At 69.4% G+C, this 115,343-nt stretch carries 92 protein-coding genes, 1 tRNA gene, 1 pseudogene and 1 riboswitch (2 of these 95 running past the window's edge); of the genes and pseudogenes, 60 read left to right on the top strand and 34 right to left on the bottom strand.

Annotated elements, in window-relative coordinates:
* The 3 genes from ACO2Q3_RS17290 to ACO2Q3_RS17280 all read right to left on the bottom strand — a co-directional run.
* Nucleotides 1-263, bottom strand: partial view of an ATP-binding protein gene (locus tag ACO2Q3_RS17290; protein WP_423308756.1) — the beginning only. It extends 2,224 nt beyond the left edge of the window; 263 of the gene's 2,487 nt are visible here — the first part of the coding sequence; its start codon is at nt 261-263; its stop codon lies beyond the left edge, outside the window.
* Between the two features lie 74 nt (nt 264-337).
* Entirely contained in the window at nt 338-961 is a 624-nt protein-coding gene (locus tag ACO2Q3_RS17285) for a TIGR02466 family protein (protein ID WP_423308754.1), read from the bottom strand.
* Nucleotides 962-1,102: 141 nt separating this feature from the next.
* Nucleotides 1,103-2,053 (bottom strand): isopenicillin N synthase family dioxygenase, encoded by a 951-nt coding sequence (locus ACO2Q3_RS17280; protein ID WP_423308752.1) that lies wholly within the window; start codon nt 2,051-2,053, stop codon nt 1,103-1,105.
* 158 nt (nt 2,054-2,211) lie between these two features.
* On the opposite strand from ACO2Q3_RS17280, the gene ACO2Q3_RS17275 reads away from it, so the two are divergent.
* From ACO2Q3_RS17275 to msrA, 4 genes are all read left to right on the top strand, one after another.
* Nucleotides 2,212-2,949 carry a CoA transferase subunit A gene (locus ACO2Q3_RS17275; RefSeq protein WP_423308750.1) on the top strand — a complete coding sequence of 246 codons (738 nt, stop codon included), beginning with the start codon at nt 2,212-2,214 and terminating at the stop codon, nt 2,947-2,949.
* Nucleotides 2,949-3,605, top strand: coding sequence for a 3-oxoacid CoA-transferase subunit B (locus tag ACO2Q3_RS17270; RefSeq protein ID WP_423308748.1), 657 nt, complete (start codon nt 2,949-2,951; stop codon nt 3,603-3,605). Before ACO2Q3_RS17275 ends, ACO2Q3_RS17270 begins: the two co-directional genes overlap by 1 nt.
* A 264-nt stretch (nt 3,606-3,869) precedes the next feature.
* On the top strand, nt 3,870-5,600 hold the full coding sequence (locus ACO2Q3_RS17265; RefSeq protein WP_423308746.1) for an N-acyl-D-amino-acid deacylase family protein: 1,731 nt from the start codon (nt 3,870-3,872) through the stop codon (nt 5,598-5,600).
* A gap of 151 nt (nt 5,601-5,751) precedes the next feature.
* Nucleotides 5,752-6,363, top strand: a complete 612-nt coding sequence (gene msrA, locus ACO2Q3_RS17260; RefSeq protein ID WP_423308744.1) for a peptide-methionine (S)-S-oxide reductase MsrA — start codon at nt 5,752-5,754, stop codon at nt 6,361-6,363.
* Nucleotides 6,364-6,606: 243 nt separating this feature from the next.
* Here msrA and ACO2Q3_RS17255 read toward each other — a convergent pair whose 3' ends face one another.
* On the bottom strand, nt 6,607-8,049 hold the full coding sequence (locus ACO2Q3_RS17255) for an ArnT family glycosyltransferase (protein WP_423308742.1): 1,443 nt from the start codon (nt 8,047-8,049) through the stop codon (nt 6,607-6,609).
* 300 nt (nt 8,050-8,349) lie between these two features.
* On the opposite strand from ACO2Q3_RS17255, the gene ACO2Q3_RS17250 reads away from it, so the two are divergent.
* The 5 genes from ACO2Q3_RS17250 to ACO2Q3_RS17230 all read left to right on the top strand — a co-directional run bounded on the left by ACO2Q3_RS17250 (nt 8,350) and on the right by ACO2Q3_RS17230 (nt 16,447).
* Nucleotides 8,350-11,988, top strand: a complete 3,639-nt coding sequence (locus ACO2Q3_RS17250; RefSeq protein ID WP_423308740.1) for a TonB-dependent receptor — start codon at nt 8,350-8,352, stop codon at nt 11,986-11,988.
* Between the two features lie 104 nt (nt 11,989-12,092).
* Nucleotides 12,093-13,115: an agmatine deiminase family protein gene (locus tag ACO2Q3_RS17245; protein WP_423308738.1), complete on the top strand. Its 1,023-nt coding sequence runs from the start codon at nt 12,093-12,095 to the stop codon at nt 13,113-13,115.
* A gap of 1 nt (nt 13,116) precedes the next feature.
* Nucleotides 13,117-14,010, top strand: a complete 894-nt coding sequence (aguB, locus tag ACO2Q3_RS17240) for an N-carbamoylputrescine amidase (RefSeq protein WP_423308736.1) — start codon at nt 13,117-13,119, stop codon at nt 14,008-14,010.
* A gap of 11 nt (nt 14,011-14,021) precedes the next feature.
* Nucleotides 14,022-14,549, top strand: a complete 528-nt coding sequence (locus ACO2Q3_RS17235) for a GNAT family N-acetyltransferase (RefSeq protein ID WP_423308734.1) — start codon at nt 14,022-14,024, stop codon at nt 14,547-14,549.
* A gap of 224 nt (nt 14,550-14,773) precedes the next feature.
* Nucleotides 14,774-16,447: a lysine--tRNA ligase gene (locus ACO2Q3_RS17230; RefSeq protein WP_423308732.1), complete on the top strand. Its 1,674-nt coding sequence runs from the start codon at nt 14,774-14,776 to the stop codon at nt 16,445-16,447.
* Here the strand turns inward: ACO2Q3_RS17230 and ACO2Q3_RS17225 are convergent.
* On the bottom strand, nt 16,444-17,205 hold the full coding sequence (locus tag ACO2Q3_RS17225) for an MOSC domain-containing protein (RefSeq protein ID WP_423308730.1): 762 nt from the start codon (nt 17,203-17,205) through the stop codon (nt 16,444-16,446). The genes ACO2Q3_RS17230 and ACO2Q3_RS17225 overlap by 4 nt on opposite strands.
* Nucleotides 17,206-17,277: 72 nt before the next feature.
* Between ACO2Q3_RS17225 and ACO2Q3_RS17220 the strand changes: the two genes are divergently transcribed.
* The gene (locus ACO2Q3_RS17220; protein ID WP_423308728.1) at nt 17,278-18,504 is read left to right on the top strand and encodes a YihY/virulence factor BrkB family protein; all 1,227 of its coding nucleotides are present in this window, start codon (nt 17,278-17,280) and stop codon (nt 18,502-18,504) included.
* A 191-nt stretch (nt 18,505-18,695) separates the two neighbouring features.
* Here ACO2Q3_RS17220 and ACO2Q3_RS17215 read toward each other — a convergent pair whose 3' ends face one another.
* The 3 genes from ACO2Q3_RS17215 to ACO2Q3_RS17205 form a co-directional block, all read right to left on the bottom strand.
* Complete coding sequence (locus ACO2Q3_RS17215) at nt 18,696-19,892, bottom strand: patatin-like phospholipase family protein (protein ID WP_423308726.1); 1,197 nt, start codon at nt 19,890-19,892, stop codon at nt 18,696-18,698.
* Nucleotides 19,893-19,894: 2 nt separating this feature from the next.
* The gene (locus ACO2Q3_RS17210; protein WP_423308724.1) at nt 19,895-20,461 is read right to left on the bottom strand and encodes a carboxymuconolactone decarboxylase family protein; all 567 of its coding nucleotides are present in this window, start codon (nt 20,459-20,461) and stop codon (nt 19,895-19,897) included.
* Between the two features lie 235 nt (nt 20,462-20,696).
* On the bottom strand, nt 20,697-21,188 hold the full coding sequence (locus ACO2Q3_RS17205; protein ID WP_423308722.1) for a DUF992 domain-containing protein: 492 nt from the start codon (nt 21,186-21,188) through the stop codon (nt 20,697-20,699).
* Nucleotides 21,189-21,356: 168 nt separating this feature from the next.
* Between ACO2Q3_RS17205 and ACO2Q3_RS17200 the strand changes: the two genes are divergently transcribed.
* Together ACO2Q3_RS17200 and def are read left to right on the top strand one after the other, a co-directional pair.
* A complete protein-coding gene (locus tag ACO2Q3_RS17200) occupies nt 21,357-22,643 on the top strand; it encodes a DNA recombination protein RmuC (protein ID WP_423308720.1) in 1,287 nt (428 codons plus the stop codon).
* Complete coding sequence (gene def / locus ACO2Q3_RS17195; RefSeq protein ID WP_423308718.1) at nt 22,640-23,158, top strand: peptide deformylase; 519 nt, start codon at nt 22,640-22,642, stop codon at nt 23,156-23,158. Before ACO2Q3_RS17200 ends, def begins: the two co-directional genes overlap by 4 nt.
* Nucleotides 23,159-23,388: 230 nt before the next feature.
* Here the strand turns inward: def and ACO2Q3_RS17190 are convergent, their stop codons facing one another.
* Nucleotides 23,389-23,670: a hypothetical protein gene (locus ACO2Q3_RS17190; protein WP_423308716.1), complete on the bottom strand. Its 282-nt coding sequence runs from the start codon at nt 23,668-23,670 to the stop codon at nt 23,389-23,391.
* Nucleotides 23,671-23,762: 92 nt separating this feature from the next.
* On the opposite strand from ACO2Q3_RS17190, the gene fmt reads away from it, so the two are divergent.
* Nucleotides 23,763-24,701, top strand: a complete 939-nt coding sequence (fmt, locus tag ACO2Q3_RS17185; protein WP_423308714.1) for a methionyl-tRNA formyltransferase — start codon at nt 23,763-23,765, stop codon at nt 24,699-24,701.
* Nucleotides 24,701-25,450 (top strand): tRNA pseudouridine(38-40) synthase TruA, encoded by a 750-nt coding sequence (truA, locus tag ACO2Q3_RS17180; protein ID WP_423308712.1) that lies wholly within the window; start codon nt 24,701-24,703, stop codon nt 25,448-25,450. The genes fmt and truA overlap by 1 nt, the downstream gene beginning before the upstream one ends.
* A gap of 220 nt (nt 25,451-25,670) precedes the next feature.
* On the opposite strand, the gene dapE is transcribed toward truA, so the two are convergent.
* On the bottom strand, nt 25,671-26,849 hold the full coding sequence (dapE, locus tag ACO2Q3_RS17175) for a succinyl-diaminopimelate desuccinylase (RefSeq protein WP_423308710.1): 1,179 nt from the start codon (nt 26,847-26,849) through the stop codon (nt 25,671-25,673).
* A gap of 55 nt (nt 26,850-26,904) precedes the next feature.
* Between dapE and ACO2Q3_RS17170 the strand changes: the two genes are divergently transcribed.
* Nucleotides 26,905-27,372, top strand: a complete 468-nt coding sequence (locus ACO2Q3_RS17170) for a cupin domain-containing protein (RefSeq protein ID WP_423308708.1) — start codon at nt 26,905-26,907, stop codon at nt 27,370-27,372.
* A 205-nt stretch (nt 27,373-27,577) separates the two neighbouring features.
* Here ACO2Q3_RS17170 and ACO2Q3_RS17165 read toward each other — a convergent pair whose 3' ends face one another.
* From ACO2Q3_RS17165 to ACO2Q3_RS17150, 4 genes are all read right to left on the bottom strand, one after another.
* Entirely contained in the window at nt 27,578-27,826 is a 249-nt protein-coding gene (locus ACO2Q3_RS17165) for a Trm112 family protein (RefSeq protein ID WP_423308706.1), read from the bottom strand.
* Between the two features lie 9 nt (nt 27,827-27,835).
* Nucleotides 27,836-28,519, bottom strand: coding sequence for an LON peptidase substrate-binding domain-containing protein (locus tag ACO2Q3_RS17160; protein WP_423308704.1), 684 nt, complete (start codon nt 28,517-28,519; stop codon nt 27,836-27,838).
* 20 nt (nt 28,520-28,539) lie between these two features.
* Nucleotides 28,540-29,439, bottom strand: a complete 900-nt coding sequence (gene trxA, locus ACO2Q3_RS17155) for a thioredoxin (RefSeq protein ID WP_423308702.1) — start codon at nt 29,437-29,439, stop codon at nt 28,540-28,542.
* A gap of 137 nt (nt 29,440-29,576) precedes the next feature.
* On the bottom strand, nt 29,577-30,095 hold the full coding sequence (locus ACO2Q3_RS17150; protein ID WP_423308700.1) for a prolyl-tRNA synthetase associated domain-containing protein: 519 nt from the start codon (nt 30,093-30,095) through the stop codon (nt 29,577-29,579).
* A gap of 81 nt (nt 30,096-30,176) precedes the next feature.
* Here ACO2Q3_RS17150 and ACO2Q3_RS17145 point away from each other — a divergent pair, with 81 nt between their 5' ends.
* The 10 genes from ACO2Q3_RS17145 to ACO2Q3_RS17100 all read left to right on the top strand — a co-directional run bounded on the left by ACO2Q3_RS17145 (nt 30,177) and on the right by ACO2Q3_RS17100 (nt 43,718).
* Complete coding sequence (locus ACO2Q3_RS17145) at nt 30,177-30,920, top strand: DUF6065 family protein (protein ID WP_423308698.1); 744 nt, start codon at nt 30,177-30,179, stop codon at nt 30,918-30,920.
* A gap of 86 nt (nt 30,921-31,006) precedes the next feature.
* Nucleotides 31,007-31,081, top strand: a tRNA-Gly gene (locus tag ACO2Q3_RS17140).
* Between the two features lie 710 nt (nt 31,082-31,791).
* Nucleotides 31,792-34,485 (top strand): discoidin domain-containing protein, encoded by a 2,694-nt coding sequence (locus ACO2Q3_RS17135; protein ID WP_423308697.1) that lies wholly within the window; start codon nt 31,792-31,794, stop codon nt 34,483-34,485.
* A gap of 30 nt (nt 34,486-34,515) precedes the next feature.
* Complete coding sequence (locus ACO2Q3_RS17130; RefSeq protein WP_423308695.1) at nt 34,516-37,401, top strand: RHS repeat-associated core domain-containing protein; 2,886 nt, start codon at nt 34,516-34,518, stop codon at nt 37,399-37,401.
* A complete protein-coding gene (locus ACO2Q3_RS17125; RefSeq protein WP_423308693.1) occupies nt 37,402-38,076 on the top strand; it encodes a hypothetical protein in 675 nt (224 codons plus the stop codon). It begins immediately after the preceding gene.
* Nucleotides 38,077-38,538: 462 nt separating this feature from the next.
* Nucleotides 38,539-39,402: an RHS repeat domain-containing protein gene (locus ACO2Q3_RS17120; RefSeq protein ID WP_423308691.1), complete on the top strand. Its 864-nt coding sequence runs from the start codon at nt 38,539-38,541 to the stop codon at nt 39,400-39,402.
* A 301-nt stretch (nt 39,403-39,703) separates the two neighbouring features.
* Nucleotides 39,704-40,408: an ankyrin repeat domain-containing protein gene (locus ACO2Q3_RS17115; RefSeq protein WP_423308689.1), complete on the top strand. Its 705-nt coding sequence runs from the start codon at nt 39,704-39,706 to the stop codon at nt 40,406-40,408.
* A gap of 104 nt (nt 40,409-40,512) precedes the next feature.
* Nucleotides 40,513-40,764, top strand: coding sequence for a hypothetical protein (locus ACO2Q3_RS17110; RefSeq protein WP_423308687.1), 252 nt, complete (start codon nt 40,513-40,515; stop codon nt 40,762-40,764).
* A gap of 433 nt (nt 40,765-41,197) precedes the next feature.
* Nucleotides 41,198-41,614, top strand: coding sequence for a hypothetical protein (locus tag ACO2Q3_RS17105; protein ID WP_423308685.1), 417 nt, complete (start codon nt 41,198-41,200; stop codon nt 41,612-41,614).
* Between the two features lie 754 nt (nt 41,615-42,368).
* Entirely contained in the window at nt 42,369-43,718 is a 1,350-nt protein-coding gene (locus tag ACO2Q3_RS17100; RefSeq protein WP_423308683.1) for a hypothetical protein, read from the top strand.
* Nucleotides 43,719-43,833: 115 nt separating this feature from the next.
* Here ACO2Q3_RS17100 and ACO2Q3_RS17095 read toward each other — a convergent pair whose 3' ends face one another.
* Together ACO2Q3_RS17095 and ACO2Q3_RS17090 are read right to left on the bottom strand one after the other, a co-directional pair.
* Nucleotides 43,834-44,262, bottom strand: coding sequence for an erythromycin esterase family protein (locus ACO2Q3_RS17095; protein WP_423308910.1), 429 nt, complete (start codon nt 44,260-44,262; stop codon nt 43,834-43,836).
* Nucleotides 44,263-44,309: 47 nt separating this feature from the next.
* Nucleotides 44,310-45,548: pseudogene (locus tag ACO2Q3_RS17090) on the bottom strand (phosphoribosyltransferase family protein); the annotation flags it as partial.
* Nucleotides 45,549-45,868: 320 nt separating this feature from the next.
* Here ACO2Q3_RS17090 and ACO2Q3_RS17085 point away from each other — a divergent pair.
* From ACO2Q3_RS17085 to ACO2Q3_RS17060, 6 genes are all read left to right on the top strand, one after another.
* Nucleotides 45,869-46,270 (top strand): DUF3775 domain-containing protein, encoded by a 402-nt coding sequence (locus tag ACO2Q3_RS17085; protein ID WP_423308681.1) that lies wholly within the window; start codon nt 45,869-45,871, stop codon nt 46,268-46,270.
* A 22-nt stretch (nt 46,271-46,292) separates the two neighbouring features.
* A complete protein-coding gene (locus tag ACO2Q3_RS17080; RefSeq protein ID WP_423308680.1) occupies nt 46,293-46,691 on the top strand; it encodes a hypothetical protein in 399 nt (132 codons plus the stop codon).
* Between the two features lie 156 nt (nt 46,692-46,847).
* Entirely contained in the window at nt 46,848-48,437 is a 1,590-nt protein-coding gene (locus tag ACO2Q3_RS17075) for a sensor histidine kinase (protein ID WP_423308678.1), read from the top strand.
* Between the two features lie 149 nt (nt 48,438-48,586).
* On the top strand, nt 48,587-49,480 hold the full coding sequence (locus tag ACO2Q3_RS17070; protein WP_423308676.1) for a helix-hairpin-helix domain-containing protein: 894 nt from the start codon (nt 48,587-48,589) through the stop codon (nt 49,478-49,480).
* 66 nt (nt 49,481-49,546) lie between these two features.
* A complete protein-coding gene (locus ACO2Q3_RS17065) occupies nt 49,547-50,068 on the top strand; it encodes a hypothetical protein (protein ID WP_423308674.1) in 522 nt (173 codons plus the stop codon).
* Nucleotides 50,069-50,191: 123 nt separating this feature from the next.
* Nucleotides 50,192-50,398 carry a hypothetical protein gene (locus tag ACO2Q3_RS17060; RefSeq protein ID WP_423308672.1) on the top strand — a complete coding sequence of 69 codons (207 nt, stop codon included), beginning with the start codon at nt 50,192-50,194 and terminating at the stop codon, nt 50,396-50,398.
* Between the two features lie 69 nt (nt 50,399-50,467).
* On the opposite strand, the gene ACO2Q3_RS17055 is transcribed toward ACO2Q3_RS17060, so the two are convergent.
* Nucleotides 50,468-52,387 carry a sensor histidine kinase gene (locus ACO2Q3_RS17055; RefSeq protein WP_423308670.1) on the bottom strand — a complete coding sequence of 640 codons (1,920 nt, stop codon included), beginning with the start codon at nt 52,385-52,387 and terminating at the stop codon, nt 50,468-50,470.
* Nucleotides 52,388-52,414: 27 nt separating this feature from the next.
* The gene (locus ACO2Q3_RS17050; protein ID WP_423308668.1) at nt 52,415-53,086 is read right to left on the bottom strand and encodes a response regulator; all 672 of its coding nucleotides are present in this window, start codon (nt 53,084-53,086) and stop codon (nt 52,415-52,417) included.
* A gap of 279 nt (nt 53,087-53,365) precedes the next feature.
* On the opposite strand from ACO2Q3_RS17050, the gene ACO2Q3_RS17045 reads away from it, so the two are divergent.
* From ACO2Q3_RS17045 to ACO2Q3_RS16950, 20 genes are all read left to right on the top strand, one after another.
* Nucleotides 53,366-55,060: a ShlB/FhaC/HecB family hemolysin secretion/activation protein gene (locus tag ACO2Q3_RS17045; protein ID WP_423308666.1), complete on the top strand. Its 1,695-nt coding sequence runs from the start codon at nt 53,366-53,368 to the stop codon at nt 55,058-55,060.
* 11 nt (nt 55,061-55,071) lie between these two features.
* A complete protein-coding gene (locus ACO2Q3_RS17040; protein WP_423308664.1) occupies nt 55,072-68,787 on the top strand; it encodes a hemagglutinin repeat-containing protein in 13,716 nt (4,571 codons plus the stop codon).
* Nucleotides 68,788-68,944: 157 nt separating this feature from the next.
* Nucleotides 68,945-69,562 carry a hypothetical protein gene (locus ACO2Q3_RS17035; protein ID WP_423308662.1) on the top strand — a complete coding sequence of 206 codons (618 nt, stop codon included), beginning with the start codon at nt 68,945-68,947 and terminating at the stop codon, nt 69,560-69,562.
* Between the two features lie 409 nt (nt 69,563-69,971).
* Entirely contained in the window at nt 69,972-71,675 is a 1,704-nt protein-coding gene (locus ACO2Q3_RS17030; RefSeq protein WP_423308660.1) for a hypothetical protein, read from the top strand.
* Between the two features lie 277 nt (nt 71,676-71,952).
* Entirely contained in the window at nt 71,953-72,240 is a 288-nt protein-coding gene (locus ACO2Q3_RS17025) for a hypothetical protein (protein WP_423308658.1), read from the top strand.
* A gap of 288 nt (nt 72,241-72,528) precedes the next feature.
* Entirely contained in the window at nt 72,529-72,927 is a 399-nt protein-coding gene (locus ACO2Q3_RS17020) for a hypothetical protein (protein WP_423308656.1), read from the top strand.
* Nucleotides 72,928-72,977: 50 nt separating this feature from the next.
* Nucleotides 72,978-73,655: a response regulator transcription factor gene (locus ACO2Q3_RS17015; RefSeq protein ID WP_423308654.1), complete on the top strand. Its 678-nt coding sequence runs from the start codon at nt 72,978-72,980 to the stop codon at nt 73,653-73,655.
* Complete coding sequence (locus ACO2Q3_RS17010) at nt 73,645-74,991, top strand: sensor histidine kinase (RefSeq protein WP_423308652.1); 1,347 nt, start codon at nt 73,645-73,647, stop codon at nt 74,989-74,991. Before ACO2Q3_RS17015 ends, ACO2Q3_RS17010 begins: the two co-directional genes overlap by 11 nt.
* A 185-nt stretch (nt 74,992-75,176) precedes the next feature.
* Entirely contained in the window at nt 75,177-78,428 is a 3,252-nt protein-coding gene (locus ACO2Q3_RS17005; RefSeq protein ID WP_423308650.1) for an efflux RND transporter permease subunit, read from the top strand.
* Nucleotides 78,421-79,617, top strand: coding sequence for an efflux RND transporter periplasmic adaptor subunit (locus tag ACO2Q3_RS17000; protein ID WP_423308648.1), 1,197 nt, complete (start codon nt 78,421-78,423; stop codon nt 79,615-79,617). The genes ACO2Q3_RS17005 and ACO2Q3_RS17000 overlap by 8 nt, the downstream gene beginning before the upstream one ends.
* A gap of 2 nt (nt 79,618-79,619) precedes the next feature.
* Nucleotides 79,620-81,038 carry an efflux transporter outer membrane subunit gene (locus tag ACO2Q3_RS16995; protein ID WP_423308646.1) on the top strand — a complete coding sequence of 473 codons (1,419 nt, stop codon included), beginning with the start codon at nt 79,620-79,622 and terminating at the stop codon, nt 81,036-81,038.
* 18 nt (nt 81,039-81,056) lie between these two features.
* The gene (locus ACO2Q3_RS16990; protein WP_423308644.1) at nt 81,057-81,614 is read left to right on the top strand and encodes a hypothetical protein; all 558 of its coding nucleotides are present in this window, start codon (nt 81,057-81,059) and stop codon (nt 81,612-81,614) included.
* A gap of 266 nt (nt 81,615-81,880) precedes the next feature.
* Nucleotides 81,881-82,576: a TetR/AcrR family transcriptional regulator gene (locus ACO2Q3_RS16985; RefSeq protein WP_423308642.1), complete on the top strand. Its 696-nt coding sequence runs from the start codon at nt 81,881-81,883 to the stop codon at nt 82,574-82,576.
* A 285-nt stretch (nt 82,577-82,861) separates the two neighbouring features.
* The gene (locus ACO2Q3_RS16980; RefSeq protein WP_423308640.1) at nt 82,862-85,759 is read left to right on the top strand and encodes a TonB-dependent receptor; all 2,898 of its coding nucleotides are present in this window, start codon (nt 82,862-82,864) and stop codon (nt 85,757-85,759) included.
* Nucleotides 85,760-85,932: 173 nt separating this feature from the next.
* Nucleotides 85,933-86,610 carry a winged helix-turn-helix domain-containing protein gene (locus ACO2Q3_RS16975; RefSeq protein ID WP_423308638.1) on the top strand — a complete coding sequence of 226 codons (678 nt, stop codon included), beginning with the start codon at nt 85,933-85,935 and terminating at the stop codon, nt 86,608-86,610.
* Complete coding sequence (locus ACO2Q3_RS16970) at nt 86,597-87,940, top strand: sensor histidine kinase (RefSeq protein ID WP_423308636.1); 1,344 nt, start codon at nt 86,597-86,599, stop codon at nt 87,938-87,940. Before ACO2Q3_RS16975 ends, ACO2Q3_RS16970 begins: the two co-directional genes overlap by 14 nt.
* Nucleotides 87,941-88,001: 61 nt before the next feature.
* The gene (locus ACO2Q3_RS16965) at nt 88,002-89,096 is read left to right on the top strand and encodes a YncE family protein (protein WP_423308634.1); all 1,095 of its coding nucleotides are present in this window, start codon (nt 88,002-88,004) and stop codon (nt 89,094-89,096) included.
* Nucleotides 89,097-89,418: 322 nt separating this feature from the next.
* Nucleotides 89,419-91,986 carry a TonB-dependent receptor gene (locus ACO2Q3_RS16960; protein WP_423308632.1) on the top strand — a complete coding sequence of 856 codons (2,568 nt, stop codon included), beginning with the start codon at nt 89,419-89,421 and terminating at the stop codon, nt 91,984-91,986.
* A 112-nt stretch (nt 91,987-92,098) separates the two neighbouring features.
* The gene (locus ACO2Q3_RS16955) at nt 92,099-92,686 is read left to right on the top strand and encodes a TetR/AcrR family transcriptional regulator (protein ID WP_423308630.1); all 588 of its coding nucleotides are present in this window, start codon (nt 92,099-92,101) and stop codon (nt 92,684-92,686) included.
* A 171-nt stretch (nt 92,687-92,857) separates the two neighbouring features.
* Nucleotides 92,858-95,617 (top strand): TonB-dependent receptor, encoded by a 2,760-nt coding sequence (locus ACO2Q3_RS16950; protein WP_423308628.1) that lies wholly within the window; start codon nt 92,858-92,860, stop codon nt 95,615-95,617.
* Between the two features lie 90 nt (nt 95,618-95,707).
* Here ACO2Q3_RS16950 and ACO2Q3_RS16945 read toward each other — a convergent pair whose 3' ends face one another.
* The 9 genes from ACO2Q3_RS16945 to ispH form a co-directional block, all read right to left on the bottom strand.
* Nucleotides 95,708-96,649: a TetR/AcrR family transcriptional regulator gene (locus tag ACO2Q3_RS16945; RefSeq protein WP_423308626.1), complete on the bottom strand. Its 942-nt coding sequence runs from the start codon at nt 96,647-96,649 to the stop codon at nt 95,708-95,710.
* A gap of 105 nt (nt 96,650-96,754) precedes the next feature.
* Nucleotides 96,755-97,027, bottom strand: coding sequence for a hypothetical protein (locus ACO2Q3_RS16940; protein ID WP_423308624.1), 273 nt, complete (start codon nt 97,025-97,027; stop codon nt 96,755-96,757).
* Nucleotides 97,024-97,329 carry a hypothetical protein gene (locus ACO2Q3_RS16935; protein WP_423308622.1) on the bottom strand — a complete coding sequence of 102 codons (306 nt, stop codon included), beginning with the start codon at nt 97,327-97,329 and terminating at the stop codon, nt 97,024-97,026. Before ACO2Q3_RS16935 ends, ACO2Q3_RS16940 begins: the two co-directional genes overlap by 4 nt.
* A 103-nt stretch (nt 97,330-97,432) precedes the next feature.
* The gene (locus ACO2Q3_RS16930; RefSeq protein ID WP_423308620.1) at nt 97,433-97,576 is read right to left on the bottom strand and encodes a hypothetical protein; all 144 of its coding nucleotides are present in this window, start codon (nt 97,574-97,576) and stop codon (nt 97,433-97,435) included.
* A 65-nt stretch (nt 97,577-97,641) separates the two neighbouring features.
* Nucleotides 97,642-97,977, bottom strand: a complete 336-nt coding sequence (locus ACO2Q3_RS16925) for a hypothetical protein (RefSeq protein WP_423308618.1) — start codon at nt 97,975-97,977, stop codon at nt 97,642-97,644.
* A gap of 337 nt (nt 97,978-98,314) precedes the next feature.
* Nucleotides 98,315-98,791 carry a MarR family winged helix-turn-helix transcriptional regulator gene (locus tag ACO2Q3_RS16920; RefSeq protein ID WP_423308616.1) on the bottom strand — a complete coding sequence of 159 codons (477 nt, stop codon included), beginning with the start codon at nt 98,789-98,791 and terminating at the stop codon, nt 98,315-98,317.
* A 54-nt stretch (nt 98,792-98,845) separates the two neighbouring features.
* The gene (gene rnhA / locus ACO2Q3_RS16915) at nt 98,846-99,292 is read right to left on the bottom strand and encodes a ribonuclease HI (RefSeq protein ID WP_423308614.1); all 447 of its coding nucleotides are present in this window, start codon (nt 99,290-99,292) and stop codon (nt 98,846-98,848) included.
* A complete protein-coding gene (gene thrB / locus ACO2Q3_RS16910; protein ID WP_423308612.1) occupies nt 99,289-100,266 on the bottom strand; it encodes a homoserine kinase in 978 nt (325 codons plus the stop codon). The genes rnhA and thrB overlap by 4 nt, the downstream gene beginning before the upstream one ends.
* A gap of 71 nt (nt 100,267-100,337) precedes the next feature.
* Nucleotides 100,338-101,276 (bottom strand): 4-hydroxy-3-methylbut-2-enyl diphosphate reductase, encoded by a 939-nt coding sequence (ispH, locus tag ACO2Q3_RS16905; protein WP_423308610.1) that lies wholly within the window; start codon nt 101,274-101,276, stop codon nt 100,338-100,340.
* Nucleotides 101,277-101,464: 188 nt separating this feature from the next.
* On the opposite strand from ispH, the gene ACO2Q3_RS16900 reads away from it, so the two are divergent.
* The 4 genes from ACO2Q3_RS16900 (at nt 101,465) to ACO2Q3_RS16885 (ending at nt 105,182) form a co-directional block, all read left to right on the top strand.
* Entirely contained in the window at nt 101,465-102,154 is a 690-nt protein-coding gene (locus ACO2Q3_RS16900; protein ID WP_423308608.1) for a Tat pathway signal sequence domain protein, read from the top strand.
* Nucleotides 102,151-103,992: an arginine--tRNA ligase gene (argS, locus tag ACO2Q3_RS16895; protein ID WP_423308606.1), complete on the top strand. Its 1,842-nt coding sequence runs from the start codon at nt 102,151-102,153 to the stop codon at nt 103,990-103,992. Before ACO2Q3_RS16900 ends, argS begins: the two co-directional genes overlap by 4 nt.
* 86 nt (nt 103,993-104,078) lie before the next feature.
* Nucleotides 104,079-104,750 (top strand): hypothetical protein, encoded by a 672-nt coding sequence (locus tag ACO2Q3_RS16890; protein ID WP_423308604.1) that lies wholly within the window; start codon nt 104,079-104,081, stop codon nt 104,748-104,750.
* A gap of 180 nt (nt 104,751-104,930) precedes the next feature.
* Nucleotides 104,931-105,182 (top strand): hypothetical protein, encoded by a 252-nt coding sequence (locus ACO2Q3_RS16885; RefSeq protein WP_423308602.1) that lies wholly within the window; start codon nt 104,931-104,933, stop codon nt 105,180-105,182.
* A 193-nt stretch (nt 105,183-105,375) separates the two neighbouring features.
* Here ACO2Q3_RS16885 and ACO2Q3_RS16880 read toward each other — a convergent pair whose 3' ends face one another.
* Complete coding sequence (locus tag ACO2Q3_RS16880) at nt 105,376-106,413, bottom strand: adenosine deaminase (protein WP_423308600.1); 1,038 nt, start codon at nt 106,411-106,413, stop codon at nt 105,376-105,378.
* A 76-nt stretch (nt 106,414-106,489) separates the two neighbouring features.
* Nucleotides 106,490-106,581, top strand: a riboswitch (glycine riboswitch).
* Between the two features lie 161 nt (nt 106,582-106,742).
* On the opposite strand from ACO2Q3_RS16880, the gene gcvT reads away from it, so the two are divergent.
* From gcvT to ACO2Q3_RS16855, 5 genes are all read left to right on the top strand, one after another.
* Nucleotides 106,743-107,900: a glycine cleavage system aminomethyltransferase GcvT gene (gcvT, locus tag ACO2Q3_RS16875; RefSeq protein WP_423308598.1), complete on the top strand. Its 1,158-nt coding sequence runs from the start codon at nt 106,743-106,745 to the stop codon at nt 107,898-107,900.
* A gap of 17 nt (nt 107,901-107,917) precedes the next feature.
* Nucleotides 107,918-108,283, top strand: coding sequence for a glycine cleavage system protein GcvH (gcvH, locus tag ACO2Q3_RS16870; RefSeq protein WP_423308596.1), 366 nt, complete (start codon nt 107,918-107,920; stop codon nt 108,281-108,283).
* 157 nt (nt 108,284-108,440) lie between these two features.
* The gene (gene gcvPA, locus ACO2Q3_RS16865) at nt 108,441-109,787 is read left to right on the top strand and encodes an aminomethyl-transferring glycine dehydrogenase subunit GcvPA (RefSeq protein WP_423308594.1); all 1,347 of its coding nucleotides are present in this window, start codon (nt 108,441-108,443) and stop codon (nt 109,785-109,787) included.
* A complete protein-coding gene (gcvPB, locus tag ACO2Q3_RS16860) occupies nt 109,784-111,340 on the top strand; it encodes an aminomethyl-transferring glycine dehydrogenase subunit GcvPB (RefSeq protein ID WP_423308592.1) in 1,557 nt (518 codons plus the stop codon). The genes gcvPA and gcvPB overlap by 4 nt, the downstream gene beginning before the upstream one ends.
* 293 nt (nt 111,341-111,633) lie before the next feature.
* Entirely contained in the window at nt 111,634-112,044 is a 411-nt protein-coding gene (locus ACO2Q3_RS16855) for a hypothetical protein (protein WP_423308591.1), read from the top strand.
* A 283-nt stretch (nt 112,045-112,327) separates the two neighbouring features.
* On the opposite strand, the gene ACO2Q3_RS16850 is transcribed toward ACO2Q3_RS16855, so the two are convergent.
* From ACO2Q3_RS16850 to smc, 6 genes are all read right to left on the bottom strand, one after another.
* Nucleotides 112,328-112,831, bottom strand: coding sequence for an ATP F0F1 synthase subunit B (locus ACO2Q3_RS16850; RefSeq protein ID WP_423308589.1), 504 nt, complete (start codon nt 112,829-112,831; stop codon nt 112,328-112,330).
* A 12-nt stretch (nt 112,832-112,843) separates the two neighbouring features.
* On the bottom strand, nt 112,844-113,374 hold the full coding sequence (locus ACO2Q3_RS16845; protein ID WP_423308587.1) for a hypothetical protein: 531 nt from the start codon (nt 113,372-113,374) through the stop codon (nt 112,844-112,846).
* 32 nt (nt 113,375-113,406) lie between these two features.
* Nucleotides 113,407-113,631, bottom strand: coding sequence for a F0F1 ATP synthase subunit C (locus ACO2Q3_RS16840; RefSeq protein WP_423308585.1), 225 nt, complete (start codon nt 113,629-113,631; stop codon nt 113,407-113,409).
* A gap of 36 nt (nt 113,632-113,667) precedes the next feature.
* Nucleotides 113,668-114,483 (bottom strand): F0F1 ATP synthase subunit A, encoded by an 816-nt coding sequence (locus tag ACO2Q3_RS16835; protein WP_423308583.1) that lies wholly within the window; start codon nt 114,481-114,483, stop codon nt 113,668-113,670.
* Between the two features lie 7 nt (nt 114,484-114,490).
* On the bottom strand, nt 114,491-114,844 hold the full coding sequence (locus ACO2Q3_RS16830; RefSeq protein WP_423308581.1) for an AtpZ/AtpI family protein: 354 nt from the start codon (nt 114,842-114,844) through the stop codon (nt 114,491-114,493).
* 233 nt (nt 114,845-115,077) lie between these two features.
* A protein-coding gene (smc, locus tag ACO2Q3_RS16825) for a chromosome segregation protein SMC (RefSeq protein ID WP_423308579.1) crosses the window boundary here: on the bottom strand, nt 115,078-115,343 show its final stretch. Its footprint extends 3,178 nt past the window's final position; only the last 266 of its 3,444 coding nucleotides appear in the window; its start codon lies off the right edge, out of view; it ends in the stop codon at nt 115,078-115,080.

The following is a 115,343-nucleotide window of genomic DNA, read 5'->3' as shown; positions in this document are numbered from 1 at the left end:
CCGCCGTCGATGACCATGTTGGTGAACACGGTGTTGGGGCTGGCGCCGCCCTTGCTGCGCCAGGGGATGTCGCCGGGCCGCAGGATGCTGACCTCTCCGTCCGGCGCGCCGAACAGCGCCATCGCCACGCGGACGATGCGGTCGAAGCTGGGCTTCAGCCCCTCAAAGTCGATGTCGCGATCAAGGATCCGCTCGTAGTTCGGGCGATCTTCGTCCCGCGTTTCCGGCCTGAGTTCCGGCGATCTTGCGTCGGCCTGGTCCATCCCGCCCCCCGGCGGACTGCTGAGGCTGCCAGATTATCCAGGTTGAGGTTAAGATTTGGGTGCGACGCTGCGCCTCACCGCCAGCCATAGTTGAAGCTGATGCTGATCCGCGTCGACCGTGCGCTGTTGGCGGGAACCTCGTGCCGCAGCCAGCTTTCCCACAGAAACAGCGTTCCCGGCGCCGGGGAGAGGGTGACGAAGGCGCGTTGTTCTTCGGGTGCGGCGGAACGTCGCGGTGGCGCGGCCATCATCAGCGCCAGCCGTGGGTCTTCCAGGCGCAGGCCGGACGCGCCCGCCGGCACGTCGACGTAATAGGTTCCCGACAGCACGCTGTGCGGATGGATGTGCCCGGAATGCGCCGCGCCGGGCTTCAGCAGATTGACCCACAGGCTGTCGAGCTTCAGCCGCCCGCGCGGGCCGAGATCGAAGGCCAGGGCCTCGGCGAAGGCGCCCGCGTGGCGGTCCAGCCGCCGCTTCAGGTCGGCGAACGCCGTGGCCCGCTGCGGCAGGTCGTCGAGCGAGGCGTAGGAGGTGTAGCCGCCGTAGCCGTGCGTCTTGCACCAGGCCCGCCCGGCGCGGTCCTCTTCCGCCAACATCCGGCAGGCGTCGGCCAGCTCGGCGTTGAAGTCGGCGAAGCCGGCCTCCCCCGCCAGGCTGGCTTCATAGACCTGGGTGGCGAACAGCGATCGTGTGGTCATCGGCCCTCTCTTCCCCCTCTGGGGGAAGTCCCGGCGAAGCCGGGGAAGGGGGCTCCCGAAGAAACAGTCGACCGCGCCTGGCTGGAGCCCCCTCCACCGCTTCGCGGTCCCCCTCCCCCAGCGGGGGAGGAGAGTGTCGCCCTACGCCAGCTTGATCTCGCGCAGGCGCTCGTTGAGGTACTCCTCCGCCGTGATCGGCGTCGGATAGTGGTCGGGGTTGTCTGGCGTGATGCAGCCCGGCAGGGTCTTGATCAGGAAATCCGGCCGGAAGTGCAGGAAGAACGGCGTCGAATAGCGCGCCTTGCCGCGCCGCTCGGGCGGCGGGTTGACCACCCGGTGGGTCGTGGAGGGCAGCACGTTGTTGCTCAGCCGCTGCAGCATGTCGCCGATGTTGACCACGATCGAACCGGCGGGCGGGTTGATCGCCAGCCATTCGCCGCTGCGCTCGAGCACCTCCAGCCCGGCCTCCTCGGCGCCCAGCAGGCAGGTGATGGTGTTGATGTCCTCGTGCGCCCCGGCGCGGATGTTCGGCCCGTCGAACGGCGCCGGCGGATAGTGCAGCAGGCGCAGCACGCTGTTGCCGTTCTCCACCGTGTCCTCGAAGTAGTCGACGGGCAGCTGCAGGTAGGCGGCGATGGCCCGCAGCAGCTTGCGGCCGAAGCCCTCCAGGGCGTCGTACAGCCACAGCTCGTCGGCCTTGAAGCCGGGGATTTCGGCGGGCCAGATATTGTCGGGCATCGAGGCGCGGAACGGGTGGCCCGGCGGCAGCTCGCGGCCGACGTGCCAGAATTCCTTGAGGTCGAAATGCTCGGCGCCCTTGGCGGTCTCGATGCCGAACGGGGTGTAGCCCCGCTGGCCGCCCGCGCCCTCGATCTTGTAGCGGCGCTTGACGTCGTCGGGCAGGGCGAAGAACGCCTTGGCGTCTTCGATCGCCCGGTCGATCCGGGCCTGATCCAGACCATGGTGTTCCACCGCGGCGAAGCCGTAGCGCACGAAGCTGTCGCCGAGGTCCTTGGCGAAGCCCTCGAAGTCGCCGTCGTAGCGGGCGAAGGATACCGGCGCGATGCCCCGCCGGGTGAGAACGTCGGTCAAACGGGTCTCCAGAACGCGGTTTCGGTCCGGCCAGCGGACCATCTGCGGGCCAATCTAGCGCCCCGGCCGACGTTTCGCGAGCGCGCGGCCGGAAACGGTTGAAAAGCCCGCGGCTTCGGGCCAAAGGTCCGGCCGATTGTGCACTGCGGGAGAAGGCCATGGCCAGCAAGGTCAGCAAGGCCGCGACGGAGGCCCTGGCGGGCCTGCTGTTCGACGGCATGACCATCATGTCGGGGGGCTTCGGCCTCTGCGGGATCCCCGAGAACCTGATCGCGGCGATCCGCGAGGCGGGGACCAAGGACCTGACCGTGATCTCCAACAACTGCGGGATCGACGACTTCGGCCTGGGGGTGCTGCTGGCCGGCGGCCAGATCAAGAAGATGATCTCCAGCTACGTCGGCGAGAACAAGCTGTTCGAGCAGCTGTACCTGTCGGGCGAGCTTGAGCTGGAGTTCAATCCGCAGGGCACCCTGGCCGAGCGCATCCGCGCCGGCGGCGCCGGCATCCCGGCCTTCTTCACCAAGACCGGGGTCGGCACCCTGGTGGCCGAGGGCAAGGAGACCCGCGAGTTCGACGGCGAGCTCTATGTCATGGAGCGGGCGCTGAAGGCCGACCTGTCGATCGTCAAGGCCTGGAAGGGCGACGCCGAGGGCAACCTCGTCTACCGGAAGACCGCGCGGAACTTCAATCCGATGATGGCCACGGCCGGCAAGGTCACGGTCGCCGAGGTCGAGCACCTGGTGGAGATCGGCTCGCTGGACAAGGACAACATCCACACGCCGGGCATCTTCGTCGACCGCCTGTTCCAGGGCGCGCAGTTCGAGAAGCGCATCGAGCGCACCACCACCCGCCCGCGTCCCGCCATGGCGGGCGCCGCCGCCGGAGAGGAAGTCTGATGGCCCCCCAAGCGAAAGGTTGGACCCGCGACGACATGGCCGCCCGCGCGGCCAAGGAGCTGAAGGACGGCTTCTACGTGAACCTGGGCATCGGCATCCCGACCCTGGTCGCCAACTACATCCCGGACGGCATGCACGTGACGCTGCAGAGCGAGAACGGCATGCTGGGCATGGGCCCCTTCCCCTACGAGGGCGAGGAGGACGCCGACCTGATCAACGCCGGCAAGCAGACCATCACCGAACTGCCGGCCTCGTCGTACTTCTCGTCCGCCGACAGCTTCGCCATGATCCGCGGCGGGCACATCGCCCTGTCGATCCTGGGCGGCATGCAGGTGTCCGAAAAGGGCGACCTGGCCAACTGGATGGTGCCCGGCAAGGTGGTCAAGGGCATGGGCGGGGCGATGGACCTGGTGGCCGGCGTCGGCAAGGTGGTGGTCGTGATGGAGCACACCGAGAAGTCGGGCGCCCCCAAGCTGCTGAAGGCCTGCACCCTGCCGCTGACCGGCGCGGGCGTGGTCGACCTGCTGATCACCGAGCTCGGCGTGTTCGCCATCGACCGCAAGGGCGGCGGCATGAAGCTGATCGAGCTGGCGAGCGGCGTCACCGTCGACGAGATCAAGGCCAAGACCGAGGCGGCGTTCGAGGTGGCGATCTAACCCTCGCCGCGCGAGGCGTTCTCTTCCCCCGCTGGGGGAAGTACCGCCGAAGGCGGGGATGGGGGCTGCCGCGCGCCGGCGTTGCGGCGATGTTCCGTTCTCCGCTGGAGCCCCCTACCCCCGCTTCGCGGGTACTTCCCCCAGCGGGGGAAGAGAGGCGTGAAGTCTTTTCCGAACAGGTTCCAATTTTTTACTGGCGCTGACGCGGCGGCGCCTCATCATGCTCTCCCAACGGCGCCTGACAGACAGCCGGGAGGAGACCCCATGCACGACCTGATCATCCGCGGCGGGACCATCGTCGACGGCACCGGCGGCCAGCCCTTCCAGGGCGACGTCGCCATCGACGGCGACCGCATCTCGGCCATCGGCCAGGTCAGCGGCCAGGGCCGGCGCGAGATCGACGCCACCGGCCTGATCGTCACCCCCGGCTGGGTCGACATCCACACCCACTACGACGGCCAGGCCAGCTGGGATCCGCTGCTGGCGCCGTCCAGCTGGCACGGGGTGACCACGGCGATCATGGGCAACTGCGGCGTCGGCTTCGCCCCGGTGCGCCCCGACCAGCACGACTTCCTGATCGAGCTGATGGAAGGGGTGGAGGACATCCCCGGCTCGGCCCTCGCCGAGGGCATCGACTGGAAGTGGGAGAGCTTCCCGGAATACCTCGACGCCCTGGAGGCCAAGCCGCGGGCGATCGACATCGGCGCCCACGTGCCGCACGGCTCGGTGCGCGCCTACGTGCTGGGCGAGCGCTGCAACACCGACTACGAGCCCAACGACGAGGAGATCGCCCGCATGGCGGCGATCGTGCGCGAGGGCGTCGAGGCCGGCGCGCTCGGTTTCTCCACCTCCCGCACCCTGCTGCACAAGGACAAGCACGGGGTGCACGTGCCGGGCACCTTCGCCGGCTCCGACGAGATGCTGGCGCTGGGCCTGTCGATGAAGGGGCTGTCGCACGGCGTGTTCGAGATGGTCTCCGACCACCTGGGCGACGACGACGAGTGGATGTGGGTCAAGGGCTTCGCGCACGAGACCAACCTGCCGGTGACCCTGGTGGCCACCTCGGCCGGCGCCTACCAGGGCGACAAGATGTACAACATCGCCGAGGAGGCGCGCCGACAGGGCATGGATATCCGCCCGCAGATCGCCGGCCGCCCCACCGGCATCCTGCACGGCCTGACCTCCAGCTTCCACGTGTTCGCCGCCCACCCGACGTACCGGCGCGAGATCGCCCCGCTGCCGCTGGAGGAAAAGCTGGAGGCGATGCGCCGGCCGGAGATCCGCGCGGCGCTGCTGTCCGAGGAGAGCGCCATGCGCTCGGGGGCCATGAGCGCCGGCCCGACGGAGCTGCTGTGGCGGGTGTTCCCGCTGGGCGAGGCGCCCAACTACGAGCCGGACCGCGAACAGTCGGTGGCGGGCCTGGCCGAGGCGGCGGGGGTCTCGCCGCTGGAGATGATGTACGATCTGCTGCTGCGCGAAGGCGGGCGCGAGCTGTTCTACCAGCCGCTCGGCGGCTACTTCACCTACAACTTCGACTTCTTCCGCAAGAACATGCAGCACCCCAACGTGCTGTTCGGCCTGTCGGACGGCGGGGCGCACTGCGGGGTGATCGCCGACGCCGGCATGCCCACCTTCATCCTCACCCATTGGGCGCGCGACCGCACCAAGGGCGAGCAGTTCCCGCTGGAGTTCCTGGTGCGCAAGCTGTCCAGCGACACGGCCCGGGCCTATGGGCTGAACGACCGCGGCGAGCTGAAGCCGGGCCTGCTGGCCGACGTCAACGTGATCGACTTCGACGCCCTGCGCCTGTTCCGGCCCGAGGCGGTGCACGACCTGCCGGCGGGCGGCAAGCGGCTGGTGCAGCGGGCGGAGGGCTATCGCTTCACGGTCAAGTCCGGCCAGGTGACGTTCGAGGACGGCCGCCACACCGGCGCCCTGCCGGGCGGGCTGGTGCGCGGCGGCCGCGAGGCGAAGATCCTGCAGGCGGCGGAGTAGCTTTCTTCCCGTCACCCCGGGCGGAGCACAGCGCAGACCCGGGGCCAGCCGTGCGGGCGCTTGGCGGCCCGTGATGATGCGCTGACGGGCAGGGCGCCGCTGGATATCGGCGGGCCTGTAACCGGGCGCGCCGCCGGCGCGTATAAGGGGCATGACCCAGTCTGCCCCCCGCCCCCGCAACCGGTTCCGCGCCCTCGCCGCCGGAGCCCTGATCGCCACCCTCGCCGCGCAGAGCGCCGGCGCGGCCGCCCTGAAGACCGCCGTGTTCGCCGGCGGCTGCTTCTGGTCCATGCAGCACGGCATGGAGGACGTGCCGGGCGTGGTGAAGGTGGTCGCCGGCTACAGCGGCGGCCACGTGCCCCACCCCAGCTACGAGCAGGTCACCACCGAGACCACCGGCCACTACGAGTCGGTGCAGGTGACCTACGATCCGGCGAAGATCAGCTATCCGCAGCTGGTGGACCGCTATTTCCACCTGACCGACCCCACCGACGGCCACGGCCAGTTCTGCGACCAGGGTCCGTCCTACCGGCCGGCGATCTTCGTCGCCAGCCCGGCCGAGCAGGCCGCCGCGGCCCAGGTCAAGGCGCAGGTCTCGCGCGAGCTGCATGGCAAGGCGGTGGCCACGACCATCCTCACCGCCGCCCCGTTCTGGCCGGCCGAGGCCTACCACCAGGACTACGCCCGCAAGAACCCGGTCTCGTACAACACCTATCGGGTCGGCTGCGGCCGCGACGCGGCGCTGAAGGCCGTCTGGCGCTGAACATGGTCCCCGCCGCCTAGAGGGTGGGGCCGCGCACGCGTCGTTGCAGGATCGGCTTTGGCGCTGACCCTCTTCCCCCCTCTGGGGGAAGTACCCGCGAAGCGGGGGAGGGGGCTCCAGCCGAGAACCGGCGCCTGCCGTTCGCCGGCGCGCGGCAGCCCCCATCCCCGCCTCCGGCGGTACTTCCCCCAGAGGGGAAGAGAACGCCTCTGGGTCTCGTCTGGGGCCCTTTGGAGACGAGCTCTATCTGGCCGGCCGCGGCTTCGGCGCAAAGCCGGCGCCGATGAAGCTGGTGATCGAGCGCCAGTGCTTCAGGTCCAGGCTCATCTGGTTGATCTGGCGGTCGCTGGCGCTGGCGAAGTCGGCGCTCATCGCGGCGGTGTTGCGCCCTTCCAGGCTGACGGCCAGCACGCGCCGGCCCTGGGCGGCGGTGAGCGGCGCCGTCAGCTCGGCCTGGTTCTGCGGCGCGGCGCCCCTGACCCACATGGTCAGCGGCGGACCGGCCCTGCCGAAATAGCCGCGGCCGTAGTAGGCCGCTTCGTTGAACAGGAAGCGATCGTCCACCGCCACCGCCGTCAGGCCGCCATCCGCCGGGGCGTTCAGGCCTTCGAGATCGGCGCGCTGGGTGATCGCCTGGGTGGTGGCGCGCCAGCCGCGCAGGCGCTTGAGGCTGTTGGCGGCTCCGGCCTTGTCCGCCACGGCCGGCGCCGCGAGGCCGATCGCGATGGCGACCGCGATCAGCGCCTGGCTGCCCAGGGTGACCGCCGCCAGCCGCCGCGCCCGCCAGCGCGCCAGCCAGCCGCCCACGAGTACGGAGGCCGCCGGATAGGCCGCCGCCGCCCAGTTGGCGTTGGCGCGCGAGACGAAGGCCTGGCCGGCGATCGCCAGCAGCGGCGGCAGCACGAAGCACAGCAGCAGCTGGTCTTGCGCGGTCAGCCGCCGGCGTGCGGCGAGCCAGATCCCGGCGCCGAGCAGCAGGGCGAAGGGGATCGGACCGAACACGCCGAACTGGGCGGCGAGAAACGTCAGTACCGGGACGATTTGAAACCGCCGCCCGGCCCAGTCCGCGTTGGAGGCGGTGTGCGCCACGGTGGCGAAGCCGTGGCCGAGGTTCCAGGCCAGATTGGGCCCGATCAGCAACAGGAAGGCCACAATCGCGACGCCCGCCGTGGCCGGACTCCACGCGCGTCTGGCCTGCGGCGAAATTGCGGCGTGCAGCAACACGCCGGCCACGGCGAACAGGGCGGCGTACTTGGCCAGCATCGCCAGGCCGAGGGCGGCGCCGAGCGCCGCCGCGGCTGAAAGGCGTTCCCGGCCAACGGCTTGCTGCAGCCAGACATAGGCCCAGAGGGCCAGGGAGACGCTGAGCAGCAGGGGCGCGTCGGTGCTCACGACGAAGGCGGACAATGCGACGCCCGGCGACAGACTATAGAGCGCGCCGGCCGCCGCGCCGGCCCAGCCGCCCTGCATCCGCAGGCCCGCGCGGCCAATCGCCAGGGCGGCGGCGGCGTGCAGCAACGGCGAGGCGAGGCGCACGAAGGGTTCGGTATCGCGGCCCAGGGCCGTGCTCGCGGCGATGATCCAGGCGACCAAGGGCGGTTTGGAGAAGTATCCGAACGCCAGGCTGCGCGACCACAACCAATACTGTGCTTCGTCCGGATAGAGTTCCAGCGGGCTCAAGAACACTACTAATAGACGAATGACTGTCGCGACCCCCAATAGAAGCGCGAGAGCTCGCCAGGCGGCCGCTTCAGGTGATTCTGTGGCGGCTTTCTCAGGTGAGTCGGGGCTCATGGGGCGCCCTTCAATGTGGCGATGGCGCCACAACTTGCACAGAAACCGAAATTTTCTGTGGGCAACTGCTGCTCCGATGTCGAACCGTTACAAATCCGTCGCCCACGGTGCGAAAAGCCAGGATAAATCGTGGGCAGACGTGCGAGCGCCGGGGATACGGCGCCTGCCGCCATGGGGTTAAGAGGGGATAGCATGACACTACTGCAAAGACTGGCCGCCGGCGCGGCCATCTCGACGCTGGCGCTTGCGTCGGCCACCGCCGTGTACGCACAGCAGACGACCGCCGCGGTCAGCGGCGTCGCGGTGGACGACCAGGACAAGCCGGTCGCCAACGCGACGGTCACCATCACGCACGTGCCGACCGGCACCAAGACCACCGTAGTCACCGATTCCAACGGCCTGTTCAGCTTCGGCGGCCTGCGGGTCGGCGGCCCGTACCGCGTGTCGGCCGCGGCCAACGGCTTCGAGGAACAGGCGATCAACGGCCTGTTCCTGAACGTCGGCGACGATTCCCGCGTGAAGCTGGCGATGGTCCCGGCCGGCGCGGTCTCCGAACTGGTGGTCACCGCCGCCAAGAACCTGACCAGCACCCAGCTGGCGAACGTCGGCTCACGGACGACCCTGCGGTCCGCGCAGATCGAAACCGTCGTCTCGGTGAAGCGCGACATCCGCGACGTCGCCCGCCGCGACCCGCTGGCCAACCTTGACCTGGTCAGCCGCTCCACCGGCCCGTCGGGCGGCCTGTACATCGCCGGCTCCTCGCCGCGCCGCAACCGGATCACCATCGACGGCGTGCGCTCGCAGGACGACTTCGGCCTGAACACCGGCGGCCTGTCCACCAACCGCGGCCCGATTTCGCTGGAAGCGGTGGAACAGGTCTCGATCCAGGCCGTGCCGTTCGACGTGGAAGAAGGCGACTTCACCGGCGGCGCCCTGAACCTGATCCTGAAGCAAGGCAGCAACGACTTCCACGGGTCCGTCTTCGGCTTCTTCCGCACCCCCAAGCTGGTCGGCGACACCCTGCCGGTGTGGACCATTCCGGGTGGCAGCATCGGCACGAATGTGCCGACCGCGTCCGATACCCACATCCTCAACTACATCCACGAAAAGAACTACGGCGGGTTCATTTCCGGCCCGATCTGGAAGGACCGCCTGTTCTTCGCCGCCTCCTATGAGAAATTCGCCAGCTTCGACCTGACCTCGGTGGGTCCGTCCGGCGGCGGCTTCGCCACGTCGTTCAACCCCCTCGGGGCCACCGTCGGCACCCTCGGCACGCCGGGAGGGGCGCCCGGAGCGGCCGGTCCGGCCACTCAGGCCAACATCGACGCGATCACCGGCCTGTTCAAGGTTCCGCCCTTCGCCGGGTCGTTCTCGCCCGGGACGGTCGATCTCGCCGAGCCGCTGATCGACCAGAAGTACTCGGTGAAGCTGGACTTCAACATCACCAACAACCAGCGCCTGGACTTCACCTATCGCCACGCCGACAGCTCGGTGTGGAAGCGCAGCCCGTCCACCTCGACCATCAGCCTCGACACCAACTGGTACGTCCAGCCTGAAGTCGAGGACAACTACTCGCTGCAGCTGAACTCCACCTGGACGCCGCAGTTCACCACAGAGGCGCGGGTCGCCTACCGCAGCTACACGCGGGGGCAGAACCCTCCGGAAGGCCAGGGCTTCGCGAACGTCAGCATCTGTAGCGACCCGGGCGTTCTTGGCGGCGGCACGATCAACACGAGTACGTCGTACAGCTGCTCCGCCTCGACCATTCAGATTGGCCCCGACCAGTTCCGGCAGGCCAACGTCCTGTCCACGACCGACTGGTCGGGCGAGTTCATCGCCAACTACCGCCTCGGCGATCACCATCTCAAGGCCGGGTATCAGTACAAGGGTATCCACCTCTTCGACCTGTTCGTGCAGGCCGCGCACGGCATCTACTATTTCGACTCGCTGAACGACTTTGCGGCAGGCACGGCCAACCAGCTCACCTACGGCGGCTCGGTCGATGGCAAGCTCAACGACGCCGCCGCCCAGCTTGGCTACCAGGTGCACACGCTCCTGGGCCAGGACACCTGGGACGTGAACCAGAACCTGACGGTCAACTACGGCCTGCGCGTCGATATCTACAAGCAGGGCGACAAGCCGCCGCTGAACACCGCGTTCCAAGGCCGCTACGGCTTCACCAACCAGAAGACCTACGACGGCCAGGTCGTCTGGCAGCCGCGCTTCTCCGCGAAGTACCGCACCGAAGACTATGAACTGAGCGGTGGCATCGGGCGCGTGTCTGGCGGCATTCCCGACGTGTTCATCGCCAACAGCTTCGGCGCTCAGACCGGCGTGCTCTACAACAGCGTCGTGATCAAGCGCACCGGGTTCAACACCTATACCGACAGCGCCAACAACGTCATCGACCCGGCGATCGGCAACGCCCTGCTGGGCATGCAGGCCCAGGTCAGTGGCAACACGGTTGTTACGCCGGGAGCGCCGCTCACTGCGACGTTCGGCTCCACGACGCCTCCCGCGATCGCGACGATGCTGAGCAACCTCAACACGCAGGTCGGCCGGCTGTCCTTCACCAACTCCATCGCGCCGAACTTCAGAATGCCGGCCGACTGGAAGGCGAACATCTCGTTCAAGACCACCAGGCTGGGCCTGGATTGGGGGATCGACGCCGTCTATTCGCGCTCCGACACCAATATCGCCTTCCGCGACCTGCGGGCCCGGCCCCTGACCATCAACGGCGTGCAGCAGCTCACGCCCGACGGTCGTCTGCGCTATGACGGCCTGGTCATCGATCCGGCGGTGCGCGCGGCTCAGGGCCTGCCCGTGTCGTCGAACCCGGACCTCGCCAAGTCGGTGGGCCTGCTCGGCGACATCCAGGCCTACAACCCCGGCCAGCAGAACTGGGCCGCCACGGTGGCCTTCTCGGTGGGCAAGCGCTGGAAGGGCTTCGACGCCTTCCTGTCCTACACCTTCCAGGACGCCCGGCAGTACGGTGGTATCTCTGAATTTGGCACCACCGAAGGCGGCAACGGCGGCACCGGCAACTACTACGCCGACCAGGACTCCTACCTCGATCCCAACGGCGCGGTGTACGGCAAGGCGCCGAACCTGATGCGCTCGTCCTGGAAGCTGGACCTCAGCTACAAGATGGAGCTGGTGAAGGGCTTCACCTCGCACTTCACTCTGTTTGCCGAGAGCCACACGGGCCGGCCGCTCACCTTCCTGATGACCGATCCGACCACAAGCTCCACTGGGCACAACCCGACGTTCGGGGTGCAGCGTGACGACCAGCTGGCCTATATTCCGCAGCTGACCTCATCCAATGCGAACCCGCTGTCCTTCACGACGCCCAACCCCTTGGCGCCTGGCGGCCAGACCACGGTCATCTTCCAGGACGCCGACACCCTGGCCAAGTTCAAAGGCCTGGTGAGCTACTTCGGCCTGCCCCAGGGCAAGGTCGTGCCGCGCGGCTTTGGGGTGAACCCATCGGTCAACAGCGTCAGCTTCCAGTTCGCCCAGGAGTTCCCGTCCCCGATCAAGGGGCACGAACTGCTGTTCACCATGGACATCGCCAACCTGGGCAATCTGCTCAATCACAACTGGGGCGTGGTCCGCGAATACGGCGGCCTGACCTCGCGTGCGGGCACGACGATCATCAATGCCCAGTGTGCGGACGCCAACGGCGTCATCCAGGGCACCGGCAGCTCCACCTGCACGACCTATGTCTATCGCTACAACAGCGCGACCACCCCGCAGAACGCGGCGATCCCGATCGTGGACGTCCAGGCCAGTCAATGGTCCGTCGTCTTCGGGCTCAAGTACAAGTTCTGAGGCCGGACGAAATCCAGGGAAAGGGGGCGGCCTCGGCGACGGGGTCGCCCTTTTCTTATGGCGCGGCTTCCGCTTTAAGCACGCGCGCCCATATGGAAGCCCCGATGACGACCTCCCTTGCTCCCGTCGTTCCAGCCGAATGGTCGCCCCACCGCGCGATGTGGGTGGGCTTTCCCAGCCACGCCGACCTCTGGGAGGAGAACCTGCAGCCGGCGCAGGCCGAGGTCGCCGCCCTGGCGCGGGCCCTGGCCGAGGTCGGCGGCGAGCGCGTGAAGCTGATGGTCGGCCACCCGGGCGCCTTGGCCGCGGCCCAGGCGCTGGTCGGCGACGTGGCGAACGTCGAGATCGTCGACGGCCGCTTCGGCGACGTCTGGCTGCGCGACACCGGCCCGATCTTCTTCGCCCCCGACCCTTCAGGCGCGGTTCGGGCCGCCGCGTTCCGGTTCAACGGCTGGGGCGGCAAGTACATCCTGGATCACGACGACACCGTGGCCGGCCAGATCGGCCAGGCTTCCGGGGCAGAGCTGGCGACGCACGACTTCATCCTGGAAGGCGGGGCCCTGGACCATGACGGGGTAGGGACCGTGCTGACCACCCGCCAGTGCCTGCTCAACCCCAACCGCAACCGCGGCTGGAAAGAGGCCGACGCCGAGGCCGCCCTGGCCGGCGCCCTGGGCGCGCGCAAGGTGCTGTGGCTGGGCGACGGGCTGATGAACGACCACACCGACGGCCATGTCGACAACCTGGCCCGGTTCGTCGCGCCGGGCGTCGTCGCCTGCCCGATGGCCTTCGGCCTGGACGATCCCAACGCCCACGCCTACGACCAGGCCGCCGAGGCCCTGGCGGGCATGACCGACGCCGACGGGCGGGCGCTGAAGGTGCTGCGCATCCCCTCGCCGGGCCGGATCATCGACGAGGACCACCGCTCGGTCCCCGCCAGCCACATGAACTTCCTGATCGCCAACCGGGCGGTGATCGTGCCGACCTACGGCGGCCGGGCCGGCGACTTCGCGGTGGAGGCCTTGAAGAGCGCCTTCCCGGACCACACCTTGCTCGGCCTGCCGTCCCGCGCCCTGCTCACCGGCGGCGGCTCGTTCCACTGCATCTCGCAACAGGAGCCCGCCTGAGATGGCCCGCACGCCCAGCGCCCGTACGCTTCGCCTGGCTGCGATCCAGACCCACTACGGCGAGGACCTGGCCGACAACCTCGCCCGCACCGCGGACTTCATCCGCCAGGCGGCGGCGGCCGGCGCCCAGGTGATCCTGCCGTCCGAGCTGTTCCAGGGGCCGTATTTCTGCGTCGCCCAGGAGGAGCGCTGGTTCGCCACCGCCCACCCCTGGCGCGAGCACCCGTGCGTCAAGGCCCTGGCGCCGCTGGCCGGGGAGCTGGGCGTTGTGCTGCCGATCTCGATCTTCGAGCGCGAGGGGCCGCACTATTTCAACAGCCTGGTGATGGCCGACGCCGACGGCGCCCTGCTGGGCGTCTATCGCAAGAGCCATATCCCGGACGGACCGGGCTATATGGAGAAGTACTATTTCCGGCCCGGCGACACCGGCTTCAAGGTGTGGGACACCCGCCACGGCCGCATCGGCGTCGGCATCTGCTGGGACCAGTGGTACCCGGAAGCCGCCCGCGCCATGGCGCTGGCCGGCGCCGAGGCGCTGCTCTACCCCACCGCCATCGGCTCGGAGCCGCACGACCCCAGCCTGGACACCGCCCTGCCCTGGCGGCGGGCGATGCAGGGTCACGCGGTGTCCAACATCATCCCGGTGGTGGGCGCCAACCGCACGGGCTTCGAGCCGTGGGATGGCTATCCGGGCGGCGGCCAGCGGTTCTACGGCTCCAGCTTCATCGCCGACCATCGCGGCGACCTGGTCTCCGAGCTGGGGCGTGACGACGAGGGCCTCGTCTCGACGACGGTCGACCTCGACTTCCTGGCCACGCACCGCGCCGCCTGGGGCTTCTTCCGCGATCGCCGGCCGGACCTCTACGGCGCCCTGAGCGCGCCCCGCCCGGCCTGAGGGCGAACGCCTTGGAGCTCGAGACCGGGCGCCTGATCCTGCGCCGCTGGCGGGCCCGCGACCGCGAGCCCTATGCCGCGCTCACCGCCGATCCGGAGGTCATGCAGTGGCTGGGCGGCGTGCTCGACAAGCACGACAGCGCCGAGCACATGGACCGCTGCGACGCCCATTTCGATCCCTGGGGCTACGGCCGCTGGGCGATCGAACGCCGGGCCGACGGCGCCTTCCTGGGCTACTGTGGCCTGGCGGGCATCTGGCCGGGCCTGCCGGTCGAGGGCGTCGAGATCGGCTGGCGGCTGGCGCGCCACGCCTGGGGCCAGGGCTATGCGTCCGAGGCCGCCCGCGCGGCGATCGCCGACGGCTTCGCCCGGTTCGACTTCCCGGAGATCCTCGCCTTCACCGCCGAGGCCAATGCGCGCTCGCGGGCGGTGATGGCCCGGGTGGGCCTGGCGCCGGATCCCGCGAGGGACTTCGATCATCCGCAGCTGCCGCCGGGCGATCCGCTAAGACGCCACCTGGTGTTCGCGATCCGCCCTTGATCACCCTCCCCCTTGTGGGGAGGGACAGCCCGCGCAAGCGGGCAGGGTGGGGAACGCCTGCCGGCGCACAGGCCGGTCTCGCTAGCCGGTGGGCTCCATCTCACTTCCCCACCCTGATCGCTGCGCGATCTGTCCCTCCCCATAAAGGGGAGGGTGGGCTGAGCGCCTTTCTCCCCCGCATTGCAACATTGACCCCGGACCCCCGGCGCCCTACGCCGCGCGCCATGCTGCAAGGACTGACCCAACAGGCGCGCGAGGCGCGGCCCTGGACCTTCGAGCAGGCGCGAAACCTGATGGCGCGGATCCTGCGCCTGCGCCTGGAGAGCGACGCCGATCGCGACCTCGCCGCCACCCTGATCGCCGCCGGCAAATTCGGCGAGCTGACCCAGACCTTCCCCGCCCTGGTCGCCAGCCCGGTGATCTTCCAGTGCGGCTATGGCGCCTCGGGCACGCCGCACATGGGCACCTTCGGCGAGGCCGCGCGCCCGACCATGGTGCGCAACGCCTTCCGCGCCCTGACCGACGACCTGATCCCCACCCGCCTGATCGTGTTCTCCGACGACATGGACGGCCTGCGCAAGATCCCCAGCAACATGCCCAACCAGGCCATGCTGGAAGAGGACCGCGACAAGCCGGTCACCCGCGTGCGCGACCCGTTCGGCGAGTACGAGAGCTTCGGCGCGCGCAACAACGCCCTGGCGCGGGCCTTCTTCGACAGCTTCGGCTTCGACTACGACTTCATCTCGTCGACGGACTTCTACACCTCCGGGCGGATGGACGAGGTGCTGCTGCGCATCCTGGCGCGGTTCGACAAGGTGCAGGCGGTGATGCTGCCGACCCTGGGCGAGGAGCGGCGCGCCACCTATTCGCCGTTCCTGCCGATCAGCCCCAAGACCGGCAAGGTGTTGCAGGTCCCGACCCTGGAGCGGCACGTCGAGCGCGGCACGATCGTGTTCGCCGACGAGGACGGCGAACTCACCGAGGTCCCGGTCACCGGCGGCCACGTGAAGCTGCAGTGGCGTCCCGACTGGGCCGCCCGCTGGACCGCGCTGAAGGTCGACTACGAGATGTCCGGCAAGGACCTGGTCGATTCCATCCGCGTCTCCGAGAAGGTCACCCGCGCCCTGGACGGCGTCCCGCCGGAGAGCTTCCACTACGAGCTCTTCATGGACGAGAACAACCAGAAGATCTCCAAGACCAAGGGCAACGGCCTGACCATGGAGGAGTGGCTGCGCTACGGCGGGTCCGAGAGCCTGGCCTACTACATGTTCCAGTCGCCGAAGTCGGCCAAGCGGCTGTATTTCGACGTCATTCCCAAGGCGACCGACGAGTATCTGCAGCAGCTCGACGCCTATCACCGGAACGCTGGATCAAACACTGCCAACCCGCTCGACAACCCGGTGTGGAGCGTGCACGGCGGCCATCCCCCGGCCAAGGGCTCGCCGGTGTCGTTCAGCCTGCTGCTGAACCTGGTCTCGGCGGCCAACGCCTCGGACAAGGCGATCCTGTGGGGCTTCCTCAGTCGCTATATCCCGGGCGCCACGCCGCAAAGCGAGCCGCTGCTCGACCGGCTGACCGACTACGCCCTGCACTATTACGAGGACTTCGTGCTGCCGGCGAAGACCTTCCGCGCGCCGGACGACCGCGAGCGGGCGGCCATGGCCGATCTCGCCGCGCGCCTGCGCGCGCTGCCGGCCGGCTGCCAGGACGCCGAGCTGATCCAGAACGAGGTCTACGAGGCGGGCAAGGCCGGGGGCTTCGAGCCGCTGCGCGGCTGGTTCACCGCCCTCTACGAGGTGCTGCTGGGCCAGACCCAGGGGCCACGGTTCGGCTCGTTCGTCGCCCTGTTCGGCCTGGAGAACAGCCTTGGGCTGATCGACAGGGCGCTGGCGGGCTAGGACGCCAGCCCCACCGCATCGCCGGGGGCGATCGTCGCACCCTCGGTGACGTGGACGTAGATCCCGCACAGCACATGGCCATACTGGGCAAACAGCTCCGCCGGCACGTCGATGTCACGCACGGCGCTGGCCGGGTCGACCTGCGTCGCCGCGCAGCGCACGATCGGCTTGAAGACGCTGGCGCGGGCCGCGCCGATCGCCAGGGTCTGCCCCTGCCAGGTGTTCTCGATCCACGCCGGCCAGCCGTCGACATACAGGTTGCCGCGGAAGCGCAGCGGGTCCACCGGGCGGCCCAGCCTTTGCTCCAGATCACGGACACTGGCCAGGTTGATGATAGAGACGTGGCCCAGAGGATGATCCAGGAAGCGATGTCCCCCGCCATCGACGACCCGCAGCGGCCCGGTCGCCGCCGCGCCCAGAAGCGCGCCGAGCCAGGCCTCGAACGCCGCGCGCCCGGCCGGCTCGGTCAACTTGCCGTGAAACTGCGCCAGGCCGTCGGCCGTGGCCGTCAGGGTCCCGCTGTCGGTGTCGAAGGCGGTCCTGGCCCGTGCAACCTCGGCGATCTTGGCCAGGACGGCGAACTTCTGCTTGGGAATGAACCCCGGCGCCGCCGGATCGAAGCCGCTCGGGCCATCTTCGACGGCGTACAGGCGATCGCCCGGGAAGGCCGCGCCGGCGCTCAGCGCGGCCCGGTCAAGCTTTTCCGGCGTAAACCCCTTGATCGGGTGGCGGAAAAGAGAAGAGATAACCCCGGTCATGGCGCACCCCTGCCAGGACGCGGCAAGCAAGACAAGCGTGGAACCGAGACCGCAACGAGGGTTTCACAGGCGATGAGCTTGAGTTCGAGGTCGGACCCGGCGGACGAGGGGCGCAAACCCTCCATGCGCGAGGCCGCCAAGATGGCGCCGTGGCTGGCGATCCTGGCCATGGCCGCGCTCTGGCCGCGCCGGCGCAAGCCGGGCGAGCCCGTCGAGGAACGGCCGCTGACGCCGGAGGACTTCGCCGCCGCCGAGCCCGGCCGCGGCCGCGACGCCGAGGCGCCCTGGGAGATCCCGGCGCTGGGCTGGAAGGACATCTTCTGGCGCACCTACCGCGAGATGGGCCGCGACCGGCTGGGCGCGCTGGCCGGCGGCATCACCTTCTTCGTGCTGCTGGCCACCTTTCCGGCCGTGGCCGCCTTCGTTTCGCTGTACGGCCTGTTTTCCGACGTCAGCTCGGTGGAGCGGCAGCTGGAGCACATGTCGACGGTGTTCCCGCGCGACGCCGTCACCCTGATCGGCCGCCAGATGCTGCGCCTGGCCACCCAGCGCCAGGCCACCTTGAGCGCCGCCTTCGTGGTCTCGACCCTGGTCTCGGTGTGGAGCGCCAACGCCGGGATGAAAGCGCTCTTCGACGGGCTCAACATCGCCTACGACGAGCTGGAGAAACGCGACTACCTGCGCCGCACCCTGGTCACCTATGGCGCCACCTTCTCGGCCCTGGCCTTCCTGGTCGCCGTGGCGGTGATCCTGGTGGGCGCGCCGGTGCTGTTCGAGCAGATCGGCATCCAGCGCTACGGCTTCTGGTGGCGGCCGATGCGCTGGGTGGTGGTGTATCTGATCGCCGCGGCCGGCTTCACCCTGCTCTATCGCTATGGCCCCAGCCGGGTGCACGCCGCCTGGCGGTGGGTGGCCGGCGGTGGCGCGGCGGCGGCGCTGCTGTGGATGGCCGGCTCGCTGGGCTTTTCCTGGTACGTCAACAACTTCACTCACTTCGGCGTGACCTACGGCTCGCTGGGCGCGGTGGTCGCCTTCATGCTGTGGGTGTGGTTCTCGGTGATGGTGCTGCTCACCGGGGCGGAGTTCAATTCCGAGATCGAGCACCAGACCGCCTGCGACACCACGGCCAAGCGCGCGCCCCGGCCGATGGGCGAGCGCGGCGCGGCCGTGGCCGACAATCTCGGCAAGGCCTTCACCGTCTCCCCGCGCGAGGCGATGGACTGGAGCATGGCCTTCGCCGGCCGCCAGGTCGGCTATGTGACCAGCTTCCTGCGCCGGGCGGTGGGGCACCGGACCTAGGGGGCGGACGATCCGTCGCGGGCCTTGCGCCCCCTCCCCACTGTCATCCCGGAATGGGCGTCAGCCCATATCCGGGACCGCCGGAAACGCTGAGGTTCGCCGGCCGTAGCGGGCGCCGGCGCCTGCCGCGGTCCCGGATATCCGCTGCGCGGATTCCGGGATGACAGAAGAAGGGGAGGCGAGCACCCCCCTCACGCCGTCTCCTTCTTCGGCGTGACGAAGTCGTAGACGCGCACCGTGGACTGGCCGGGCGGCAGGCTCAGCACCTCGGGGTGGCCCAGGGTCTTCTTGGCGTCGGCGTAGCCGGTCTTCCAGTGGTCCTCCATGGTCTGGCGGGAGAACTCGTAGTCCTTGGACTGGCCCTCGTAGGTGGGCGAGCGGTAGATCAGCTGCACGATGTTGTAGACCGCCGGGTCGGACGCCTCCGCCAGCAGGCGCGCCTGGGACGTGGCGGCCAGCTCGGGCGGCATCTGCGCCAGCAGTTCCTGGAACACCTCGCGCAGCTTCTGCATGCGGCGGAACTCGTCGGTGGCGGCGCGGGTGCGGCTGGAGAACTGGATCTCCTTCATGCGCACCGCCACCTCGGCCAGGTCCCTGGGCAGGTCGCCGCGCGCGCTCCACAGGTCCACCTGGAAGATCAGGGTGTCGAGGTCGGAGCGCGCCGACAGCACCCACTCCAGCGGCGTGTTGGAGACCATGCCGCCATCCCAGTAGCACTGGCCGTCCACCTCCACCGCCGGGAAGGCGGGGGGCAGGGCGCCGCTGGCCATGATGTGGCGCGCGTCGATGGTGTCCTTGGCGTTGTCGAAATAGGCGAAGTTGCCGGTGGCGACGTTCACCGCGCCGACGCTGAAGCGCATGGTGCGGGCGTTGATGCGGTCGAAGTCCACCAGCCGCTCCAGCGTGCCCTTCAGGGCGGCGGTGTCGTACCAGCTGGTGGCCGCGGGCGTGCCGTTCGGCTGCAGCGGCGGCGGCGGAAAGCGCGGCGTGAAGAAGCCGGCCACGCCATTGACCATCGCCTGGCCGGCCGAGACCTGGTTGATCACGTCGCGGATGGCGTTGTGCTCGAACAGCGGCGTCCAGGCGCCGGCCCAGTCGGTGTGGGCGCTGACGCCCTCCCAGAACGCCTTCAGCTTGGCCACCCGGTCCTGCGGCGGGTTGCCGGCGATGATCGCGCTGTTGATGGCGCCGATGGAGATGCCGGCGATCCAGGTGGGTTCGATGCCGTGCTCGATCAGCGCCTCGTACACCCCGGCCTGATAGGCCCCCAGGGCGCCGCCGCCCTGTAGCAAGAGGGCGATGCTCTGGAACGGGGTGTCGGTCTTCTTCGACGGCTCCGGCGGCGCGACGGCCCCCTTGGGCCGGGTCGGGTCCAGACGCTTGGCCATGACTACTCCCGTTCCGGAACGGGCACATTGAATCCGTTCAGGGTCACCGACACCAGGGCGTACAGCCCCACCAGATAGATCAGCTCGTTGGTCGCGTGCTGGCCGAAGGTCCTGATCGCCAGGCTGTACACCGGCTCGGGCAGCACGCCGCCGCGCGACAGGGCGTAGGCCACGTCGAAGGCGACGTTCTCCTCCGGCGACAGGTCCGCCGGCTTGAGATCGGCGGTCAGGGTCGACAGCCGCTCGGGGGTCATGCCCTCGCGTTCGGCCACGGCGATGTGGGCGTAGATCTCGTAGGCGGCGTCGAACCTTGCGCCCACCACCAGGATGGCGATCTGGCGGACGTTGTCGGGAAGCGTCGCCTCGGCGGTCATCGCCAGGGTGAAGTCCCAGATCGCCCGGCCGATCTTCGGCTCGTGCAGCCAGGGGTTCCACGGCCCCATCAGGGCGCCGTCCTCGCGCTCCACCTTGAAGGCGTTGAAGTTGCTGGCGATGCCCTTTCGCATGTCGTCGTAGAGCGGCTTCTGCTCTGCGGTCAGCTGGTCGGGCGGGATCAGGGGCAGGCGCATGGAAAGGACCTCGGGGGGGAAAGGCGTTGCGCAAAACACCCTCCGGCGGGCCGCCGTGGGCATGGTGGTTCCAGGCGCATCCACCCATCCGCCCGGGATCTCGCCCGGTGCGGCGGCGATCATGGCCTGCCGCGGGCGGGACGGTCACGTCGGATTCCGGCGTTTTCGCCCCGCCTCACGGCGGCTTGATCAAGGCTCAGCTTGCTCCGCGGGACCTGCCCGCGGGCGCTGCGCCCTACGGCTTGTAGTTCAGGTCGATCGAGGCGACGCCGACGGCGAGGTTGATGCCGGGGTTGCCTTCGACGCTCAGTGGCGCGAGCTGGATGGTCTTGTTCGAGCCGCCGACGAGGGCGTTGGCGCTGCCGCCGACGCCGGCCGAGGCGCCCGCGCTGACGCCGCCATAGCTGCCGGCCAGCGAACCGGAGGCCAGGTCGTTGGTGGGGGCGAACACCGTCCACACCATCACGCCGCCCTTCTGGAAGCCGATGTCGACGCCGTACTTGTTGATCTTGCCCTCGTAGTTCTCGCTGACGCCGGGCTTGGGCGAGAAGGTGCAGTTCAGCTCGCGGCTCGACCCGAACACCAGACCCCAGCCGCTGGAGACGTTGCAGGTCAAGACGCCGACCTTCACCCCGCCGGACTCGGCGTGGGCCTGGGCGGCGAAGCTCAGCGCGCCCAGCACGGCGGCGGCGGCGAGGGCGGTTTTGGCTTTGGACGCAAGACGCATTGGGGGGAAGCCTCCTGATGATGATGGTTCATTGAACACGGTTCTGTGAATATTAGCCAGAGGGCGCATGCTGACGCTTGTCTGTCCTGGCGGTTTTCGAACCGTCGTGCGGCGGGCTGCAGGGCGGGGGCTGGCCGGGGGCGGCCGACTCCTGCTACGGAACGGAGCATGAACCCTGGTCTTCTGATCGCCATCGCCGTCTGCGCCGTCGCCGCCGTGGTGATGGGGCTGTGGGCCCTGGCCGAGCGCGCCCGCGCCGCGCGGGCGGAGGCCCAGGTCCTGGCCCTGTCCGGCCGCGCCGTGGAGGCGGAGGCTCGCGCCAGGCTGCTGGAGGCCCAGCCGGAGCTGATCCGGGCCCAGGCGGCGCAGTCGGCCAATGCGGTGGCCGAGGAACTGGTCAAGCGCGCCACCGAGAGCTTTCAGGCGCAGGACCGGCTGGCCCAGGCCAAGCTGGAGGCCCAGCTCAAGCCGGTGGCCGAGACCCTGGCCAAGGTGCAGGAACAGGTGGCCGCCGCCGAGAAGGCGCGCGCCGAACAGGCCGGCGGCCTGAAGGCGCAGATCGAGCAGATGCTCACCGCCTCGGCCGCCACCCAGGCGGAGGCGCGCAAGCTGTCCAGCGCCCTGCGGCGCGGCGCCGGGGTGCAGGGACGCTGGGGCGAGCAGACCCTGGTCAACGTGCTGACCGCCGCGGGCCTGCACCAGCACTACGACTATGAGGAGCAGCCCAGCCTCGACACCGAGGAGGGCCGCCGCCGGCCGGACTTCACCGTGCGCCTGCCCGGCGGCGGGGTGTTCGTGATCGACGCCAAGTGCTCGCTGAACGCCTATCTCGACGCCCAGGACGCCCCCGACGAGGCCGGCCGCCAGGCGGCGCTCGCCCGGCACGCGGCCAGCGTGCGCGCGCACATCGCCGGCCTGTCGGCCAAGGCCTACTGGGACCAGTTCAAGGTCGAGGGCTCGCCCGACTTCGTGGCCATGTTCGTGCCCGGCGACGTGTTCCTGGCCGCCGCCCTGGACCAGGCGCCGGACCTGATGACCGAGGCCATGGACCGGCGCGTGCTGCTGGTCACGCCCACCACCCTGTTCGCCCTGTGCAAGGCGGTGGCCTATGGCTGGCGGGTGGAGGAGCAGGCCAAGGGCGCGGCCAAGATCGCCGACCTCGGCCGCGAGCTTTACAAGCGCATCGCGGTGATGGGCGGTCACGCCCTGCGGCTGGGCAAGTCGCTGGAGGATTCGGTGAAGCGCTACAACGAGTTCGCCGGTTCGCTGGAGACCCAGGTGCTGACCCAGGCCCGCCGGTTCGAGGACCTGGCCGCCGACCACGTGGGCAAGGAGATGCCGGTCCTGCCGGCCCTGGACACGGCGGTGCGGCCGCTCAGCAAGCTGGCGCCAACTGACGCACGCCCGGCGCAAGTCTTGACGGTGGATCAGGAGCTTACTACCTCGGCGGAATGACTATCCGCCCCATCCTGACCGTCGACGCCGACATGGCCGTGCTCAAGCAGGTCTCCGCCCCCGTGGACCGGGTGGACGATGATCTGCGCGCGCTGATGGATGACATGCTGGAGACCATGTACGACGCCCCCGGCATCGGCCTGGCCGCCATCCAGGTGGGCGTGCCCAAGCGGGTGATCGTCATGGACCTCGCCCGCGGCGAGGAGGAAGAGCCCCAGCCGCGCTATTTCGTGAACCCGGAGATCCTCTGGGCCTCGGAAGACACCCTGCCCTACGAGGAAGGCTGCCTGTCGATCCCCGAAATCTACGACGAGGTGGAGCGCCCGGCGAAGGTCCGGCTGCGCTACCTCGACTACAACGGCGCCGTCGTCGAGGAAGAGGCCGAGGGCCTCTACGCGGTCTGCATCCAGCACGAGATGGACCACCTGGAAGGCGTCCTCTTCATCGACCACCTGTCGCGCCTGAAGCGCGAACGCGCGGTCAAGAAGGTGATCAAGGCCGCCAAGGCGGCCTGAGCCGGCGCGTGGGCGCCTGAACCCCTCACCCTCCCGATCGCTGGTCGCGATCGGGCCCCTCCCTCTCCCTATGGGAGAGGTGTTTTTTTCAATCCAATCAGAGGGATGGCGCCAGGCGTCGCCATTCTCCTTTACCTCTCCCACAGGGAGAGGGAGGGGCCCGAGGCCGGCGCGACAGCGACGGGCTTGGGAAGGTGAGGGGCTCCGCCGCCATAGCGGCTGGCGCGCCCTCAGCTGTCCGACTTGCGCTTCACCTCGTGCGCCGTGCCGCGCACGGCGGCGCGGGCCTGGTCGCCGGTCTCCTTCAGTTCGCGCTTGGCCTGGTCCGCGGTCTTCCTGACCTCGGCCCTGGCCTTGGCCACGTCGGCGCTGGCGGCGAGCTTGCGCACGCCGAGCCTGGCGTCGGCCACGACGTTGTGGGCGTCGCGCTGGGCCTGTGACTGGTCATGGCGGCTGCAGGCGCCGGCGGCGGCCAGGGCCACCAGGGCGGCGAGGGTGAGGATCGGGCGCATGGGCAGGTCTCCGTTGCTGTGCCAACGGCGCCCCACGCCCTCGGTTCCGCGCGGGGTTCCAGCCGCCGCCGCCAGTCGCTAAAGCCTTGCCCATGCGCATCGCCTTCCTGGGAACCCCGGACTTCGCCGTCCCGACCCTGGCCGCCCTGATCGAGGACGGCCACGACGTCGCCTGCGTCTATTCCCAGCCCCCCGCGCCGCGCGGCCGCGGCCAGGCGCTGCGGCCCTCGCCGGTGCACGCCTTCGCAGAGCGTCACGGCCTGACCGTGCGCACCCCGGTGTCGATGAAGGCGCCCGAGGAGATCGCCGCCTTCGCCGCCCTCGACCTCGATGCGGCGGTGGTGGTGGCGTTCGGCCAGATCCTCACGGCCGACGTGCTGAACGCGCCGCGCCTGGGCTGCTTCAACCTGCACGCCTCGCTGCTGCCCCGCTGGCGTGGCGCCGCGCCGATCCAGCGGGCGCTGATGGCCGGCGACGCCCAGACCGGGGCCGAGGTGATGCGCATGACCGAAGGCCTCGACGAGGGGCCGGTGCTGGCCACCACCACCCTGCGCATCGGCCCGCTGGACACCGCCGGCACGCTGCACGACCGCCTGGCGCCCGCGGGCGCGGCGCTGATGGCGCAGACGATGCGCCAGGTGGCCGCGGGGACCGCGCGCGAGACGCCGCAGCCGGCCGAGGGGGTCACCTACGCCAGGAAGATCCGCCCGAAGGAGGCGCGCATCCGCTGGGACCGCCCCGGCCAGGCGGTGGACCTGCAGATCCGCGGCCTGTCGCCGTTCCCCGGCGCCTGGTTCACGGCGCCCTCCGACAAGGGGTCCGTGCGGGTCAAGGCGCTGCTCTGCCGGTTCGAGGACACCGATGGGGATGCCGACGGCGCGCCGGGCGAGGTCCTCGACGACGACCTGCTGATCGCCTGCGGCGGTGGGGCGGTGCGCATCCTGCGCGCCCAGCGCGAGGGCCGCGCGGCCCAGGACGCCGCCGATTTCCTGCGCGGCTTTCCGGTCAGGGCCGGGACGGTGCTGGGCTGATGCCGCGCTATCGGCTGACGCTGGAATACGACGGTCGTCCGTACAAGGGCTTCCAGGCGCAGGACGGCCTGCCCACCGTGCAGGGCGCCGTCGAGGCCGCGGTCAAGGCCTTCACCGGCGAAGAGATTCGCCTGCAGGCGGCGGGGCGCACCGACACCGGGGTGCACGCCTCCGGCCAGGTGATCCACATCGACCTGACCCGGGACTGGCGGTGCGAGGTGGTGATGAATGCGCTGAACGCCCACCTCGTGCCGCAGCCCGTGGCCGTGCTGGACGTGGCCCTGGCGCCGCCACCCTTCCATGCCCGCTTCTCGGCCGCCGGCCGGCGCTACCTCTACCGCATCCTCAACCGCCCCGGGCCGCCGGCCCTGGACCAGGGGCGGGTTTGGCACGTCAAGAAGCCGCTGGACGCCGCGGCCATGCACGCCGCCGCCCAGGGCCTGGTGGGTCACCACGACTTCACCACCTTCCGCGACGCCGCCTGCCAGGCCAAGTCGCCGATGAAGACGCTGGACCAGGTGCGGGTGTGGCGCGAGGGCGACGAGGTGCGGCTGGCGTTCGCCTCGCGCTCGTTCCTGCACCGCCAGGTGCGCTCGATGACCGGCTCGATCGCCGAGGTCGGCGTCGGCCGCTGGGGCGCGGACGACCTGGTCGCCGCGCTGCAGGCACGGGACCGCACCGCCTGCGGCCCGGTGGCCCCGGCGCACGGCCTGTGCCTGGTGGGCGTGGATTATCCGGACACGGAGTAGGGGCCCGGACACCGCTTCTCTTCCCCCACTGGGGGAAGTACCCGCGAAGCGGGGGTAGGGGGCTCCAGCGGAGAGCGGACTTTCGCCCCGTCGCGGGCGCGCTTCAGCCCCCATCCCGGCCTTCGGCCGTACTTCCCCCAGTGGGGGAAGAGAAAGGGAGCTCCGCAAGGCCTGCCAAGGCCTTCACCTCTCTTTCGGAGGTGAGGCGCCGCCGCCGACCTCAGCCGAACTTCGCGAAATAGTCGGCGATCAGCCGCTTGTAGACGGCCGTCAGGGTGCGGATCTCGCTGACCGGCGCGCGTTCGTCGACCGCGTGCATGGTGGTTCCCACCAGGCCGAACTCGACCACCGGGCACAGGGCGCGGATGAAGCGGGCGTCGGAGGTGCCGCCGGTGGTGGAGAGGTCCGGCTCGACCCCGGTCTCGGCCTTCACGGCGCCGGCCACCACCTCGGTGAAGTCGCCCGGCGCGGTGAGGAAGGCCTCGCCGCTGATGTGGGTCTTCACCGTCACCTTGCCGGCAAAGCCCGCCCCGGCCTTCTCGCCCTCCTCGGTCAGCCACTGGGCCAGGGACGCGCCGGTGTGGCCGGGATTGAAGCGGATGTTCACCCGGGCGGTCGCCTGGGCCGGGATCACGTTGGTGGCGGCATTGCCGACGTCGACGGTGGTCACCTCCAGGTTCGACGGCTGGAAGCCCTGGTAGCCCTGATCCAGCACCTTGTCCTGCACGGCGGCCAGATAGCGGATCAGCACGGGAACGGGGTTGGCCGCGCGCTGCGGATAGGCCACGTGCCCCTGTCGGCCCTCGACGGTGATCGTGGCGTTGATCGAGCCGCGGCGGCCGATCTTGATCATGTCGCCCATGGTGGCGCTGGAAGTGGGCTCGCCCACCACGCAGTGGTCGATGCCCTCGCCCTCGGCCTGCAGCGCCGCCACCACGGCCTTGGTGCCGTCGACGGCGATGCCTTCCTCGTCGCCGGTGATCAGCAGCGAGATCGATCCGCGCGGCTCGCCGGCCGCCAGGGTCTGCGCCGTGGCGTCGATGAAGGCGGCGATGGCGCTCTTCATGTCCACCGCCCCGCGGCCGATCAGGATGCCGTCCTTCAGCGCCGCCTCGAACGGCCCGACGCTCCAGGCGCCCTCGTCGCCCACCGGCACCACGTCGGTATGGCCGGCGAAGCACAGGTTCGGCCCCTGCAGGCCGCGCCGGGCGTAGAGGTTCTCGATCTCGCCGAACTTCATCCGCCGGCAGGCGAAGCCCAGTCCTTCCAGGGCGCGCTGCACCACGTCCATGGCCCCGCCGTCGGCCGGCGTCACCGAGTTGCGGCGGATCAGCTCGCGGGTCAGCTCGACCGCATCGATAGGGACGATCGGGGGGGCAATGGTGACGGCGGTTGTCATGAGGCGTCCTTTACGGTGCCCTTCAGGCCGCCGCAAACCCCTGGGAACCTTGACGATGAAGAAGATCGACATCGACGCCATGCCCGTGCTGGCCGGCAGCAACTATCCCGCGCCGTTCAACCAACCCTGCGAGGGCCAGCTCTGCCGCCGCCTGGCGCGCGGCGCGGGCCTGACCCAGTTCGGCGTCAACCTGACCGTGATCCAGCCCGGGTCCTGGTCCAGCCAGCGGCACTGGCACACGCACGAGGACGAGTTCGTCTGGGTGGTGTCCGGCGAGCTGACCCTGATCACCGACGCCGGCGAGGAGGTGCTGCGCCCCGGCGACTGCGCCGCCTTCAAGGCCGGCGACCCCGACGGCCACCACCTGGTCAACCGCTCCGGCGCGCCGGCGACAGTGCTGGAGATCGGCACGGGGTACGCCGAGGACGTCTGCGACTATCCGGACATCGACATGGTCAGCAACCCCCACGGCCCCGGCTACCTGCACCGCGACGGCGCGCCCTATCCGGTGACGGAGGGGTAGGGGGGGGCCGCCCGCTCTTCGCCTCCCATCCCCCTTCTGTCATCCCGGAATCCGCGCAGCGGATATCCGGGACCGCGGCAGGCGTCGGCGCCCGCTACGTCCGAGAAACGTCAGCGCCTCCGGCGGTCCCGGATATGGGCTGACGCCCATTCCGGGATGACAGTGGGAGGGCGCTGTGTCGGGCGACGGGGCGCCGCCGCGCCCGCTATTCCCCCTCGCCGAGCTCGCGGGCCTCCTCCGGCAGCATGATCGGCACGCCGTCGCGGATCGGGTAGGCCAGGCGGGCGCCGCGGCTGATCAGTTCGCCGCGGGCGCGGTCGTACTCCAGCGGGCCGCGGGTGACCGGGCACACCAGCACCTCCAGCAGGCGCGGATCGACGGGGGCGGACTGCGGCGTGGAGTCGGCGGCGGCCTCGGGGGGAGCCGGTTCGGGGGTGATTTCGGCGTCGGTCATGGCGCCCGTCTACTGCAGCGAGGGCGGCTCGTCATCGTCGTCGTCGCCCAGGCCCGCCTCGTACAGCCCGGCATCGATCTCCAGCAGCGCCGCCAGGGCGGCGCGGCGCTCCTCCAGGCCGGGCGCCTCCAGCAGGGCCTGCTTCTCGGCGGGGTCGAACGGCAGCAGCATCGACAGGCTGTTGACCAGGGCCGGGGCGGGGGCGACGTTGACGGCCTCCCACTCGATGTCCAGGCCGCGCTGGTCGAGGTAGCGGCGCAGCACGGTCAGGAACGGCGCCCGCTCGAACTCGAGCTCCTCGACGTCTTCCTTCAGGTCGTGGGCGAACAGGCCGTAGTCCGCCTTGACCTGGCGATAGGGGGTCGGCGTCGGCAGCTCCTCGCCGACCTCGAAGCGGCACACCCCGGTCAGGGTGATCAGGTAGCGGCCGTCGCCGGTCTCCGAATAGCTGGTGATCCGCCCGGCGCAGCCCACCCGCGCCAGTTTCGGCCGGGCGCGCTCGCCGCCGGGGCGGGTCTGCACCATGCCGATCAGCCGGTCGCCCGCCATGACGTCGTCGATCATGTTCAGATAGCGCGGCTCGAAGATCTGCAGCGGCAGGGCGCCGCCCGGCAGCAGCAGGGCCCCGTCCAGCGGGAACACCGGGATCACCTGCGGCAGGTCCTCGATCTTGCGGTAGTTCCCGGCGACCATGGCGGCCCCCTTCTGCTGGCTCAGGAGAACAGGATCGCCGACAGCCGCCGCCGGCCCTGCTTGGTGATGTCGGAGGCCATGCCGGCGGCCTCGAACACCGTCAGCAGCTGCTTGCGCGCCGCCTCGTCGTTCCAGGCGCGGTCGCGTTCGATGATGGTCAGCAGCTGGTCCACGGCGCCCTGCAGGTCGCCGCGGCCGGCCAGGGCGTTGGCCAGTTCCAGCCGGGCCGCGTGGTCGTTGGGGTCGGCGGCCAGGCGCTGCTCGAATTCCGAGGTTTCCGACGGCGCCGCCTCGGCCAGCTTCAGCGCCGCGCGCACGCTCTCCAGATCGCCGTTCCTGGCGTCCGCCGGGGCCATCTCGGCCACCTCGCGGGCGCGCTCCAGGTCGCCGCCGTCGAGATAGCAGCGGGCCAGGCCGCCGATCGCCGCGACATTCTCCGGCTCCAGCTGTAGCACCTGGGCATAGGCCTGGGCGGCGCCGCCGATGTCGCCGACCTCGACCGACTCCCTGGCCATGGCCAGCAGCTCGTCGATGTCCGAGGGCGCGGCCGGCCCGGCCAGGCGGTCGATGAAGGCCTTCACCTGGCTCTCGGGCAGGGCGCCCATGAAGCCGTCCACCGGCCGGCCGTCCTTGAAGGCGTAGACCGTGGGGATCGACTGCACGCGCAGCTGGCCGGCGTAGACCGGGTTCTTGTCGACGTCGATCTTGACCAGCTTCACCGCCCCCTTGGCGGCGGTCACCACCTTCTCCAGCGTCGGGGTCAGCTGCTTGCAGGGGCCGCACCAGGTGGCCCAGAAGTCGACGATCACCAGCTGGTCGCGCGAGGCGTCGATCACGTCGGCCGCGAAGCTGGCGTCGCTGCCTTCCTTGATGAGGTCGCCGGCCGGCGCGGCTTGGGCGGTGGCTCCGATCAGGGACATGTCCCCTCCGTACTAAGGGTCTGGACTAAGGGTCTGGCCAGTCAATTCTGGAAACTGCGGCCTAAGATGGTCCCGCGCGGGCCGTCCTGCAACGCGCCAGAGAACGCTGGCGTCGTAGAAGGGTTCGATCCTCGGACTCAGGAGGTCTGCGCCGCGCCCTCGCCCACGCGGCTGAAGTCGACGATCTGCGGCTCGCGGCCCAGGGCGGCCAGGAACCGCCGGAAGCCGGCCTGGCTCAGGGTGGTGGTGGCGGTGTTGGTCAGCGGATGGAAATTCACGGGATCGGCGGCGGCCAGGGCGGCGTCCAGCACGAAGCGCACGCGGTGGTCCGGATCGTTGATCAGCGCCAGCGCGGTGACCGATCCCGGCGTCACCCCCAGGTGGGCCAGCATCAGCGCCTCATTGCCGAACGACAGCCGCGCCGAGCCGATCACCGGCGGCAGCCGCTTCAGGTCGATGCGCGTCTCGCCCAGGGCCGAGATCAGCCACAGCTGGTCCTTGGCGTCCTTCAGGAACAGGTTCTTGGTGTGCCCGCCGGGCAGGGCGGCCTTGATCGCCTCGCCCTCGCCGACGCGGAAGATCGCCGGGTGCTCCAGCGTGGCATGGTCGACGCCCTCCGCATCCAGGAAGGCCATCAGCTCGGCGCGGGTCTTCATGCGGCGCTCTTTGCACAGCGGCCGCCACGCGGCTAGAGGTTCGCCAAACCTAGAGTTCACCACCCCCGCCCAGGACACGCCATGCAGCTCGAGGCCTTCCCCACCAACGCCCGCCCGCCGGACATCGTGCCCGGCCGCCCGCAGCGCGCCTGGATGGACAAGTTCTTCGACCGCCATCCCTACCGCTGCCTGCCGCTGGCCATGGCCAACACCACGGGGTGGGAGATCCTCTGCCCGATCAGCTTCACCGCCGAATGGAACGGCGGCCTCAGCCAGGCGGACATCAAGATCACTCCGGACCATCCCGTGCCGAACCTGCACGAGATCGTCGTCAGCCACTTCAGCCACGGGGTGCTGACCTTCCACCCGCAGTACCTGTTCCGCACGCCCGAGGGCTGGTCGACCTGGGTGATGGGGCCGCCCAACCACGTCAAGGACGGCATCCAGCCGCTGATGGGCCTGGTGGAGACCGACTGGCTGCCGTTCCCCTTCACCATGAACTGGATCTTCACCCGCCCCGGGCGGGTGCGCTTCACCAAGGGCGAGCCGTTCTGCTTCATCACCCTGATGCAGGACAAGCCGCTGGAGGACTTCGACCTGGTGCAGAAGTCGCTCGAGCGCGACCAGGACCTGATCGGCCAGTACGAGGCCTGGCGGCGCCAGCGCGACGACTTCAACGCCAAGCTCTTCAAGCGCGAGTCCGGCGCGGTGAAGGAGGCCTGGCAGCGCTACTATTTCCGCGGCGAGCTGCCGGAAGACACCGGCCCGGCCCCCAAGTCGCACACCAACAAGCGGCGGCTGAAGCCGCTGAAGCTGGGGTTCTGAAAACCGTCAGAGCCCCCTTGCAAACCGGGAAAGCCTCTGCGATAAGCCGCCTCCCGATCGGGCGGCCCACTGGGCGGCCCAGGAGCGCGGGCGTAGCTCAGGGGTAGAGCACAACCTTGCCAAGGTTGGGGTCGTGAGTTCGAATCTCATCGCCCGCTCCATTTTTGTTTAAGAGAATCAGGTGGTTGAGTCGGCCCGCAAGGGCCAATTTCTGATTGTCGGACAGGGCGCCGCCATCGCCCCCACGCCACGCCACGCCACGCCACGCCACGCCTCGTCCAAGGCCCGGTCTCGGCGCCTTTGAACGTCGGGCGCTGGGCTCCTCTCCCGCTCAGTGATGTGGAGCGAAGGGTGTCGCCTAATCGAGCCGCCCCTCAAGAGTTCGTCTGTGAGACGTCATTGCTCCATACGTGAAGATTGAGCCTCAGGCGACGAGCTGACTTGAGGGGTGAGTGATTTGGCGCCGGCGACAGCAGACCGCATGAAGTTCTAGTCATGGAAGCTCGCGCGCCTCCGTCTATGGAAGAGTTGTTCTTGAAGGGGCGCGTGGCGTTGCAACAAGCTGACGTCGCCGCCGCAGACTCTTCGTGCGCGCCCACGCCAGGCGGTATCGGCGGCTTTGGAACATGCTATCATCTCATGGTTGTGAGGGGCTCTAGCCTCCCGCTTGTCCGCCATTTTTGGAGCCATCGAGACCACGGGTGACACAAGCTTGAAATCTACCCGCCTGCTGGTTGAGTTTATCTCGTCAAGAGAGAAATTTACGACTGGAGAAAATTGTTTGAAGTGATATCGCCCTATGGGTGTGATACGGCGCTTATCAAGCGTAGGCGGGAGCGATCCCGCATATCGGGCGTAAGCGGGGGCGTTCATGCGTATCGTGGCGTTTGCTCGGCGGCTTGGTGTTCCCGTCGGCCTGGCTTCAAGCGTGCTGGCCATATTGCTGGGGCTGGTGACCGTGGCGGGCGCGCCGCCCCAGGCCCAGGCCCAGTCCCTGACGGGCAATTGCTGGAGCACGGTGATCCCCGGCGGCGGCGCTTGCTACAGCAATCCACAGCAGGCCTGCCAGCGGCAGTTCCAGGAATACGCGTACACCCACATCGGTCCCTATGAGCCCTACACCGATACCCAATACTGGTCGGTGAAGAACTGCCACTGGGTCTGGCACATCGGCGACAGCGGGCCGTCCGCCGTCTTCTACGTCTGCCCCGACGGATCCAGTCCCGTCAGCGGCAAGTGCCCCGGCCTGGACCAGGTCCCCTCGCAGCCGTGCAACTGCGGCCAGAACGGGGGCGGCACGCCGAACGTCTTGACGGACCATCCCATCGACATCCTGAGCGGCAACAAGTCGTTCCAGGTCGACGACTTTTCGACCGCGGACGGATCGCTGCGCCTGCACCGCATCTACAGCAGCCTGGGCTACCAGGGGGCGGCCAGCCAACCGATCGCCGATCCGCTGGGCATGACCAACTGGTTGTTCGACTTCCAGTACGAACTGCATCTGGGATCGGACTGGACCAACTACAGCATCCTGGCGCTGACGACGCCGGACGGCCGCGGACTGGCCTTCTACAAGGCTACCGACGGCACGCTGAAACCGTTCGTCAGCAGCAGCTACAGCCAGCCGCAGACCGACCTGACCCTGGCCTTCGTCGGCAGCTGGCCGGCTTCCCTCAGCACCCTGACCAGCGCCTCCACCCAGTGGACGCTGACCGACGGCGACGACACCACCTGGACCCTGCAAACCTTCCTGGATCCGCAGACCGGCCTCTACGACATCGCCCGGCCGGTGACGATGATCCGGCGCGACGGCGTGCAGTGGACCTTCTCCTACGCCACCCCCTACCAGCTGCTGGCGATCACCGACTCGTTCGGCAAGCAGATGACGTTCGACTGGATCGTCAACGATGCGCGGGCGGCCGGCGGATTTGCCGCGGTGCGGGCGATCTCGGCGGTGCACCTGCCGGGCGGCTACACCATCAAGTACAATTACGACACAGTCGGCTCATTCGGGACCGGCTTCGTCGAGCCGGACCGCCTGTCGCAGGTGCAGTACCTGGACGCCTCCGGCGTGGTGCAGGATCAGGTCAGCTACCAATACGGCAACGCCAGCTTCCCCAACGCCCTGACGGCGATCCTGGACAAGAATGGCGTGCAGCGCTGGTCAGTCACCTATGACAGCCAGGGTCGGGCGACGAACAGCACCGGCCCCTCTGGCGCGGACAGCGCGACCGTCGCCTACGGGACGATCAGCGCCGGTCCGTCGACGTTCACGCGCACGGTCACCAATGCGCTGGGCAAGCAGTTCACCTACACCTTCGCCCGGTCGAGCTCCAACCAGATCTCGCTGAGCTCGGTCAACAGCGCGGCCACCGCCAACACGCCCGCCACCACCACCGCGTACGCCTATGGCTCGGACAGCTTCGTCTCCTCGCACACCGACGAGAAGGGGGCCGTGACGACCTACACCCGCGATCCACGCGGCATGGCGGACCAGACCGTCGAGGCCAGCGGCACGACCTCGGCGCGCACCAGCACGACCACCTGGGACGCCACGCGCCGGCTGCCAAGCCAGGTCGTCGCGCCCGGGGTGACCACCAGCTACACCTACGACACCACCGCCGGCGGCGGCGCCGCGGGCGGCGGGGTGCTGAACAACAAGCGCTACTGGCGGATCCGGATCACCAATTCCAACGGCGCCTACGGGGGTGGCAACTACTACACCAACATCGCAGACCTGCAGCTGTATGAGACGGCCGGCGGCGGTGAGGCGGGGCGCACCGCGGCGGCGAACTGGACGTCGAACTACAACTCCAGCTATCCGCCGGCGAACGCACGGGATGGGGCGATCTCCACCGAGACGAGCCTGGTGAACGGCTCCAGCGGTCCGCCTTACACCAACACCTGGTGGATCTTCGACTTCGGCGCCGGGGTCTCGAAGACGATCCGCGGGGTCGCCGTCACCGCGCCCACCGACTCAACCACCGGGCCGCCCTCCGACTTCGCCGTGGAGTGGTCGCCGGACGGCAACACCTGGACGTCGGCCTGGACAGTCAGCGGTCAGACCGGCTGGAGCCTTGGCGAGACGCGGCTCTTCGTCGACCCGGCTTACAGCTACACGGGCTCGTTCTGGGGCAGCCATCTCTACTGGCGCGCCGAGTTCGGCTCACACGCCAGCGGCCAGTATTCCGTGGCGGAGCTGCAATATCACGCGACGCCCGGCGCCGCGGACGAGATCGGTAGCGCCACCGTCAGCGCCGCATCCTACTACACCGCTGGGCCCAATCCGCCGAGCTACGCGCACGACGGCAACGCCTCCACGTCCTGGCGGTCGACGTACACCAGTCCGGACCAGTGGATCCAATACCAGTTCGCCTCGGCGGTCCCCCTGGCCGAGGTGCGGCTGACCGCGCCCAACAACAGCACCTACGTCGAGACCGTGACGTCCGGCAGCATGGCCTATTCGGATGACGGGGTGACCTGGCGCGAGGCGTTCCCGCTGCTCCACCCCTCCGCCTGGACCTCCGGCGAGGCCCACACCTTCACCGACCCCTACTACCACTGATCGCAGCCCATGCGCTTGGAGTATCGTCCCATGTCTCGCTTGGTGACCCTGGGCTGTGCGGTGGCGGCGGCCATCTGGACCAGCCTCTTCTGCGGCGGCGCCGCGCACGCCCTGTCGACGGGCCGGCCGACGTCGATCGTCCAGACCGACACCACCAGCTTCACCACGCCCTACGCCACCAACGGGCGCACGCGCACCTGGAGCTACACCTGGAGCGCGGCGGGTCAGCTGCTGACGGCCACCGACCCCAACAGCCACACCACCACCTATACCTATAATTCCAGCGGCTACCTCGCGACGGTCACCGACGCCCTCAGCCACGTCACCACAGTCACCGCCTGGGACTGGCGCGGCGCCCCGACCTCAGTCACCGACCCGAACAGCGTCGTCACCACCTTCAGCTACGACATCCATGGCCGGGTGCTGACGGCGACCGTGAACCCGGGGGCCAGCCAGTCGCAGTACCAGTTCGCCTACACGGCGATGGGCGACGTCTCGCAGGTGACCCTGCCCGGCGGCGGCTACCTGCAGTACGCCTACGACGACGCCCGCCGGGTGACCCTGATCACCAACAACCGCGGCGAGACCCAGGCCTTCAGCTACGACGCCAACGGCGACCAGCTGTCGCAGACCACCAAGAACGCCTCCAGCACCATCACCCAGCAGCGCACCGCCGCCTACGACGAGCTGGGCCGGCTGCTGAAGTCGATCGGCGCTGCCGGCGCGGCGACCCAGACCACCAGCTTCGCCTACGACAAGCTGAGCAACCTGACCTCGACCACCGACCCGCTCAGCCACACGCGGCAGACGGCGTTCGACCCGCTGAACCGGGCGATCACCGACACCGATCCGCTCAGCAACACGGTGCAGTACGCCTACGACGGCCAGGACAACCTGACGACCCACACCGACGGGCGCAGCCTGGCCACCACCCGCACCGTCGACGGCTTCGGCCGGGTGATCCAGGAGGTCAGCCCCGACCGCGGGACGCGCAGCTACTGGTACGACAGCGCCGGCAACCTGACCAAGCTGGTGGACGGCGACAGCGAGGAGACCGACTTCGCCTACGACGCCCTGAACCGGCTGACGTCCAAGACCTTCCCGGGCGATGCGGCCGAGACGGTCACCTATACCTACGACCAGACCACCAGCGGCAACGCCGGCGTCGGCCGGTTGACCAATGTCGCCGAGCAGTCCGGATCCACCCACCTGACCTACGACGCCCAGGGGCGGCTGGTGGCCGACGCCAAGGTGATCCAGGGTAACGGCTACACCGTCGGCTACGCCTACGACGCCAACGGCAAGGTGATCCAGATCACCTATCCCTCCGGCCGCATCGTGCTGATCGCGCGCACCACCGACGGGCTGATCACCGGCGTCACCACCAAACAGACTGCCGGGTCCAGCGCGGTCAACGTGGCCACCAGCGTCACCTACGCGCCGTTCGGCCCGCTCACCGGCCTGACCTACGGCAACGGCCTGAACCTCACCCGCACCTACGACCAGAACTACTGGCTGACCGAGACCAAGGTTAACGCGGGAACCACCACCCCGCTCGACCTGGGCTTCCAGTGGTACGACGACGGCCGGATGGGCGAGGTGGACGACAACGCCGGGACCGGGCGCACCACCTACATCTCCTACACCAACGCCGGCCAGCTGAACTACACGAACGGTCCGTGGGGCCAGGAGTCGTACGCCTACGATGCGGCGTACAACCGGATCGGACTCTATTCGACGGTGGGCGGGGTCACGACGTCGAACAACGAGATCACCTGGGGCACGTCGAACCGGCTTGCCAACATCCAGGACAACAGCGGGACCATCAAGCGCAGCTTCGCCTGGCGCCTGGGCGGGGATCTCTACTCCGACAGCACCGTCGGTGGGGACAGCTACCAGTACAACTACAACGCCCTGAAGCGGGTGGTTCAGGTGCTGAAGAACGGGTCCGAGGCGGGGACCTACGGCTACGACTACCAGGGCCACCGGGTGTGGCGCAGCGTGGACGCCTCGGGGGCCAACACCCAGTACGTGTTCGACACCGCCGGCCACCTGCTGGCCGAGCACAACGGCTCAACCGGGGCGGTGCAGAAGGAATACATCTGGCTGGACGACCTGCCGGTGGCGGTGGTCGACTGGACCACGGGCTCGCCGTTTATCTACTACATCCACACCGGCCAGATGGACGAGCCGCTGGTGCTGACCAACGCCTCCAAGGCCAAGGTGTGGGACGCCTGGGTCAACCCCTGGGGCAAGGCGGGAACCTTCGGCACGCCCAGCGAGGCGATCGACCTGCGCCTGCCGGGCCAGTGGCTCCAGCTCGAGACCAACGGCCTGCATCAGAACTGGCATCGCGACTACGACCCCAGCATCGGGCGGTATGTGCAGGCCGACCCTCTGGGGATCGCGGCGGGACAGAATGTATATGCCTATGCCAACAACGATCCCCTGGATTTCAGCGACCCGCTGGGTCTCGTGCCCAATCCGGCGGAGGCAACCTGTGTCGACCCCGCTCAACCGGTTTGCTGGGTAGGTGCTGCCGCGGACGCGATCAGCGACGCTGTTGCTGCCGCAAAAGCGGCCCAGGCCGTTGCGGATCAGTTGAAGAAGAAGAAGGATTGCGATTGTGAGAGGCTTCAACGCCAGATCTATGAGGCGATGTCGATGGTGGTAAAGAGAATCGCCGACCTTGCAAATGATCGGCACCAGCTATTCGGCGGCAGCTTCAATCGTCCCGGCCCAGGCGCTCCCAAAGGCTCGGGCTCTTGGCAAGGGCACGTTCAGCAAGCGGAGGGCTGGCAGACCCGTTTGAAAAATCTCATCCGGGAAGCTCGGATGAAAGGATGCAAAGTGCCATATGGGGCCGACGCGATAGCAAACCTGGGCATTCCAATAAATCCGATGGGGCGATTCTAGATGGCGGCGGTGGCGGACCGCATAGCGATGCTCTTGAGTGCCGATTGGTTCGCAGAGGCTGCGCGGCGGAACTTCCCTATTCTCGAAGGTCTCGAGGGGCTTCGCGAGGAATGCCGTTCTATTGTTAAGGGGTTCATGCGTGGAGAGGAGGTTTACTGGTGTGTAGACTTTTCAAAGGAGCGAGTCTTTAGTACAGTCAATATGCTATCATCTGCGATAGATCGAAATGTTTCGGGAGGGTATATAGATTTTGTTGCGAAAGACATTATTGAATACGACATAAATCCATCATCTTTTGGTGGGGCGGTGCCGCAATACACGGATTTTTGCCGGTCAGTGATGTCTGGCAATATTGAATATCCGGCGAACGAGTCGAGGTCGAAGCTCGTATCGGAGATATTCAATGAGATGATTGTTGATGTCGATTTTGATCTATTGCGGCAAAACAGCGGATCGCCCTGGGATTCTTGGCTTGTTTCGCTAACTAGCGATATTCCGAGCTATCTGTCTGACTTTATGTCGGAATCTGTAGTTGGTAGAATTGAGCTATTTCTAGTTTGGTCATTCATAAGAGAGCGATACGACGCGCAATTTCTGTCAGAATTCACGAGTTGGGTTTCAGCGGAAATGTCACGGCTCTGCGGTAGAGAAGTTTCACCTCCGAAGTGGATGTAAGTTCAAGATCAATCTGCTTGGGCGCGCGGGCCCTGGCATCTCAGCGAGGACTGCGATTGTGGGGTCAGGGTTAAGCGAGCTTACAAGGGGGTGTGACAGGCGGCGCGCCGCGGCCAGCCCACCCGGGCGGCCAGACGCGCCGGCCAGTCCGCGGCCTTAGTAGCCGCGCCTCGCCAATCACCCGGCGGCCGTCGCGGCGCTCGGCCTGATACGTCGACCATGTTGCGCACCAGCTCGCGCGCGTCGGTGAAGGCGATGAGGCCGGCCTGCAGGGCCATCATCTCTGCCAGCGCATTGGATGGTGATTGAGCTGGGGCGGTCCGTGTTGTTCGTGCCCACAGGTGACGGCTCCCGCCTGTGTGACCGACATTACTCATCCAGCTGAACTACACGAACGGCCCTTGGGGCGAGGAGTCGTACGCCTACGATGCGGCGTACAACCGGATCGGCCTCTACACGACGGTGGGCGGGGTCTCGACGTCGAACAACGAGATCACCTGGGGCACGTCGAACCGGCTGGCCAACATCCAGGACGCCAGCAGCAGCATCAAGCGCAGCTTCGCCTGGCGCCTGGGCGGGGATCTCTACTCCGACAGCACCGTCGGCGGGGACAGCTACCAGTACAACTACAATGCCCTCAAGCGGGTGGTTCAGGTGCTGAAGAACGGGTCGGAGGCTGGGACCTACGGCTACGACTACCAGGGCCACCGGGTGTGGCGCAGCGTGGACGCCTCGGGGGCCAACACCCAGTACGTGTTCGACACCGCCGGCCACCTGCTGGCCGAGCACAACGGCTCAACCGGGGCGGTGCAGAAGGAATACATCTGGCTGGGCGACCTGCCGGTGGCGGTGGTCGACTGGACCACGGGCTCGCCGTTTATCTACTACATCCACACCGGCCAGATGGACGAGCCGCTGGTGCTGACCAACGCCTCCAAGGCCAAGGTGTGGGACGCCTGGGTCAACCCCTGGGGCAAGGCGGGAACCTTCGGCACGCCCAGCGAGGCGATCGACCTGCGCCTGCCGGGCCAGTGGCTGCAGCTCGAGACCAACGGCCTGCATCAGAACTGGCATCGCGACTACGACCCCAGCATCGGGCGCTATGTGCAGGCCGATCCGCTGGGGATTGAGGCAGGGCAGAATCCTTTTGCTTATGCCTATGACCAACCCTTAACGTATTCCGACCCTGAGGGCCTATGTCCGGCGGAGTGCAAGAAGCTTCGAGGCGAGATCTTTTTGCAATTTGCGAAACTACAGAAAGAATTTCTTAAGTATGACCCGGTGGAAGACGCGAAAGGCGGGTTTCGAATGAGGGGGGGCGGCTAACAGTCCCGGGTGGGCACTACGCAGAGATCCTGGATTTGCAACAGGGTCTGAGGAACAGATTGTATAAGTGGTACAAGCTGAGATGCTGGGAGGATGATGACGATGGACCTGGCCTACCGCCGATACCGCGTTCCATCGATGAGGCGTCGCGCCGGCCAGTGGCTAAGCCCAAGATTCGCCCCCCAGGTGTGCCCTTCGTGCCTTTGCCAATTGTTGCGGGTGAGGGCGCTGGAGAGGGCGTTGCAATCGGCGAAGCCGCCCTCGAAGCCCTCGGACTCCTTCTTGCATTCTAAAAAATTGAATGAGCGCCGTCATGTCAGTGCTAGTTGAGATCATTAAGTCTGGAGAGTGTGATCGCATTGCTTCCGTCCCCAATATAGGCAGGCTCATCGACGAGCCCGACGACCAGCTCACACCCTTGCTGTGGTCGATCATACTTGGAAATTCGCTCTGTGCGCATGAGTTGATGCGACTCGGGGCTGATCCATCCATTGGTGACGAAGACGGCCTCACGCCCCTCATGTACGCGGCCCAGAACCATGACCTTGAAGCGGTCTGCGCCTTGATCGCCCATGGTGCCGATGTGAACTCAACATCCGTTGATGGGCTCACCTGTCTTATGCGGGCGGCTGCTGTAGGAGACGGCGATATCGTGAAGGTTATCCTTGAAAAAGGGGGCGACTGTCACAAGGCTGACGGCGCGGGTAGAACCGCCTTGCATTGGTCCGCTACTGAGCATGACTGTCCGAACGTCCTGAAAATGCTTCTCCAGGCTGGCGCTCCGGTGGATGCACTAACAATGCCGATGGGTTGGAGCCCTCTGATGTACTGTTCTTGGTTGGGGCGAGAGGGAATGGTCCGAGAGCTTCTGGAATTTGGTGCCAATCCGGCGATCCTCAGTGCGGATGAGAACAAGTCTGCTGCCGATTTGGCGCGCGAAGCTGGCTTTGTCGAGTTGAGCGATTCTATAATCCAATATACCGATTTAAGTCGGGGCGGCGATTAGGAGGGCCGTAACGATGGGAAGGCGTCAATGCCTCTGTCGTAACAGATAGAGTTGTCATGTTATTCTTGCTTTTTAGGATGATCCTTCTGGAGCTAAGGTCTCCAATGATCTGGATATTGAGTTGGATTCCGCTTAACGTCTTGATCTTGCTTAGCGGAAGTTTGCCAGACTTGTTTATGATCTGGGTGGCGTTGGGGATTCAGGCCTTCATTTTGTTGATGGCTGTGGTGAATGATATTTCAAAGATCAGGAAGTTCGGCGGCGGTGTAAGCGCCTCTTGTGCGCGGTCGGGTGTCGATCAAGTTGCTTTCCTGCGTGAATACTCACTTTGGGCTGACGGCTTCAAGCGTCAGTAGGTGGTGCCAACATTGGATTTGCTGGCGTAAGCGTCTGCGGTTCCCGAAACCTCGAATTTGAGAAGATGGAAGCGCGTCTTGCCCCGCCCTTCCTCCCCCCAAGCCGCCGGCCGGCAGCCCCGGCCAGCCCCATCCTCGGGGGCGAGGTCTGCAAGTCACGCCCGCGCTTGCAGCGAACCCGCGGCGCCCAGGTCGTCGTGGTCTTGAAGTCGAATCCCCCCAATCACCCGCCTTCCGCCGCGGCGCTCGACTTGCACCACCACGTCGACGCTCGCGCACGTCGGTGAAGGCGACCCGAGGTCGGCCTGCAGCGCATCATCGCCAGCTAAGTCAGAGCCTTGTCGGGGCTGTCGGCGTGCGGGGTGGCGATCGATCTGGGGTGGTCGGTCTTGTTCGCCCCCGCGGGTGAAGGCTCCTGCCTGTGTAACCGGCATTGCTCGCCCAACTGAACTACACGAACGGCCCTTGGGGCGAGGAGTCGTACGCCTACGATGCGGCGTACAACCGGATCGGGCTCTACACGACGGTGGGTGGGGTCTCGACGACCAACAACGAGATCACCTGGGGCACGTCGAACCGGCTTGCCAACATCCAGGACGCCAGCAGCACCATCAAGCGCAGCTTCGCCTGGCGCGTGGGCGGGGATCTCTACTCCGACAGCACCGTCGGTGGGGACAGCTACCAGTACAACTACAATGCCCTGAAGCGGGTGGTTCAGGTGCTGAAGAACGGGTCGGAGGCTGGGACCTACGGCTACGACTACCAGGGCCACCGGGTGTGGCGCAGCGTGGACGCCTCGGGGGCCAACACCCAGTACGTGTTCGACACCGCCGGCCACCTGCTGCCTTGAATCCAATCAGGGCGCCCACGATGGCGCCTGATCCGGCCGGATCGGCATAGGTCTGCGCAAAGGCCGGGGCGGCCGCAGCAACCAGCACGCCAGCCCCGACGGCGACTGACAACATCTAACGCTTCAAGATAAACTCCCGCTACGCGCGTGCTTGCGCAGACCCCTATAGCCGCGTTGGGCCAAACCCGTTCACGTGGAAGGAGCGCGACCTGGCACGCGAACGCCGATGCCCACACAGCCTACGGTATCGGTTCGCACGAGGCGAGAGCAAGAGACTTGCGGCCCCAACTGCTCGCCAAAGCTTCCAGAAAAGCTGCGCAAAACCGGATGTCCAGGACTGGTTCGCCCGGGCTTCCGCAGAACCCATGGAGGAGGAGAAGGCGGGCCTCCAAGGCGTTCGTCGAGCAAGCTGAATAGTCGTCGCTCCCTTTCTTGTTCGCTCGCCAAGTCAGTTTCGCGCTCCGCAGAGACACAATCATTCGGCGACCGGGATCTCGGCGGTGGTGACTAAGGCTTTCGATGCCATAGGTTGATAAGAACTCGTCAACCGGGAAATTTGCGACCGAAGGAGAATTTCAAGCGAGGCAGTCGCGCATCGAGCGTGCTACCCGTGACCGCCCGGAAACGCCATCGTGCAACCCAGGGGGCGGCGCCACAAAGTTGAAACAATTCATTTATCAACTTTGGATTCACATATCCTCAGGATTGTAACGCCAGTCGTTGTCTCGCTTAGAGACGTGCTGGAACTGCGTGCATGGCCTCCGTTGCTGACCTATCGCCGGGCTTGCAGGCGGGCGCGGCGCTCGATCGTTCGGACCGTCGCGCAAGCCGGTTGATCCTGCTGGCGATGCTGCTGCTGGTGGGGTTGGCGTCGGTGCAGCGGGCGTTGACCAAGCCGATCGACGTGGGCTTCGACGAGCTGGCGCACACATCCTACATCGCACAGCTGCAGTCCTCGGACGTGCTGTGGGTCGACCTCGGCCGGCTGCACAGCCTGGACGCGAGAACGATGCGGTTGACGCAAGGCGCCAGCTACCTAAACCACCCGTCGTTCTACTATCGCCTGGCCGCATGGGCCGGGCCGGGCGTCGAGGGCGACCGCGGCGCGCTACTGGTCCACAGGTTGATGAACGTGGCCATCGTCCTGGCCGGCGTCTGGGCGCTGCTGGTCGCGCCGGTGCGCGCCGGCTGGACCGTGCTCCAGCGGTACGCCTACAGTTTTTCCCTCGTCACCATACCGGTGCTCGCGCCGCTGGCCGGAAGCGTCAGCAATGACAACCTGGCCTTCGCTGGCGGCGCCCTGGCGATCTGGGGCGCCTTCCGCCTGTTCGAAGATGCTCCCTGCGAGGCGGTCGCGCAGACATCCCGCCGCTGGGGCCTGGGGCTGCTGTGCCTGGGCGTGCTGATCGCGGGGCTTACCAAGCTGACCGGCATGATGCTCGTGGGCGGATTCGCCCTGACGCTGGGCGTGGCCCTGACGATGCGGCGCAAGCTATCGCCGGGCTCACTGGCCTGCATCGTGGCGGCGGTCGCCCTGGCGTCTATCCCCTATGTCGCCTTCGTCCTTGCCTATGGGAGTCCCGCGCCCAACACGCCGGCCCAGGCGGCCATGCTATTGCAAGGCAGCATCCGCACCGGCTGGAACGCCGCGCCGCGCCTGGGGCCAGCCGCCTATGTCTGGCACTTCCTGCAGGAATTCTTCCTCAGCTGGCTACCCACCCTGGACAGTCGCAGCGCCCTCAACCTGACCGCGGCGGTCTTGCCGGCCATGGTGGTTGTCCTGGCCGGGGCGGGGGCAGGCATTGCGGCGCTGCGTCTTCGCGCCCCGGGCGGCCTCTCGGCTCCGGGGGCCATAGCCGTCAGCGGCCTGGTGGCCACGGCGGGAACCTTCGTTGTCCACATCGCCTTCAGCTACCAGCGTCACCTGCAGACCGGATGGCTGCTGGATGCCGCGCCCCGCTACTACCTGCCGCTGGCGGCGGCCGTGCCGATTGCGGTGATCAACCTGACCGACGCCCTGCCCGCGCGCTGGCGACCTTGGGCGGTGGGTCTGTTCCTGGCGGAGCCGGTGGCGTTCGCTGTGCTCGCGACGCCCTTGCGCTGAGACGCCCCTCTCGGCCAGGGCAGGCTGGGGTGGCGTCGCCGCTCGCCGCGCCCGCCCCCCCCGACCGCTACCCGCCCCTCCATGCCGGGCCAGTGAGGCTGCGGGAGGCCGGGCCTCAGAGCCCGAAGGGATAGGTCTCATCCTCGCCCGTCGAGGTGACGGCCGGCAGAGGCGTGGACGCGCGGCTCTCGTCGAACCAGACGAAGCCGCCGTACGGATCGGACAGGGAGGCGTGCGCGTAGTGACTGGCGCGTTCGCTTTCCGGTCGGCAGGCGACGCCGATGTAGCGCTCCAGGCGCGCCGCCCTGAGCGAAGGCCACGCGATCTGCGAGGGTCCGGTGGTCAGCATCCTCGTCAATATGGTCCGCCACGCGGTGACGTATGGCGCGAGCTCGACATCGGACAGCTCTGCCGCGAACGGTTCGGCGACGAACAGGGCTTCGAAGGAGTCGGGCCCGCTTCGATGGCGGCGATGCTGGGCGCCCCACGACCGGGCGGCGGCGGCGCCGGGCGCCCGGCGCGGGGCAGTTTGGCTTCGAACCAGTCGCCGGCCAGGGCCATCACCTGTTCCAGCGTCCCCGGCTCCTCGAACAGGTGGCCGGCGGTCGGGACGAGCTCCAGGGCCTTGTCACAGGTGAGTTGCGCATAGGCGCGCCGGTTCAGCTCGATGACCGCCTCGTCCGCGCCGCCGACGATCAGCAGCGTCGCCGCGCGGACATTGCGCAGCGCCTGATGCGCGAGGTCCGGCCGCCCGCCGCGCGAGACCACCGCCCCGATCCTCGCGCCCGGCCTTGCCGCCGCCACCAGCGCGGCCGCCGCGCCGGTGCTGGCGCCGAACAGGCCGACGGGAAGGCAAGCCAGGCCGGGCTGCTCGTCGATCCAGGCGGCGGCGTATTGCAGCCGGTCCGCAAGCAGCTCGATGTCGAACACCTTCCGGCGATCCGCCGCCTCGTCCTCGCCCAGCAGGTCGAACAACAGGGTGGCGAATCCCCGGCGGTTCAGATCGTCGGCGACGGCGCGGTTGCGCCGGCTCAGACGACTGGAACCGCTGCCATGGGCGAACAGGACCACGCCCCGCGCCTCTGAGGGACTCTGCAGATCGCCAGCCAGCCCAAGCGGCGGCAGCCGCACCTGGCGATGGTCGATCGTGGGGTCGGCGGCCGCCGGCGCGGCCCAGACCCGACCCAGCAGCGCGACGGTCTCCTCGTCGGTGAGCTGGTGGAAGTCGTCGTAGAAGGCGCCCACGCCGTAGAACGGGTGCGGCGTCTCAAGACAGATCACCTCGTCGGCCTCGGCGCGCATCGGCCCGAGCGCCTCCTCCGGCGCGACCGGAATCGCCAGGACCACCCTGGCCGCCCCCTGGCGGCGCAGCGCGCGCAAGGCGGCCTTGGCGGTGGCGCCGGTGGCCAGGCCGTCGTCGACCACGATCGCGGTGCGGCCGGCGGGGCTGACGCGGGACCGCCCACCCAGGTACAGGGCCCGCCGCCGTTCGATCTCCGCCAGCTCGCGCCTGCGCGCCTCGTCGAGAAAGGCCGGGGTCGCGCCGGTCGACGCTTCGACGTCCTCATTGACGACGGTCTGCGGCGCCTCGCCGTCGACCACGGCGGCCAGGGCGAGCTCAGGCTGGCCGGGTGCGCCGATCTTGCGCACCAGCACCAGGTCGAGCGGCGCCCTGAGCGCCCTGGCGACCTCGACCGCGACCGGTACGCCGCCGCGGGGCAGGGCATAGACGGCCGGCCGTTCGAAGCCGAGCGGCCGAAGCCTGGCCGCCAGCCGGCGGCCCGCATCGGCGCGGTCGAGAAACAGCGAACGGGGGTTGGCGGCTGACATCAGCATCGTCCTGTGGCCACGGGACGGGGTCCGATGGCTCCGTCCGGGAGCGCCACGTGCGCGGGTTCGCGCGGGGCGCGTCGGCCGTGGAGGGCATCCTGCACGTCCATGATCTTCTCCGGCTCAGCAAGACGTCCGAAGATTTCGCGCCTCGTGAGGGCAATGGACCATGATCTGCGTCAAGCCGGATCGAAGAGCGCCTGCGGCATCCGGACTCCACGGAACGCCGGGTTCTTCTGGTTGACGTCGATCAAGGCGGCCCGCACGCCCCCAGGTCGATACTTGGTCGACAGGAAAGGCGACCGCGCGAGGACTTCGTCATGCCAGAGCTCAGTCCTGACACCGCCTTTGCCATTCTGGAGATGGCGCGCGTGCTCGACAGCAAGGTCGAGGAGACCGACCCGCGCTCAGCCTCGAATCCGAGCGACGACAACGGCGTCGACGGCCTCGAAGCCCGGGCCTCCGACCCCACGCGCCTCGAACTGACGTCAGCGATCCAGGATCTCAACGAGGACGAACAGCTTGATCTGATCGCGCTGATCTGGATCGGGCGGGGAGACTTCACGCTCGCGCAGTGGGAAGAGGCGCGCCAGAGCGCCCGCGACATCGGCCGGGCGCGGCTTCCTCGCTACGTCGCCGAGATTCCGCTCGTCAGCGACTACCTCGACGACGCGCTGTCGCAGCTGGGCTTTTCCCTTGAGGACTACCTTGCAGCACACTGAACCAGGGACCGGCGCCGCAGGCTTGCTTGCTCTGGTCGCCGCGGTGCTGCTGATCGCCCCGCCCGCCATCGCGGGGGGCGCATGCGGCGTGGTCGGCGCGACGGCCGACGTGCATTGCAGCGCCCCTCACCCCGCGGCCGGACAGGCGTTCGAGGGCGTCGTGCTGCACGTCGTCGACGGGGCAACCTTCTGCCTGGCGCAGGGGCCGACACCCGACCGCTGGATACGCGTCAGGCTTTCCGGCGGCGAGACGGGCGGACGCCGCGCCCTGATGGCGGCCGCCTTCGCCAGGTCGCTGGTGTGCGTGGCCTCGCGGGACGCCGGACAGGCCGTCGAGGCCACGTGCTTCGTCTCGGGCTCGAACCTGACGGCGTTGAGCCGCGACCCGGCCGTGCTGGCCCAGGCCGCCGACTGGCGATGACGCCGTTGCGCCCGGTCGGCTTGAACATGGATCGGCCTGAGCAGGCCTGAGCTTCCTTCGCGCGCATTCATCGCCGCCGCGCGACCTTCCGATGCAACCCTTGTATAGTGCGGCGCCTGTTGGTCTTGTGGCGGGTTGTGACCATCGGGGGACACGATGGATTGGTTCAGCTCCGTTTTCAGCACCGCAGGCTTTCTGCCTCACGGCTATTGCATCCTCTGGCGGCCCGACATCCTGACGCTGCACGTCGTGTCCGACCTGGTGATTGCGATCGCCTATTTCAGCATTCCGGGGGCGATCCTGGCGTTCGCCAGAAGCCGCGCCGACCTTACGGCCGAAGAAAAGCGTATCGCGCTGCTGTTCGGCCTCTTCATCACCGCGTGCGGGGTCACCCACCTGATGAGCATCGTCGTGCTGTGGCGGCCGCTCTACGTCCTCGACGGGCTGGCCAAGGCTGTCACCGCACTGGCCTCGATCGCCACGGCCATCGCCGTCTGGCCCCTGCTTCCGCGGCTGATGCGCATCCCTTCGCCCAGCGCCCTGGCCGAGGCGAACCGGCGGCTTGAGGAAGAGGCGAGCGCCCGGCGGGCCGCGCTGGAAGCCCTCGGCGCGGCGCGGGACTCCCTGGAGGCGCAGGTCGAAGCGCGGACGCGCGAGGCCCGCGAGTTGTCCAGCCGCCTGACCGCGGTGCTCGACACCGTTCCGGACGCCATGATCGTCATCGACGAAAGGGGCGCGATCCAGTCGGCCAGCGCCATCGCCGAGCGTGTCTTCGGATACACGCGGGCCGAGATGGTGGGGCGCAACGTCAGCATGCTGATGCCCGAGCCCTACCACGGTGAGCACGACGGCTACCTGGCGCACTACCTGGCGTCGGGGGAGCGCCGGATCATCGGCATAGGGCGCGTGGTCATGGGGCGCCGCGCCGACGGCGGCGTGTTCCCGATGGAACTCGCGGTCGGCGAACTGAAGCTCGACGGCGCTCGCCAGTTCACCGGGTTCGTCCGCGACATCACCGAGCGCCAGGAGAGCGAGCGCCGGCTGCAGGAGCTGCAGTCCGAACTGCTGCACGTCTCGCGTCTCAACGAGATGGGGCAGATGGCCTCGGCGTTCGCCCACGAGCTCAACCAGCCGCTTTCGGCCGCCAGCAACTACCTGTCCGGTGCGATACGGCTGCTGCACAATGGTCAGACCGCCCGCGCCGCCGAGGGCTGCGCCCGAGCCGTCGAACAGATCGGCCGAACGGGAGAGGTGATCCGGCGGTTGCGCACCTTCGTCGGCCGTGGCGATGCGACCCGACAGGTCGAGGACCTGGCCAAGCTGGTCGAGGAGGGCAGCGCCCTGGCCCTGGTCGGCGCCCGGGCCGACGGGGTGAAGGCTTCGATGCGGCTGTCGGACGAGGCGCCGTCCGCCGTGGTCGACAAGGTCCAGGTGCAACAGGTGGTCGTGAACCTCGTGCGCAACGCGGTCGAGGCCATGGCGCCCTCGGTGCGGCGCGAACTGACCATCTCCACCGCGGCCGGGGAGGCGGGCTTCGTCGAGATCGCGGTGGCCGACACCGGGCCGGGCCTCGCCCCGGACATAAGGGCCAAGCTCTTCCAGCCGTTCAACTCCTCCAAGGCCACAGGCATGGGCGTGGGGCTGTCCCTGTGCCGCTCCATCGTCGAGTCGCATGGCGGCCACATATGGGCAGAGGATGGCGCCGGCGGCGGCACGATATTCCGCTTCACCCTGCCGGCGACCTGAGCGCCGAACACCGCGCCGGGCGGGACGCCGCAGCCCCCGCAAAGACCCCGAGGGGCTGGCTCTTGATATGCCGCAAGGTCCGAAGGCGGCCGGCATGGCTCCCTGCGGTCGTGACTCGCAGACCGTCTTCTTCCAGGCCCGCGCCCGCCATGCCGCCCTCGCGGTTCGTGCAGAACGCCGTCATCGCCGGCAAGCTGCGCCACTACGCCCGGCTGCTGGAGGAGCAGCGCGCCAACCCTTTCCGCGTGCGCGCCTTCGCAAAGGCCGCCGACGTCGTTGCGGCGCTTCCCAGGCCGGTGGGCGACCTGCTTGCCGAGCAGGGCCGCGAGGGCCTCACCGCGCTGCCGGCGATCGGCGAAGGCATCGCCACGGCCGTGGCGGAGCTGGCCAGCACGGGCCGGTGGTCACGGCTGGAGCGCCTGTCCGGCGGGCTCGAACCCGAGGCCTTGTTCCGGTCCATTCCCGGCATCGGTCCGCGGCTTGCGCGCCAGGCCGTCGAGGATCTGCATCTCGGCTCGCTGGAGGCCCTGGAGGCGGCGGCGCACGATGGCCGGCTGGACGCGGCGCCGGGCTGGGGCGCGCGCCGGGTCGCCATGGTCCGCGCGGGGCTGGCGGAGCGCCTCGGCGCGCGACGTGCGGCCACGCCGGGCGGGAACACGCCCTTGCCGGATGTCGGCGTCCTGCTGGACGTCGATCGCGAGTACCGTGAGGCGGCGGCGAGCGGCCATCTGCAACGGATCGCGCCGCGGCGGTTCAACCCCGCGGGCGAGGCCTGGCTGCCGGTGCTGCACACTGAACGCGGCCCCTGGCGCTTCACCGCCCTCTTCTCCAACACGGCGCGGGCGCACGAACTGGGCCGGACCCGCGACTGGGTGGTGCTCTATCATGAGCGGGACGGGGTCGCCGAAGGGCGCCACACCGTGGTGACGGAGACGCAAGGGCCCCTGGCGGGCCGCCGCGTGGTGCGCGGCCGGGAGGCGGAATGCGAGCGGCTCGGCGGCGCCCCGCTTCCGTCCGGGTTCGCCGTCGCCGCGGACGCCTGACACAGATCAAGGCGGCGCTTCAGGATCGCGCGCAACGTCCGCAGGCCGCTTCCAGGAGGATACGTCATGCCCTTCGCCACGCGAACGTCAGCGAGCCTGTTGCTGGCCGTGAGCCTCGCCGCCGTGCTGAGCGGCTGCAAGCGTCCGTTTCCGCCCAACGTGTCGCCGCCGGACGTGAAGCCGGCGCCTGCCGGCGCGATCCTCGCCCTCGGCGCCGTCGCGCCGTCGACCCCGCCCACGCGCCTGCCGCTGGACGGCGAGGCCACGGTGGGCGGGGCGCCGGTGGCCTGCACCGGGATCGGCCAGACCCGGCTGGAGCCGCGCTGGCAGGCCTATCCGGTGCGCGTGGAGTTCTCGAACGCACGCAATGAATACCTTGCCGGCGCGCAGGTCGCCCTCTGGGACGGCGCCGGCCGTCAGCTGCTGACGGTGCAGTGCCCCGGTCCGTGGGTGCTGATCCGGCCGCCCCCCGGCGCGTACCGCCTCGAGGGTCGCCTGCTGGATGTCCAGGCTGCGCCGCGAAGCGCGAGGTTCCGGCCACCGGCCAAGGGCCAGATCCGCCTGGTCCTGCAATTCCCGGACGGCTGACCCGGCGCGCCATATCGACACGGAGTTGCAAAAATCGCTGGACAGCTTCAGGGCGCGGGCGTGTCGTGGTCACGCCAGGCGCGACCCTTGGGGTCGACACCGGCACCCTAGGAGGAGGGCGCCGTGGAGTTGTTCATCATCAACGCGAACATCGAGCGCTATCAGGCTCTGCTACAGGTGGAGCGGGATCCGCGACAGCGCGCCGTCCTGACAGGTCTGCTACAGGCGGAACGCGACAAGCTGCATAGACTTGAGCGCCGGCCGGCCGGTCTGGAGTCGTGCGTTTCGGCGATCCGGCCCGACGGGACGGTGGCAGACCCGCGGCAGTAGGCCCGCACAGGGCGACGGTCGACGCCGCCCGCCCGGCCGCGACCCGGCGGCCTGGGCCGCTTGCGTCCCCTATGCCGCCGCCAGCGGCATGGTCAGGGCCACGCGGGTCCGCCCCGGGGCGGAGGTCCAGGCGATGACGCCGCCGATGGCCGCGGCGCGGGCGGCGAGATTGGCTAGGCCCCGGCGTTGCGGGCCCTCGCCGGACGGCGCCGTCGCGGCGGCGACGTCGAAGCCGACTCCGTCGTCGACGATCTCGATCGCCACCTGCGGGCCGCTGGCGCTGACCGACAGGCGGACCTCGCGCGCCTGGGCGTGCTTGACGATGTTGGTGAAGATCTCCTGCACGATGCGCAGGATGTGCAGCGCGTGCTCGGGGGTGATCTTCGGCAGCGGCGGCAGCTGGCCGACGCTCCAGACCAGCCGGATGCCGGCCTGCTCGAAGCGCGGCTCCAGCCGGTAGCGGGCGGTGGCCAGCAACAGCAGCAGGTCGCTGTCCACCGGCTCCAGGGAATCGATCGCCAGCTTCAGGTCGTCGAGGCAGCGGCGCAGGATCTCGGCGGTCTGCTCGGGGGCCGCGCCGCCGCGCTCCACGGCCACCAGGGCGCCGATCAGCGAGGAGCCGACGCCGTCGTGCATGTCGCGCATCAGCCGCTGGCGCTCGCGGGCCAGCATCTGCTGCTGCTCGCTCTCGCGCAGGCGGTCGTAGGTCACCGCCAGTTCGGCCTCGCGCTCGGCCAGGCGGCTGGCCAGCTGGCCGCGGGCGGCCTCGGCCTCGCCCAGGGCCGCCAGGTGCCGGTCGACCAGGATGTAGAGGAACAGCATCGCCTGCAGCGCCGGCATGTACGGCACGGCGTAGACGCCCTCGTCGCTGAGCTTGAAGGCGCTGATGGCGATGTCGATCAGGGCGATCGGCAGGGCCAGGGAGATGAACAGGCAGTAGAGGAAGCCGATCCGGGTCGGCGACTGGCGGTACCCCCACCAGGCGACGGCGATGGTCAGCAGGTTCAGCGAGATGTTCAGCAGCCAGATCAGGCCCAGGTGGTCCTGCAGCCGGATGGCGAAGGCCACCAGGCCCGTGGTCCAGGCGGTGAAGCCGACGGCGAAGGCGAGCACCAGGCGGCGCATCCAGGCCGTGGCGCCGCCGATGTAGTAGCTGACCATGACGAAGGTCAGGGCGTCGTACCAGGTCTCGCTGTTGCTCTCCATCCACTGGAAGGCGTTGTCGGAGATCGGGATCGGCCCCGCGCCGACGAAGTATTCCAGCGAGTGCAGGCCGGCCAGGGCGGCGACGGCGAAGATCAGCAGATAGGCCGGCTCCTGACGCCGGCGCAGCCACAGGCCCAGGGTGACCAGGCCGATCAGGGTGAAGGTGACGCAGCCCCACTCAGGCGCGGTCACCTGCAGCAGCCGGCGCATCTCATAGCGCGGCGCCAGCGCATCCTTGGGGCCGACCCAGAAGGTCGACAGGTCGTAGCCGTTGCCCGCCTCGGCCTGCAGGCGCACCAGCACCTGCTTCGGCGGCGGCGAGGCCGGTCCGGCCAGCTCGACCCAGACCGGCAGGTTGAAGCCGTTCCACTTGGCGCTGCCCTGCGGCGCCCAGACCAGCCGGCCGTCTGCATAGATCGCCGCATGGCCGATCGCGCGCCAGCGCGGCAGGTAGAGGTAGGTGGCCTGGCCCGACGCCGGCAGCGACAGCGACGCGCGGTACCACGCCTCGACGATCTGCCGCCGCGGCAGGTGGCGGTCCTTGGTGGCGTGCGGCAGGGTGACGGGCGTCCAGCCGCCGGCCAGGGCGGCGGGGTCCGCCTGGGGCGGCGGCGCGGCATAGCCGGCGATCGGCGTCACCCGCATCTGCACGGTGGTGACGTGCGCCACCCCCTGCGAGGCCGGGGCGGGGGGCAGGGCGGCAGGCGGCGCGGCGAAGGCCCGGGGCGCCCAGGCGCCGCCCAGGGCGGCCAGCAGCACCAGCACAAGAGAGCGCCAAGCCATCCGCGGCATGTCCGGTCTGTCGGCCGCTCAGCCGATTCCCAGCCGCCGCGCGGCGAGGATAGCCTCCGACTTGGTCCTCACGCCAAGCTTGAAATAGATCCGCCGTACGAAGGTGCGCACCGTGTGCGGCGACACCGACAGGCGCTCGGCCACCTCGGTCTGGCTGAAGCCCTGGGTGACCAGCTCCAGCACCGCCTCCTCGCGGTGGGAGAGGATGCCCAGCGGGTTGGCGGCGGCGGTCTCCGGTTCGCGCGCCGGCGGGGCGAACCGCGCCAGCAGCCGGCGGGCGATCAGCGGGCTGATCGGACTGCCGCCGGCGTTGAGGCTGCGGATCTCGGCCGCCAGCCGGCCCTGGGCGCTGTCCTTCAGCAGATAGCCGGTGGCCCCGGCCTCGATGGCGGCGATCACGTGCGCCTCGTCGCCGAATACGGTGGCGACCATCACGTCGCAGTCGCGCCAGACGATCCGCGCGGTGTGGATCAGCTCGATGCCGGAGCCGTCGGGCAGGCCGAGGTCGACGATCAGCACATCGGCGGGCGGCGATTCCAGCAGGGCGAAGCCGCCGGCCAGGTCGCCGGCGCTGGCCACCAGGCGCATGTCGCCGGCCGCCTCGATGGCGCCGCGGGCCAGGTCGCGAAAGCTCGGGTCGTCGTCGACGACGACCACGTTCAGGCAGGCGGATGACCCTCCGTCGCGCACCCTCTTCCCCCGTTGGCCGACCCAGAAGCCCGCACCCTAACCCGGGCGGCGGACCCCTGTCTGTCCCCTCGTTCGGGCGACAGCCGTCCCGCAAAATCCGCCCGGAAAAGCGCATTTGTCGCCCGATTGGGGTGACAGACAAGCCGCCGCCCGGGCGGGCACACTGAACGTTGTTACGGCGCCGCGTGCGCGCTGTGCTCGAACGCCTGGGGGATTTTCGTGGCGCCTGACGGTCGAACCAACTCGCGGACGCGTGGGCGCCGGCTTGCGCCCTGGGCTGTGGCTGCGGCGGCGGCCGCGGGACTGGCGGGCCTGCCGCCGGCCGCGGCCGCGGCGCCGACCCCGCCGCCCGCGGCGGCGCAGCAGGGCGAGCAAATCCAGCGCCAGCAGCAGGAGCAGCTCGACCAGGACCAGACGCGGATCCTGACCAACCCGCGCGGCCAGACGGTGATCGAGGTCCCCACCCACCCGCAGGCGGTCGCGCCCAAGGGCGCCTGCCAGCTGATCACCGAGATCCGCTTCCTGCACGCGCCGAAGATGGGCGACAAGGACCGGGAAAAGCTCACCGCGCCCTATCTGAACCGCTGCCTGGGCCTGGGGGACGTCGAGAACCTGCTGTCCGACATCACCCGCTTCTACATCGACAAGAGCGAGCCGACGACGCGGGTCTACATCCAGCCGCAGAACCTGACCAAGGGCGTGCTGGTGCTGGAGGTGGTCGAGGGCAAGGTCGAGAAGATCGTGCTCGACAACCACGGCGTCCACGGCGTCAACCTGACCACCGCGTTCGGCCGCCGGGCCGACACGGTGTTCAACCTGCGGGTCTTCGAGCAGGGCCTGGACCAGGTCAACCGGCTGGCCTCGAACCACGCCACCCTCGACATCCTGCCCGGCTCGGCCCCCGGCGAGAGCGTGATCGAGATCCGCAACACGGCCGGCGCCCCGCTGCACGTCTCCGCCTCGTACGACAACGCCGGCCAGCCCAGCACCGGGCGCAACCAGGGGGCCGTCAGCCTGATCGGCGACGACTTCTTCGGCCTCAACGACCAGATCAGCTACACGCGCCGCCAGACCATCCCGGACGGCCGGCCGAACGCCGATTCCCGCTCCAACAGCGTGCTGGTGTCGGTCCCCTACAACGCCCTGACGCTCACCGTCGGGGCCAGCGAGTCCGACTACACCTCGCAGACCGTCACCAGTGGCGGCACGGTGTTCGTCCTGTCGGGCTACACCCGCAACATCTTCGGCGAGCTGGACGCCGCCGTGTGGCGCAACCGCCGCAGCAAGCTGGACCTGTCGGCGACGATCACCAGCAAGCTGAACCGCAACTTCGTCGACGGCGCCTACCTGTCGGTGAGCTCGCGCTCGCTGACCGTGCTCGACCTGTGGGCCGACTACACCACCCTGGTCGGCCACGGCAGCATGAAGCTGGGGCTGGGCTGGTCGCAGGGGCTGAGCGCGCTGGGGGCGTTGCAGGACGCGCCGGGGACGCCGGCCGATTCCGCCCACGCCCAGTTCGGCAAGCTGCAGGCGAGGGCCTACCTCAGCCTGCCGTTCAAGCTGGCCGGCCAGACCCTGGTGTTCACCAGCGAGGCTCAGGGGCAGTACGCGCTCAAGCCGCTGTACAGCAGCGAACAGATCGTCGTCGGCTCGCCCTATACGGTGCGCGGCTTCCTGCTGGGCAGCGTGATCGACGACCGCGGCTTCTACGCGCAGAACGACCTGTCGCTGGTGCATCGCGCGCGGCTGTTCGGCCAGTCGGTGACGCTGCGCCCGCACATCGGCCTCGACGCCGGCTACGCCACCGGCGTGGCCTCCGGCCTCGGCGGCGGTTTCCTCAGCGGCGGATCGTTCGGCCTGGCGGCGCAGGCCGGGCGGATCTCGATCGACGCCTACACCAGCCATTCCATTTCCCGCGCCGGGCTGCGCGACGAGGGCTTCGTGACCTTCGTGCGCGCCACCCTGTCGCTCTAGGGCCCAGCAGCATGAAGACCTCGTCGAAGTGGCTCAACGCCGTCTCGCTCACGGCCCTGGCGGCCGCCTCCACCCTGGCGCCCACCGGCGGCGTCGACCGCGCGGCGGCGCAGGTGGTCCCCACTGGCGGCGCGACCCAGACGCACCCCGCCGACAACGGCGTGCCGGTGGTCAACATCGCCGCGCCCAACGCCCAGGGCCTCTCGGTCAACCAGTACACCAGCTACAACGTCGGCGCGTCCGGGCTGATCCTGAACAACGCCGCGCAGGGCTCGGGCAACGCCCAGGGGCAGGTCTCGACCCAGCTGGCCGGGCTGATCAACACCAACCCCAACCTCACCACCGCCGCCAAGGCGATCCTCAACGAGGTGGTCTCGACCAATCCCAGCGTGCTGGCGGGCTACACCGAGGTGGCCGGGACGCGGGCGGACGTGATCGTCGCCAATCCCAACGGCATCACCTGCGGCGGCTGCGGCTTCATCAATACCGCGGCCCTGACCCTGACCACCGGCCAGGCCAACCTCGACGCCACCGGCCGGCTGCTGGGCTTCAACGTGGTGGGCGGGACCATCACCCTGAACGGCTCGGGCCTCGACGCCCAGACCACCGACTACGCAGCCTTGCTGGGCCGCAAGATCCTGCTCGCCGGCCCGGCCTACGGGATCACGCTGGACGTGGTGGCCGGGGCCAACGCCTGGGACTACGCCGCCCACACCGCCACGCCGATCGCCGGAACCGGCGCCGCGCCCGACTACGCCATCGATTCCACCGCGGTCGGCGGCATGTACGCCAGCCGCATCCGCCTGATCGCCACCGACGCCGGGGTCGGCGTGCGCCTGCTGGGCGACGCGGCGGCCTCGGGTGACGACCTGACCCTCACCGCCGCCGGCGACCTGACGCTGAAGGGCAATCTGTCGGCCAAGCGCGACCTGGCGATCGCCACCACCGCCAGCGACGCCACCGCCCTGACGCAGGGCGGGACCAACCTGACCGCCGGCCGCGACCTGACCCTGAGCGCCGCGGGGGGCGTCAGCCTGACCGGCGGTTCGCTGGTCGCCGGCCGCAACCTCAGCCTGGCCGCGGGGACGCTGGGCGACGTCGCCGACCTGGCCAGCACGGCGACCAACGCCAACCAGCGCTTCGCCGGCGGGACCATGAGCTTGGCGGTGACCGGGGCGGCGACGCTGAACGGGGTCAGCTACGGCGCCGCGGGCGACGTGAACGGCCAGTTCGGCAGCCTGGCGCTCAGCGGCGCCGGCTATCTCTACAGCGACAACGGCGCGCTCGCCCTGTCCGCCAGCCAGGGCGACCTCTCTCTGGGCGCCTACGGGGTGTCCAGCACCGGCGACCTGACGCTCGCGGCCAGCCACGGGGCGGTGTCCACGACCGCCGCCAAGGGCGAAGGCGTGGTCAGCGCCAGCGGGACCCTCCGCGTCACCGCCGCCGACGGCCTCGGCAACGCCGGCGTGATCTCGGCCAACAAGGGCGCCCTGGTGCTGGCGCTGGGCGGGACCAGCCACAACAGCGGCGCGATCGTCGCGGCCGGCGATCTGACGCTGACCGACGCCGGCGGCGGGGCCAGCGAGAGCTTCGCCAACACCGCCACCGGCCAGCTGCTGACCGACGGCGCCCTGAAGGCCACTCTGGCCAGCCTCAGCAACGACGGGGCGATCCAGGCCAAGACCGGCAGCCAGGTCACCGCGACCACCATCGGCAACACCGGCCTGCTGATCGCCTCGACGGCGGCGACCGGCGACGGGTCGCTGACGGCGGCGACGCTGAACAACAGCGGCACGCTGCAGTCGGCCCGCGACCTGACCCTGGACGTCTCCGGCTCGGCCACCAACAGCGGCGCGGTGCTGGCGACGCGGGCGCTGACGATCGACGGCGGCGTGGCCGTGAGCAACACCGCCACCGGGGTGATCTCGGCCGGCGCGATCACCGCCACCGTGGCCAGCCTCGCCAACGCCGGCCAGGTGGTCTCCGGCGGCGACCTGACCCTGACCGATGCGGGTGACCTGGCCAACACCGGGTCGCTTGGCGCCGCCGGCACGCTGACCGCCAGCGCCGCCAGCCTGGAGAACACCGGCGCGGCGGCCGCGCTGCAATCGCAGACCGGCGGCGCCCTGACCGTCACGGAGGCGCTGGCCAACAGCGGCGCGGTGTACCTGGCCAACGGCAGCGGCGACGCGACCGTCGCCGCCGGGACGCTGAGCAACGCGGCCGGGTCTGTGCTGGTGTCGCAGGGCTCGCTGGCGGTGAGCCTGAGCGGCGCCACGCTGGACAACGCCGGCCAGATCGTCGCCGTGAACAGCCTGTCGGTGACCGGGACCGGGGCGAGCCTGGCGGTCGGCAACCAGGCCGGCGCCTACCTGCAGGCGGGCTCGGCGGCGGGCGACAGCCTGACCATCGCCGGCAAGGCCGTGACCCTGACCACCGCGGGCGGATCGGTGACCACTGGCGGCGCGGTCAGCCTGACGCTGGCCGGGCTGAGCAACGCCGGCTCGCTGAGCGCCGCGCGCGGGCTGGATTTCAGCGCCACCGGCGACGTCAGCAATGCCGGGGCGATGGTGGCGGGCGGGGCCTTGAAGGGGCAGGCGGCCAACCTGACGAACCAGGCCGGCGGCGGCATTCAGGGCTCGGCCGGGGTGACGCTGAGCGCCACTGGCGCGCTGAGCAACGCCGGGACGATCCTGACCCCGGCCGCCAGCGGCGCGGACCTGTTGCTGTCGGCCGGCACGCTGAGCAACGCCAAGGGCGCCTACCTGCAGTCGGACCGCGCGCTCTCCGTGACGCTCAGCGGCGCGACGCTGAGCAACGCCGGGGTGATCAGCAGCACGGCCGGTCTGGGCGTGCACGGCGCCGGGGCGGCGCTGGCGTTCACCAACGCCAGCGGCGGCATGATCGTCGCCCAGGGGCCTTCGGGCGGAGCCGCGGCGACCCTGACCGTCGATGGCGCCGCGGTCAGCCTGGTCAACCAGGCCGGCGGCCAGATCGTCGCCGATCACCTGGCCCTGACCCTGGCCAGCCTTCAGAACGACGGCGCCCTGGGGGGCAACGTCGGGACCAGCACGGTGACCGTCGCCGGGGCGGCGAGCAACACCGGCACGCTGGTGCTCACCGCCGACAGCGCCGGGGCGGGGACTCTCGCCGCCGCCAGCCTGAGCAACAGCGGGACACTGGCCTCCAACGGTAGCCTGGCGCTGACTCTCGGCTCGGGGCTGAACAACACCGGCGTGGTGCAGGCCGTCGGCGCGCTCAGCCTCGGCTTCGGCAAGGGCGCGGCGACGCTGCAGAACACCGGCGCGGGGGCCGAGATCCTGTCCGGCGGCGCGCTCAGCGTCACCGGCGGCGCCGTGACCCTGACCTCGTCGGGCGAGCTTTCCGGCGCCTCGATCGCCCTGACCCTCGCCGCCCTGGGCAACAGCGGGGCGCTGGTCTCCACCGGCGACATCGGCGTCACCGCGACCGGCGCGGCGAGCAACACCGGCGCCCTGGCCTCGGGCGGGACCCTGACCCTGGCGGCCGGCTCGCTGACCAACGGCGCCGCCGGCAGCGGCGCGGCGGTGATCCAGTCGGACGTCGGCGGCAGCCTGTCGGTGAGCGGGACGCTGAACGATTTCGGCGCGATCTACCTCGGCAACAAGAGCGGCGCCGGGACGGTCAAGGCGGCGGTGCTGGACGTCCAGCAGGGGGCCTCGCTGGTCTCGCAGGGCAAGCTGACCCTCAATCTGACGGGCGCCAGCCTGGACAACGACGGCCTGATCTATGCCGGCGACGACCTGGCGATCGCCGCGTCGGCGGCGCTGACGATCACCAACGAGGACCAGGGGCAGATCGAGACCGCAGCCCCGGGCGCCGGGACCACCGGGCGGATCCTGATCAGCGGCGCCAACGTCACCCTGGCCAACCTGGCCGGGACCGTGGGCGGCAAGGCGGCGGCGGGCGTGATCGTCGGCAATGGCCTCAACTGGACCCTGGCCGGGTTCGACAACGAAGGCGTCCTGCAATCGCGCGGCAGCTTCGCCCTGACCAGCGCGGCCGCGGCGAAGAACGTCGGCACGCTCTACGCCCAGGGTGGCGCGGTCACCGTCAACGCTGCCGGCTTCAGCAACCTGGCGGGCGGCATCGTGCAGGGCGACACCGGCGCGACCCTGACCCTGTCCGGCGACCTCAGCAATGCCGGCACCCTGCTGGCCTCGACCAACGGCGCCGGCGCGCTGACGGTCAAGGCGGGCAAGCTGACCAACGCGGCCGGCGCCACCCTGCAGGCGGACGGCGGGACGTCGCTGACCCTTTCGGGGGCGTTCAGCAACGCGGGCACGGTGATCGCCTCGACCAATGGCAGCGGCGCGCTGACCCTGAAGGCCGCCAGCTTCGCCAACGCCGCCGGGGCGGCGGTGCAGGCCGATGCGGGCGCGGCCCTGACCCTGGCCGGCGACTTCACCAACGCCGGCGTGCTGGTCGCCTCCACCAAGGGCGCCGGAACCTTCACGGTCACCGCGGGCAAGTTCGACAACCAGGCCGCCGGGGTGATCCAGAGCGGGGCGGGAACCACGCTGGCCCTGAGCGGCGACTTCGACAACGAGGGCAAGCTGATCGGCTCGCTCGGCGGGACGGGCGCCACGACGATCAGCGCGGCGTCGATCGACAACGCCGCCGGCGCCGTGCTGCAGGCGGCGGCGGGCGCCAGCCTGACCACGGGCGGGGCCTTCACCAACGGCGGGGTGGTGCTGACCTCGACGGACGGTTCGGGCAGCCTGGCGGTGAGCGCCGCCAGCCTGGCCAATCTCGCGGGCGCGACGCTGCAGAGCGACACCGGCGCGGCGGTGACCCTCACCGGCGACTTCAGCAACGCCGGGGTGGTGATCGGCTCGACCAACGGGACCGGCGGCCTGACCATCAAGGCGGCCAACTTCGGCAACGCCGCCGCCGCCACGGTCCAGGCCGACGATGGCCTCACCCTGCAGCTGACCGGAGATGTGACCAACGCCGGCGCCCTGATCGCCTCCACCAAGGGCGCCGGCGCGCTGACGGTGACGGCCGGCAAGTTCCAGAACAAGGCGGGCGGCGGCATCCAGGCCGGCTCCGGGACCAGCCTGACCCTCAGCGGCGCTTTCGATAACGCCGGCACGCTGATCGCCTCCACCGACGGCAAGGGCGTCCTGGCGCTGACGGCGGCCAGCTTCACCAACGAGGCCGGCGGCGCCATCCAGGCGGACGACGGCGTGACGGTGGGCGTGGGCGGCGGCGCGTTCAGCAACGCGGGCCTGCTGATCGCCTCGACCAAGGGCGCGGGCGCGCTGGCGGTGACCGCCGGCCAGTTCAGCAACCTCAAGGGCGGGACCATCCAGAGCGACGCGGCGGCCAGCCTGACGCTCGGCGGCGCGTTCGACAACGCCGGCGTCCTGATCGGCTCGACCGGCGGGACGGCTGCGGTGACGATCAGTGCGGCGTCGATCCAGAACGAGGTCGGCGGGGTGCTGCAGAGCGCGGCGGGCGAAACCTTGACCACGCCCGGCGCGGTGACCAACGCCGGGACCATGCTGGATGGCCTGGACGGCCAGGGGAGCCTGGCCGTCACGGCGGCGAGCCTGACCAACCAGGCGGGCGGCACGCTGCAGAGCAACACCGGGGCGACGCTGACCCTGACCGGCGCCTTCAGCAACGCCGGGGTGCTGATCGGTTCGACCAACGGGACCGGCGCCCTGACCATCGGCGCGAGCACCTTCGCCAACCTGGCGCCCGGCGCCACGCCGGCGGCGGCCACGGTGCAGTCCAGCGGCGCCCTGACCGTCAACCTGACCGGCGCGAGCTTCAGCAACACCGGCGACGTGATCTCGCTGGGCAACATGGCGATCCACGACCCGAACGCGGCGCTGAGCGTCAGCAACACGGGCGGCGGGATCATTGTCGCCCAGTCGGGCGCCGCGACGCCGGCCGTCCTGACCATCGACGGCCAGGCCACCAGCCTGACAAACGGCGTGGGCTCCTCGATCGCGGGGGACGGGATGAAGCTGACCCTGAACGGGACCGCCGGCCTGAACAACGCGGGCAAGCTGGTGATCGGCGCGGGGACGGATTCGATCACCGTCCAGAACACCTTCGCCAACAGCGGCGTCTTCTACACGGCCGGCCATTCCGACATCCAGGCCGACACCGTCAGCAACGCGGCGGGCGCGGTCTGGGAGCCGAACGATGCGGCGGTGACCATCCAGACCGCCTTCACCAACAACGGCCTGGTCTATGTGCCGGGCAGCCTTGGCATCTACGTCTACAACAACACCAGCCGCCAGGTGGCGGTCAGCAACACCGCCGGCGGCGGGCACGCCAACGACGGCCTGATCCAGGTCGGCGGATACTTTTCGGCCAACGGCGCCCGCCTGAACCTGACCAACGGCGCCAACGCGACGATCGCCGTCGGCAACGGCTTCAGCACCATCTCCGAGGGCGTCGACAACGCCGGCATGATCCAGGCCGGCTCGATGAACCTGCAGGCGTCCAGCTATCTCGGCGACGCCGGCTCCGGCGCGGTGGTCAACGAGGCCGGATCGACCCTGTCCACGATCGGCGGCCAGCTAGACTTCAACGCCGCGCAGGTCACCAACGCCGGTCTGTGGAGCTCGACGGGCGGGATCCAGATCCTGTCGTCGGGCGAGGTGGACTTCGCCGCCACCGGCCGCAGCGTCTCGGTGGAATTCCTCGACCTTTCGGGCACGAAGCTGAGCCTGGCGGACGGCGCCAGCATCACCACCAGCACCGACTACAACATCAGCGTCGGCGCGCTGACCTTGGGCGGATCGTCGGCGCGCCTGATCAGCCTGGGCTCCGGTGGCCTGACCGTGGGCAGCACCTTCAGCAATCCTGGCGCGATCTACGCGGCGGGCGGTCTCAACGTGACGCTGACGGGCGGGGAGCTGTTCAACACGGCTACGGGCGGGATTGTGGCTGGCGGCGACCTGTCGATCACCACGCCGCAGTACATCACCAACAGCGGCGAGATCTATGCCGGCGGCAATCTGACGCTCAAGGACGCCAACCAGATCTGGAACCAGGCGAGTACGACGAACGCCAGCAGCACCACCGTCGCGCAGGGCGACATCGAGTCCGGCGGGGCGATGACCATCACCACCGGCACGCTCTACAACAGCAGCAACATCATCGCCGGCGGCGACATCACCATCAACGCGACGAATGTCTGGAACGCGGTGGCCGGCGACTGGTCGCGCAAGACCGTCAGCACCACCGGCACGCCCTATAACAACTTCACCTCGCTGGCGGTCGCCGAGCCGGGCTGCGTGACCAAGAACGGCCAGTGCACCTACGACACCGACGTCTTCTATATCTGGTCCGACACCACCACCCAGAGCTTCAACAACGGCCTGACCGTGGCGAACTACACGCCGGAACTGATCTCCGGCGGCACGCTGACGATGAACAACTTCCAGAGCGCCAGCAACGTCGGCGCGATCCTGTCGGCGCCGAACATCGCGCTGCATGGAGCCAACAACGCCAGCTTCAACGAAGACACCCTGGCGCTGACCAACACCGAGACCGACTACGCCTACTATACCGTCACCACCGAGACCAAGACCTACAACAAGCAAGGGGTCCAGACGCTCGACGCGACGGTGGTGGGCACGGCCAAGAACTGCACCCCGGGCGTCACCGGGACGGTCTGCATCAACGGCGTCTCCACCTTCTACACGTCGACGGCGGCCAACAGTCCGCTGAAGAACGGCCTCTTCGCCTCCAGCCTGACCGGCAACAACTTCAGCCTGACGGTCACGGGCAGTGCGGGCGGGGCCAGCGTGAAGTCGCAGACGGCCCCGACGGCCGGATCCGGCGCGGGCGCGGCGACGACCACCACCGGGACCAGTGCGAGCGTGTCGGCCAGCGGCGCGAGCGGCGCCAGCGCGACCAGCGGGGCGAGCGGACTGAGCGCCGGCGGCGGCGTCTCCGGCGCCAGCGCCACCTCGGGCGCCGGCCCCACGGCCGGCGCCAGCGGCACGAGCGGGGTCAGCGGCGCGACCGCCGGCGCCGGCGGCGCCGTCACCGGCGGCACGGTGACCACCGTGTCCACCGGCGGGAGCTCCGCCGGATCGGCGGGCGGGGTCTCCGCCAGCGGCGGGACCAGCGCGTCCAGCGCGGCCGTGGGAACCACCGTGGGCGGCAAGCCGGCGGTGACCCTCCAGGGCGCCACGGTGGTGCTGCCCAGCAACCCGAACGGCCTCTTCGTCGTCGCCCCGGCGTCCGACAGCCGCTACCTGGTGGAGACCAACCCGCTCTACACGGTGCCGGTCACCGACCTGGGCTCCGACCTGCTGGCGACCAAGCTGGGCCTCGATCCCGACAGCACCGGCAAGCGGCTGGGCGACGACAACTACGAGGCCTATCTGATCTCGCAGCAGCTGCTGGACGCCACCGGCCGCAGCCTGCTGGCCAGCTACGGCGATCTCAACAGCGAACTGGCGGCGCTTTACGGCAACGCGGCCAGCGATGCGGGCGCCCAGGGGCTGGTCTACGGCCAGGCGCTCACCGCCGATCAGGTGGCCAGCCTGCCCAACGACATCATCTGGATGGTCAAGACGGTGGTGGACGGCCAGACCGTGCTGGCGCCGGTGGTGTACCTGTCCTCGGCCACCAAGGCGTCGCTGGTCAGCGGCAGCGGCGTGATCGCCGACAACGTCAACCTGCAGCTCACCTCGCTGACCATGAACGGCGGCCAGATCACCGGCGCGAAGACCAACGCCATCGTGGCGACGGGCGACATCAACAACCTGGGCGGCGGCCTGATCAGCGGCAACCAGGTCTACCTGCAGTCCACCGGCGGCGTGGTGAACAACATCCGCTCCACCATCCAGGGCGTTCAGTCGGCCGCGGTCCTGGCCAACGGCCAGATCACCAATTCGGGCGGGACGATCGCGGCGACCAACATCGGCCTGAAGTCGCAGACCGCCGGCGTCGACCTGCAGGGCGGGACGGTGGCCGCCGGCAACGCCCTGTCGATCGATGTCGCCAAGGACATCGACATCAACGGCTCCAACAACATCAGCGGCAAGAACCTGAGCCTGACGACGCACGGCGGCTCGATCAACGTGGTCACCGGGACCACGACCCTGGTGAACGGCAAGACCGTGGTCACCGACGTCGGCCCGACGGCGGCGATCACCGCGTCGGAGTCGCTGTCGCTGAACGCGGCCAAGGACATCAACGTCAAGGGCGGCACGGTCAGCGCCGGCAAGGACCTGTCGATCGTCGCCGGCCAGGCCATCAACATCGGCACGATCACCGACACCGAAGCGTCCGCCAGCAGCTCCCGCCACGGCAGCACCAGCACCAAGTCCTACGAGACGAGCACCACCAACATCGGCTCGACGGTGTCGGCGGGCGGCAACCTCTACATGCAGAGCGGCGGCGACACGAACATCGTCGGCAGCAAGGTCTCGGCCGGGGGCGATGCGGCCCTGGTGTCCGGCGGCAAGCTGAACATCGCGGCCGCCACCGACACCTCGTACAGCGACACCACCGTGCACCACAGCGGCTTCCTGTCGAGCTCGACCAAGGAAACCAAGGTGACCACGGCCACCGACTCCGCCTCGAGCGTGACGGTGGGCGGCTCGACCTACATGCAGACCAACGGCGACATCAACATCGCCGGCGGCAGCCAGGTCTCCACCGGCGGCAACCTGGTGACCGACACCAACGGCCATGACGTCAACATCATCGCCGGCAACAACGTGGCCACCACCAACACGGTCACCAAGAGCTCGGGCCTGTTCCAGGACGGCGCCCTGTGGGGCAGCTCGACCAAGACCGTCAACGACGTCGAGAGCCGCAACGACGCCTCCGGCCTGAAGGTCGGCGGCCAGATCGCCAGCACCGACAACGCCAACGTCACCATCAAGGGCTCGAACGTCGATGTGGCCGGCGGCGGGGTGATCGCGGCGACCAACGGCGTCTCGGTGCTGGCCGGCGCCGACACCAGCAACATCACCAGCCATACCGAGACCGAGACGATCCTCGGCGTTTCCAGCCACAGCTCCGGCGCAGCCAGCGCCTCGGCCAGCGCCTCGGCGAAGAAGACGTCGACAGGCGGAGCGGTCAACGCCCAGGCCAGCGCCCAGGCCTCCGGCGAGAACCACTCGTCGCTGGAATTCTACAACAAGACGGTCACCGACAGCGCCTCGGCGACTTCGGACAATGTCGCCTCGAACGTGAATCTGGGCGGCAACACGATGATCTCGGCCGGGAACACCCTCACCATCCAGGGGTCGAACGTCACCACCACCAACGGCGCCGACCTGACCCTGCACGGCAAGGACGTGCAGATCCTGGCCGGCCAGAACACCGAGACCAGCACCACCACCACCAAGAGCACCGGCGTGGGGATCTACGTCGACAGCGAGGGCGCCGTCAGCGCCAGCGCCAGCGCCGGGGCCAGCGGCGGCGCCAGCAAGTCGGGCGTCAGCGCCGGCGCCCACGCCGAGGCGAGCGCCGACGCCAAGGGCTCGGTGACGGCCACCCTCGGCGCCCGCACCACCACCACGCACGACACCACCGACAAGCTGACCAATGTGGGCAGCAACGTCACGGCCGACGGCAACCTGACCATCGTCGCCGACAACACCCTGACCACCCAGGGGTCCAACCTGGCCGCGACCAACGGCGCCCTCACCCTGCAGGCGACCGACATCAACAACCTGGCGGCCCAGGACCACGACATCGCCACCCATAGCCAGACCCAGACGACGTCGGGGATCTACGCCAAGGTCGGCGCCGAGATCGGCGCCAGCGCCTCGGCCGGGGCGTCGGCCTCGCTGACGTCCGAGGGGGTGACCCAGCAGATTGGCCAGGCGGGCTCGCCCGGCAAGATCGGCGTGGCCGCCGGCGCGTCCGTGCAGGTCGAGGCGGCCGGCGGGTTCAGGGTGCAGAGCGACCACGAAAGCTCGGTGGACGCCAGCACCCACGCCGTGGGCTCGACCCTGACGGCCGGGGGCGGCATCAACCGCATCGCTGGCAACAGCATCACCGACCAGGGGACCCAGCTGACGGCCGGCGGCGACATCAGCCAGAGCGCCAGGACGATCACCGACCAGGCGGTGGCCGACACCGAGCTGCACAGCAAGAGCAGCAGCACCACGACCTTCGAGATCGGCGGGGTGGCCAATGCCGGCATCAGCGTCGGCAACGGCACGGATTCCCAGACCGGCGCGGGCATCAAGGCTGGCGGCGCCTACGGCGGCTCCGGCGAGACCGAGACGTCGAGCAAGGCGGTGGTGACCAACTATGCCGCCGGCGGAACGGTCACCTCGGTATCGTCCGGCAACACCACCCTGGCCGGCGCCAAGATCAGCGGCCAGAACGGCGTCACCCTGCAGGCCGGCAGCCTGGACTACAAGGCGGCGCAGAACACCGAGACCAAGAGCGGCGTCGATCGCACCGTCGAGGGCTCGGTGACGGTCGACATCCTGGGCAAGAGCGTCAATCCGAACGTCAGCTACGAACAGGGGACCGAGCAGTCGAGCAAGATCGAGCGCGAGGGCGGCGAGGTGTCGTCAGAGGGCGGGTCGGTCAGCATCGTCACCACGGGCGGCGACGCCAATCTGACGGGGACCAAGGTCTCCGGCGCCACCGGCGCCAGCGTCGTAGCCCTGAACGGCAATGTGAACCTGAACGCGGCGCAGAGCGTCGAGACCGACCACAGCGAGGATGTCGGCGTCGACGTCGACCTCACCATCGGCAAGGAAGGCAAGGGGAAGAAGAACAAGTCCGGCATGGACGGCAACAGCGTCGACGTCGGGGCCAGCTATTCGACGGAAACGACCCGCGCGGTGACCAACCAGGGTGTGACCATCAGTTCGGCCGGCGGGCAGACCAGTGTCGTGGGCCAGAACGTCACCATGCAGGGCGCGCAGGTGAGCGGCCAGACGGGGGCCAGCGTGGTCGCGACCACCGGGGCGGTGCATCTCAACGACGCCGTCGACACGACCACCACGACGGGGGGCGGCTTCAACCTCGCCCTCGGCGCGGAGCAGGAGGGCGGCAAGGGCAAGAACAAGAAGGCGGAGGTCGACACCTCGTTCGCCGAAGGCTTCACCGTCGAGCACAGTTCCGAACAGACGGCGACCCATTCCACGGTCACCTCGGACGGCGGGGGGACGCTGGTGGCGCAGGGGGTGGCGCCGCCGCAGACGCCCGGGCTCGCCACCATGGCGACGCCGACGACCGGCGCCCTGCCGCAGGCGGTCTCGGCGACGCCCGTGACCATCCAGAACCCGGCGAACAACAGCGTCTTCAACCCGCTGGCGACGCCCGGTCAGGTGGGCGCCAACGGCCTGGCCAACGGGGTCCATGCCGGTGCGACGACCACGGCGCCGATCGGCGCCGTAACCGGCGTCGGCGGTTCGGCGGTGGGCGTGCAGGCCTCCGGCGTCACGCCGCTGACCGGCCAGTCGGCCACCGTCGGCGGCGTGCAGGGCGTTGCAGGCGGCGCGCGGCCGGTCGGCCCGGTCGCCGCGGTCGGCCCGGTCGCGCCGATCGGGTCACAGGCAACCGCCCAGGCCGTGGCCGCTCCGCTCGCCGCCGGCCCGGTGTCGGCCCCGAAGGTGAGCGCGGTTGCGCCGCTCGGGACCGCCTCGGCCCCGCCGCCGATCATCGTCGCCGGCGGCCCGGTCACGGCGGCCAAGGGCGGTCCGCTCGCCACCGGCAAGGCCGGCCAGGGCGTGGACGCGACCTATGCCGCGACCCACCAGGCGACGGTGACCGGAACCCAGGTGGCGGCGAACACGCTGACCTCGCCGCTGGGCGACCGCGTGACCACCACCACCACCACCACCACGACGGACGACAAGTCCCACACCAACGGCGGCACGCAGACCCGCACCGACGACAAGTCCCGCACCGACGGCGGCGGCCACACCACGACGACCGACACGTCGCGCAGGGACGACGGCGGCCACACCACGACGACCGACACGTCGCACAGGGACGACGGCGGCCACACGACGACGACCGACACCTCGCGCACCGACGGGGGCGGTCACACGACGACGACCGACACCTCGCACAGGGACGACGGCGGCCACACGACGACGACCGACACGTCGCACAGGGACGACGGCGGCCACACGACGACGACCGACACCTCGCACAGGGACGACGGCGGCCACACGACGACGACCGACACGTCGCACAGGGACGACGGCGGCCACACCACGACGACCGACACGTCGCACAGGGACGACGGCGGCCACACGACGACGACCGACACCTCGCGCACCGACGGGGGCGGTCACACGACGACGACCGACACCTCGCACAGGGACGACGGCGGCCACACGACGACGACCGACACGTCGCACAGGGGCGACGGCGGCCACACGACCACGACCGACGACACCCACGCCCGGACGGACCAGGGGCCGCCGCCGCCGGTCGTGACGGCCGCCACGGCCGGTGGCCAGCCGCTGCCGTGCTGGCTGACCATCGATCCGCGCACCGGCGCAATCTCCGGCCATCCGTCCGACGCCGACGCCAAGGCGAACGTGCCGGTGATCGTGGTCGAGCAGGTTCCGCAGCCAGACGGCAGCACCCGCACCCTGCGCTTCACCGTCAAGCCGAACCAGTTCGGCGCCGGCGGCTCGCAGTGCAACATCATCCGCACCAACCCGACGGCGCGGGGGCAGGACGGCGGCTCGGCGGGGAAGGGCCCGTCTTCCCGCTGAGGCCCGATCGTGATGAAATATATTTCAGATTAAACGCGGCGCCTTTTCTGTGTTGGTCGGGCGCTGTCGCGTAATCAGCGGTAAAATATATTTCACTGGCTTGTATAGGTCTCGCGCCTAGCTTCGCGCCCACCCCCTTGTTGATGGGAAAGGCGCGATGAGGAAACAACGGTCTGTCGGTCATTTGGTGTTCGCCGGGCGCGCCGCGCGCGTGATCGGCGCCGGGCTGCTGGCGCTCGCCATGCCGAGCGTGGCCAGCGCCGCGCCATACTATCCCGCCGGTCTAGGCGGCGCCGAGCTCGCCCGCGTCGAGAGCATCTGCCAGACCACCCTCGGGCTCAGCCCGAAGGAGGTTCCCTCCAACGTCTGGGGCGCGGCGCAGGACCCGAGGCTGGACCCCGGCGAGAACCACTTCCAGGGCTGCGTGATGAGCCTGTCGGATGAACTCGGGCGAGTGGACGCAGCCCGGGCGACCTCGCGCGCCGACGCCGACTGCCGCGCCCGCGGCCTGGCGGAAGGCTCCCCGGCGCTGGCCGAGTGTGTCTACCATGCCCGCGAGGCCGGCCCGGCCCGGCTGCAGGCCGCCGATGTCCCGGCGCCGCTGGCGGGCGGCCGCCGCCTGGGCGACTTCTTCACCGCCTCGCCGCACGAGATTGGCCGGCGCGAGCGGCTGGCCTGCGCCCAGCTCGGCCTGGAGCCCGGCTTCCCCGAGCACGACGCCTGCGTGTCGCACATTGAGGACACCTTCTTCCGGATCGACAACCCGCAATCCTGAGGCCCCCCAGTCCGGAGCGCCGCCAGCCGGCGCCCTGACTCGAACGCCGGTCGTGGCTCCGCAAGAGGCCGCGGCCGGCGAACGCGTTTTCAGGGGGCGGAGGCGCGGTGGTCAGTGAAGTGGCTGCGCCGCCAATGTTGAGCGGACACTTCGAAGCGCTTGCTTTCGCGATGTTGTGCCGAAGTGAACGAGCAGAATATCTCTCGGAAAGCACCCATTGTGGGCGATCGACCGCTCAGGCGCACACTAGATAAGTTGAATGAAGGTTTTGTGACGACTGGCGAATATGGCCCATACGGCTCGATGAAATATATTTCACTGGCTTGCGGCCGATGATCTACACGAGAGAGCCCCCGCATAACTTGACGCCGGGTCCGCAGGGGCGGTCCGGCAGATCGGGGGATAGATCATGCGAACGAGAGCTACCCTGCTGGGCGCCGTCGGGCTCGGCGCGCTGCTGGCCGTGGCGGGAACGGCCGACGCCAAGCCGGCCCGGCGCCACCACAAGACCGCCGCCCCGGCCGCGCCGTCGGCGCTGGAGCAGAAGGTCGACCAGCTGCAGAGCCAGCTGCAGGCCCTGGCCGCGCGCCAGGACGACGCCAACCGCCAGCACGCCGACGACCAGGCGCAGATCACCGAACTGCGCCAGCAACTGGCCGACGAGCGCACCCGCACCGAGCACGCCGAGGCGCAGGCCGACGCCGAGATCAAGACCATCCCGGGCGAGGTGCACAGCCAGATCGCCGCGGCCCAGCCCAAGGACGGCAAGCTGCGCTATCGGGGCGTGACCCTGACGCTGGGCGGATTTGCGGCGGCCGAAAGCGTCTATCGCTCGAAGAACGAAGCTGCCGACATCGGCTCCAGCTATTCGAAGATCCCCTTCGCCAACACTCCGGCGGGCCACACCTCGGAACTGCGGGGCACGGCTCGCCAGAGCCGGCTTTCGCTGCTGGCCGAGGGCGACATCACCCCGGAAATCCACGCCGGCTTCTATTCCGAATTCGACTTCCTGGCCGGCCCGCAGACCGCCAACTCCAACGAGAGCAACTCGTTCAGCCCGCGCATCCGCAACCTCTACGGCACCCTGGACTGGGAAGACCGCGGCCTGCACCTGCTGGTCGGCCAGAACTGGTCCCTAACCACGCTGAACGCCAAGGGCATCACGCCGCGCAACGAGGTCCCGCCGCCCACCATCGAGGCGCAGTACGTGCCGGGCTTCACCTGGGCCCGCCAGCCGCAGGTGCGCCTGACCGCAGACTTCGACCGCAAGCAGGTCTGGGCCGCGGTCTCGCTGGAGAACCCGCAGACCACCTTCGCCAGCGCCGCCACCGGCACCACCGGGACCACGATCCCCGGCGTCAGCGTGGTCAACACCGCCGCGCCGACCTCGCAGTTCGACAGCGCCAACACCCTGTCGCTGAACCATGTGCCGGACGTGGTCGGCAAGCTGGCGTTCGAGCCTGACCTGGGCGGCGCGCGGCCGCTGCACCTGGAGGTCTATGGCGTCTACCGCAACTTCTACGACCGGGTGACCATCAGCGGGACCAACCTGCTGAACCTGCCGGCCGGGACGTCGAACCGCTCGACCAACGGCGGCGGCGTGGGCGCGGGCGCGCTGTGGGCCGTGGCCCCGATGCTGGACCTGCAGGCGTCGGTGCTGACCGGCACGGGCGTCGGCCGCTACGGCGCGGGCCAGTTGCCCGACACCATCGTCGGCCCCGACGGCTCGCTGAAGCCGATCCGCGAGACCATGTTCATGGCCGGCGCCACGGTGCACGCCACCAAGGCGCTGGACCTCTACGTGTTCGGCGGCGAGGAGCGGCAGGACCGGCTGTTCAGCAGCATCGGCGGCGGGACCTACGGCTTCGGCAGTACGGCCGCCAACCTGACCAACTGCGCCATCGAGGGCGCCAGCTGCACGGCCGACATCCACGTGATGAGCCAGGTCACCGGCGGCTTCTGGGACAAGATCTACCAGGGCAGGTTCGGCCAGGTGCGCTTCGGCGTGCAGTACTCCTACACCCAGCTGGAAGCCTTCTCCGGCGCCGCCGGCGGGGTCCCCAAGACCAGCGAGAACATGATCTTCACGAGCTTCCGCTATTATCCGTTCTGACTCCCTTGACTGGCTGGCGGCGGCGCGGACGCGATCGAATGGTCGCGTCCGGCGGGCCGCGCAAGCCGCCCGGCAGGCCCGGCGTCCGGACGAGGATCCGGCCGTCGACCTGCAGGACGCCGCGGACGAGGCCGCGGAGATCGTCGTCGAACCCGAGGCGGGGGGCGGACACAGCTACGTCACCGTCCGGCTGCTGCTCAGCGAGGCGGAGATCGCCCGCCTCGACGGCCTGTCGGTCGGGCGTCGCTTCACGCGCGCCACCTGGGTGGGCGGGCTGGTGCGGCGCGCCTTGGCGGGGCGTGAGCCGCTGAACGCCGCGGACCGGGTCAGCGTCGCCAGCCTGGTCAAGGAGCTGCGCCGGATCGAGGCCGAGACCGCCCGCTCGGCGCACATGCTGGCGCACCTCGAGGTCACCGCCCGCGAATGCCTGGCTCGCCTGAAGAGCACCCAGCGCCTGCATGACCGGGTCAAGCGCATGGCCGACGCCCTGGATGCCTTCTTCCGTGGCAACGACAGCTACTGGCGCAGCCTGATCGACGAGGAACGGTCGGATGGCAGGCGCTGACCGCCAGGAGTCCGCCTCGGGCCGCGCTCACATGTATAGATCGCGTTCATTTTACGATCAGTACTTTACGGGAATGTAGCCAAGTGTCGGTTAATACATGCGGGCGGGCTCGGTGAAATTTTATTCACTGGTCCGGCCAGGCGTCCCGTTTAGCTTGACGGCATGTTCTGCAGTCCTCGCGCCCTGGTCCCGGCTTCTGTCCTGGTCCTTGCCGCCGCCCTGATTGCGCCGTCGGCGCTCGCGGCCCCTTACAATCCCCTGAACCTGCCCCCAGGCCAGGCTGCTGACGTGCAGCTCATCTGCCACGTCGTGATGGGCTTGGCGCCAGGGGAGGAACACTTCCAGGCTTGCGTCGACAGTCTGATGCGCGATGCGCAGGCCCTTGACCGCGACGGCGATCTCGCCGCGGCGCGCGCCCGCTGCATCCAGAGCGGCGCGGCCGCCGATAGGCCGGCTCTGGCCGAATGCGAGCTGCGCGGCGCCGCCACGGCCGCCGCCACGGCCAGCTTCGACGCCCACGCCGGGCCAGCGGCGAAGTCGTACTTCTACGCCTCGCCGGGCGAGGTGATGCGACGGGAACGGATGTCCTGCGCCCGCCTTGGGCTGGAGCCGGCGGCGCCGGGGTTCAATAGCTGCGTACAGGGTCTACAATCGGCCATGTTCGCGGCGGACCACCCGCAGAACTGATGGCCCAGGCCACCGCCACCCCTATCCCGCCGGCTGAGCGGCGTGCGCCCATGCCCCGTGTGCTGATCATCGAGGACGACGCCGAGACGGCCAGCGAGATCGCAGCCTGCCTGTCGGCCGGCGGCTTCCACGCCGAGCAGAGCTTCGACGGTCGCGAGGGGCTGCAGCGCGCCCTGTCGCAGCGCTACGACGCCCTGACCCTCGACCGCATGCTGCCGGGCCTGGACGGGCTGGAGGTGGTCCGCGCCCTCCGCGACGCCGGCTCCGGCGCCCCGGTGCTGATGGTCAGCGCCCTGTCGGACGTCGACGACCGTGTGACCGGCCTGCGCGCGGGGGGCGACGACTACCTGACCAAGCCCTTCGCGCCCAACGAGCTTGTGGCGCGGCTGGAGGCGCTGGTGCGCCGCAGCCAGCGGCCCGCGGTGGAGACCCTGCTGACCGTCGGCGACCTGCGCCTTGATCTGGTCAAGCACGAGGCGATCCGCGAGGGCCGGCGCATCGAGCTGCTGCCGATGGAGTTCAAGCTGCTGGAGTTCATGATGCGCAACGCCGGCCAGATCCTGAGCCGGCGGATGATCTTCGAGTGGGTCTGGGAGTATTACTTCGATCCCGGAACCAACCTGATCGATGTGCATGTGGGCAAGCTGCGCCGCAAGATCGACACGCCTGGCCTTGCGCCGCTGTTCAAGACCGAACGCGGCGTGGGCTACATGATCGATGCGCCTTAGCCAGGTCTGGCGCGGCGAACTGTGGCGGGTCTCCACCTTCCGCCTGACCATGCTCTACGGGGTGCTGGTGGCGCTCGGCATGCTGGCCCTGCTGGGCATGATCTACCTGCAGTCTGTGGTCTACCTGACTCAGCGGGTCGACAGCATCCTCAATACCGAGGCCGACGCCCTGGCGCGGTCGGCGCCAGCACAGGTCGGCCAGCGGATCGACGAGGCGCTGTCGCTAGACGGGACGCAGAGCAACGTCTTCGCCCTGTTCGACGCCCGCGGCCGCTGGCTGGCGGGCAATCTGCACACTGTCCCCGCGGGGCTGCGTCCCGGCGGCAAGCCAATGGAGGCGGCGCCCACCGTTGAGTTCCCGGTCTACGCGCGGCTGCTGGCCCGGCGGCTGCGAACCGGCCAGGTGCTGGTGGTCGGGCGAGACGTCAACCAGCTGCGCGAGATGCGAACCATCATCGCCTCCGCCCTGATCTGGAGCGGCGGCCTGACCATCGTGGTGGTGATCGGCCTGGCGACCCTGCTCAGCCTCTCGCCGCTGCTGCGGCTGCAAAAGCTCAAGGCGGCCAGCGAGGAGATCGCCGCCGGCGACCTGAAGCGTCGCATGCCCACCAGCCCATTCAACGATGAGCTCGACATGTTCGCCGTCACGGTCAACGCCATGATGGACGAAGTGGAACGGCTGCTGACCGAGGTGCGCGGCGTCAGCGAGACGATCGCCCATGACCTGCGCACGCCCCTGACCCGGGCCCGCTCCCTGCTGCACCGGCTGCAGCAGGGCGACGTCCACGACCCGCGGGAACTGGGCCACGCCATCGACCAGATCGACGTGGTGCTGGAGCGATTCCGCGCGCTCCTTCGTATCTCCGAGCTGGAGAACCGCCATCGTCGCGCCGGTTTCACAGCCATCGACCTGGCCCAGGTCTGCCATCAGGTGGTCGAGCTGTACCAGCCCCTCGCCGAGGAGGAAGGGGTCACCCTGATCCTCGACGTCGCCGCGCCGGCGACCGTCGAGGCCGACCCCAAGCTGCTGTTCGAGGCGATCAGCAACCTGGTGGACAACGCCATCAAGTTCACCGGCCGGGGCGGGACGGTCGGGGTGCGGCTGCGCGGCTCCTCGCAGCATCCGGTGCTGGTGGTGGAGGACAACGGTCCGGGCGTGGCCGAAAGCGAGCGCACGCTGGTGCTGCAGCGCTTCTATCGCAGCGAGCACGACCGTCTGACGCCCGGCTCCGGCCTTGGCCTGAGCATCGTCGCGGCGATCCTGCGGCTGCACCGATTCCGCATGGCGCTGCAGGATGCCGGGCCGGGCCTGAAGGTTGTGATCGACTGTTCATAGCAGCCATCAACCTATTGAAAATAAACAAGTATGAGCGGCCGGATGCGTGAAACATTATTCACTGGCCCGGCCGGCCTCCGCGGCTAGTTTCCGCCCCGTCGGACGCGGCCGCCAGCAATCCCCCCCCTCGATATGCGAGCGGCGGCCGCGCTCCGGCGCCTCTTGTCGATTTCGGAGTTGCGTGGATGCTGGCGATTGTGCGGCTCGGCCTGAGGCGGCCGTACACCTTCTTTGTCCTCGCGATCCTGATCCTCATCTTCGGCGTGCGCGCCGCCGTCGGCACCCCCACCGACATCTTCCCTGACATCAGGATACCGGTGATCGCGGTGGTGTGGACCTATCGCGGCCTGCCGCCCGAGGACATGTCCGGGCGGGTGATCTACTACTACGAGCGGCAGCTCTCCACGACGGTCAACGACATCGACCACGTCGAGAGCCAGTCGCTGCCCGGCATCGGCATCGTCAAGATCTTCTTCCAGCCCGGCGTCGACATCCGCACAGCCACCGCCCAGGTGACCTCGATGTCGCAGACGGTGCTGAAGCAGATGCCGCCGGGCATCACCCCGCCGCTGATCCTGAACTACAACGCTTCGACGGTGCCGATCCTGCAGCTGGCGCTGTCCAGCGCCCAGACCTCGGAACAGAAGCTGTTCGACCTGGGGCAGAACTTCATCCGTCCGGCCCTGACCTCGATCCCGGGCGCCGCGATCCCCTCGCCCTATGGCGGCAAGGAGCGGCAGATCCAGGTCGACCTCGATCCCCAGGCGCTGCAGTCGAAGGGACTTTCCGCCCAGGACGTGGCTGCCGCCCTGGCGGCGCAGAACCAGATCGTCCCCGCCGGGACCGCCAAGATCGGCGCCTTCGAATACAACATCAAGCTCAACAACAGCCCCGACGCCGTCGAGGCGCTGAACGACCTGCCGGTGAAGACGGTGAACGGCGCCACCGTCTACATCCGCGACGTGGCCCACGTCCGCGACGGCTTTCCGCCACAGCGCAACGAGGTGCGGGTCGACGGCCACCGCTCGGTGCTGATGAGCGTGCTGAAGAGCGGCTCGGCCTCCACCCTGTCCATCGTCCAGGGCGTCAAGGACGTGCTGCCTCGGCTGCGGCAGAGCCTGCCGCCCGGCCTCAAGGTCGCCCTGCTGAACGACCAGTCGCTGTTCGTGAAAGCGGCAGTCTCGGGCGTTATCAAGGAAGGGCTGATCGCCGCAGCGCTCACCAGCCTGATGATCCTGCTGTTCCTGGGCTCGTGGCGCTCGACGGTGATCATCGCCACCTCGATCCCGCTGGCGGTGCTGGCCTCGATCGCCGCCCTCGCGGCCATCGGTCAGACCCTGAACATCATGACCCTGGGCGGGCTGGCGCTGGCCGTCGGCATCCTGGTCGACGACGCCACGGTGACCATCGAGAACATCAACTGGCACCTGGAGCAGGGCAAGGAGATCAAGGCCGCCATCCTGGACGGCGCGGCCCAGATCGTTACCCCGGCCTTTGTCTCGCTGCTGTGCATCTGCATCGTGTTCGTGCCGATGTTCCAGCTGAAGGGCATCGCCGGCTTCCTGTTCGTGCCCATGGCCGAGGCGGTGGTGTTCGCCATGATCGCCTCGTTCCTGCTGTCGCGCACCCTGGTGCCGGTGCTGGCGATGTATCTGCTGAAGGGCCAGCATGCGCCGCACGACGCCTATGTGATGGAAACGCACGGCGGGGGCGCCGCGCGCCCGGCCCCCAGCCGCAACCCCCTGGTCCGATTCCAGCATGGCTTCGAGGCGCGGTTCGCCGCCGTCCGCGAGCGATACCGCGCCGTGCTGGCCATGGCGCTGAAGGCCCGCTGGCGGTTCGTCGTCGGCTTTGTGGCGGTGACGGCGCTGTCCTTCGGCCTGGCCCCCTTCCTGGGCGCCAACTTCTTCCCGACGGTGGATTCCGGTTCGATCGTGCTGCATGTCCGCGCCCCGGTCGGCACCCGGCTGGAGGACACCGCCGCCCTGTTCGACCATGTCGAGGGCGCGATCCGGCAAGCCATCCCGGCCGACCAGTTGACGACGGTGGTCGACAACATCGGCCTGCCGGTCAGCGGCATCAACCGCGCCTATTCCAACACCGGCGGTATCGGCCCGCAGGACGGGGACATCTACATCACCCTGGCCGAGCATCACCGGCCCACGGCGCAGTACGTGAGCGCCCTGCGCCAGAAGCTGCCGCAGATGTTCCCCGGGTCGACCTTCTCGTTCCTGCCGGCCGACATCATCAGCCAGATCCTCAACTTCGGCGCGCCGGCGCCGATCGACCTGCAAGTGTCCGGCCCCGACCGCGTGGCCGACGAAGCCTATGCCGGGATGCTGCTGGAGAGGCTGAAGCGGATCCCCGGCGTGGCCGACGCCCGGCTGCAGCAGTCCAGCCACTATCCGCAGTTCCGGATCGCGGTGGACAGGACCCGCGCCGGCGAGCTCGGCCTCACGGAGCGGGACGTCACCACCACCCTGTCCACATCCCTGGCCGGCAGCTTCCAGACCGCCCCGGCCTTCTGGCTGAACCCGCGCACCGGGGTGTCGTACCCGATCGTCGCCCAGGCGCCGCAATGGGACGTCGACAGCCTCTCGGGCCTGGAGAACCTGCCGGTCACCGGCGGCAAGTCGGGCGACATGCAGATTCTGGGCGGGTTGGGCTCGATCACCCGCGAGGACTCCCCTGCGGTGGTCTCGCACTACGCCATCCAGCCGTCGCTGGACCTCTACGCCACCCCCTCCGGGCGCGACCTGGGGGCCGTGGCGCACGACATCAATGCGCTGATCAAGGCGACCGCCGCCCAGGCCCCGAAGGGCGCGATCGTCACCCTGCGCGGCCAGGTCACCACCATGAACGACGCCTTCTCCGGCCTGTTCCTGGGGCTGCTGGGCGCGATCGTGCTGATCTATCTGGTGATCGTCGTGAACTTCCAGTCGTGGCTGGACCCGTTCGTGATCATCACCGCCCTGCCGGCGGCGCTGGCCGGGATCGTCTGGATGCTGTTCGCCACGGGGACCACCCTGTCGGTGCCGGCGCTGACCGGCGCGATCATGTGCATGGGCGTGGCCACCGCAAACTCGATCCTGGTGGTGTCGTTCGCCCGCGAGCGGCTGGAGGCCACCGGCGACGCCACGGTCGCCGCGCTGGAAGCCGGCTTCACCCGCTTCCGCCCGGTGCTGATGACGGCGCTGGCGATGATCATCGGCATGGCGCCCATGGCGCTGGGCCTGGGCGAGGGCGGAGAGCAGAACGCCCCGCTCGGCCGGGCGGTGATCGGCGGCCTGGTGTTCGCCACCCTCGCGACCCTGGTGTTCGTGCCTGTGGTGTTCAGCCTGGCGCACGCGCGCCGGGGCCGGGCGCCCAAGGCCAGCACGGCCGTTCACCCCACCCCCGGTCCCGCCCCCGATCTTGGAGACGCCTCCTATGCATGACGAACCCGACGTGCTGCAGCACCGGCCGCAACGCTGGCTCAGGCCGGCGGCCCTGGGCGGCGCGGCGCTGGCCGTGCTGATCGTCGCCGGCGGTCTCGTCAGCCGGGTGTCGGCCAGCCAGGCGTTGAAGACCCGGACGGACGCAGAGGCGATCCCCACGGTGGCGGTGATCTCGCCCACCCCGGCCGCCGCCCAGGAAGGCCTGGTGCTGCCGGGCCAGGTGCGCGCCTTCTATGACGCCCAGATCCACGCCCGCGTCCCGGGCTACCTGAAGCGCTGGTACACCGACATCGGAGCCAGGGTGAAAGCCGGCCAGGTGTTGGCCGAGATCGACACGCCCGACCTCGACCAGCAGCTGGCGCGCGCCCAGGCAGACCTGTCCACCGCCATCGCCAACCAGTCCCTGGCCCAGGTCACCGCGGGCCGCTGGAAGACCTTGCTGGGCGATGACGCCGTGTCGCACCAGGAGGCTGACGAGAAGGCCAGCGACCTGGCCGCCAAGTCCGCCCTGGTCAAGGCGGCCTCCGCGGAAGTGGGCCGGTTGCGCGCCCTGGAGGCGTTCAAGCGCATCACCGCCCCGTTCGACGGCGTGGTCACCGGCCGCACGACCGACATCGGCGCCCTGATCGCCGCAGGCGCGCCCAACGACGCCGGCCTGTTCACGGTCTCGGACGTCCACCGCCTGCGCATCTACGTGAAGGCGCCCCAGGCCTACACCGCCCAGCTCCACCCGGGCATGACCGCGACCCTGACGGTGCCCGAGCATCCCGGCCAGACGTTCACCGCCACCCTGGTGAGCACCAATGGCGCGGTCTCCGACCAGTCTGGCGCCATGACTGTGGAGCTGCAGATGGACAATCCCGCCGGGGCGCAGGGGAGCGGGACGCTGGATCCCGGCGACTACGCCCAGGTGCGCTTCGCCCTGCCGACCCCGACGGGGGTGCTGCGGCTGCCGGCCAGCGCGGTGATGTTCCGCCGCAAGGGAACCGCCGTGGCGGTGCTGGGCGCCGACGGCCGGGCGCACCTGCGCTACGTCACGATCGCCGAGGACCAGGGAAGCTCGGTGGAGATCGCCGGCGGGCTGACCGCCAGCGACCGGGTGATCGACAGCCCGCCGGACTCGCTCGCCGACGGCGAGGCGGTGCGGCTGGCAGCCCAGGTCCGGCCAGTCGCCGCCCAGGAAGGTTGACCGTGCGCATCGCTCGCCCGCGCGCCGGCGTCGCCGCGTCCAGCCTGGCGCTGGCCCTTGCCCTCGCGGGCTGCGATCTTGCCCCGGCGTACCAGACGCCGCTGGCCGCCACGCCGCCCCCGACCTTCAAGGAACAGGGGCCGTGGACCATGGCCACGCCGCAGGACGCCACGCCCCGCGGTGCGTGGTGGGAGATCTACCGCGACCCCGCGCTCGATGGCCTGGAGTCGCGTATCGAGGGCGCCAATCCAACCCTGGCCGAGGCCGTCGCCCGCTACGACCAGGCCCGGGCGTTCGCCGCCGAGGCGCGCGCCGGCCTCTATCCCCGCGCCGGCGCGGCGGTGAGCGCCACGCGCAATCGGCAGTCCGACGATCGCCCCCTGCGCGGGGCGAACCAGCCAAACTACTATGCCGCCGACACCCTCGGCGGTGCGGCGGACTATGAGATCGACCTTTGGGGGCGGGTGCGCAACCTGGTGGCCGCCGGCAAGGCGCAGGCCGAGGCCAGCGCCGCCGACCTGGCCGACGTACGTCTGGCGCTGCAGGCCGAGCTGGCGACCGACTACATGCGCCTGCGCGGCCTCGACGCCCAATCGGCGCTGCTGGGCGATGCGGTGGGCGCCTATGGTCGGGCGCTCAAGCTGATCCAGGACCGCCACGACGTGGGCATCGCCTCAGGCCTCGACGTCGACCGGGCCAGGACCCAGCTCGACAGCGCCCGCGCCCAGGTGGCGGACGTCGCCGATCAGCGGGCGCTCTACGAGCACGCCATCGCCAGCCTGGTGGGCGAGAGCGCCTCTACCTTCGCCCTGCCGACGTCCATCCAGGCGTCCACCCTGCCCAATCCGCCGGCCGGCCTGCCATCGACCCTGCTGCAGCGGCGGCCCGACGTGGCCGCCGCCGAACGCCGCGCCTACGCCGCCAACCGCGAGATCGGGGTGGCGCGCGCCGCCTTCTATCCCAGCCTGGATCTGCAGGCGCTCGGCGGCTTCCAGAACACCGGCGGACCGGCGTGGCTCAGCGCCCCGGACAGCTACTGGACCCTGGGGCCCACTCTCGCGATGACCCTGTTCGACGGCGGCCGGCGACATGCCCAGCTCGCTGCGGCCCGGGCCGGCTTCGACGCCGCCAGCGCCGCCTACCGCCGCACCGTGCTGCGCGCGTTCCAGGACGTGGAGGACGCCCTCGCCCGGGAGAATCACCTGGCCGACGAGGCCCAGGCGGAAGCCTCGGCCGTGGCCGCCGCGGACGGCGCCGAGGCGCTCGCTCTGCGGCGCTACCGTCAAGGGGCGGTAAACTACCTCGAGGTGGTCACCGCCCAGGCCGCCGCTCTGGACGCCCGCCGGCGCGACGAAGACATCGAGACGCGACGGCTGGTCGCCAGCATTGACCTCGTGCGCGCCACAGGGGGCGGGGTGTGAACCGGAGCGGGGCGAACCATGAAGCCTGAGCGACTGGTTCCGGGCCGACGTCGCCTCGGCCGGGGCGCCGCGGAGCGGCTCGCGGCGATGATGCTGTTGGCTGCCGCTGGCTGCGCCTCGACCCCTGTCTACAACCCGGGTCGCGTCCCTCCCGACGAGATGAGCCGGATCGTGCAGGCGTGCGCCATGGTGGCCAGGCTGCCTGAAGGATCGGTCGACGACTTCAATGTCTGCCAGGAGAGCCTCTCTCGCGCCCTTGCGTCCCGCCTTGCCGCCGATCGATCGGCCGCCGCGCGGCGCGATTGCCTGTCGCGGGGCATGATCCGCGGGACGCCCGCGCTCTCCGGCTGCGAACTGGACGCCCAGGCGCAATCCGGTGCGGCCGCCGGCAGGCAACCTGCCGGCCAGACTGCGGCGCTCGCGAGGACGGCCCCGCCCGCGCCGCACCTGACACTCGCCGAGCGGGAGCGGCGCGCCTGCGCCGCCGTCGGCTATGACCCGGCCGAGCCGGGTTTCGGCCAATGTGTCGCCGACCTCGGGTCCGCGCTGTTCGCTGCGCATCGCCCGATCATGTGATCATTCCGGGCAACCGAGCGCTCGCAACGCGGCCCTGCGCGCCGCGCCGGATGCCTGACGCCGGCGTCAGTTTTTTCCGCGGCGTGTGGAAAAGGGCCCAGAACCTGCCGCAAAGCGCACGGTGCGGGGACCGGGCGGCCCCGTGCAATCTGTCAGAATCGAAATAATTTTTGCGGACGCGTGGACACGCTCCGCATTTTCCCCCTTACTGACGAAAAGCGGACGGAACTCGGGGTGGGGGCCGTCAATGCGCAAGAGCAGGGGGGATGAGCGTGCCTTCGGGGCGGCCCATCGAGTATAACCGCGCCGGCGAGCGGCCCGGCGGCAAGACGGCGCGCCTGGGCGCCAGTCTTCGGCAGACGTCGACAGACAAGGCGTCGAAGGCGCTGGATTTCGGTATCGCCGCCATCGAGCGTTTCGATGACCGACAGCTGACGCTGGACTACATCTCCAAGAATACCGGCATCCCGGTCACCAGCCTCTACCATCTGTTCCGCAACCGCGACGGGTTCCTGATGGCCCTGCGGCGGCACGGCTGCCGGCTGCTGACCACCGCGGTGATGACCTGCGTCACCAGCGATCTGGGACACGCGGCCGAGGCTGGCGTGTCCGCCTATCTCGAGTTCGTCGCCACCCGCCCGCGACTCTATGCCCTGATGAGCGGCGAGGATCAGTCGCGGGCCGACCGCGAACCCGGCGCCGGCATGTCGATGGTGGCGATCGCCCTGCGCGAGGTGATCGCCAGTAACATGGGGCTTCCCTTCGCCCTTGCGGCCGATGTCTCGGCGACCCTGCTGCTCACGGGACGCGGCATGGCCCTCTCGATCCTGAACATGCCCAGTCCACAGCCGGACTCGGCGCATGAGCTGAGCGCCGCTGTTTTGCGCGCCAGCCTGGGAATGCTGGGGGGATCTGCGCGAGGTCCTTCGGCCGAGGCCTCGGGACTTGCCTCATCCAATTGAAGATCAATCCGTCGCTGACGCCTATTTGTGGGGCGCCCGCGTCAAAATATACCCAAATTCAGAGACTGGTTTTTGAATCCAATGTGCAAAAGTGCGGTTCCGGCGCCACAGCGTCGTCTCTATCGCTGAAACATACCCGCCATGGAGTGGCAATGCGTTGACATTTTTGGCGCAAACGAACGATTGATGCATCGTAACTGAGGGCGGTCGCGCCACTCAGGAGTCAAACAAGAGCGCAGGGCGTCCAGGCAGACAAGGGACGCTCTTCGGGGGAGGAAAATCTGAATGACGAACCACACGAGTCTTCGGCGTTGGCTGGCGCTGGGCGCTTCGGCCATGGCGTTCGGCGCGATGGCTGCGCCGGCGATGGCGGCCGATGCGAGCGCCGCGGCAGGCGCTGCGGCCCAGGACCAGGCGACGACCATCGACACCCTGGTGGTGACCGCTGAAAAGCGCGAACAGAGCCTGCAGGATGTGCCGATCGCGATCTCGGCGTTCGGCGCCAAGCAGCGCGACCTGAAGGGCATCAACACCGTTCAGGACATGACCAACTTCACCCCGGGCCTGGTCTATTCCAGCTCCAACGACCGCGCCTCGGTGCGCGGCGTGGGCCGTCTGACCAACGTGCACGCGGTCGACGCGGCCGTGGCCATCTACATCGACGGCGTCTACACCACCTCCACCGTGCTCGCCGGCGGCCCGCCGCTGATGGTCGACCGGGTGGAAGTGCTGCGGGGCCCGCAAGGCACCCTGTACGGCCGCAACTCGATCGGCGGCACCATCAACATCCTGTCGCCGCACCCGACCAACCACTGGTACGGCGAAGTGCGCGCCATCGGCGAGAACTACGGCTACTCGGACTTCCAGGGCGTGATCTCCGGCCCGATCACCGACAACCTGAAGTTCCGCCTGTCCGGCTACAAGAAGGACCAGCGCGAGGGCTACTTCCACAACGTCGTTCCGGGCATGCCCACGGAAGGCGCCAAGCGCAACGAATACGCCGTGGAACTGCAGGGCGAGGCCACCCTGGGCGACAAGCTGACCCTCTGGGGCAAGATCGGCACCCTGCACTGGGACAACCGCGGCGGCCCCGGCGCCCGCGCCGGTATCGGCCCGGTCGGCGGCCCTCCCTATGAAGAAGCCCTGATCGATCCGAACTTCTCGGTCGTCTTCAACCCCGCCTTCGGTTACTCCGCCGGCGCCACCAACCTGGTCAACCTGGGCACCACCACGGTGAACCCCGCCGCGACCGACCCCCGCGCCTTCAACACCAACACCCCGCTGAGCGTGAAGCTGCAGGGCGTGTTCCTGTCGTCGTGGAACGTGAAGTACTCCTTCCCGACCTTCGACCTGAAGTACATCGGCGGCTGGCAGAAGTACCACTACTCGCTGCACGGCGACCTCGACGGCACGGCGGTGCAGTCCTACACGATCCCGCTGGCGCCCAATTCGATCTGCGGAACGATCCACACCGCCTATCTCGGCCACGTTTCGCCGACCGATTGCCAGGCGCTGAACGTCTCCGGCACCACCACCTACGACTACCAGGAACTGCCCACCTGGTGGAGCCACGAGATCAACCTGACCTCGACCACCGACGGTCCGCTACAGTGGATCATGGGGGCGTACTACTACCATGAGTCGTACTCCAACCCCTACAACTTCTACCAGCCGAACCAGCCGCAACTGCAAACAAGCCTGAACCTCGGCCTCTTCGGCCTGGGCGGCGGCGCGGCCAATCCTGACGGCGGCTTCTCCTATTCCAACTACAACATGGTGACCAAGAGCACCGCCGTGTTCGGCCAGGTGGACTACAAGGTCACCGACACCCTGAAGTTCACGGTCGGCCTGCGCTACACGCGCGACACCAAGTACGGCACCGAAAGCAAGCGGGTGCTGAGCTTCTCGCCGACGGGCTTCGCCGATACGCCGGTGTCCTACACGCTCACCAACAACGGCACGACACCGGTCGCCACCGGGCCGAATGGTGCGATCTATGCGGTTCCGGGTTCGTCGGGCCTGTATTCCTCGTTTGGCCTGAGCCCGTTCGGCCCCGGCTCGGCGGCGAACTGGGGTAGCCTGTACGGCAACTTCGCAGCCCTTCCGGCCATTCTGAGCTCCTTGAACGCCAACCCCGGCGGCGCCTACAACTTCCTCGCCGCCCTCGGCAGTGGCGCGTTCGACCTGACCAAGACGCTTGCTCCGAAGACCACCGTGGCCGGCGCCCCCGGCGTCTGCGGCACGCCGACCTATGTCTCCGGAACGACCTACACCCAGTACACGATCGATCCGACGACCGGCATGCTGACGCGTTCGCTGTGCGACTCGTCCAGCGCCACCACCGGCACCGCCGGCGTGGAATGGACCCCGTCCAGCGACCTGCTGGTCTATGGCCGCTACAGCCGCGGCTACAAGGCCTTTGGTCTGTCCGCCGGCGGCGGTCTGACGAACCCTGAAGCCAAGCCCGAGAACGTCGACTCCTTCGAAATCGGCTTCAAGAAGGACTTCGGCCACACGCTGCAGTTCAACCTGGCGGCCTTCTACTACAACTACACCAACCTCCAGGCTCCGGTGAGCGCACGGGTCGGCACCACCAACGTCACTCAGTTCGTGAACATCGCCCAGTCGCGGTCCATGGGCGTTGAAATCGACGCCGTCTGGCAGCCGATCGATCACCTGCAGCTGTCGCTGGATTACTCGTACAACCCGACCAAGATCCTGAAGGCGGATCAGTTCATCGATCTGAACGACAACACCAACTACGGAACGACGGCGTTCCCGGTGTATGGCGTTCCGGTCAGCGTCGTCGGCAACAAGCTGCCGCAGGCTCCCGAGAACAAGATCGCCATCAACGGCAACTACACCTTCGTGCTGGATCAGGGTAAGCTGAACGTCGGCGCCAACTTCATCTGGCGGGGCAGCGCCTACTCGAACATCTTCAGCCAGCGCTGGAACCAGTCGCCGTCCTGGAACCAGGTCGACCTGCGTGCGTCCTGGACCCCGACCCAGGGCCGCTATCAGGTCATCGTCTACGTGAAGAACGTCGGCAACACGCTGGGTTACGACTCGGCGGTCACGGCCTCCAACCGCGACGTCACCAACTTCCCGGTCAACACCGGCTACAACACCTCGTTCACCCCGCCCCGGACCTACGGGATCGAGGTGCACTACAAGTTCTTCTAGGCCGTACGGCTTCGAAGCACGGTCCTGCGAGGGCGCGCCGGTCTCCGGCGCGCCCTTTGCTTTGCGCCGGGTTTGGCCGACCTGGGTTGGGGATTTGTAACCGCGCGGCCATCGCGCCTTGCCGCGGCAGGCTGTAGGGTCCGCGGCCGGCGCCAAGCCCTGCGGGATCTCACGTGAAGCTGCTGATCGTCGAGGACGACAAGGACACCGCGGCCTACCTGAAGAAGGCGCTCGGCGAGGCCGGCCACGCGGTCGACGTGGCGAACTCGGGGCGCGACGGCCTGCTGCTGGCGGCCGGCGAGACCTATGACGTTATGGTGCTGGACCGCATGCTGCCGCAGGTGGACGGCCTGACCATCCTGCGCACCATCCGCGCCTCCGGGGTGAAGACGCCGGTGCTGCTGCTGACGGCGCTGGGCGGCATCGACGACCGGGTCGAGGGGCTGGAGGCCGGCGGCGACGACTACCTGGTCAAGCCCTTCGCGATCGCCGAGCTGCTGGCGAGGGTCAACGCCCTGGCCCGGCGCCCGCCGCCGCAGGCGGTGCAGACTGCGCTGAAGGTGGCGGACCTGGAGCTGAACCTGCTGCAGCGCACGGTGACCCGGGGCGGGCGGCGCATCGAGCTGCAGCCGCGCGAGTTCCAGCTGCTGGAATACCTGATGCGCCACGCCGGCCGGGTGGTCACGCGCACCATGCTGCTGGAGGCGGTGTGGGATTTCCACTTCGACCCCAAGACCAACATCGTCGAGACCCACATCAGCCGCCTGCGCTCCAAGGTCGACCGGGGCCACGGCCGCGAGCTGATCCAGACCCTGCGCGGCGCCGGATACTGCCTGCGTGACCCGGGCTAAGGTGTTCCGCTCCGCCAGCCTGAGGCTGGCCGCGATCTACGCCGGCGCCTTCCTGGCGGCGGTGCTGGTGCTGGGCCTGGTGACGCTGCTGACCCTGCGCACGGCCCTCAACCGGCAGTTCGACGCCCGCATCCAGAGCGAGGCCGCGGCCCTGGTGCAGGAGTACCGCACCGAGGGGGTCACCGGCGTCGCCCAGGCGGTCGAGGAGCGAGACCGGACGCCTGGGGCGCTGGACTACGGACTCATCGGGCCAGGCGGGCGGGCGGTCGCCGGACGGCTGGCCGCAGCCCCGGTCGGCCCTGGCTGGTCGCAGCTCAAGCTGACCTTGCCGCACGCGCGGCGCGAGACCGTCCGTATCCTGTCCACCGGGCTGGGCGGCGGCTACCGCCTGCTGGTCGGCGGCGACGACGAGGGCGTCGACAGCGTCTACGCCATGCTGGCGCAGCGCATGCTGGCGGCGATCGCGGCCGTGGCCGCCATCGGCGCCGCCCTGGGCTATGCCTTGGGCAGCAGCATGCGCCGGCGGGTCTCGGCGATCACCAACGCCGCCGAGGCGATCATCGACGGCGACCTGTCGCGCCGGGTGCCGGTCCCCGGAGTCGGCGACGACCTCGACCACCTGGCGGCCACCTTCAACCGCATGCTCGATCGCATCCAGGCGCTGATGGAGAGCCTGCGGCAGGTGTCCAACGACATCGCCCACGATCTGCGCACCCCGCTGACGCGTCTGCGCTCGCGGCTGGAATCGCAGCTGGGCGCGGCGGGCCGCGCGGGCGCCAAGGCGCCGCTGGAGGCGGCGCTGGCGGACCTCGACGCCATCCTCGAGACCTTCGCCGCCCTGCTGCGCATCGCCCAGATCGAGGGCGGCGCGCGGCGCGCGGCGTTCCGGCGGACCGACCTGGCCGAGGTCTGCCGCACCGTGGTGGAGGCCTTCGCCCCCTCCGCCGAGGACGCCGACATCAGCCTGCGGCTGGACGACCACGGTCCGCTGGTGGTGGACGGGGATTCCGAGCTGCTGACCCAGATGGTGGTGAACCTGGTGGAGAACGGTCTGCGCCACGCCGGCCGGGGCGCGACGGTCACCGTCGGGGCGACGGCGGATGGCGCGCGAGTGGTGCTGGGCGTGGTCGACAACGGGCCTGGCGTGCCGGCGGCGGAGCGCGAGCGGCTATTCGACCGCTTCTACCGGCTTGAGCGCAGCCGTTCCACGCCCGGCAGCGGCCTGGGCCTGGCCATGGTCGCGGCGGTGGCCAGGCTGCATGGGGCGGAGGTCTCGCTGCAGGACGCGTCGCCGGGCCTCGCCGCCGTGGTGGCCTTCCCGGCCGTGTGACCCCCGCCGCCTGCGCGCGGCGAACATTGGGATTTTGCAATCCGCCGGCCAAGCGCCCCCCATGGCGCAGCGCCTAGGTCTGCACCCCACCGCCGCCGCGACCGTTGACGTCGCGCCGGTCCCGATCGCCAAGGAGCCGGACAAGATGCACGCGCGAACGAGCAGGATGTGGGCGGCGCTGCTGGCCTGTACGGCCCTCATGGGGGCGGCGAGCGCCCATGCCGGCGGGGTGACGACCCAGACGCCGGGCCCCGACGGTCCGTGGGACTACGCCGCCTTCGACGCCGCGCACGGCCGGGTGCTGATCGCCCGCGGCTTTGGGGTCGAGGCGCTGGACGTCGCCACCGGAACGCTCAGCCAGATCGCGCCCGGCGCACGCGTGCATACGGTCCGCGCCCTGCCCGACGGGCGACTGATGATCACCAACGGCACGGCCGGAACGGTGGTCATCGCCAACGGCGCCACCGGCGCGCCCGAGGCCACGATCGCCGTGGGCAAGGACCCGGACGCGGCGACCTTCGATGCGGCCACCGGCCTGATCCTGGCCATGAACGCCGACAGCGGCGACGTCTCCCTGGTCGATCCGGCCGCCGGCAAGGAGGTGGCGCGCATCTCGGTGGGCGGGGCGCTGGAGTGGGTCGAGACCGACGGCGCCGGCCGGGCGTTCATCAACGTCGAGGATAGGGCCGAGCTGGTGGTCTTGGACATTAAGGGCCGTAAGGTGCTGGCGCGCTACAAGCTGGCCGGCTGCGAGGGGCCCACGGCGATGGGCTATGTGGCGCCTTACCGGCTGTTGATCTCGGCCTGCGGCAATGGGCACGCCAAGGTGCTGAGCGCCGACGACGGGCATCAGGTCGCCGATCTGGCGATCGGTCCGCATCCGGACGAACTGGTCTACGACGCCCAGCGGGGCGTGGCCTACATCCCCACCGCCGGCAGCGCGACGCAGGGCGGCGAGATCGCCGTGGTCAAGGTGGCCGGTCCACACGACGTGGCGGTGGTCGGTCACATCCCCACCACGCGCGGGGCCCGCACCATCGCCGAGGACCCGGCCACCGGCCGGCTGTACCTGCCGACCGCCGACTACGCGATCACCGCCGAGGGCAAGCCGAAGCCGGTTGCGGGCACCTTCCGTATCCTGACGGTCACGCCCTGAGCTCCTCGAGCCGGGGCCATCGGCCGAGCGAGGGACGGCCATCCCCTAGCGGCCTGTGCGGGGCGCTTGCCGGAAGTCAAGATATAGAGGCAGGTGGCTGACTGATGTAAATGGATGGCCGCCTTCCGTCGTCGTGCTTCCTAGGGCGCGACGTCGTGATGGTGTGTTGATGAACAACGGCCGGATGGACATTGATTATTCTCAATCTTTGTTCTCAAAACGGTCGCAAGAGCGAATCTATACTGTTAATCTTGCTTCCTAGAACCCCCTGATTGGCGCGGCGAGAGTCCTTCCGTGTGCGCGTCTTCCAGGGGGATCATCCATGGCAATGCAACATCGGCTGTCCGGACTCCTGGCGACCGCCGGGGGCGCCGCGATCGTGCTGGGGCTCGGCCCGCCCGCCCACGCCGCGGCGGCGGACACGGCCAACGCCATCGCGGGCTCCACCAACGTCGAGACCGTGGTGGTCACGGGCACACGGCCTCAGGCGGTCGACGTGAAGAAGCAGGCGCAGGTGATCATGGACATCGCGCCGCTGGAGCAGATCCGCTCGCTACCCGACGAGAACGCGGCCGAAGCCCTGCAGCGGCTGCCCGGGGTCTCCATGGAGTCGGACTCCGGCGCGGGGCGCTTCGTCAACATCCGGGGGATGGACGCCGATCTCAACGGCACGACCTACGACGGCGTGCGCATGATGGCCAACAACCCGGCCTCGCCGCAGGGCGGCGCGCGTGCGGTCGCCCTGGACGCCTTCCCGGCGGGCTTCTTCGGCGGCCTCGAGGTGATCAAGTCGATCACCCCGGCGATGGACGCCGAGGGCCTGGGCGGTGTGGTCAACATCCAGCCCCGCAGCCTTCCCGCCGGCCAGGACCACGTCTTCGACGCCTCGATCGGCGGCGGCGTCGAGGCGCTGCGCAAGACCGGCGTCTACAAGGGCGACGTCACCTTCGGCAAACGCTTCTTTGGCGACAGGCTGGCGGTGATCCTCAGCTACGGCTTCCTGAAGGATTCCCGCGGCATCGACGACATCGAGGCCGACTACATCAACGACCCCACGGTGGTTCCCGCGGGAACCAGCGCCTTCCTGGCCAGCAAGGCGTTCGATGACGTGCAGTACCGCTGGTACCAGTACCACCGCACGCGGCAGGGCTTCGGCGGCGGCGCAACGTACAGCGTCAGCGACACCACCGAGCTCTATCTGCGCGGCTTCCACGCCGGCTACACGGAGACGGCGCACAAGCAGGAGTTCGTTCTCAACCACCTGGCCGACAACATCGTCGCCGTGAACAACGCCACGGGCGCCTTCACGTCCAACGGCGTGACGCCGTACTATTCCGACATCACCACCAAGGAAGAACTCGGCAACGACCTGATCGAGGTCGGCGGCAAGACCACCGTCGGCGTCTTCACTGTGGACGCGCGCGGGTCGTGGACCAAGGGGTCCGACCAGTTCCCATACGCGATCAACGCGCGGTTCAGCGACCCGACCGGGATCAACGTCGTCTACAACAACGCCGATCCGAACCGCCCGACCTACCGGGCGCTGGGCGGCGTCGACCTGACCAATCCGGCGCTGTACACCGCGCTGTCGAAGGGCAATTCGCCGTCGAAGAACAGCGACCAGGAATATGCCGGCGTGGTCAACTTCTCCGCGCCGATCCATCTCGTCGGCGAGGGCGGCGTACTGGCCTTCGGCGCCAGTGTCCGCGAGCGGGTCCGCCGGGCGCAGGCCTATGCGGCCGGCTTCACCGTCGACACCCTGTCGCTGGCCGGCTTCGTGGGCGGACCCGACACCCTCTACTACAAGGGGGCCTACAACATCGGCCCGGCGCCGGACTACGCCAAGCTGCTGACCATCCCGCAGACGCCGCTGGTGGCCGACCCTTCCACCTTCGAGAACGACAACGAGAACGTCTATGCCGGCTATGTGCAGTACAGCGCCAGCTTCGGCGCCCTGGACGTGGTTGGCGGCGTCCGGGCCGAGGCCACCGATGGGACCTACCGCGCCAACGACGTGGACCAGGACGGCAATCTGATCGGCCCGAACGTGGCCCGGCACAGCTATGCGAACGTGTTCCCGGACCTGAGCCTGAAGTACCAGGCCGGCGAGCACCTGCAGCTGCGCGCCTCGTTCTCCACGGCCATCGCCCGGCCGGGCTTCAACCAGATCACCGCCGCGCGGACCATCGACGTGCAGAACGCCACGCCCCAGGTCAGCCAGGGCAACCCCGGCCTGAGGCCGACGATCGGCCGCAACATCGACCTGATGGCGTCCTACGATCTGCCGCATGGCGGCGTGGTGTCGGTGGGCGCCTTCTACAAGTGGTTCAGCGACTACATCATCCCGACGGTGACCATCGGGGCGACGGACGTGCCGGGTTTCAGCGGCCAAAAGGTCAACCTGACCAGCTTTTCCAACGTGGGATCGGCTCACGCCGGGGGCGTCGAGCTGGACTACAGCCAGCAGTTCGAATTCCTGCCTGGGCCGTTGGCCGGCATCGGCTTCGAGGGCAACCTGACGTACGTGGACTCCGGGGGGCAGATTCGCCCAGGCGAGCACCATGCCCTGCCGCAGACCTCGCCGCTCACCTACAATGCGGCGCTGTTCTACCGGCGCGGACCGGTGTTCCTGAAGCTGGGCGCGACCTACGTGTCGACCAACCTCTGGGCGGTCGGCGGGGACGCCTCCACCGACCTCTATTCGCAGCCCCGCTTCCGACTGGACTTCGGCGCCACCTACGACGTCACCACGGCCCTCCAGGCCTATGTGGAGGTGAAGAACATCACCAATACCCACCTGGAGTTCACGCAGACCACGAGCAAGGCCTTCCCCGTGCAGAACGAGTTCTACGATGCGGACTATCGTGTCGGCCTGCGGGTGAAGTTCTAGGGGGGCCGCCGAACCCAGGGCGCGCCCCGCCGGGTCCGGTCTGCGGGACTTCTCAGCGAGGCGCCGGTCGTGCCAAGCTGATCGAGGGAACGTGGACAGCGGGGGGCTCGCCGTGCGACTGGCGTCGAACATGCGGCGCGCGCAGCTGATGGCCGCCGCCGCCGAGCTGGTGCTGGCCCAGGGCCACCTGCCGGCGGCGCCGGAGCGGCTCAGTCAGGCCGCCGGGGTCAGCAAGGCGCTGGTCTATGCCTATTTCCCGACCCAGTACGACCTGTTCAACGCCCTGCTGGCGCAGCGGCTGGAGGCCATGCTCGCCGCCGGCCTGGACGAGGCGTCGGGCCGCACGCCGCTCGAAGCCGCCGCCCTGGCGGCGGCAGGTCTCTATTTTGACGATGTCGCCAGTAATGGACCGATCGTCCATCTTATCCTGCGCGATCGGTACATGATGGGGCATGTGAGCGCGGAAAACCGCCGGATCAGGGACCGGATCATGCGCCGGCTGGCCCGCGCCGGGCGACGCGAGCTTGGCCTTGGCGCCCAGGAAGCGGTCGCCGCCATGGGCCTGATCGCCACCATCCCCGAGGAAGCCGGGCGTCTTGCCGCCTCGGGGGAAATGCGGATCGACCGGGCGCGCGGGCTTTGCCTGAAGCTGGTCCGCGCCAGCGTCGCTGCGTTCCGCGCCGACGACCGCGCAGGCTGAGCCGTCCCGTTCCCTCCAGTGTTGCCGCGCGGTCACGCCGCGGGTGGCGAATGACGGCCCAGGTTTTGACGATTGCACAAGTAACTTGACCGCCACGCCGTGAGGCGTAAGCGTCCCCCCGTTTCGGCCTGACGGGCCGGCCAAAAAATTTTGACCCACAAGGGGGAAACAGTGGATTTCAAGCGTGGGCTCCTGCTTTCGGGAGCGATCATCGGCGTGTGCGGATTCGGCGGCGGCGCGTGGGCGGCGGACGCCCAGGCGGCCCCCACATCGACGGCGGCGGCGGACAACAACACGGTCGGCGACATCGTGGTCGTCGCCGAGCGCAAGTCCGAGAACCTGCAGCAGACGCCGATCGCGGTGTCGGCGCTCAGCGCCCAGGACCTGAAGGCGCAGCGCATCGACACGGGCGCCAACCTGGCCAGCACCGTGCCGAACATGAGCTTCCAGCCGGGCCTCTACGGCAAGCCTGACTTCGCCATCCGCGGCATCGGCTACCAGCTGGTCACCACCGCCGGCGACGCGGGCGTGGCGGTGCACGAGAACGACGCGCCGGTGTCGTCCGGCCGCCTGGCGCAGGCCGACTTCTTCGACATCAACCAGGTGGAAGTGCTGCGCGGGCCGCAGGGCACCCTCTACGGCCGCAACGCCACCGGCGGGGTGATCAACATCATCACCTCGAAGCCGGTCGACAAGTTCGCCGGCGCGATCACCGCCGAGGCCGGCAACTACGGGACCTACAAGGGCAACGGGTTCATCAACATCCCGCTGGGCGACATGTTCGCCGTGCGGGTGGCCGGGGACTTCTCCAAGCACGACGGCTACCAGTTCAACGAATTCAACGGCACGCGCACCAACGCCCAGAACATCTGGGCCACCCGGGCGACGGTGTCGTTCACGCCGAACTCGAAGTTCCACGCCTACCTGATGTGGGAGCACTTCGCCGAGGACGACAGCGGCGGCGGCAACGCCGGCGTGTCGACCAATTCCTGCATCACCGACCCCGGGCCGTCGTCGATCGGCGGCGTGGCGGTGACCAATGCGGCGGTGCGCAACTACCTCAGCTTCGGCTGTTCGCTGACCCCGAACATCTACGCCGCCGGCTCGCGCGGCGGGATCCTCAACGGCGTGGGCACCTTCGGCAACCGGCTGGCGGTGGAGAACCACCTGGCCGCGGGGAACCTGTTCGCCAACAACGTGCAGCCGACGGGCGCCTATGACGTCAACATCGACGTCAATCCGACCAACCTGACCCGCAACGACCTGGCCCAGTTCAGCGCCGAATGGGACATCACCGACAGCCTGAAGCTGTCGTCGCTGACCACCTACGACCGCGACCGGTCCCTGTACGGGGCCGGCGGGCTGCGCGCAGCGACGCCGTTCCCGTTCACCATCACCGACCCGCAGATCGCCGGCGGCCAGACCCTGGCCAATTATACCTCTGGCACCTTCGACCGGCTGTTCAGCGAGGAATACAGCGAGGAAGTGCGCCTGGCCTCGTCGTTCTCGGGCCCGGTGAACTTCAGCGTCGGCGCCTTCTATCTGCATACGCACAAGAACGACGCCGTGTTCGTGTTCGACAACTTCAACGCGTTCCTGGGCGGGTTCCTCGGCCTGCCGGCCGACCCCAACCCGCGCGAGACGGCGAACGGCGGCCACGCCTATTTCGAGAGCCTGAACCCCTACACCCTGACGTCGAAGGCGATCTTCGGCGAGGTGTACTGGAACATCACCCCGGACCTGAAGCTGACCGGCGGCTTCCGCTACACCAGCGACCACAAGGTGTTCGACGCCAACACCAGCGCCAGCAACCTGCTCTCGCCCGTGGGCGGGCCCCCCGGCAGCCCGGCGTTCGGCATCCAGTTCCTGACGCCGCAGAGCCTGACCTTCAACGAGCCGACCGGCCGTGTGAACCTCGACTGGACGCCCAAGCTGTCGTTCACCGACGCGACCCTGGTCTATGCCTCGTATTCGCATGGCTACAAGGGCGGCGGGTTCAACCCGCCGAACCTGATCTCGGTGGCGCCCTATGCGCCGGAGTTCGTCGACGCCCTGGAGCTCGGGACCAAGAACACCCTGCTCAACCACACCCTGACGCTGAACCTCACCGGCTTCTACTACGACTACAAGAACTACCAGTTCAGCCAGGCGGCGGTGTTCGGCACCATCACCAACAACGTCAACGCGCGCATCTGGGGCCTGGAGTTTGAATCCCAGTGGCGCCCGATCGGCGACCTCGCGCTGAACGCCCAGGTCGGCTACCTGAATACCCGCATCAAGAGCGGGCCGACGGCGCAGTCGATCAACCAGTACGACCCGACCGGCGGCCACATGGACACGCTCTATGCGGTCAAGACGCTGACCAGCCAGTGCATCGTCAACAAGGCCAACTTCGCCACCCTGGTGAACGACATCCAGAACGGCGTCGAGCCGGTGTCGGTGCTGGCCAATCTGAACTGCGCGGACACCAGCGCCGGCTCGATCGCCACGCTGTACAACCTGCGCGCCGGGGTGCCGGTGGACCCCGGCACCGGCCTGGTGGAAACCGGCGGGGTGCCGGAAACCTTCGCCGGCAAGCGTCTGCCCAACACGCCGGACTGGACCGCCGCGGTGGGCGCCCAGTACGCCTTCCACATCAACGACAGCTGGCGCCTGACGCCGCGCGTGGACGTGCGCTACACCGGCGGTCAGTACGCGGACCTGTTCAACACGCCGGGCCTTTATGTGAAGCCCTACGCCTCGGTGAACGTGACCGTGACCCTGGCCGACCTGGACAACGGCTTCAGCGCCCAGGCCTTCGCCAAGAACCTGGGAACCCAGGGGACCATCGTCGGCGCGGTGCCCGGGGGCGGGGCGATCACCGGCAGCGAGAACACCATCATCATCGCCGACCCGACCACCTACGGCATCTCGCTCAGCAAGCGCTTCTGAGATCGTCCGGGCCCGACGGGCCCGGACCTTTCCAGACACCTCCTTGGCCTCCGCGTTCCGCGCGGAGGTCGTTCTTTTTTGCGGGGGCGGTCAGCCTTCCGGGCGTGGCGGCGCCTTCACCACCGCGCGATTGCCGGCGACGATCAGCGCCAGGCTCAGCCGCTCGGCCATCTCCAGCGGGATCTTGCGCTCGGCCACGAGGCGGCCGGCGCGCAGGGTGACCGCGGTCAGGATCACCGTCGTCCCATAGCCGATGTCCGGCTCCACGCCGTAGCGGGTCTGCAGCCTCTGGGCGGTGGCGGAGCGCTCGGCCATGGCGCGCGCTCGGCGCTCCTCGCGCAGGGCAAGGCGCACCTCGGGGCTGTTGAGCAGCACCTGGATCAGGGCGCCCCGCTGCGAGACGTGGCGCAGGTAGGCGACGGTGGACAGGGCGATGCGGGTGGAGGCGTCCAGCCCCCGCTCGCGAGCGCTGTCGCGGGCGGTGAACATGCTCGCCAGCTCACGGCGGGCCAGCGCCACCAGCAGGTCCTCGCGGCGACGGAAATAGTTGTGCGCCTGGGTCTCGCTGACACCCGCCTCGCGCGCCACCCGCTTCATGGTCAGGGCGCTGAGGCCGTGGCGGGCGATCACCGCGCCGGCCAGGTCGATCAGCTGCTCACGGCGGGCGTCCGGCGACAGGCGCGTGCGGCTGCGGCGCAGGGTGGAGATTCCTGGGGTGATGCTGACCAGCTCGCTGCACCCGGAGGGGGCCGGGGGCAGGGGCGCGCGATCCGCCGGACGGGCGGGACGGCTGCGGCCCCAATAGCCGCGCCCGGGATAGGGCACCATCACCCGGTCGCAGATCTTCGCCAGGCCGTTCAGGCTCAAACCAAGTCCGGCCGCGGCGGCGGCCATCGGCTGGCTCCAGACCAGCTCGTGCAGATCCTTGCGCGACAGGTCGGTGCGGGCGTGTGTCGGGCGGACGTGCGCCGCCGCGGCGACGACGGGCGCCGGAGCGTTCGGAACGACGGGCGTGCGGCTAGCCACGCCCATTTATATCAGTTCCGTCAAAAAAACCCATCATCAGCGCCGTCCCCCGACCATCGCCGCCAGCGCAGCTTACAGAGTCCGGCCGGCAAGGAAACCGGCCTTGGCGGTCTAGCTGCGCCAGCCCAGCGCCACGCTACGCACCGTGGGTAGGACCTGCAGGCGCCGCCGCAGCCGCTCGGCGCGCTGGTCGCACAGGTCTTCGGCCTCGATGCGCACGTTCAGGGCGTCGTGCGCCTGTTCCATCGCCACCGCGGTCAGCCGCGCCTGCTGCAGGGCGAACGGCTCGAGGATGCGCAGCAGGCTGTCCGCCGCGGGGAGGGCCTCGATGACGAACAGCCGGCGCGGCCCGGGTGCGCTCCCCGGCAGACGGGCGGGGGTCACCCGCGCACCAGCTGGTGCTCGACGCTGACCGTGCCGGCTTCGGGCCAGGCCGCGATCATCTCGGCGGCGCGCTCGGCGCCGGTGTCGGGCAGACCCCCCAGTCGCAGCACGGCTTCGAACCGGGCGCCGACCGGGCGCAGGCTGAAGGCGCGCAGCTGTCCGCCGACACGCCCCAGGGCGCTCTGCACGGCATCCAGGCAGGCGCTGGGCGAGGCGGTGGAGATGTGCAGCACGTGCAGCGCCGCACCGAGGCCGGGCGGCGCGGGGGGAAGGGCGGCGTTGGAGCCTGGATGGAGGTTCATGGGCTGGGGTCCTTCGGGTGGGAGGGCCGCCGAGCGCGCAACAAAAAACCCCGCGCCTTGGTCAGGAGCGGGGCTTCGATCTTGCGATCCGGCGGCGCGGTTGTCAGGTCGCGCGCGGTCGCCCCGCTCTGGAGCGCTGCATAATAATGGTGGTGGTCATGAGCATGGAACGAGTCAGGCCGGCGCAGCCGATCGCGCCCGCCAGGGCGGTGGTCAGCAGCATCAGCATGGTCTCAGGCTGGGTCATGCCCCGGGCCGGTCTCCGTGATCACATCTTCCATAGCCGATCGCGCCCCGCCGGCGCAACCACGCTCAGATCTCTGTCTTCGTCACCTTGCCCTTGCCGGCCCGCCGGTCGGCTGGGCCGGACCACTCCGCGCCGAGATAGGCCGAGCGGGCGCTCTCCAGGGTGGCCGGACCGCCCTTCAGGCCGCGCTTCTGGCCCGACTGCCCCAGCAGGTGGGCCGCATAGGCCGCGGCGGCCGCGCTGGCCGGCGGTTCCGGCGGCGGCGGCTCGACCGGATCGCTGATCGGCACGGGCAGGTTGGCGATCTCTTCGCCGGCCTCGGCGCGCTCGCGTTCGCGCATCTGGCGGTGGGCCCGACGGGCGGCGGCGGCGCGCTGGATGGGATCGATGGGGCCAGGCATGGGACCAGGGTTCTAGCGCGGACGGGTTAAGATCGTCTGGAGGGGGAAGGTAGCGCTCCCGCCCGCTGCGGTTAGAATGTTCACATATCCCAGAGGAGCGTTGCGCTCGCCCTTCTCCCCTTGCGGGAGAAGGTGTCTTGCGCAGCAAGACGGATGAGGGGTGGACGAGGCGTTGAAGGTCGGCGCCGCGCCAAGCCTCTGAGGGTAGTCTCGAAGGATCTTCAACCCCTCATCCGACCCGCTGCGCGGGCCACCTTCTCCCGCAAGGGGAGAAGGACCGGTCACATCCGAGGTTGGGACGTGTGACATTGCTAGCTTCGGGAGGAAGGCTGGTCCGTCAGCGGTTGCTGTCGAGCCACTTGCGCAGGGCCTCGAGGAACGGCACCGCCGCCTCGAACTCCGCCTCGGAGAACGCCTGGCGCACGCGGTCCAGCGGCGGCTTGAGGGCCATCAGGCATTCGTTGTGCCGGCGCGAGCCCGCCTCGGTCAGGGTGACCAGCTTGCGGCGGCCGTCGCTGGGATCGGCCTCGATCTTCACCAGACCCTGCTCCTCCAGCCGCTGCAGGGTGTTGGTCATCGCCCCCTTGGTCACCTGGAAGGCCGCCGCCAGTTCGGCCGGGCTCTGGACGCCGCCCAGGCGGGCGAACCGGCCGAGCACCGAGAAGCTGGCCGCCGACAGGCCCTCCGGCAGCGCCCGTTCCACCCGCTGGCGCGACAGCTGGTCGATCAGCGCCACCTCGGTGAAGAAGCGCACGTCGGGGCGGTCCTTGAGGGGCCGGCTGTTCACCGTCCGGGCGTTGGCGGCTGCGCTCATCGTTCCTCCCTAAAGCCCCCGTTCGTCGGTACTAATTCAACGCTAAACCAAATCTCACGCTTCGCCCAGGGTTTCCAGCATGCCCTGGCGCGCCAGGGCGTCGGCGCGCTCGTTGTGCTCATGGCCGGCGTGGCCCTTAATCCAGCGCCAGTCGACCTCGTGCTTCAGCCGCGCGGCGTCCAGCCGGCGCCACAGGTCCTCGTTCTTGACCGCGCCCTTGGTGGTGGTCTTCCAGCCACGCGCCTTCCAGCGCGGCAGCCATTCGGCGATGCCGTTGCGCACGTACTGGCTGTCGGTGTGCAGCTCGACCTTGCAGGGCTTCTTCAGCGCCTCCAGCGCCTGGATCGCCGCCATCAGCTCCATGCGGTTGTTGGTGGTGGCCAGGTCCCCGCCCCACAGCTCCTTCTGGCGGCCGCCGGAGAACAGGATCGCGCCCCAGCCGCCAGGCCCGGGATTCCCGCGACAGGCGCCGTCCGTGTAGATGATCACCTGCGGGGTCACGCCATGGCTCCGAACAGGGCCAGACCGTCGGCCGAGCGCGCCGCCTCGCGGTGCACCGCAAGCTTGCGCTCGTATTCCAGCGGGTCCTTGGGGCGCACCAGAGCGCCGGGCGGGGTGGAGCCCCAGTCGTTCAGCCGGGTCAGGAAGAAGCGCATGGCCGCGCCGCGGGCCAGCACCGGCAGGGCCGCCTTCTCGGCCGGCGACAGCGGGCGGCGGCGCTGGTAGCCGTCGATCATCGCCCGGGCGGCGGTGACGTTGAAGCTGCCATCGGGCTCGAAGCACCAGGCGTTCAGGGCGATCGCCAGGTCGTAGGCCAGGATGTCCCAGGCGGCGAAATAGAAGTCGATCGCCGCGGCGAACCGGCCCTCCAGGAAGAACACGTTGTCCGGAAAGAAGTCGGCGTGGACGACGCCCTCGGGCAGGCCGCGCGGCCAGCCCACGGCCAGCTCGGCCAGGTCCGCGCGGATCGTGGCGGCCAGGCCCGGCTTGAGGTCGTCGGCGGCCCCGGCCAGGGGGGCGAAGAAACCGGACCAGGCGGCCTGGCCCAGATCGTTGACCCGCCGCTGCGGGAAGCCCTCGCCGGCCTGGTGCAGCCAGGCCAGGCCCTCGCCGGCCTCGCGGCAGTGGGCCACCCCGGGCCGGCGCACGGAGAGCCCGGTGAGGAAGGCGACCAGGGCGGCGGGCTTGCCGCGCAGGGTCTTCAGGGTCTGGCCCTGACGGTCGGCGATCGGCGTGGCGCTGGGATAGCCGTGCTCGGCCAGCCACTGCATCAGATCGAGGAAGAACGGCAGGTCGGCGGCCTGAACCAGGTGCTCATAGACCGTCAGGATGTAGCGCCCGCGGTCGGTCTCCAGCAGGAAGTTGGAATTCTGGATGCCCTCGGCGATGCCCTTGAACGCCAGGGGTTCGCCCACGTCGAAATCGGCGAGGAACGCCTCCAGCTCGGCGTCGCTGATGTCGGTATAGACGGCCATGCCCGTTGATCTGCGACGAGGCCTTGCCCGTCAAGGGATGCAGACGACGGGCCGCCGATTTACCTGGCCGTTCAGGCCACCGCGCGCGGCAGCTTGAAGGTCACGGTCTCCGAGGCGCCGGTGACCTCGTGGATGGTGATCGCATAGCGACCGGACAGGGTCTCGATCACGCCCTGCACCAGCAGCTCCGGCGCCGAGGCGCCGGCGGTGAGGCCGACGGTCTCGACACCCTTGAACCAATCCCAGTCGATGCCGCTGGCGTCGTCGATCAGCCGCGCGTCGCGGGCGCCGGCCTTCTTGCCGACCTCGACCAGGCGAACCGAGTTGGAGGAATAGCGCGCGCCCACCACCAGCAGCAGGTCGCAGTCGGCGGCCAGGCGCTTGACCGATTCCTGGCGGTTGGTGGTGGCGTAGCAGATGTCTTCCTTGTGCGGCGCGCTGATCTCCGGGAACCGGCGGCGCAGCGCCTCGACCAGGTCGGCGGTGTCCTCCACCGACAGGGTGGTCTGGGTGACGAAGGCCAAGTTGGAGGCGTCCACCGGCTGGAAGGTCTCGGCGTCCTCAACCGTCTCGATCAGCCGCACGGCGCCCGGCGGCAGCTGGCCCATGGTGCCCACCACCTCGGGGTGGCCGGCGTGGCCGATCAGCACGATCTCGCGGCCGTTCTCATAGTGGCGGGCCGCCTCCACGTGCACCTTGGAGACCAGGGGGCAGGTGGCGTCCAGGAACAGCATCCGCCGCTTGATCGCCTCGGCCGGCACCGTCTTGGGCACGCCGTGGGCCGAGAACACCACCGGCCGGTCGTCCGGGCACTCGTCCAGTTCCTCGACGAACACCGCGCCGATGGCCTTCAGGCGGTCGACCACGTGGCGGTTGTGGACGATTTCGTGGCGGACATAGACCGGCGCGCCGTACTTCTCGATCGCGCGCTCGACGATCTGGATCGCGCGGTCGACGCCCGCGCAGAAGCCTCGCGGCGAGGCGAGGAGGATGTTGAGCTGCGGTTTCATGCGCGCAAACTAGGGCTTTGCCGGGTCGAGAGCTAGAGGACTTCCCGCACGGGCGCCGCGACGCAAGGCCTCGCGTCCATCGCCTTGCGTTTCAACGGCGTTCGTTGCGGCGCCGCTGATATGCCTTTATCAGGGCCATAACCGAGCGGCCGGACCTTCCGGCGCCCGTCCCAAGTCCTGGATTCCCCATGCGCCGCCTCACCTTCACCGCGCTTCTCGCCATCACGGCGCTGACCACCTGGCCGATGGCCCCCGCCCATGCCCAGATGGGCGGGCCGGGCGGCGGCGGCCCTGGCGGCGGCGGCGGCGGCCAGGACGACGACGACGCCAAGAAGCGCAAGCGCGACTCCGAGTGGGGCTCCAACGCCCCGGCCCTGCCGCAGCTGCGCAACGCCGGCCCGTGCCCCTACGTCAAGGTGCTGTACGACGCGGCGCGCTACGTCGAGCTGAAGGACAACAAGGAAGCCTCCAACGCCGTGGGCTACACCGGCGAGATCCAGGGGCTGTCGGCCGGCTGCAGCTACAAGGCCGACCAGCCGATCACCGTGCAGATGCAGATCCTGTTCTCGCTTGGGCGCGGGCCGCAGGCCACCGAGACGCACAAGACCTATCGCTACTGGGTCGCGGTCACCCATCGCAACCAGTCGGTGCTGGCCAAGGAATACTTCGACCTGCCCGTCACCTTCCCGGCCGGCCAGGACCGGGTGACCGTGACGGAGAACCTCGGCGGGGTGACCATCCCGCGCGCCGATTCCAAGGTCAGCGGCGCCAACTTCGAGGTGCTGATCGGCTTCGACGTGACGCCGGAGATGGCCGCCTTCAACCGTGACGGCAAGCGCTTCCGACCCAACGCCGGTGTGAGCACCGCCGCGCAATGAGCGACCTGAAGTCGGGCCTCAGCGAAGCGGCCGGCGCCGCCTTCGCCAGCCTCGGCCTGCCTGCGGAGCATGGCCGCGTCACCGTCTCGGACCGGCCGGACCTGGCCGACTTCCAGTGCAACGGCGCCCTGGCGGCGGCCAAGGCCGCCCGGCGCAATCCGCGCGAGATCGCCACGGCGGTGGTGGAGGCGCTGCAGAGCCACCCGGATCTCGCCTCGATCGAGATCGCCGGACCGGGCTTCATCAACTTCAAGCTCACCGACCAGGCCCTGGCGGTGCGCTGCAACGCCATCGCCGGCGACGCCCGGGCGGGCGCCTCGGGCGTGGGGCAGCCGCGGCGGGTGCTGGTCGACTACGGCGGCCCGAACGTCGCCAAGGAGATGCACGTCGGGCACCTGCGGGCCTCGATCATCGGCGAGGCGGTCAAGCGCATCTGCCGCTTCCGCGGCGACGAGGTGCTGGGCGACGCCCATTTCGGCGACTGGGGCCTGCAGATGGGCCTGCTGATCATCGCCGTCGGCGACGAGCATGCGGACATCGCCGAGGCGCTGGACGGGCTGAAGACCCGGCCCGCCGACTGGACCGAGGCGCAGAGCGAGGACCTCGCCCAACGGCTGTTCGCGCGCATCGGCCTGGAGGACCTCGACCGGCTGTATCCGATGGCCTCGGCGCGCAACAAGACCGACGCCGAGTACCGGGACCGGGCGCGCAAGGCGACGGCCGAACTGCAGGCCGGCCGCTTCGGCTACCGGCTCTTGTGGAAGCACTTCGCCGACATCACCCGGGTGGCGCTGGAGCGCGATTTCCACGCCCTGGGCATCGACTTCGACCTTTGGCGCGGTGAGAGCGACGTCAACGACCTGATCGAGCCGATGGTCGCGGAGCTGCGGACGATGGGGTTGCTGGTGGAAGACCAGGGCGCCCAGATCGTTCGCGTCGCGCGCCAGGGCGAGACAACCAAGAAGAAGCTGCCGGACGGCTCCGTCGTCGTCGCGCCCTGGCCGGATCCGCTGCTGGTGGTCTCGTCGGAAGGCTCGGCCATGTACGGCACCACCGACCTTGCCACGATCCTCGATCGAAAGACCTTCTTCGATCCCGATCTCGTACTCTATGTCGTCGACCAGCGACAGGCGGACCACTTTCTGACCGTGTTCCGCGCCGCCTACCTGGCCGGCTACGCCGCCGAGGGGACGTTGGAGCACATCGGCTTCGGCACCATGAACGGGCCGGACGGCAAGCCCTTCAAGACCCGCGAGGGCGGGGTGCTGAAGCTGCGCGACCTGATCGGCATGATCACCGCCAAGGCCGAGGAGCGCCTGCACGAGGCGGAGCTGGGCGAGCAGCTGGACGCCGAGGCGTTTGCCGAGATCGCCCGCAAGGTGGCGGTGGCGGCGCTGAAGTTCGCCGACCTCGGCAACTATCGCGGCACCTCGTACATCTTCGACCTGGAGCGGTTCTCCAGCTTCGAGGGCAAGACCGGTCCGTACCTGCTGTATCAGGCGGTGCGGGTGAAGTCGGTGCTGCGCCGCGCGGCGGATGAGGGGGCGGAGCCCGGCGTGATCGCCGTCGCCGAACCGGCGGAGCGGGAGCTGGCCCTGGTGCTGGACGCCTTCGACCACGCCCTCAGCGAAGCCTACGACCGCCGGGCTCCCAACTTCGTCGCCGAGCACGCCTATCGGCTGGCCCAGACCTTCTCGCGCTTCTACGCGGCCTGCCCGATCATGACCGCCGAAGACCCGCAGGTGCGCGGCTCCCGCCTGGCCCTGGCCGCGGCCAGCCTGAAACAGCTGGAGCTGGCGCTGGACCTGCTGGGCATGGAGACGCCGGAGCGGATGTAGACGTCGCACGGGGGCTGCCCCGGGGCGGCAGTAGCCAAGACTTGGGCGGGGCGGCTATCCTCGCCCCGGGTGCGTGCGGAGGGTTCATGCGAGCATTGCTGGGCTTGGCCTTGGCGGCCGGGATGGTTGCGGCGTCGCCGGCGTCGGCGACCAGCTACCTGTGCAAGGCCGAGGTGAAGGGGCCGGTCAGCGGCATGCTGCTGACCCAGGTGGTGGGCTCGGACGGCAAGCCGAAGCCGGCCAACCTGCGCTGGTTCGCGCCGCATCCGCCCGGCCAGCCCAATCCCTCGCTGATGATCGACTACGCCATCCCGGACACCTCCAAGGTGGGGCTGGGCAAGGTGACCCAGGCGACGGCCACCCTGGCGATGGTGATGACCGCCCTGCCCAAGGCCAAGAGCGCCGACCTGATCCTGACCTTCGCCGACAAGAGCGAGTCGCGGGTGCCGTGGCAGCTGTACGGCGTCGCCCGCGGGCCGATGCCGCCCGAGGGCCAGCCGCTGCACCTGGACGTCTCCGGCTCGACCATCCTGGTCAGCGGCGCCAAGGAGGACGCGGCGGAGGATGCGGTGATGCTCAAGGGGCTCACCGCCGGGGGCATGGTGCGCGTGCGGGTCCAGGGCGACGACGGCACCATCTTCGCCGACAACACCATCGATCTCGGCGCCACGCCCGGCCGCGACGTCCAGCTGCAGGACGTGTTCGGCCAGATGCGCCACGACCTCGTCGACCCGGACCTGTCCTGCAAGCCGCAGTAGGGGGGGGCGACTCTGGCAAAGCCCGGCGACGACGCAGGCTCGCCCGTCCTGAGTGTCACGGCGAGTGCGCTTGTCGGGACTTCAGAAGACCTTGAGGCTGCCAAGCCGCTTCTCGGCGCCAGCTTCGGCTTTGTTGAGAGACAACTGGCGCGGGACGGTGGGCTTTGGGTTGGCGGTGACTTGCGCCTCTACCGTGACGCGGTCGTGTTCGAGCCGAACCGCCTCAACAGAGCATTCACGCCGAACGTTCCCGCCATCCACGTTGCCCTCGGGCGGATCGACGACGTCTCGGTGAAAGCTGCGTTCTTGACCAGCATCATAACGCTGAAGCTGTCATCTCCCGCCGGCAGCCTGAGACTCCGTTGCTGGCGGGCGTCGTCCGTCGCTGCACAGATAGAAGCGGTGAAGCACGCATCATCCGACATCCCCTAGCGAGGGCGGAACCCCTCACCCTCCCAAGCTCAGCGCTGGCGCGCTGACCTCGGGCCCCTCCCTCTCCCTCTGGGAGAGGTGTTCTTGGGGGTGATTTTTCGAGTGTAGGCAATCGCTTAGTTCACCTCTCCCATAGGGAGAGGGAGGGGCCCGCGGCGCTTGCGTCAGCAGGCGGCGTGGGAAGGTGAGGGGGTCAGGCCTTGCCGGATGATCCCGCTACGTAGGCATCGATCTCCGCCACATGCCGCGCCGTTGCCGCTTCGTCCAGGAACGCGCCGGTGAAGCTGTTGCGGGCCAGGGTCGCCAGCGCCTCGCGCGACAGGCCCGTCGCCTCGGCCACGGCGCGGTAGTTGGCGTTCAGATAGCCGCCGAAATAGGCCGGGTCGTCGGAGTTGATCGTGGGCTTCAGGCCCAGCGCCAGCATCAGCGGCAGCGGGTGGGCGGCCAGGTCGTCGACGACGCACAGCTTCTGGTTCGACAGCGGGCAGACGGTCAGGGTCATTCCGTCGGCGGCCAGCCGGGCGGTCAGCGCGGGGTCCTCCAGCGCGCGGTTGCCGTGGTCGATGCGGTCCACGCGCAGGATGTCCAGCGCCTCCCACACGTACTGCGGCGGCCCCTCCTCGCCGGCATGGGCGACGCGCTTCAGGCCGCGCTCGCCGGCGGCGTGGAACACCCGGGCGAACTTCGACGGCGGGTGGCCCAGTTCCGAGGAATCCAGGCCGACGCCGGCGATGCGGTCCAGCCAGGGCTCGGCGGCCTTCAGGGTGGCGAAGGCGGCGTCCTCGTCGAGATGGCGCAGGAAGCACAGGATCAGCTTCGAGGTGACCCCCAGCTCGCGCTCCGCCTGGGCCATCGCCGACAGCAGGCCGTCGGCCGCGACCTGGAACGGCAGGCCGCGGTCGGTATGGGTCTGCGGATCGAAGAAGAGCTCGGCGTGGCGGCCGCTGTCGGCGGCCAGCCGGCGGAAATAGGCCATTCCCAGGTCGTGGAAGTCCTGCTCGGTCAGCAGCACCCGTGCGCCCTCGTAGTAGATGTCCAGGAAGTCCTGCAGGCGGGTGAACCGGTAGGCCTGACGGATCTCCTCCACCGAGGCGAACGGCAGGTCGACGCGGTTGCGGCGCGCGAACTCGAACATCTGCTCAGGCTCGAGGCTGCCCTCGATGTGGATGTGCAGCTCGGCCTTCGGCAGGCCGGCGATGAAGGCGGAAAGGTCTTCGGAAGGCTCTGACATCCGGCAATACGGGCGCTCATGCTGCGCCGCGTCAAGGCGGCGCTTGACTTGCGAGGGCGCCTCGCACAGGTTCCGCGCGGCTCTCGCGGGAGAGGCCGGGTCCTCGCGCCCGGCGCCGAAGGCGCAACCGCCCCGGAAACGCTCAGGCAAAAGGACCGCGGAGCCTGATGAACGCTGGAAAGAGTCCGGGACCCTAAGGGTCCGCGGCTCGCCGAAGGAGCAAGGGACGGCCGGTTCGCCGCCCCGGAATCTCTCAGGCGCAAGGGACAGCGGGGGCGCAGACTGCGGCGGAGCCTCGCCGCGCCATGCGTATCGCCCGCGGAGAGCCCTTGTCCGACGAGATCCTCAAGACCACCCCGCTGACCCCGTCGCACGAGGCCCTTGGCGGCCGCATGGTGCCGTTCGGCGGCTATTCCATGCCCGTGCAGTACCCGGAGGGCATCCTCAAGGAACACCTGTGGACGCGCGAGAACGCCGGCGCCTTCGACGTTTCGCACATGGGCCCGTCGTTCCTGCAGCTCAATGCCCTGTCCGGTGACGGCGAAGCCGACCACCGGGCCGTCGCCGCGATCATGGAACGCCTGGTCTGCGGCGACATCCGCGGCCTGAAGCCCGGCCAGCTGCGCTACACCCTGCTGCTCAACGCGGACGGCGGGGTGATCGACGACCTGATGGTCGGCCGGCCCCTGCGGCCGGACCGCCAGGGCATGCTCTATGTGATCGTCAACGCCGGGACCAAGGACGGCGACTTCTCGCTGATCGAAGCGGCCGCGGGGGACGCCGCCCGGCTGACCCGCGCCGACGACCGCGCCCTGATCGCCGTGCAGGGCCCGAGGGCCGCCGAGGCGGTGGGCGAGATCCTGCCGGAGGCTCTGGAGCTGGGCTTCATGCAGTTCCGGCGCGTGGACAGGGACGGCGCGGGCCTGGTGGTCTCGCGCTCCGGCTACACCGGCGAGGACGGGTTCGAGATCCTGGTCCCGGCCGCCCAGGCGAAGGGCTTCTGGGACCGGCTGCTGGCCGACGACCGGGTCAAGCCGATCGGCCTCGGCGCTCGCGACTCGCTGCGGCTGGAAGCCGGCCTGCCGCTGTACGGCCACGACCTGGACGAGACCACCTCCCCCGCCGAGGCCAGCCTGGCGTTCGCCGTGTCCAAGCGCCGCCTGCGCGACCAGGACTTCCCGGGCGCGGCCCGCGTGGCCAAGGAACTGGCCGGCGAGGTCGCGCGCCGCCGAATCGGCCTGCGGGTGCTGGGCGGCCCACCCGCCCGCGAAGGCGCCGAGATCGCCAATGCCGCCGGGACCGTGGTCGGCACCGTCACCAGCGGCGGCTTCGGCCCGTCCGTCGGCGGCCCGATCGCCATGGGCTACGTGCCCCCCGACTACGCCGAGCCGGGCGTGAAGCTGAAAGTCATCGTCCGGGGCAAGCCCGGCGACGCCGAAGTGGTCGCCATGCCCTTCGTCCCCCACCGCTATTTCCGCAAAGCCTGAGCAGGAGCCGCCGCGCCATGCGTTTCACCAAGGATCACGAGTGGGTCGAGGTCGACGGCGACGTCGCCACCATCGGCATCACCAACTACGCCGCCCAGCAGCTCGGCGACGTGGTGTTCGTCGACCTGCCCTCCGCCGGCAAGGCGGTGAAGGCCGGCGAGGAACTGGCGGTCGTCGAGAGCGTCAAGGCCGCCTCCGACGTCTACGCCCCCGTCTCCGGCGAGGTGGTCGAGGCCAACGGCGAGGTCGCCGAGGCGCCCGAGACCGTCAACGCCATGCCTGAGGCCGGCGGCTGGTTCGTCAAGCTCAAGCTCGCCGATCCGGCCGAGCTGGACGCCCTGATGGACCGCGACGCCTACGAAGCCTTCCTCGCCACGCTCTAGAATCTCTTCCCCCTTTGGGGGAAGTCCCGGCGAAGCCGGGGATGGGGACTCCAGGGAGCGCCGGACCCCGGCGGCCGCTGGAGCCCCCTCCACCGCTTCGCGGTCCCCCTCCCCAAGCGGGGAGGAGAACGCCAATCGATCCAACGAGTAACCGCCCATGCGCTACCTGCCCCTGACCGCCGACGACCGCGCCGAGATGCTCGGGGTGATCGGCGCCCAATCGATCGACGACCTGTTCGTGGACGTGCCGGCCGCCGCCCGGCGCGCGGGGCTGGTCGACCTGCCTCTGCACGCCAGCGAGCTGTCGGTGGAACGCTCGCTGTCGGCCCTGGCGGCGAAGAACCGGCCGGCGGGCGCGGGGCCGTTCTTCTGCGGCGCGGGGGCCTATCGCCACCATGTGCCGGCCAGCGTCGACCACATCATCCAGCGGTCCGAGTTCCTGACCAGCTACACGCCCTACCAGCCCGAGATCGCCCAGGGCACGCTGCAGGTGCTGTTCGAGTTCCAGACCCAGGTGTCGGCGCTGACCGGTCTGCCGGTGGCCAACGCCAGCCTGTACGACGGCTCCACGGCCTGCGCCGAGGCGGTGATGATGGCCCACCGGGTCACCCGCCGCGGCAAGGCGGTGCTGTCGGGCGGCCTGCACCCGCACTATGCCGAAACCACCTGGACCCTGGCCCACTCGGCCGGCGTCTCCACCACCCGCCTGCCGGCGGCGGTGGACAACGAGGCGGCGGTGATCGCGGCGATCGACGGCGATACCGCCTGCGTCGTGGTGCAGACCCCCAACGTGTTCGGCCAGGTCACCGACGTGACCGCCATCGCCGAGGCGGCGCATGCCAAGGGCGCCCTGCTGATCGTGGTCACCACCGAGGCGGTGTCCTACGGGCTGCTGAAGTCGCCCGGCGAGATGGGCGCCGACATCGCCGTGGCCGAGGGCCAGTCGATCGGCAACGGCCTGAACTTCGGCGGGCCGTACGTCGGCCTGTTCGCCTGCCGGGAAAACCTGCTGCGCCAGGCGCCGGGCCGCCTGTGCGGCGAGACGGTGGACGCCGAGGGCAGGCGCGGCTTCGTGCTGACGCTGTCGACCCGTGAGCAGCACATCCGCCGCGACAAGGCCACGTCGAACATCTGCACCAACTCCGGCCTGTGCGCCCTGGCCTTCACCATCCACATGTCGTTGCTGGGCGGGACTGGGCTGCGCCGGCTGGCGGAGATCAACCACGTCAAGGCGCGGCGGCTGAAGGCCGCCCTGGCGGCGGTTCCCGGCGTCGAGGTGCTGACCGGCGCCTTCTTCAACGAGTTCGCCGTGCGCCTGCCCGGCGACGCCGCGGCGATCGTCGAGCGGCTGGCGGCCAGGGACATCCTCGCCGGCGTGCCCTATTCGCGGCTCGACCCCAAGGCGGGCCTCAGCGACGTGCTGCTGGTCTGCGCCACCGAGACCACCCTGGACGAAGACATCGACGCCCTGGCGGGCGCCCTCAAGGCGGAGATCGCCCAATGACCATGCAGACCGTTGGCCGCCCCACCCGCCCGGACGCCGTCTCCGAGGCCGCCGCCCCCGTCCCGGGAACCGGCGCGAAGGGCCTGCTGCAGGACGAGCCGCTGATCTTCGAACTGGGCGGCTGGGACAAGACCGGCGTCGACTTCGCCGAGGACATCGGCGCGGACGACCTGTCGGACCTCGCCGGCCTCGTCCGGGCCGAGCCCCTGGCCCTGCCGGGCCTGTCCGAGCCGGAGACGCTGCGCCACTACGTGCGCCTCAGCCAGAAGAACCACGCCATCGACCTGGCGCTCTATCCGCTGGGCTCGTGCACCATGAAGCACAACCCGCGGCTCAACGAGAAGATGGCGCGCCTGGCGGGCTTCATCGACATCCATCCGCTGCAGCCGGTGTCCACGGTGCAGGGCGCGCTGGCGCTGATGGACCAGCTGGCGCACTGGCTGAAGACCCTCACCGGCATGCCGGCGGTGGCCCTGTCGCCCAAGGCCGGGGCCCACGGCGAGCTCTGCGGCCTGCTGGCGATCCGCGCCGCGCACGAGGCCCGCGGCGACGCACGCAAGACCGTGCTGGTGCCCACCTCGGCGCACGGCACCAACCCGGCCACGGCGGCCGAGGCCGGCTACGCGGTGCGCGAGATCGCCCAGACCGCCGACGGCCGCGTCGACCTCTCCGACCTCGCCGCAAAGCTCGGACCCGACGTGGCGGCGGTGATGGTGACCAACCCCAACACCTGCGGCCTGTTCGAACGCGACGTGCTGGAGATCGCCCGCCTGACCCACGAGGCGGGCGCGTACTTCTACTGCGACGGCGCCAACTTCAACGCCATCGTCGGCCGGGTGCGCCCGGGCGACCTGGGCGTCGACGCCATGCACATCAACCTGCACAAGACCTTCTCCACCCCGCACGGCGGCGGCGGTCCCGGCGCCGGCCCGGTGGTGCTGAGCGCCGCCCTGGCGCCCTATGCGCCCAAGCCCTGGGTGGTCGGCGGCGGCGAAGGCGCCCTGCGGCTGCTGGAGGAGGCGCAGGACGAGGCGGTCGGGGCGCTCGGCCGCATGTGCGCCTTCCACGGCCAGATGGGGATGTATGTCCGCGCGCTGAGCTACATGCTCAGCCACGGCGCCGACGGCCTGCGCCAGGTGGCCGAGGACGCGGTGTTGAACGCCAACTACATCAAGGCGCGGATGGCGGGCGTGATGACCGCCGCCTTCCCGGACGGCCCGTGCATGCACGAGGCGCTGTTCGACGACGCCTGGCTGGAGGGGACCGGGGTCACCACCCTGGACTTCGCCAAGGCGATGATCGACGTCGGCTTCCACCCGATGACCATGTACTTCCCGCTGGTGGTGCATGGCGCGATGCTGATCGAGCCGACCGAGACGGAGTCCCGGCGCGAGCTGGACCGCTTCTGCGACGCCCTGCTGGAGCTGGCCGCGGCCGCCCGGGCGGGCGAGGCGGACCGGTTCAGGGCGGCGCCGTTCTTTGCCCCGCTGCGGCGCCTGGACGAGACCCTGGCGGCGCGCAAGCCGCGGCTGCGGTGGACGGCGGAAGCCTGAGGCGGCGCACTCAGGCCGCGGCCGAAAACTGATTCCCGGCGCCGGCGGCGGACCTCCGTCTCCGGCGCGAACGGGCGCATTTGCAGCGGAACTTACAAGCCAGGGCCGTTAACTGTCGCCCAGGCGCCATAATCAAGTCATCAACTGAGGCGGATCGGCCACAGCCCCTCCCAATAGAGTCAGCAATCGCAGATTCTTTGATCCATGCCGCTATCGCTTAAGGAAAGCGGGTCCATATGGGAGACATGCGACCGCGTCGCCTCGCGCGGCCGCCACCCCAAACGCTGAAGATCATGTCGCTCGTTTCGCTCCGAACGCCCGCCTTCGTCCGCGCCGCCGCCGCTCCCGAGCGGTGGCGTGCGGTGCTGCGCGCGGCCAGCATCGTGGGCGGCTCGATCCTGATGGCGGTGGGCTTCGTGGGCGCGCTGCTGCCGTTCCACCTGGGCGTGCCGGTGCTGGTGATCGGCCTGGTGATGGTGCTGCGCTCGTCGCATCAGGCGCGCCGCCAGTTCATCGGCCTGCAGCGGCGGCACCCCAAGATCGTGTTCCCGATCCGCCGCCTGCTGCGCCGCGAGCCGGAGGTTCTGCCGGTGGCCTGGCAACAGGTGCTGCGCATGGAGCGCCTGGTCGTCCCGCGCCGCTGGCGCCCCGCCCGCGCCCTGCGCCGCCGGTTCTTCCCCAAGCGCCGGATGGCCGCGATCTAGCTCTCGCCTCCCTTGTGGGGAGGGATAGATCGCCCACCCTCCCCCTTGCGGGGAGGGACAGATCGCGAAGCGATCAGGGTGGGGAAGTGAGACGCCACCCCCATCTCACGAGTTTGGCCTTTCCCACGAGATTGACCTGTGCGCCGGCGGGGGTTCCCCACCCTGGCGGCTTCGCCGCCTGTCCCTCCCCATGAAGGGGAGGGCTGAGATGGAGCGCCGCCCCACACGAAAACGCCCGCCTCTTACGAGGCGGGCGTTCGCATGTCTTACGGATGACCGGGGACTACTGGAAGCGGGCCTGCAGGCCGGCCAAGCCCTGGTCGATCAGGGGGTCGCTGGTGGCGCCGGCGATGCGGGCGGTCAGAACCGCCTCCGCGGTCGCCGAGGCCAGCTCGGCGGCGGCGGCCTTAACCTCGGCGGCGGCCTGGGCTTCCGCGTTGGCGATCTTGCGCTCGGCCATCTCGCGACGACGCTTGATGTCGTCCTGGAGCTTGGCCTTGGCCTCGCTCAGCAGCAGCTTGGCGTCTTCCTTGGCGGCGTCGATCATCGCCGCGGCGGTCTTCTCGGCCGCCTCGCGCTGGGTCTTGATCTCGGCCAGCAGGCGCTGGGCCTCTTCGCGAAGCTGGTTGGCCTCGTCGAGCTGGGCCTGGATCTTCTGGCCGCGGCTGTCGAGCACGCCGGCCAGCGCGCCGGGGACCTTCAGGTAGACCAGCAGGCCGATGAACACCAGGAAGGCGACGCCCACCCAGAACTCGGCGTCCTGGACCAGATCCTTGAGGAAATCCATGGGTGCGTCCTCCTAGGCCTTGGCCGCCAGGGCGGACTGGATCTCGGCGTCCGAGGCCGCCTGGCCGGTCAGCTTGGCGACGATGGCGCCGGCGGTGTCGGCGGCGATGCTGCGCACGTTGCCCATCGCCTCGTCCCGCGCCGCGCGGATGCGCGCCTCGGCCGCTTCGGTGGTCTCGGCCAGCTTGGCTTCCTCGGCCGCCAGGCTGGCGGAGATGTCCGCCTTGGCCTGGGCGCGGGCGTCGGAGGCCAGCTTCTGGGCCTGGGCGCGGGCCTGGGCGGTTTCGGCCGCCGCGGCCGCGGCCTGGGCGTCAGCCTCGGCCTTCAGACGCCGGGCGTCGGCGATGTCGCCTTCGATCTTGGCGTCCCGCGCCTCGATCGTGCCGCCGATACGCGGCACGAACAGACCACGCATCAGCAGGAAGACGACCAGGAAGATCACCGAGAACCAGGCGATCTGGCCCGGCCACCAGTGGGGATCGAACTGGGGAAGACCGCCGGACTGGGCCGGTTCGGTCGTTCCCTCCTGCGTGGGACTAGCCATGATCGTTCAGGCTTTCTCGCTTCAGGTCCGGATTAGACGAAGCGCAGCAGCAGGGCGACCACGAGGGCGAAGATGCCCATGGATTCCGTGAGCGCCATGCCCAGGAACAGCCACACGCGCTCCTGGCCGGCGGCCGACGGGTTGCGGATGGCGGCTTGCAGGTAGTTGCCGAACAGGATGCCGAGACCGGCGCCCGCGCCGATCATGCCCATCGTGGCAAGGCCGGCGCCGATGTACTGAGCGGAAGTGTGGTCCATTGTAGTCCTCGTTGAGAGAGCGTTGCGTGTGTTGGGTTAGTGCCCGTGGCCGAGGTTCACGACCTCGTTCAGGTAGACAGTGGCCAGGGCGGCGAAGACGAAGGCCTGCAGGCCGGCGACCACCAGCTCAAGGCCGGTGAGCGCGATGACCATGGCCAGCGACAGGCCCGAGCCCACCAGGCCCAGGCTGTTGAGGCCGAAGCCGGCCAGGCCGACGGCGCCGAGCGCCACGACGAAGCTGGCGAAGATGTTCATCACCACGTGGCCGCCCAGCATGTTGCCGAACAGACGCATCGCCAGGGTCAGCGGGCGGACGATGAAGGAGATGAATTCGAAGAAGCCGATGAACAGCGCCATCGCCCAGTGCACGCCGGGCGGCACGAACAGCTTGAAGAAGCCGAGGCCGTTCTTGATGAAGCCGATGATCACGACGCTCATGAAGGTGATCACCGCCAGGGTGGCGGTCACGGCGAGCTGCGCGGTCGGGGTGAAGGTCCAGTCCTGGCCGCCCACGTGGCCCACGGCCAGCACGACGCCCATCATGTTCATGGTCAGCACCAGCATGAAGATGGTGAAGACGAAGGGGATGTAGGGCTTGCCGTTGTGGCCGATGATCGGCGTCACCAGGGTGCCGTCTATCAGGTCGTAGAGGCTCTCGCCGACCGCCTGCATGCGGCCCGGGACGATCGCGCCCTTGGCCGAGATGCTGAACAGCACGACGATCAGCACGGCGGCGATGAGCATCATCAGGACGGAATTGGTGATCGAGAAGTCCATCCCGTTGATCACGATCGGCGGGACACCCGCGACGCGCTCGATCAGGAACTGCTTCATCGGCTCGATGGCGGCCATCGGTGTCTCACTCGTCCTCTTCATCGTCCGGCGCCGAAGGCGCCGGCGCGGGCCCCTGCGAGGCCCGTGCGCTCATGGCCATCGCCGTGCGCACCACGGCGTAGACCGAAATCCCGGAGCCGATCAGCAAGCCGCCGACCACGCCCCAGGGGCTGGTGTGCGCGACTCGGTCAAGAAGCCACCCCAGGCCCAGACCCCCCAGCACCCCGCCGAGCATTTCGCCCAGCATGCGGTAGCCGTCGCTCGACGCCCCCATAGACCCCTGAGCGGGGGTCTTCGGGGCGCGACTGGCCGCGAACGCTTCGAGCCGTTTGTCGAGGCGCCGAAGCGCCCGGTGGCTCGTATCGTCCGGCTTGGGCATGGACTTGGAAGGTCTTTCGAGGCGACCCCGGCGTCCCGCCGCGGCCCGGCCAGGTCGCGGCGGAACCTATAGACGCCGGCTGCGAGCGTCAAGTTCGCGTGAAAACATATTAAATAGCTGAATTAGCGGAATAATTTTTGGTTGGCGAGACGTGGGTTCGCCAGTGTGCATTTCATGTCGCACACACGACGTCAGGTAAGGAGCCCACGCTCCCCCTTGTGGGCAGGGCGGAATTACTGCGCCGCCAGGGCCTCGGCCTGGCGCAGGTCGACCGAGACCAGCTGCGAGACGCCCCGTTCGTGCATGGTCACCCCGAACAGCCGGTCCATGCGGCTCATGGTCAGCGGGTTGTGGGTGATGGTGATGAAGCGGGTCGGCGCGCGCTGGCGCATCTCGCTCAGCAGGTTGCAGAACCGCTCGACATTGGCGTCGTCCAGCGGGGCGTCCACCTCGTCCAGCACGCAGATCGGCGCGGGGTTGGCCAGGAAAACGGCGAAGA

This window comes from Caulobacter sp. KR2-114 (assembly GCF_049446115.1).
GTDB lineage: Bacteria > Pseudomonadota > Alphaproteobacteria > Caulobacterales > Caulobacteraceae > Acaudatibacter.
Note: the sequence above shows the minus strand (reverse complement) of the source record. Positions and strands in the feature narration are given on the sequence as shown.

Excerpts from the sequence above, each read along its gene's own strand:
- gcvPA (WP_423308594.1), top strand. The coding sequence starts at position 108,441 with ATGCGCTACCTGCCCCTGACCGCCGACGACCGCGCCGAGATGCTCGGG.
- ACO2Q3_RS17190 (WP_423308716.1), bottom strand. The coding sequence starts at position 23,670 with ATGCGCCCGATCCTCACCCTCGCCGCCCTGGTGGCCCTGGCCGCCGCC.
- ACO2Q3_RS16930 (WP_423308620.1), bottom strand. The coding sequence starts at position 97,576 with ATGACCCAGCCTGAGACCATGCTGATGCTGCTGACCACCGCCCTGGCG.
- dapE (WP_423308710.1), bottom strand. The coding sequence starts at position 26,849 with ATGACAACCGCCGTCACCATTGCCCCCCCGATCGTCCCTATCGATGCG.
- ispH (WP_423308610.1), bottom strand. The coding sequence starts at position 101,276 with ATGAAACCGCAGCTCAACATCCTCCTCGCCTCGCCGCGAGGCTTCTGC.
- ACO2Q3_RS16965 (WP_423308634.1), top strand. The coding sequence starts at position 88,002 with ATGGCGCAGCGCCTAGGTCTGCACCCCACCGCCGCCGCGACCGTTGAC.
- ACO2Q3_RS17000 (WP_423308648.1), top strand. The coding sequence starts at position 78,421 with ATGCATGACGAACCCGACGTGCTGCAGCACCGGCCGCAACGCTGGCTC.
- ACO2Q3_RS17215 (WP_423308726.1), bottom strand. The coding sequence starts at position 19,892 with ATGGCCAAGCGTCTGGACCCGACCCGGCCCAAGGGGGCCGTCGCGCCG.
- ACO2Q3_RS16890 (WP_423308604.1), top strand. The coding sequence starts at position 104,079 with ATGCGAGCATTGCTGGGCTTGGCCTTGGCGGCCGGGATGGTTGCGGCG.
- aguB (WP_423308736.1), top strand. The coding sequence starts at position 13,117 with ATGGCCCGCACGCCCAGCGCCCGTACGCTTCGCCTGGCTGCGATCCAG.
- ACO2Q3_RS17085 (WP_423308681.1), top strand. The coding sequence starts at position 45,869 with ATGCCAGAGCTCAGTCCTGACACCGCCTTTGCCATTCTGGAGATGGCG.
- ACO2Q3_RS17230 (WP_423308732.1), top strand. The coding sequence starts at position 14,774 with ATGCTGCAAGGACTGACCCAACAGGCGCGCGAGGCGCGGCCCTGGACC.
- fmt (WP_423308714.1), top strand. The coding sequence starts at position 23,763 with ATGCGCATCGCCTTCCTGGGAACCCCGGACTTCGCCGTCCCGACCCTG.
- ACO2Q3_RS16830 (WP_423308581.1), bottom strand. The coding sequence starts at position 114,844 with ATGCCCAAGCCGGACGATACGAGCCACCGGGCGCTTCGGCGCCTCGAC.
- ACO2Q3_RS17225 (WP_423308730.1), bottom strand. The coding sequence starts at position 17,205 with ATGACCGGGGTTATCTCTTCTCTTTTCCGCCACCCGATCAAGGGGTTT.
- trxA (WP_423308702.1), bottom strand. The coding sequence starts at position 29,439 with ATGTCCCTGATCGGAGCCACCGCCCAAGCCGCGCCGGCCGGCGACCTC.
- ACO2Q3_RS17125 (WP_423308693.1), top strand. The coding sequence starts at position 37,402 with ATGGCGGCGGTGGCGGACCGCATAGCGATGCTCTTGAGTGCCGATTGG.
- ACO2Q3_RS17035 (WP_423308662.1), top strand. The coding sequence starts at position 68,945 with ATGAGGAAACAACGGTCTGTCGGTCATTTGGTGTTCGCCGGGCGCGCC.
- ACO2Q3_RS17210 (WP_423308724.1), bottom strand. The coding sequence starts at position 20,461 with ATGCGCCTGCCCCTGATCCCGCCCGACCAGCTGACCGCAGAGCAGAAG.
- ACO2Q3_RS16850 (WP_423308589.1), bottom strand. The coding sequence starts at position 112,831 with ATGGATTTCCTCAAGGATCTGGTCCAGGACGCCGAGTTCTGGGTGGGC.
- ACO2Q3_RS17285 (WP_423308754.1), bottom strand. The coding sequence starts at position 961 with ATGACCACACGATCGCTGTTCGCCACCCAGGTCTATGAAGCCAGCCTG.
- ACO2Q3_RS17150 (WP_423308700.1), bottom strand. The coding sequence starts at position 30,095 with ATGAAGACCCGCGCCGAGCTGATGGCCTTCCTGGATGCGGAGGGCGTC.
- gcvPB (WP_423308592.1), top strand. The coding sequence starts at position 109,784 with ATGACCATGCAGACCGTTGGCCGCCCCACCCGCCCGGACGCCGTCTCC.
- ACO2Q3_RS17065 (WP_423308674.1), top strand. The coding sequence starts at position 49,547 with ATGCCCTTCGCCACGCGAACGTCAGCGAGCCTGTTGCTGGCCGTGAGC.
- ACO2Q3_RS17200 (WP_423308720.1), top strand. The coding sequence starts at position 21,357 with ATGAACCCTGGTCTTCTGATCGCCATCGCCGTCTGCGCCGTCGCCGCC.
- thrB (WP_423308612.1), bottom strand. The coding sequence starts at position 100,266 with ATGGCCGTCTATACCGACATCAGCGACGCCGAGCTGGAGGCGTTCCTC.
- truA (WP_423308712.1), top strand. The coding sequence starts at position 24,701 with ATGCCGCGCTATCGGCTGACGCTGGAATACGACGGTCGTCCGTACAAG.
- ACO2Q3_RS17070 (WP_423308676.1), top strand. The coding sequence starts at position 48,587 with ATGCCGCCCTCGCGGTTCGTGCAGAACGCCGTCATCGCCGGCAAGCTG.
- ACO2Q3_RS17205 (WP_423308722.1), bottom strand. The coding sequence starts at position 21,188 with ATGCGTCTTGCGTCCAAAGCCAAAACCGCCCTCGCCGCCGCCGCCGTG.
- ACO2Q3_RS16835 (WP_423308583.1), bottom strand. The coding sequence starts at position 114,483 with ATGGCCGCCATCGAGCCGATGAAGCAGTTCCTGATCGAGCGCGTCGCG.
- ACO2Q3_RS17170 (WP_423308708.1), top strand. The coding sequence starts at position 26,905 with ATGAAGAAGATCGACATCGACGCCATGCCCGTGCTGGCCGGCAGCAAC.
- ACO2Q3_RS17015 (WP_423308654.1), top strand. The coding sequence starts at position 72,978 with ATGCCCCGTGTGCTGATCATCGAGGACGACGCCGAGACGGCCAGCGAG.
- ACO2Q3_RS16960 (WP_423308632.1), top strand. The coding sequence starts at position 89,419 with ATGGCAATGCAACATCGGCTGTCCGGACTCCTGGCGACCGCCGGGGGC.
- ACO2Q3_RS17250 (WP_423308740.1), top strand. The coding sequence starts at position 8,350 with ATGACACTACTGCAAAGACTGGCCGCCGGCGCGGCCATCTCGACGCTG.
- ACO2Q3_RS17110 (WP_423308687.1), top strand. The coding sequence starts at position 40,513 with ATGATCTGGATATTGAGTTGGATTCCGCTTAACGTCTTGATCTTGCTT.
- gcvH (WP_423308596.1), top strand. The coding sequence starts at position 107,918 with ATGCGTTTCACCAAGGATCACGAGTGGGTCGAGGTCGACGGCGACGTC.
- ACO2Q3_RS16840 (WP_423308585.1), bottom strand. The coding sequence starts at position 113,631 with ATGGACCACACTTCCGCTCAGTACATCGGCGCCGGCCTTGCCACGATG.
- ACO2Q3_RS17165 (WP_423308706.1), bottom strand. The coding sequence starts at position 27,826 with ATGACCGACGCCGAAATCACCCCCGAACCGGCTCCCCCCGAGGCCGCC.
- ACO2Q3_RS16845 (WP_423308587.1), bottom strand. The coding sequence starts at position 113,374 with ATGGCTAGTCCCACGCAGGAGGGAACGACCGAACCGGCCCAGTCCGGC.
- ACO2Q3_RS17005 (WP_423308650.1), top strand. The coding sequence starts at position 75,177 with ATGCTGGCGATTGTGCGGCTCGGCCTGAGGCGGCCGTACACCTTCTTT.
- ACO2Q3_RS16990 (WP_423308644.1), top strand. The coding sequence starts at position 81,057 with ATGAAGCCTGAGCGACTGGTTCCGGGCCGACGTCGCCTCGGCCGGGGC.
- ACO2Q3_RS17030 (WP_423308660.1), top strand. The coding sequence starts at position 69,972 with ATGCGAACGAGAGCTACCCTGCTGGGCGCCGTCGGGCTCGGCGCGCTG.
- def (WP_423308718.1), top strand. The coding sequence starts at position 22,640 with ATGACTATCCGCCCCATCCTGACCGTCGACGCCGACATGGCCGTGCTC.
- ACO2Q3_RS17275 (WP_423308750.1), top strand. The coding sequence starts at position 2,212 with ATGGCCAGCAAGGTCAGCAAGGCCGCGACGGAGGCCCTGGCGGGCCTG.
- ACO2Q3_RS16985 (WP_423308642.1), top strand. The coding sequence starts at position 81,881 with ATGAGCGTGCCTTCGGGGCGGCCCATCGAGTATAACCGCGCCGGCGAG.
- ACO2Q3_RS16945 (WP_423308626.1), bottom strand. The coding sequence starts at position 96,649 with ATGGGCGTGGCTAGCCGCACGCCCGTCGTTCCGAACGCTCCGGCGCCC.
- msrA (WP_423308744.1), top strand. The coding sequence starts at position 5,752 with ATGACCCAGTCTGCCCCCCGCCCCCGCAACCGGTTCCGCGCCCTCGCC.
- ACO2Q3_RS17130 (WP_423308695.1), top strand. The coding sequence starts at position 34,516 with ATGTCTCGCTTGGTGACCCTGGGCTGTGCGGTGGCGGCGGCCATCTGG.
- ACO2Q3_RS17160 (WP_423308704.1), bottom strand. The coding sequence starts at position 28,519 with ATGGTCGCCGGGAACTACCGCAAGATCGAGGACCTGCCGCAGGTGATC.
- ACO2Q3_RS17270 (WP_423308748.1), top strand. The coding sequence starts at position 2,949 with ATGGCCCCCCAAGCGAAAGGTTGGACCCGCGACGACATGGCCGCCCGC.
- ACO2Q3_RS17115 (WP_423308689.1), top strand. The coding sequence starts at position 39,704 with ATGAGCGCCGTCATGTCAGTGCTAGTTGAGATCATTAAGTCTGGAGAG.
- ACO2Q3_RS17135 (WP_423308697.1), top strand. The coding sequence starts at position 31,792 with ATGCGTATCGTGGCGTTTGCTCGGCGGCTTGGTGTTCCCGTCGGCCTG.
- ACO2Q3_RS16935 (WP_423308622.1), bottom strand. The coding sequence starts at position 97,329 with ATGAACCTCCATCCAGGCTCCAACGCCGCCCTTCCCCCCGCGCCGCCC.
- ACO2Q3_RS16855 (WP_423308591.1), top strand. The coding sequence starts at position 111,634 with ATGTCGCTCGTTTCGCTCCGAACGCCCGCCTTCGTCCGCGCCGCCGCC.
- ACO2Q3_RS16900 (WP_423308608.1), top strand. The coding sequence starts at position 101,465 with ATGCGCCGCCTCACCTTCACCGCGCTTCTCGCCATCACGGCGCTGACC.
- ACO2Q3_RS17055 (WP_423308670.1), bottom strand. The coding sequence starts at position 52,387 with ATGGCTTGGCGCTCTCTTGTGCTGGTGCTGCTGGCCGCCCTGGGCGGC.
- ACO2Q3_RS17010 (WP_423308652.1), top strand. The coding sequence starts at position 73,645 with ATGCGCCTTAGCCAGGTCTGGCGCGGCGAACTGTGGCGGGTCTCCACC.
- ACO2Q3_RS17245 (WP_423308738.1), top strand. The coding sequence starts at position 12,093 with ATGACGACCTCCCTTGCTCCCGTCGTTCCAGCCGAATGGTCGCCCCAC.
- ACO2Q3_RS16920 (WP_423308616.1), bottom strand. The coding sequence starts at position 98,791 with ATGAGCGCAGCCGCCAACGCCCGGACGGTGAACAGCCGGCCCCTCAAG.
- ACO2Q3_RS17040 (WP_423308664.1), top strand. The coding sequence starts at position 55,072 with ATGAAGACCTCGTCGAAGTGGCTCAACGCCGTCTCGCTCACGGCCCTG.
- argS (WP_423308606.1), top strand. The coding sequence starts at position 102,151 with ATGAGCGACCTGAAGTCGGGCCTCAGCGAAGCGGCCGGCGCCGCCTTC.
- ACO2Q3_RS17145 (WP_423308698.1), top strand. The coding sequence starts at position 30,177 with ATGCAGCTCGAGGCCTTCCCCACCAACGCCCGCCCGCCGGACATCGTG.
- ACO2Q3_RS17265 (WP_423308746.1), top strand. The coding sequence starts at position 3,870 with ATGCACGACCTGATCATCCGCGGCGGGACCATCGTCGACGGCACCGGC.
- ACO2Q3_RS16880 (WP_423308600.1), bottom strand. The coding sequence starts at position 106,413 with ATGTCAGAGCCTTCCGAAGACCTTTCCGCCTTCATCGCCGGCCTGCCG.
- ACO2Q3_RS16925 (WP_423308618.1), bottom strand. The coding sequence starts at position 97,977 with ATGCCTGGCCCCATCGATCCCATCCAGCGCGCCGCCGCCGCCCGTCGG.
- ACO2Q3_RS17075 (WP_423308678.1), top strand. The coding sequence starts at position 46,848 with ATGGATTGGTTCAGCTCCGTTTTCAGCACCGCAGGCTTTCTGCCTCAC.
- ACO2Q3_RS16980 (WP_423308640.1), top strand. The coding sequence starts at position 82,862 with ATGACGAACCACACGAGTCTTCGGCGTTGGCTGGCGCTGGGCGCTTCG.
- ACO2Q3_RS17100 (WP_423308683.1), top strand. The coding sequence starts at position 42,369 with ATGGCCTCCGTTGCTGACCTATCGCCGGGCTTGCAGGCGGGCGCGGCG.
- ACO2Q3_RS17220 (WP_423308728.1), top strand. The coding sequence starts at position 17,278 with ATGAGCTTGAGTTCGAGGTCGGACCCGGCGGACGAGGGGCGCAAACCC.